General features: G+C 71.4%; 112 protein-coding genes, 2 tRNA genes, 1 other RNA gene, 4 pseudogenes, 1 riboswitch and 1 other annotated feature (1 of these 121 only partly in view). Of the genes and pseudogenes, 48 read left to right on the forward strand and 71 right to left on the reverse strand.

The window, feature by feature from the left end:
• Position 1 precedes the first annotated feature (1 nt).
• The 5 genes from IC607_RS02150 to recR form a co-directional block, all read right to left on the reverse strand.
• A complete protein-coding gene (locus IC607_RS02150; RefSeq protein WP_191785336.1) occupies positions 2-3,277 on the reverse strand; it encodes a glycoside hydrolase family 48 protein in 3,276 nt (1,091 codons plus the stop codon).
• Positions 3,278-3,625: 348 nt separating this feature from the next.
• Complete coding sequence (locus IC607_RS02155; RefSeq protein ID WP_191785337.1) at positions 3,626-4,684, reverse strand: aspartate-semialdehyde dehydrogenase; 1,059 nt, start codon at positions 4,682-4,684, stop codon at positions 3,626-3,628.
• Positions 4,681-5,952, reverse strand: a complete 1,272-nt coding sequence (locus IC607_RS02160; RefSeq protein ID WP_191785338.1) for an aspartate kinase — start codon at positions 5,950-5,952, stop codon at positions 4,681-4,683. The genes IC607_RS02155 and IC607_RS02160 overlap by 4 nt, the downstream gene beginning before the upstream one ends.
• 114 nt (positions 5,953-6,066) lie before the next feature.
• Entirely contained in the window at positions 6,067-6,639 is a 573-nt protein-coding gene (locus IC607_RS02165; RefSeq protein ID WP_191785339.1) for a DUF5063 domain-containing protein, read from the reverse strand.
• A 31-nt stretch (positions 6,640-6,670) separates the two neighbouring features.
• On the reverse strand, positions 6,671-7,270 hold the full coding sequence (gene recR / locus IC607_RS02170) for a recombination mediator RecR (protein WP_191785340.1): 600 nt from the start codon (positions 7,268-7,270) through the stop codon (positions 6,671-6,673).
• A 125-nt stretch (positions 7,271-7,395) separates the two neighbouring features.
• Here recR and IC607_RS02175 point away from each other — a divergent pair, with 125 nt between their 5' ends.
• Complete coding sequence (locus IC607_RS02175) at positions 7,396-7,911, forward strand: hypothetical protein (protein ID WP_191785341.1); 516 nt, start codon at positions 7,396-7,398, stop codon at positions 7,909-7,911.
• A 119-nt stretch (positions 7,912-8,030) separates the two neighbouring features.
• On the opposite strand, the gene IC607_RS02180 is transcribed toward IC607_RS02175, so the two are convergent.
• The 3 genes from IC607_RS02180 to ffs all read right to left on the reverse strand — a co-directional run bounded on the left by IC607_RS02180 (position 8,031) and on the right by ffs (position 11,460).
• Positions 8,031-10,634: a DNA polymerase III subunit gamma and tau gene (locus tag IC607_RS02180; RefSeq protein WP_191785342.1), complete on the reverse strand. Its 2,604-nt coding sequence runs from the start codon at positions 10,632-10,634 to the stop codon at positions 8,031-8,033.
• Between the two features lie 53 nt (positions 10,635-10,687).
• Positions 10,688-11,308, reverse strand: coding sequence for a LysE family transporter (locus IC607_RS02185; RefSeq protein WP_191785343.1), 621 nt, complete (start codon positions 11,306-11,308; stop codon positions 10,688-10,690).
• Positions 11,309-11,363: 55 nt separating this feature from the next.
• Positions 11,364-11,460, reverse strand: an RNA gene (gene ffs, locus IC607_RS02190) — signal recognition particle sRNA small type.
• 99 nt (positions 11,461-11,559) lie between these two features.
• On the opposite strand from ffs, the gene IC607_RS02195 reads away from it, so the two are divergent.
• On the forward strand, positions 11,560-12,039 hold the full coding sequence (locus IC607_RS02195; RefSeq protein ID WP_191785344.1) for a hypothetical protein: 480 nt from the start codon (positions 11,560-11,562) through the stop codon (positions 12,037-12,039).
• 61 nt (positions 12,040-12,100) lie between these two features.
• The gene (gene sthA / locus IC607_RS02200) at positions 12,101-13,570 is read left to right on the forward strand and encodes a Si-specific NAD(P)(+) transhydrogenase (protein ID WP_191785345.1); all 1,470 of its coding nucleotides are present in this window, start codon (positions 12,101-12,103) and stop codon (positions 13,568-13,570) included.
• Here the strand turns inward: sthA and IC607_RS02205 are convergent.
• From IC607_RS02205 to IC607_RS02215, 3 genes are read right to left on the reverse strand one after another with little or no spacing between them, the layout of a single operon-like run.
• Entirely contained in the window at positions 13,560-14,246 is a 687-nt protein-coding gene (locus IC607_RS02205; protein WP_191785346.1) for an HAD family hydrolase, read from the reverse strand. The two genes, sthA and IC607_RS02205, sit on opposite strands and share 11 nt — an antisense overlap.
• A gap of 46 nt (positions 14,247-14,292) precedes the next feature.
• Positions 14,293-14,871, reverse strand: coding sequence for a TetR/AcrR family transcriptional regulator (locus IC607_RS02210; protein WP_191785347.1), 579 nt, complete (start codon positions 14,869-14,871; stop codon positions 14,293-14,295).
• A 44-nt stretch (positions 14,872-14,915) separates the two neighbouring features.
• Positions 14,916-16,136 (reverse strand): MFS transporter, encoded by a 1,221-nt coding sequence (locus IC607_RS02215; protein WP_191785348.1) that lies wholly within the window; start codon positions 16,134-16,136, stop codon positions 14,916-14,918.
• Positions 16,137-16,243: 107 nt separating this feature from the next.
• On the opposite strand from IC607_RS02215, the gene IC607_RS02220 reads away from it, so the two are divergent.
• Entirely contained in the window at positions 16,244-18,364 is a 2,121-nt protein-coding gene (locus IC607_RS02220) for an ATP-dependent DNA helicase RecQ (RefSeq protein ID WP_191785349.1), read from the forward strand.
• Positions 18,365-18,380: 16 nt separating this feature from the next.
• On the forward strand, positions 18,381-18,761 hold the full coding sequence (locus IC607_RS02225; protein WP_191785350.1) for a hypothetical protein: 381 nt from the start codon (positions 18,381-18,383) through the stop codon (positions 18,759-18,761).
• On the opposite strand, the gene IC607_RS02230 is transcribed toward IC607_RS02225, so the two are convergent.
• A complete protein-coding gene (locus tag IC607_RS02230; RefSeq protein ID WP_191785351.1) occupies positions 18,758-19,471 on the reverse strand; it encodes an AAA family ATPase in 714 nt (237 codons plus the stop codon). The genes IC607_RS02225 and IC607_RS02230 overlap by 4 nt on opposite strands.
• A gap of 85 nt (positions 19,472-19,556) precedes the next feature.
• Between IC607_RS02230 and IC607_RS02235 the strand changes: the two genes are divergently transcribed.
• Positions 19,557-20,228: an N-acetyltransferase gene (locus IC607_RS02235; RefSeq protein WP_191785352.1), complete on the forward strand. Its 672-nt coding sequence runs from the start codon at positions 19,557-19,559 to the stop codon at positions 20,226-20,228.
• 3 nt (positions 20,229-20,231) lie between these two features.
• Here IC607_RS02235 and IC607_RS02240 read toward each other — a convergent pair whose 3' ends face one another.
• On the reverse strand, positions 20,232-20,489 hold the full coding sequence (locus tag IC607_RS02240) for an acylphosphatase (protein WP_191785353.1): 258 nt from the start codon (positions 20,487-20,489) through the stop codon (positions 20,232-20,234).
• An 81-nt stretch (positions 20,490-20,570) separates the two neighbouring features.
• On the opposite strand from IC607_RS02240, the gene IC607_RS02245 reads away from it, so the two are divergent.
• Both IC607_RS02245 and IC607_RS02250 read left to right on the forward strand, forming a co-directional pair.
• Positions 20,571-21,218 carry a DUF6226 family protein gene (locus tag IC607_RS02245; RefSeq protein ID WP_191785354.1) on the forward strand — a complete coding sequence of 216 codons (648 nt, stop codon included), beginning with the start codon at positions 20,571-20,573 and terminating at the stop codon, positions 21,216-21,218.
• Positions 21,219-21,323: 105 nt separating this feature from the next.
• Positions 21,324-21,408: transfer RNA gene (locus tag IC607_RS02250), tRNA-Ser, on the forward strand.
• A 49-nt stretch (positions 21,409-21,457) separates the two neighbouring features.
• Here the strand turns inward: IC607_RS02250 and IC607_RS02255 are convergent.
• The 3 genes from IC607_RS02255 to IC607_RS02260 are packed head-to-tail and all read right to left on the reverse strand — an operon-like array spanning position 21,458 to position 22,556.
• On the reverse strand, positions 21,458-21,847 hold the full coding sequence (locus IC607_RS02255) for an adenine phosphoribosyltransferase (protein ID WP_225224292.1): 390 nt from the start codon (positions 21,845-21,847) through the stop codon (positions 21,458-21,460).
• Positions 21,844-22,020, reverse strand: a complete 177-nt coding sequence (locus IC607_RS17245) for a hypothetical protein (RefSeq protein WP_225224293.1) — start codon at positions 22,018-22,020, stop codon at positions 21,844-21,846. The genes IC607_RS02255 and IC607_RS17245 overlap by 4 nt, the downstream gene beginning before the upstream one ends.
• Before the next feature lie 38 nt (positions 22,021-22,058).
• Positions 22,059-22,556, reverse strand: coding sequence for a DUF427 domain-containing protein (locus IC607_RS02260; protein ID WP_191785355.1), 498 nt, complete (start codon positions 22,554-22,556; stop codon positions 22,059-22,061).
• Positions 22,557-22,661: 105 nt separating this feature from the next.
• Here IC607_RS02260 and IC607_RS02265 point away from each other — a divergent pair, with 105 nt between their 5' ends.
• Complete coding sequence (locus tag IC607_RS02265) at positions 22,662-23,018, forward strand: YciI family protein (RefSeq protein ID WP_191785356.1); 357 nt, start codon at positions 22,662-22,664, stop codon at positions 23,016-23,018.
• A 171-nt stretch (positions 23,019-23,189) separates the two neighbouring features.
• On the opposite strand, the gene IC607_RS02270 is transcribed toward IC607_RS02265, so the two are convergent.
• Both IC607_RS02270 and IC607_RS02275 read right to left on the reverse strand, forming a co-directional pair.
• Positions 23,190-23,753: a hypothetical protein gene (locus IC607_RS02270; RefSeq protein ID WP_191785357.1), complete on the reverse strand. Its 564-nt coding sequence runs from the start codon at positions 23,751-23,753 to the stop codon at positions 23,190-23,192.
• Between the two features lie 86 nt (positions 23,754-23,839).
• On the reverse strand, positions 23,840-24,445 hold the full coding sequence (locus tag IC607_RS02275) for a GNAT family N-acetyltransferase (protein ID WP_191785358.1): 606 nt from the start codon (positions 24,443-24,445) through the stop codon (positions 23,840-23,842).
• 67 nt (positions 24,446-24,512) lie between these two features.
• On the opposite strand from IC607_RS02275, the gene IC607_RS02280 reads away from it, so the two are divergent.
• Positions 24,513-25,343 carry an META domain-containing protein gene (locus tag IC607_RS02280; protein ID WP_191785359.1) on the forward strand — a complete coding sequence of 277 codons (831 nt, stop codon included), beginning with the start codon at positions 24,513-24,515 and terminating at the stop codon, positions 25,341-25,343.
• Positions 25,344-25,463: 120 nt separating this feature from the next.
• On the forward strand, positions 25,464-26,789 hold the full coding sequence (locus tag IC607_RS02285; RefSeq protein WP_191785360.1) for an APC family permease: 1,326 nt from the start codon (positions 25,464-25,466) through the stop codon (positions 26,787-26,789).
• Positions 26,790-27,056: 267 nt separating this feature from the next.
• Here IC607_RS02285 and IC607_RS02290 read toward each other — a convergent pair whose 3' ends face one another.
• Positions 27,057-27,707, reverse strand: coding sequence for a response regulator transcription factor (locus IC607_RS02290; RefSeq protein ID WP_191785361.1), 651 nt, complete (start codon positions 27,705-27,707; stop codon positions 27,057-27,059).
• Between the two features lie 182 nt (positions 27,708-27,889).
• Here IC607_RS02290 and IC607_RS02295 point away from each other — a divergent pair, with 182 nt between their 5' ends.
• The 3 genes from IC607_RS02295 to IC607_RS02305 are packed head-to-tail and all read left to right on the forward strand — an operon-like array spanning position 27,890 to position 30,727.
• Positions 27,890-28,432 carry a hypothetical protein gene (locus tag IC607_RS02295; protein ID WP_191785363.1) on the forward strand — a complete coding sequence of 181 codons (543 nt, stop codon included), beginning with the start codon at positions 27,890-27,892 and terminating at the stop codon, positions 28,430-28,432.
• A 29-nt stretch (positions 28,433-28,461) separates the two neighbouring features.
• Entirely contained in the window at positions 28,462-29,619 is a 1,158-nt protein-coding gene (locus IC607_RS02300; RefSeq protein ID WP_191785365.1) for a hypothetical protein, read from the forward strand.
• A 10-nt stretch (positions 29,620-29,629) separates the two neighbouring features.
• The gene (locus tag IC607_RS02305) at positions 29,630-30,727 is read left to right on the forward strand and encodes a histidine kinase (RefSeq protein WP_191785366.1); all 1,098 of its coding nucleotides are present in this window, start codon (positions 29,630-29,632) and stop codon (positions 30,725-30,727) included.
• A 5-nt stretch (positions 30,728-30,732) separates the two neighbouring features.
• Here the strand turns inward: IC607_RS02305 and IC607_RS02310 are convergent, their stop codons facing one another.
• From IC607_RS02310 to IC607_RS02360, 11 genes are all read right to left on the reverse strand, one after another.
• Positions 30,733-31,581 carry a methyltransferase domain-containing protein gene (locus IC607_RS02310; RefSeq protein WP_191785367.1) on the reverse strand — a complete coding sequence of 283 codons (849 nt, stop codon included), beginning with the start codon at positions 31,579-31,581 and terminating at the stop codon, positions 30,733-30,735.
• A 122-nt stretch (positions 31,582-31,703) separates the two neighbouring features.
• Positions 31,704-32,918: an NAD(P)/FAD-dependent oxidoreductase gene (locus IC607_RS02315; RefSeq protein WP_370525961.1), complete on the reverse strand. Its 1,215-nt coding sequence runs from the start codon at positions 32,916-32,918 to the stop codon at positions 31,704-31,706.
• Positions 32,915-33,343: a pyridoxamine 5'-phosphate oxidase family protein gene (locus IC607_RS02320; protein WP_191785369.1), complete on the reverse strand. Its 429-nt coding sequence runs from the start codon at positions 33,341-33,343 to the stop codon at positions 32,915-32,917. The genes IC607_RS02315 and IC607_RS02320 overlap by 4 nt, the downstream gene beginning before the upstream one ends.
• 31 nt (positions 33,344-33,374) lie before the next feature.
• Entirely contained in the window at positions 33,375-33,800 is a 426-nt protein-coding gene (locus IC607_RS02325) for an iron chaperone (RefSeq protein ID WP_191785370.1), read from the reverse strand.
• Between the two features lie 53 nt (positions 33,801-33,853).
• On the reverse strand, positions 33,854-34,228 hold the full coding sequence (locus IC607_RS02330; RefSeq protein ID WP_191785371.1) for a PH domain-containing protein: 375 nt from the start codon (positions 34,226-34,228) through the stop codon (positions 33,854-33,856).
• Between the two features lie 80 nt (positions 34,229-34,308).
• Positions 34,309-34,620: a TraR/DksA C4-type zinc finger protein gene (locus IC607_RS02335; RefSeq protein WP_191785871.1), complete on the reverse strand. Its 312-nt coding sequence runs from the start codon at positions 34,618-34,620 to the stop codon at positions 34,309-34,311.
• 26 nt (positions 34,621-34,646) lie between these two features.
• Positions 34,647-36,176 carry an ATP-dependent DNA ligase gene (locus IC607_RS02340; RefSeq protein ID WP_191785372.1) on the reverse strand — a complete coding sequence of 510 codons (1,530 nt, stop codon included), beginning with the start codon at positions 36,174-36,176 and terminating at the stop codon, positions 34,647-34,649.
• Positions 36,177-36,354: 178 nt separating this feature from the next.
• Positions 36,355-37,101 carry an ABC transporter ATP-binding protein gene (locus IC607_RS02345; RefSeq protein ID WP_191785373.1) on the reverse strand — a complete coding sequence of 249 codons (747 nt, stop codon included), beginning with the start codon at positions 37,099-37,101 and terminating at the stop codon, positions 36,355-36,357.
• Positions 37,085-38,071, reverse strand: a complete 987-nt coding sequence (locus tag IC607_RS02350) for an ABC transporter substrate-binding protein (RefSeq protein WP_191785374.1) — start codon at positions 38,069-38,071, stop codon at positions 37,085-37,087. Before IC607_RS02350 ends, IC607_RS02345 begins: the two co-directional genes overlap by 17 nt.
• Positions 38,072-38,094: 23 nt before the next feature.
• The gene (locus tag IC607_RS02355) at positions 38,095-38,832 is read right to left on the reverse strand and encodes an ABC transporter permease (protein ID WP_370525962.1); all 738 of its coding nucleotides are present in this window, start codon (positions 38,830-38,832) and stop codon (positions 38,095-38,097) included.
• 107 nt (positions 38,833-38,939) lie between these two features.
• The gene (locus IC607_RS02360; RefSeq protein WP_191785375.1) at positions 38,940-39,230 is read right to left on the reverse strand and encodes a thiamine-binding protein; all 291 of its coding nucleotides are present in this window, start codon (positions 39,228-39,230) and stop codon (positions 38,940-38,942) included.
• Between the two features lie 100 nt (positions 39,231-39,330).
• A riboswitch (TPP riboswitch) is annotated at positions 39,331-39,440 on the reverse strand.
• A 205-nt stretch (positions 39,441-39,645) separates the two neighbouring features.
• On the opposite strand from IC607_RS02360, the gene IC607_RS02365 reads away from it, so the two are divergent.
• On the forward strand, positions 39,646-42,078 hold the full coding sequence (locus IC607_RS02365) for a zinc-dependent metalloprotease family protein (RefSeq protein ID WP_191785376.1): 2,433 nt from the start codon (positions 39,646-39,648) through the stop codon (positions 42,076-42,078).
• A 74-nt stretch (positions 42,079-42,152) separates the two neighbouring features.
• Here the strand turns inward: IC607_RS02365 and IC607_RS02370 are convergent, their stop codons facing one another.
• On the reverse strand, positions 42,153-42,806 hold the full coding sequence (locus tag IC607_RS02370) for a hypothetical protein (protein WP_191785377.1): 654 nt from the start codon (positions 42,804-42,806) through the stop codon (positions 42,153-42,155).
• Complete coding sequence (locus IC607_RS02375) at positions 42,799-43,440, reverse strand: SigE family RNA polymerase sigma factor (RefSeq protein ID WP_370525963.1); 642 nt, start codon at positions 43,438-43,440, stop codon at positions 42,799-42,801. Before IC607_RS02375 ends, IC607_RS02370 begins: the two co-directional genes overlap by 8 nt.
• A gap of 231 nt (positions 43,441-43,671) precedes the next feature.
• On the opposite strand from IC607_RS02375, the gene IC607_RS02380 reads away from it, so the two are divergent.
• The 6 genes and pseudogenes from IC607_RS02380 to IC607_RS02405 all read left to right on the forward strand — a co-directional run.
• Complete coding sequence (locus IC607_RS02380; RefSeq protein WP_118767966.1) at positions 43,672-43,875, forward strand: cold-shock protein; 204 nt, start codon at positions 43,672-43,674, stop codon at positions 43,873-43,875.
• A gap of 215 nt (positions 43,876-44,090) precedes the next feature.
• Positions 44,091-45,161, forward strand: a complete 1,071-nt coding sequence (locus tag IC607_RS02385) for an acyl-CoA desaturase (protein ID WP_191785378.1) — start codon at positions 44,091-44,093, stop codon at positions 45,159-45,161.
• An 81-nt stretch (positions 45,162-45,242) separates the two neighbouring features.
• Positions 45,243-45,539 carry a type II toxin-antitoxin system VapB family antitoxin gene (locus tag IC607_RS02390; protein WP_191785380.1) on the forward strand — a complete coding sequence of 99 codons (297 nt, stop codon included), beginning with the start codon at positions 45,243-45,245 and terminating at the stop codon, positions 45,537-45,539.
• A 2-nt stretch (positions 45,540-45,541) separates the two neighbouring features.
• Positions 45,542-46,174, forward strand: a complete 633-nt coding sequence (locus IC607_RS02395; RefSeq protein WP_191785381.1) for a LytR C-terminal domain-containing protein — start codon at positions 45,542-45,544, stop codon at positions 46,172-46,174.
• Positions 46,175-46,243: 69 nt separating this feature from the next.
• The gene (locus IC607_RS02400) at positions 46,244-46,456 is read left to right on the forward strand and encodes a hypothetical protein (protein ID WP_191785383.1); all 213 of its coding nucleotides are present in this window, start codon (positions 46,244-46,246) and stop codon (positions 46,454-46,456) included.
• Between the two features lie 275 nt (positions 46,457-46,731).
• A pseudogene (locus IC607_RS02405) lies at positions 46,732-47,436 on the forward strand (glycosyltransferase 87 family protein); the annotation flags it as partial.
• A gap of 389 nt (positions 47,437-47,825) precedes the next feature.
• Here IC607_RS02405 and IC607_RS02410 read toward each other — a convergent pair.
• The 4 genes from IC607_RS02410 to IC607_RS02425 all read right to left on the reverse strand — a co-directional run bounded on the left by IC607_RS02410 (position 47,826) and on the right by IC607_RS02425 (position 53,376).
• Positions 47,826-49,856 carry a glycosyl hydrolase gene (locus IC607_RS02410; RefSeq protein ID WP_225224297.1) on the reverse strand — a complete coding sequence of 677 codons (2,031 nt, stop codon included), beginning with the start codon at positions 49,854-49,856 and terminating at the stop codon, positions 47,826-47,828.
• Complete coding sequence (locus tag IC607_RS02415; protein ID WP_191785384.1) at positions 49,853-50,578, reverse strand: HlyD family secretion protein; 726 nt, start codon at positions 50,576-50,578, stop codon at positions 49,853-49,855. The genes IC607_RS02410 and IC607_RS02415 overlap by 4 nt, the downstream gene beginning before the upstream one ends.
• Positions 50,575-52,263, reverse strand: coding sequence for a glycosyltransferase (locus IC607_RS02420; protein ID WP_191785385.1), 1,689 nt, complete (start codon positions 52,261-52,263; stop codon positions 50,575-50,577). Before IC607_RS02420 ends, IC607_RS02415 begins: the two co-directional genes overlap by 4 nt.
• Before the next feature lie 192 nt (positions 52,264-52,455).
• Positions 52,456-53,376, reverse strand: coding sequence for an LLM class F420-dependent oxidoreductase (locus tag IC607_RS02425; protein WP_191785386.1), 921 nt, complete (start codon positions 53,374-53,376; stop codon positions 52,456-52,458).
• 50 nt (positions 53,377-53,426) lie between these two features.
• On the opposite strand from IC607_RS02425, the gene IC607_RS02430 reads away from it, so the two are divergent.
• A complete protein-coding gene (locus tag IC607_RS02430) occupies positions 53,427-54,050 on the forward strand; it encodes a DUF1684 domain-containing protein (RefSeq protein WP_191785388.1) in 624 nt (207 codons plus the stop codon).
• Positions 54,047-54,868 carry a hypothetical protein gene (locus IC607_RS02435; RefSeq protein WP_191785389.1) on the forward strand — a complete coding sequence of 274 codons (822 nt, stop codon included), beginning with the start codon at positions 54,047-54,049 and terminating at the stop codon, positions 54,866-54,868. Before IC607_RS02430 ends, IC607_RS02435 begins: the two co-directional genes overlap by 4 nt.
• On the opposite strand, the gene IC607_RS02440 is transcribed toward IC607_RS02435, so the two are convergent.
• Positions 54,865-55,026, reverse strand: a complete 162-nt coding sequence (locus tag IC607_RS02440) for a hypothetical protein (RefSeq protein ID WP_191785390.1) — start codon at positions 55,024-55,026, stop codon at positions 54,865-54,867. The genes IC607_RS02435 and IC607_RS02440 overlap by 4 nt on opposite strands.
• Positions 55,027-55,216: 190 nt before the next feature.
• On the opposite strand from IC607_RS02440, the gene IC607_RS02445 reads away from it, so the two are divergent.
• The gene (locus IC607_RS02445) at positions 55,217-55,618 is read left to right on the forward strand and encodes a hypothetical protein (protein WP_191785392.1); all 402 of its coding nucleotides are present in this window, start codon (positions 55,217-55,219) and stop codon (positions 55,616-55,618) included.
• Between the two features lie 73 nt (positions 55,619-55,691).
• Here IC607_RS02445 and IC607_RS02450 read toward each other — a convergent pair whose 3' ends face one another.
• From IC607_RS02450 to IC607_RS02460, 3 genes are all read right to left on the reverse strand, one after another.
• Positions 55,692-56,690: a DNA-formamidopyrimidine glycosylase family protein gene (locus IC607_RS02450; protein ID WP_191785393.1), complete on the reverse strand. Its 999-nt coding sequence runs from the start codon at positions 56,688-56,690 to the stop codon at positions 55,692-55,694.
• A 201-nt stretch (positions 56,691-56,891) separates the two neighbouring features.
• On the reverse strand, positions 56,892-58,736 hold the full coding sequence (locus IC607_RS02455; protein ID WP_191785394.1) for an AAA family ATPase: 1,845 nt from the start codon (positions 58,734-58,736) through the stop codon (positions 56,892-56,894).
• A gap of 105 nt (positions 58,737-58,841) precedes the next feature.
• Complete coding sequence (locus IC607_RS02460; RefSeq protein ID WP_191785395.1) at positions 58,842-59,645, reverse strand: tyrosine-protein phosphatase; 804 nt, start codon at positions 59,643-59,645, stop codon at positions 58,842-58,844.
• Positions 59,646-59,747: 102 nt separating this feature from the next.
• Between IC607_RS02460 and IC607_RS02465 the strand changes: the two genes are divergently transcribed.
• Both IC607_RS02465 and IC607_RS17760 read left to right on the forward strand, forming a co-directional pair.
• Complete coding sequence (locus tag IC607_RS02465) at positions 59,748-60,431, forward strand: phosphatase PAP2 family protein (RefSeq protein ID WP_191785396.1); 684 nt, start codon at positions 59,748-59,750, stop codon at positions 60,429-60,431.
• Positions 60,432-61,166, forward strand: coding sequence for a phosphatase PAP2 family protein (locus tag IC607_RS17760; RefSeq protein ID WP_191785397.1), 735 nt, complete (start codon positions 60,432-60,434; stop codon positions 61,164-61,166).
• Positions 61,167-61,184: 18 nt separating this feature from the next.
• Here the strand turns inward: IC607_RS17760 and IC607_RS02475 are convergent, their stop codons facing one another.
• Genes IC607_RS02475 through IC607_RS02485 form a run of 3 tightly spaced genes read right to left on the reverse strand, consistent with a single transcriptional unit; the run spans position 61,185 to position 63,904 of the window.
• Positions 61,185-61,934, reverse strand: a complete 750-nt coding sequence (locus IC607_RS02475) for an HAD-IIB family hydrolase (RefSeq protein ID WP_191785398.1) — start codon at positions 61,932-61,934, stop codon at positions 61,185-61,187.
• A 35-nt stretch (positions 61,935-61,969) separates the two neighbouring features.
• Positions 61,970-63,007, reverse strand: a complete 1,038-nt coding sequence (locus IC607_RS02480; RefSeq protein WP_191785399.1) for a hypothetical protein — start codon at positions 63,005-63,007, stop codon at positions 61,970-61,972.
• Between the two features lie 60 nt (positions 63,008-63,067).
• The gene (locus IC607_RS02485; RefSeq protein ID WP_191785400.1) at positions 63,068-63,904 is read right to left on the reverse strand and encodes an amidohydrolase family protein; all 837 of its coding nucleotides are present in this window, start codon (positions 63,902-63,904) and stop codon (positions 63,068-63,070) included.
• A 95-nt stretch (positions 63,905-63,999) separates the two neighbouring features.
• Between IC607_RS02485 and IC607_RS02490 the strand changes: the two genes are divergently transcribed.
• Complete coding sequence (locus IC607_RS02490; RefSeq protein WP_191785401.1) at positions 64,000-64,458, forward strand: hypothetical protein; 459 nt, start codon at positions 64,000-64,002, stop codon at positions 64,456-64,458.
• Between the two features lie 35 nt (positions 64,459-64,493).
• Positions 64,494-65,321 (forward strand): alpha/beta fold hydrolase, encoded by an 828-nt coding sequence (locus IC607_RS02495; RefSeq protein WP_191785402.1) that lies wholly within the window; start codon positions 64,494-64,496, stop codon positions 65,319-65,321.
• Here IC607_RS02495 and IC607_RS02500 read toward each other — a convergent pair.
• Together IC607_RS02500 and IC607_RS02505 are read right to left on the reverse strand one after the other, a co-directional pair.
• A complete protein-coding gene (locus IC607_RS02500) occupies positions 65,287-66,006 on the reverse strand; it encodes a hypothetical protein (RefSeq protein ID WP_191785403.1) in 720 nt (239 codons plus the stop codon). The two genes, IC607_RS02495 and IC607_RS02500, sit on opposite strands and share 35 nt — an antisense overlap.
• Positions 66,007-66,102: 96 nt before the next feature.
• Complete coding sequence (locus tag IC607_RS02505) at positions 66,103-68,055, reverse strand: discoidin domain-containing protein (RefSeq protein ID WP_191785404.1); 1,953 nt, start codon at positions 68,053-68,055, stop codon at positions 66,103-66,105.
• 239 nt (positions 68,056-68,294) lie between these two features.
• Here IC607_RS02505 and IC607_RS02510 point away from each other — a divergent pair, with 239 nt between their 5' ends.
• The gene (locus IC607_RS02510) at positions 68,295-69,314 is read left to right on the forward strand and encodes a LacI family DNA-binding transcriptional regulator (RefSeq protein ID WP_191785405.1); all 1,020 of its coding nucleotides are present in this window, start codon (positions 68,295-68,297) and stop codon (positions 69,312-69,314) included.
• A 262-nt stretch (positions 69,315-69,576) separates the two neighbouring features.
• On the opposite strand, the gene IC607_RS02515 is transcribed toward IC607_RS02510, so the two are convergent.
• Together IC607_RS02515 and IC607_RS02520 are read right to left on the reverse strand one after the other, a co-directional pair.
• Positions 69,577-69,921, reverse strand: coding sequence for a hypothetical protein (locus IC607_RS02515; RefSeq protein WP_191785406.1), 345 nt, complete (start codon positions 69,919-69,921; stop codon positions 69,577-69,579).
• 44 nt (positions 69,922-69,965) lie between these two features.
• Complete coding sequence (locus IC607_RS02520; protein WP_191785407.1) at positions 69,966-71,261, reverse strand: ATP-binding protein; 1,296 nt, start codon at positions 71,259-71,261, stop codon at positions 69,966-69,968.
• Positions 71,262-71,398: 137 nt separating this feature from the next.
• On the opposite strand from IC607_RS02520, the gene IC607_RS02525 reads away from it, so the two are divergent.
• The 4 genes from IC607_RS02525 to IC607_RS02540 are packed head-to-tail and all read left to right on the forward strand — an operon-like array spanning position 71,399 to position 73,174.
• The gene (locus IC607_RS02525; protein ID WP_191785408.1) at positions 71,399-71,752 is read left to right on the forward strand and encodes a hypothetical protein; all 354 of its coding nucleotides are present in this window, start codon (positions 71,399-71,401) and stop codon (positions 71,750-71,752) included.
• Positions 71,753-71,767: 15 nt separating this feature from the next.
• A complete protein-coding gene (locus tag IC607_RS02530; protein ID WP_191785409.1) occupies positions 71,768-72,160 on the forward strand; it encodes a hypothetical protein in 393 nt (130 codons plus the stop codon).
• Positions 72,138-72,587: a hypothetical protein gene (locus IC607_RS02535; protein ID WP_191785410.1), complete on the forward strand. Its 450-nt coding sequence runs from the start codon at positions 72,138-72,140 to the stop codon at positions 72,585-72,587. The genes IC607_RS02530 and IC607_RS02535 overlap by 23 nt, the downstream gene beginning before the upstream one ends.
• Positions 72,584-73,174, forward strand: coding sequence for a hypothetical protein (locus tag IC607_RS02540; RefSeq protein ID WP_191785411.1), 591 nt, complete (start codon positions 72,584-72,586; stop codon positions 73,172-73,174). The genes IC607_RS02535 and IC607_RS02540 overlap by 4 nt, the downstream gene beginning before the upstream one ends.
• A gap of 71 nt (positions 73,175-73,245) precedes the next feature.
• Here the strand turns inward: IC607_RS02540 and IC607_RS02545 are convergent, their stop codons facing one another.
• A complete protein-coding gene (locus IC607_RS02545; RefSeq protein WP_191785412.1) occupies positions 73,246-73,992 on the reverse strand; it encodes a DUF2637 domain-containing protein in 747 nt (248 codons plus the stop codon).
• A gap of 157 nt (positions 73,993-74,149) precedes the next feature.
• Here IC607_RS02545 and IC607_RS02550 point away from each other — a divergent pair, with 157 nt between their 5' ends.
• The 4 genes from IC607_RS02550 to IC607_RS17255 all read left to right on the forward strand — a co-directional run bounded on the left by IC607_RS02550 (position 74,150) and on the right by IC607_RS17255 (position 76,887).
• Positions 74,150-74,629: a hypothetical protein gene (locus tag IC607_RS02550; protein WP_191785413.1), complete on the forward strand. Its 480-nt coding sequence runs from the start codon at positions 74,150-74,152 to the stop codon at positions 74,627-74,629.
• 60 nt (positions 74,630-74,689) lie between these two features.
• Complete coding sequence (locus IC607_RS02555) at positions 74,690-75,046, forward strand: hypothetical protein (RefSeq protein WP_191785414.1); 357 nt, start codon at positions 74,690-74,692, stop codon at positions 75,044-75,046.
• Positions 75,043-76,053, forward strand: a complete 1,011-nt coding sequence (locus tag IC607_RS02560) for a hypothetical protein (protein ID WP_225224298.1) — start codon at positions 75,043-75,045, stop codon at positions 76,051-76,053. The genes IC607_RS02555 and IC607_RS02560 overlap by 4 nt, the downstream gene beginning before the upstream one ends.
• A gap of 216 nt (positions 76,054-76,269) precedes the next feature.
• Positions 76,270-76,887: a TraM recognition domain-containing protein gene (locus IC607_RS17255; RefSeq protein ID WP_225224449.1), complete on the forward strand. Its 618-nt coding sequence runs from the start codon at positions 76,270-76,272 to the stop codon at positions 76,885-76,887.
• A 100-nt stretch (positions 76,888-76,987) separates the two neighbouring features.
• On the opposite strand, the gene IC607_RS02565 is transcribed toward IC607_RS17255, so the two are convergent.
• On the reverse strand, positions 76,988-77,401 hold the full coding sequence (locus tag IC607_RS02565; RefSeq protein WP_191785415.1) for a hypothetical protein: 414 nt from the start codon (positions 77,399-77,401) through the stop codon (positions 76,988-76,990).
• A 286-nt stretch (positions 77,402-77,687) separates the two neighbouring features.
• Between IC607_RS02565 and IC607_RS02570 the strand changes: the two genes are divergently transcribed.
• Positions 77,688-78,368, forward strand: a complete 681-nt coding sequence (locus IC607_RS02570; RefSeq protein ID WP_191785416.1) for a hypothetical protein — start codon at positions 77,688-77,690, stop codon at positions 78,366-78,368.
• A gap of 311 nt (positions 78,369-78,679) precedes the next feature.
• Complete coding sequence (locus IC607_RS02575) at positions 78,680-79,582, forward strand: DUF4393 domain-containing protein (RefSeq protein ID WP_191785417.1); 903 nt, start codon at positions 78,680-78,682, stop codon at positions 79,580-79,582.
• 152 nt (positions 79,583-79,734) lie between these two features.
• Here the strand turns inward: IC607_RS02575 and IC607_RS02580 are convergent, their stop codons facing one another.
• Positions 79,735-80,064, reverse strand: a complete 330-nt coding sequence (locus tag IC607_RS02580; protein ID WP_191785418.1) for a hypothetical protein — start codon at positions 80,062-80,064, stop codon at positions 79,735-79,737.
• A 5-nt stretch (positions 80,065-80,069) separates the two neighbouring features.
• On the opposite strand from IC607_RS02580, the gene IC607_RS02585 reads away from it, so the two are divergent.
• Positions 80,070-80,600 carry a hypothetical protein gene (locus IC607_RS02585; protein ID WP_191785419.1) on the forward strand — a complete coding sequence of 177 codons (531 nt, stop codon included), beginning with the start codon at positions 80,070-80,072 and terminating at the stop codon, positions 80,598-80,600.
• A 34-nt stretch (positions 80,601-80,634) separates the two neighbouring features.
• Here IC607_RS02585 and IC607_RS02590 read toward each other — a convergent pair.
• A tRNA-Ser gene (locus IC607_RS02590) sits at positions 80,635-80,724 on the reverse strand.
• Positions 80,725-80,805: 81 nt separating this feature from the next.
• Between IC607_RS02590 and IC607_RS02595 the strand changes: the two genes are divergently transcribed.
• The 3 genes from IC607_RS02595 to IC607_RS02605 are packed head-to-tail and all read left to right on the forward strand — an operon-like array spanning position 80,806 to position 82,327.
• Positions 80,806-81,072: a hypothetical protein gene (locus IC607_RS02595; protein ID WP_191785420.1), complete on the forward strand. Its 267-nt coding sequence runs from the start codon at positions 80,806-80,808 to the stop codon at positions 81,070-81,072.
• A complete protein-coding gene (locus tag IC607_RS02600; protein WP_191785421.1) occupies positions 81,072-81,452 on the forward strand; it encodes a type II toxin-antitoxin system VapC family toxin in 381 nt (126 codons plus the stop codon). Before IC607_RS02595 ends, IC607_RS02600 begins: the two co-directional genes overlap by 1 nt.
• Positions 81,453-81,472: 20 nt before the next feature.
• Positions 81,473-82,327, forward strand: a complete 855-nt coding sequence (locus IC607_RS02605; protein WP_191785422.1) for an NAD-dependent protein deacetylase — start codon at positions 81,473-81,475, stop codon at positions 82,325-82,327.
• Here IC607_RS02605 and IC607_RS02610 read toward each other — a convergent pair.
• Positions 82,259-82,759, reverse strand: a complete 501-nt coding sequence (locus tag IC607_RS02610) for a nucleoside deaminase (protein ID WP_225224299.1) — start codon at positions 82,757-82,759, stop codon at positions 82,259-82,261. The two genes, IC607_RS02605 and IC607_RS02610, sit on opposite strands and share 69 nt — an antisense overlap.
• Positions 82,760-82,935: 176 nt before the next feature.
• Here IC607_RS02610 and upp point away from each other — a divergent pair, with 176 nt between their 5' ends.
• Positions 82,936-83,571 (forward strand): uracil phosphoribosyltransferase, encoded by a 636-nt coding sequence (gene upp / locus IC607_RS02615; protein WP_191785423.1) that lies wholly within the window; start codon positions 82,936-82,938, stop codon positions 83,569-83,571.
• A 211-nt stretch (positions 83,572-83,782) separates the two neighbouring features.
• Positions 83,783-84,037, forward strand: coding sequence for a hypothetical protein (locus IC607_RS02620; protein ID WP_191785424.1), 255 nt, complete (start codon positions 83,783-83,785; stop codon positions 84,035-84,037).
• Between the two features lie 16 nt (positions 84,038-84,053).
• Here IC607_RS02620 and IC607_RS02625 read toward each other — a convergent pair whose 3' ends face one another.
• Positions 84,054-88,100 (reverse strand): sigma-70 family RNA polymerase sigma factor, encoded by a 4,047-nt coding sequence (locus tag IC607_RS02625; protein ID WP_191785425.1) that lies wholly within the window; start codon positions 88,098-88,100, stop codon positions 84,054-84,056.
• A 104-nt stretch (positions 88,101-88,204) separates the two neighbouring features.
• Here IC607_RS02625 and IC607_RS02630 point away from each other — a divergent pair, with 104 nt between their 5' ends.
• Positions 88,205-88,996: a hypothetical protein gene (locus tag IC607_RS02630; RefSeq protein WP_225224301.1), complete on the forward strand. Its 792-nt coding sequence runs from the start codon at positions 88,205-88,207 to the stop codon at positions 88,994-88,996.
• 104 nt (positions 88,997-89,100) lie between these two features.
• Positions 89,101-89,886 (forward strand): phosphotransferase, encoded by a 786-nt coding sequence (locus tag IC607_RS02635; RefSeq protein ID WP_191785426.1) that lies wholly within the window; start codon positions 89,101-89,103, stop codon positions 89,884-89,886.
• A 13-nt stretch (positions 89,887-89,899) separates the two neighbouring features.
• Here IC607_RS02635 and IC607_RS02640 read toward each other — a convergent pair whose 3' ends face one another.
• The 17 genes and pseudogenes from IC607_RS02640 to nrdH form a co-directional block, all read right to left on the reverse strand.
• On the reverse strand, positions 89,900-90,199 hold the full coding sequence (locus IC607_RS02640) for a DUF1540 domain-containing protein (protein ID WP_191785427.1): 300 nt from the start codon (positions 90,197-90,199) through the stop codon (positions 89,900-89,902).
• A 228-nt stretch (positions 90,200-90,427) separates the two neighbouring features.
• Positions 90,428-91,495, reverse strand: a complete 1,068-nt coding sequence (locus IC607_RS02645; protein WP_191785428.1) for a hypothetical protein — start codon at positions 91,493-91,495, stop codon at positions 90,428-90,430.
• 123 nt (positions 91,496-91,618) lie between these two features.
• Positions 91,619-91,837, reverse strand: coding sequence for a hypothetical protein (locus IC607_RS02650; protein WP_191785429.1), 219 nt, complete (start codon positions 91,835-91,837; stop codon positions 91,619-91,621).
• Positions 91,838-92,017: 180 nt separating this feature from the next.
• Positions 92,018-92,257 (reverse strand): hypothetical protein, encoded by a 240-nt coding sequence (locus tag IC607_RS17590; RefSeq protein WP_255502231.1) that lies wholly within the window; start codon positions 92,255-92,257, stop codon positions 92,018-92,020.
• Between the two features lie 105 nt (positions 92,258-92,362).
• Positions 92,363-92,602: pseudogene (locus IC607_RS17765) on the reverse strand (DUF2510 domain-containing protein); the annotation flags it as partial.
• A 1,154-nt stretch (positions 92,603-93,756) separates the two neighbouring features.
• The gene (locus IC607_RS02660; RefSeq protein WP_225224302.1) at positions 93,757-94,974 is read right to left on the reverse strand and encodes a PKD domain-containing protein; all 1,218 of its coding nucleotides are present in this window, start codon (positions 94,972-94,974) and stop codon (positions 93,757-93,759) included.
• 179 nt (positions 94,975-95,153) lie between these two features.
• Positions 95,154-96,842, reverse strand: coding sequence for a nidogen-like domain-containing protein (locus IC607_RS02665; protein WP_191785432.1), 1,689 nt, complete (start codon positions 96,840-96,842; stop codon positions 95,154-95,156).
• Between the two features lie 957 nt (positions 96,843-97,799).
• Positions 97,800-98,779, reverse strand: a pseudogene (locus IC607_RS02670) (IS3 family transposase); the annotation flags it as partial.
• Positions 98,631-98,765 (reverse strand) — a sequence feature (AL1L pseudoknot). (Overlaps the previous pseudogene by 135 nt.)
• An 8-nt stretch (positions 98,780-98,787) precedes the next feature.
• Positions 98,788-99,945: an IS30 family transposase gene (locus IC607_RS02675; protein ID WP_191785433.1), complete on the reverse strand. Its 1,158-nt coding sequence runs from the start codon at positions 99,943-99,945 to the stop codon at positions 98,788-98,790.
• 68 nt (positions 99,946-100,013) lie between these two features.
• Positions 100,014-100,301 (reverse strand): annotated as a pseudogene (locus IC607_RS02680) (transposase); the annotation flags it as partial.
• A gap of 474 nt (positions 100,302-100,775) precedes the next feature.
• A complete protein-coding gene (locus IC607_RS02685; RefSeq protein WP_191785434.1) occupies positions 100,776-101,345 on the reverse strand; it encodes a hypothetical protein in 570 nt (189 codons plus the stop codon).
• Positions 101,321-101,848, reverse strand: coding sequence for a hypothetical protein (locus IC607_RS02690; protein WP_191785435.1), 528 nt, complete (start codon positions 101,846-101,848; stop codon positions 101,321-101,323). The genes IC607_RS02685 and IC607_RS02690 overlap by 25 nt, the downstream gene beginning before the upstream one ends.
• Complete coding sequence (locus IC607_RS02695; RefSeq protein WP_191785436.1) at positions 101,833-102,840, reverse strand: nucleotidyltransferase; 1,008 nt, start codon at positions 102,838-102,840, stop codon at positions 101,833-101,835. The genes IC607_RS02690 and IC607_RS02695 overlap by 16 nt, the downstream gene beginning before the upstream one ends.
• A gap of 831 nt (positions 102,841-103,671) precedes the next feature.
• Positions 103,672-104,646, reverse strand: a complete 975-nt coding sequence (gene nrdF, locus IC607_RS02700; protein WP_191785437.1) for a class 1b ribonucleoside-diphosphate reductase subunit beta — start codon at positions 104,644-104,646, stop codon at positions 103,672-103,674.
• 37 nt (positions 104,647-104,683) lie between these two features.
• Positions 104,684-106,831, reverse strand: a complete 2,148-nt coding sequence (gene nrdE / locus IC607_RS02705) for a class 1b ribonucleoside-diphosphate reductase subunit alpha (protein ID WP_191785438.1) — start codon at positions 106,829-106,831, stop codon at positions 104,684-104,686.
• A complete protein-coding gene (gene nrdI, locus IC607_RS02710) occupies positions 106,801-107,217 on the reverse strand; it encodes a class Ib ribonucleoside-diphosphate reductase assembly flavoprotein NrdI (protein WP_191785439.1) in 417 nt (138 codons plus the stop codon). Before nrdI ends, nrdE begins: the two co-directional genes overlap by 31 nt.
• Before the next feature lie 85 nt (positions 107,218-107,302).
• The gene (gene nrdH, locus IC607_RS02715; RefSeq protein WP_191785440.1) at positions 107,303-107,548 is read right to left on the reverse strand and encodes a glutaredoxin-like protein NrdH; all 246 of its coding nucleotides are present in this window, start codon (positions 107,546-107,548) and stop codon (positions 107,303-107,305) included.
• A gap of 478 nt (positions 107,549-108,026) precedes the next feature.
• Here nrdH and IC607_RS02720 point away from each other — a divergent pair, with 478 nt between their 5' ends.
• Positions 108,027-111,266, forward strand: a complete 3,240-nt coding sequence (locus IC607_RS02720) for a BTAD domain-containing putative transcriptional regulator (protein WP_191785441.1) — start codon at positions 108,027-108,029, stop codon at positions 111,264-111,266.
• An 85-nt stretch (positions 111,267-111,351) separates the two neighbouring features.
• On the opposite strand, the gene IC607_RS02725 is transcribed toward IC607_RS02720, so the two are convergent.
• Positions 111,352-111,790, reverse strand: partial view of an ABC transporter permease gene (locus tag IC607_RS02725; protein WP_191785442.1) — the 3' portion only. It continues 392 nt past the right edge of the window; only the last 439 of its 831 coding nucleotides appear in the window; its start codon lies beyond the right edge, outside the window; its stop codon occupies positions 111,352-111,354.

The following is a 111,790-nucleotide window of genomic DNA, read 5'->3' on the forward strand; positions in this document are numbered from 1 at the left end:
ATCAGCCGATGGTGCAGGTTGCTCCGTTGAGGGTGAACGCGGTCGGCTTCGGGTTCTGGCCCGAGTGGGAGCCGTTGAAGCCGATGTCCGTGCTCGCGCCGGGGGCCAGCGTGGAGTTCCACGACATGCCCGTGGCGGAGACGGCCGCGCCGGTCTGCGTCCAGTTGGCGCTCCAGCCCTGGGTGACCTTCTGGCCCGCGGCGAACGAGAAGCCCAGGTTCCAGCTGTTGATCGCCGTGGTGCCGGTGTTGGTGATCTTCACCGACGCCGTGAAGCCGGAGTTCCAGTCGCTGGTCGTGTAGCTGACCTTGCAGGAGCTGGCGGTCTGGGGCGTCTTGGTGGTCAGCGCCAGGGCGGCCGAGGCTGCCGAGACGTTGCCCGCGACGTCCTTGGCCCGGACCGTGTACGAGTACGCGGTCGAGGCCGTCAGGCCCGCGTCGGTGTACGACGTGGTGGTCGAGGATCCGACCTTCGTCGTGCCCCGGTAGACGTCGTACCCGGCCACGCCGGAGCCCGCGTCGGTGGACGCCGACCAGGTGATCGTCGCCGACGTCTCCGTCGTCGTCCCGGCCAGACCCGTCGGCACCGAGGGCGCCGTCGTGTCCGCTGTCGTGCCGGACTTGGTCGTCACGGCCAGCGCCGACGAGGCCGCCGAGACGTTGCCCGCGACGTCCTTGGCCCGGACCGTGTACGAGTACGCGGTCGAGGCCGTCAGGCCCGTGTCGGTGTACGACGCGGTCGTCGACGAGCCCACCTTGGTGGTGCCCCGGTAGACGTCGTACCCGGCCACGCCGGAGCCCGCGTCGGTGGACGCCGTCCACGTCAGGGCCACCGAGGTGTCCGTGACCGTGCCGGCCGTCAGGCCCGTCGGCACCGAGGGCGCCGTCGTGTCCGTCGTCGTCCCGGACTTCGTGGTCAGCGCGAGCGCCGACGACGCCGCCGAGACGTTGCCCGCCACGTCCTTGGCCCGGACCGTGTACGAGTACGCGGTCGAGGCCGTCAGGCCCGTGTCGGTGTACGACGCCGTGGTCGAGGAACCGACCTTCGTCGTGCCCCGGTAGATGTCGTAGCCCGCGAGGCCCGACCCACCCGTGTTGTCCGTCGACGCCGTCCACGTCAGCGACGCGGACGTCGACGTCGTGGTGCCCGTCAGACCCGACGGCACCGAGGGCGCCGTCGTGTCCGTCGTCGGCGTGGTGCCGCCGAACAGGCGGTCGTAGTCCGCCATGGCGCCGGCGACGGCCGTCTGGGCCCAGAACCGGTGGTAGTTGAACGACGGCGCGGCGCCACCGTCCAGGTACGCCTGGACCTTGGACCACTGCGGGTCCTTCTTGTACCAGGAGCGGATGTCCAGGAAGCTGACGCCCGGCTTGATGGCGTCGCCGTTGGGCATGGTGCCCGTCCAGCCCGACGGGATGTAGACGCCGTTGCCGCCGGCCACGTACGGGTCGTCGAACCGCGCGTAGTCCGTGCGGGTCTCCGTCGTCGAGACGCCCAGCGAGTCCTGGTCGGAGTTCCAGATCGCGTCGAGCAGCGACTTGACCTTGGCCTGGACCGCCGTGTCCTTCGCCTTGGCGGCGTAGAACAGCAGCGTGCGCGACAGGTCACCGGCGACGCCGACGTCCTGGCCCGAGCTCTTCACGGTCACGTGCAGACCGGCGTTGGTGCCGGGGTTGGCCTTGCTCCAGGTGTCGGGCTTGCCCGACCACGTCAGGTCGGACGGGATGGACCAGTCGTTGCCGCTGACCTTGATGCCGGCGACCGCCCAGGGGACCCACTTGTCGAGGATCGCCTTGGCGTCCGCATTGCCCGACGCGTAGTACAGCTCCGCGACGCGCTCCATGCCCCAGGCCTGCATGCCGAACCACTGGTTCGACGGCGGGTCGTTGTAGACGGGAGCCTCGGTGTAACCCATGCCGTAGAACGTGGGCGTGCCCGCCGGAGGCGTCGCGTACGCGCCGTCCCAGCTGTTGGTGGCGCCACCGGCGATGCCGCCCTCGGACGACTGCAGCCACTTGTAGAACTCGAGCTGGCGGCCCAGCGAGAAGCTCCAGTCGGACTTGGCGGTCGCCGACTTCGGCGTCATCGTCGGGTCGCTCGAGAGCACCCATGCCGCCAGCGGGTTCTGGTACCCGAAGTGTGCGTGCGACGACCCGATGCGCCAGGCCCAGCCGGCCGACGAGTCGAGCGCGCCGCCCCAGGCGTAGTACCAGCTCAGGAGGCCGTGCTCGCTGTCCTTGCCCGTGCCCGCAGGGCAGGACGGCGAGGTGCAGCCGACGGTCTTGAAGTACTTGTCGAACAGGGCGTACCGCAGGTAGTCACCCATCTTGGTGGCCTTCGCGACCGTGCCGGCGATGTCCGCCTGCTTGCCCTGGGCCGTCGCCCACTGGTTGGCCCAGTAGACGGCCTCGACCGAGCGCGCGTCGGCGTCGGGGGCGTCCGTGTACTTCCACTGCTTGGCGTACGACGAGTCCTTGGTGAACAGGTCCAGGTAGCCGTTCTTGCCGCCGTACTTGAACTCGTCGCACGACGGCTGCGGGACGGTCTCCCAGACCGACTCCTGCGGGCCGCGCTGGAAGGTGTTGATGAAGGACGTGCCGGTCGCGCTCGGGCCGAGCTCGCAGCCCGCGCCCGGCGTGGCGCCGAACCCGTACTTGTTGTCGACGTCGGCGAGCCAGTGCATGCCGTAGACGTCGGAGGTGCCGTACGTGCTCTTCAGCTCGTTGGCGATCGGGTCGACGCCGGACTTAACGCCGCTGTCGAGGGCCGACGGGTACTGCGCCGGGGTGTTGTACTCCGACGCGTACGTCGCCGGGCTGTTGGGGTTGTAGAACGAGTTCGTGGGCTGGTCCGCGCTCGTCGGGATCATGTTCTTCTCGAGCGTGTCCCACGCGTGGTTCAGCGGCGCCCAGTCCTGCGTGACCTGGCCGTAGAGGGCCTCGAGCCACAGCCAGTACGAGTAGGCCTCGGACGTGGTCTCGTGACCGTAGTCGGGGGCCTCGACGATGAGGGTCTCCACCGAGTGGTACGGGATGCCCTGCGGGCTGAAGTACCCGTTGGCCGGGTCCTTGATCTTCTTGTACATCGTCAGGAATCGCTGCGTGTACTCACCGTCGGCCGTGGCGACGGGGGCCGCCGCGGGGACGGCGATGGTCGCCGGGACGGCGGCCTGGAGTGCGGCGTGCGCGGCTTGCATGCCGCAGATCGCCAGCAGCGACGACACCCCGAGGGTGGCCGTGGCCACCCTGGCGTATCGCCGGCGGTTCGATGGGGACATCAGGCGTACCTTTCTGCGCTGCCGGACCGCCCGCCTCGTCGCGGGTGCGGTCCGCCCGCCCGTCGGCGTGCCGAGGCGGACGGTGTCGGAGGTGCTCGAAGACCCCCGTCGGCTGGCAGTCCCGCTCCGGTGCGTGACGACGAGCAGACGGCTGGTCGTCCCCCACCTTTGGGCCACTCACAGGCAGCGTCCAGACACTTAAACGTTTCGCGTGGGAGCGCACCCACTCCCGAGTCAGCCGGGGACGCCCGCACCCCCTCATCACCGAGACAGAGGTTTACGGGCGAGACAGACCCCTGCAAGGGTCTGTCTCGCCCGTAAAGGTCGGTCTCGGGGTCGCGCGTGGCGTCAGGCTGAGGTTCGCTCCGCCAGGCGGGTCGCCAGGAGCTCGGCGATCTGGACCGCGTTCAGCGCGGCGCCCTTGCGCAGGTTGTCGTTGCTGATGAACAGCGCCAGGCCGCGGCCCTCCGGCGCGCCCTCGTCGGCCCGGATCCGCCCGACGAGGGACGGGTCCGCGCCCGCCGCGGCGAGCGGCGTCGGGACGTCGGTGAGCTGGACGCCCGGCGCGTCGGCGAGCAGCTCGGTGGCGCGCTCCGGGGACAGGGGTCGCTCGAACTCGGCGTTGATCGACAGCGAGTGCCCCGTGAAGACGGGCACGCGCACGCAGGTGCCCGAGACGAGCAGGTCCGGGATGCCCAGGATCTTGCGCGACTCGTGGCGCAGCTTCTGCTCCTCGTCGGTCTCGTTCAACCCGTCCTCGACGATCGAGCCGGCCAGCGGGATCACGTCGAACGCGATGTTCGCGACGTACTTGACCGGGTCGGGGAACGTGACCGCCGAGCCGTCGTGCACCAGCGCGAGCGTGTCCTGCTCGACCGCTGCGCGGATCTGGCCGTCCAGCTCCTGCGCACCGGCCAGCCCGCTGCCGGACACCGCCTGGTAGGTCGAGACGGTGAGGCGGCGCAGGCCCGCCTCCTCGTGCAGGACCTTGAGGACCGGCATCGCGGCCATGGTGGTGCAGTTGGGGTTGGCGACGATGCCCTGACCGGCGCCGTCGAGCGCCTCCGGGTTGACCTCGGAGACCACCAGCGGCACGTTCGGGTCACGACGCCAGGCCGACGAGTTGTCGACGACGATGGCGCCGGCCGCGGCGAACCTCGGCGCGTGGACCTTGGACGTCCCGCCTCCCGCGGAGAACAGCGCGATGTCGATGCCGCTCAGGTCGGCCGTCTCGACGTCCTCGACCACCACGTCCTCGCCGCGCCACGGCAAGGTCGTGCCCGCTGACCGGGCGGAGGCGAAGTACCGGATGGTGCCCACCGGGAAGTCGCGCTCGTCGAGCAGGCGGCGCATCACGGCGCCCACCTGCCCGGTCGCGCCCACCACCGCTACGCGCAGCCCGCTCATCGTCCCGTCCCTCCGTACACCACGGCCTGGTCCTCGGCGGAGTCCAGCTCGAACGCCGTGTGCACCGCGCGCACCGCGTCGTCGAGCGAGTCCGCCCGGGTGACCACGGAGATGCGGATCTCCGAGGTCGAGATCATCTCGATGTTGATGCCTGCGTCGGACAGCGCGGCGAACAGCTTGGCCGAGACGCCGGGCGACGACTTCATGCCCGCGCCGACGAGCGACAGCTTGCCGATCGTGTCGTCGTACTGCAGCGACGAGAAGCCGATGTCCGGCTGGCGCTCCGTCAGGGCGGTGGTCGCGAGCGCCCCGTCCGTGGCCGGGAGGGTGAAGGAGATGTCCGTCAGCCCCGTGGCGGCCATCGACACGTTCTGCACGATCATGTCGATGTTGGCGCCCGCGCCGGCGACGACCTCGAAGATGCGGGCGGCCTTGCCCGGGACGTCGGGGACGCCGACGACGGTGATCTTGGCCTCCGAGCGGTCGTGCGCGACGCCCGAGATGATCGGCTCTTCCACGGTTCCTCCTTCGGGCATCTGGCCCTGGACAAGCGTGCCGGTATGGGTCGAGAACGAGGAACGGACGTGCACCGGGACGCTGAACCGCCGGGCGTACTCGACGCAGCGCAGCACGAGCACCTTGGCTCCGCTGGCCGCCATCTCGAGCATCTCCTCGTAGGTGATGTGGTCGATCTTGCGGGCCGACGGCACGATCCGCGGGTCCGCGGTGAACACGCCGTCGACGTCGGTGTAGATCTCGCAGACGTCGGCACCCAGGCCCGCCGCGAGCGCGACGGCGGTCGTGTCGGAGCCGCCGCGACCCAGCGTGGTGACGTCGTTCGTCTCCTGCGTGACGCCCTGGAAGCCGGCGACGATCGCCACCTCCCCGCGCGCGATCGTCTCCCGGATGCGCACGGGAACCACGTCGACGATGCGCGCCCGGCCGTGCACGGCGTCGGTGATGACGCCCGCCTGCTGGCCCGTGAAGGACTTCGCCTTGACGCCCAGGTTGTTGATCGCCATGGCGAGAAGCGACATCGAGATGCGCTCCCCCGCGGTGAGCAGGATGTCCATCTCACGCTGCGGGGGCAGCGGGGTCACCTGCTGGGCGAGGTCGATGAGCTCGTCGGTGGTGTCCCCCATGGCCGAGACCACGACGACGACGTCGTTCCCGGCGCGCTTGACCGCGGCGATCCGCTTGGCCACGCGCTTGATGCTCTCGGCGTTCGCCACCGACGATCCGCCGAACTTCTGCACGACAAGTGCCACGTGCTTTCCCATCTGTCGCCGGCCGCCGTCTCTCTCAACGGTCCGCCGGTTCTTGTGTGTCGCGGTGATGCTAGACGCATCCACCCGTCCGACGCCACGTCTTCTCGAAAGACGTCAGGGCTGCAGCGCGTCGTACTCCGCCTCGGCCGCGACGTCGTCGGCGACGTCGAGGCGCAGGTGACCGAGGATCACCTGCAGCGTGCGCAGGACGCTGGACGCGCGCTCGCCCCAGTCGGACAGGTAGGAGAACTGCCACCACCACAGGGCCTCGAGGACGCCGCCACGCTCGTAGTGCCGCAGGCCCTGCGCCAGCGCACCGGCGATGGCGACGAGGTCGCCGGACAGCGTCGTCGTCTCGACGTCCGCGCCCAGCAGCGGGTCGACGACCTCCGTGTAGTCGTCGATGCCCTCGAGCGCGTTGACCAGGGCGGCGCGCAGCGGTTCCAGGTCCGGGTCCGGGCCGACGTCGGGCTCGAACCGCTCGGAGGGGACGACGTCCGTCGTCGCGCCGAGCCGCGCGCCCGCGGCGAGCAGGTCGGAGACCGCCAGGAGCAGCAGCGGCAGCGAGGCCTCGGGCGTGTGCCCGGCACCGACCTCGGTGATGGTCGTCAGGTAGTCGCGCGACTGGTCCGCGACGGCGCGGGCGATGTCCCGCACATCGGCGTCAGCCGTCCAGGTCTCGCTCATGCGTCCCTCCCGCTCATGCCGGTCGTGCGACTCACGCGCTGATCCGTCGTCGGCCCTCGAACGCGCGGCCCAGCGTCACCTCGTCGGCGTACTCCAGGTCTCCGCCCACGGGGAGGCCGGACGCCAGCCGGCTGACGGTCAGTCCCATCGGGACCAGCAGCCGCGCCAGGTAGGTGGCCGTGGCCTCGCCCTCGACGTTGGGGTCCGTGGCCAGGATGACCTCGGTGACCGTGCCGTCGGCCAGGCGGGACATGAGCTGCGCGATCCGCAGGTCGTCGGGCCCGACGCCCGCAATCGGGTTGATGGCGCCGCCGAGCACGTGGTACTTCCCGCGGAACTCACGCGTGCGCTCGATGGCGACGACGTCCTTCGACTCCTCGACCACACAGATGGACGCGGGCGAACGTCGCGGGTCGCGGCAGATGCGGCACTGGTCCTCCTGCGTCACGTTGCCGCAGATCTCGCAGAACCGGACGCGCTCCTTGACCTCGACGAGAGCGTCCGACAACCGCCGCACGTCCGCCGGGTCCGCCGCGAGGATGTGGAACGCGATGCGCTGCGCGCTCTTGGGACCGACCCCGGGCAGCCGCCCGAGCTCGTCGATCAGATCCTGGACCGCACCCTCGTACACGTCCGCCAGCCTACGGCGTGCGGGGCGCGGTCGGACCGGCGCGCGCCACGCCGCTCCCAGGTTCTTCCCAGCGTGCGGCGGGATGCTCGGCTCCTCACGTTCCCCTTGCCTCCCGTGGAGATCCCGTGCGTCGCACCTCCGTGCTCCTGGCCGCCGTGGCGGTCGCGACCCTGACCGGCACGGTGCTCACCTCGTGCGCCGGCTCGGATCCCGCGCAGGACCAGGCCCAGGCTCTCGTCTCCTTCGGCGGCCCGAGCGGGTGGGCCGCCGACACGGTCGCCGCGCAACCGACCGACGACACCACGGACACGACCGTCGACGGTGTGCCCGTGACGATGACCGCCGGCGACCAGCCCGCCGGTGTGCAGGTGCGGTGGGTCGCCCCGCTGACCGGCTCCGCGACCGACGCCGCGTGTGCCGACCTGGTCGCGTGGTTCGAGCACGCCACGCGCGAGTGGCCGTCGACCATCGACACGTCCAGCATGGCCACGACCTGCGCCGACGACGCCGCGAGGACCGGTGACCCGGTGATCGCCGCCGGTGCCGGACCGGCCCACGGCGCCTACGGGCGCGTCACCTACGAGGCGTCCGTCGAGTCCGGCGAGCTGGTGGCGACGCTCGAGTTCAACGCGCGCGCCTGACCGGCACCACCCCCGCCCCGCTCGGGTCTGCGCCATCCCTGCGCCGCTGGCGCGATCGCTCTGCGAACGTTCGACCTGCGCGAACAAACGCAGAGCGATGGTCCGGCCCGTCAGCGTGATCAGCCGCGGGGGTCGTCGACCTGCTCGTCGATGACCGTGCCGCCGAGCATCTGCGCGATGAGCGGCGCGCCCACCAGGCTGCTGGACGTGATGTCCGGGTCGTCCGGTGACGGGTCGTCGATCTCCACCGCCCGCGACCGCGCGGAGGCGGCAGCGGCTGCGGCGGCGACGCCGCGTTCGCGAGCCGACTGGGCGCCCGGATCGGACGGCGGGCTCGCGGCGCCCCGCTGGTCGGGCGCCGGTGCGGACGCGTTCCCCTGCGCGGAGCCCGGCGCGACCGGGGTGTCCCACGGCGGAGCTCCGGTGCCCGACGACGACGCGCTTCCGCCCGGTCCGGCGGTACCCGGTCCGACGCTGCCGGCGGGTCCCTCCGCCGGCGGCGCCTCGTCCTGCGGCGCAGTCATCCACGGGTCGTCCGGGTCGTCGGCGGGCGGCTCGGCCGGCGGCGGGACGTCGTCCCACGACGCCTGCGCGCGGCGCGTCGCCTCGGCGTCGTGCGGCCCGGTGGGCGTCGACGGTGCCGCGGGGGCCGGGGCGTCGACGGCCGGCGCCTGCCCGCTCGGGCCCTGGCCACCACGGTCGACGGACTCCTTGAGCACACCTTCGACCCGCACGTCGAAGCCCAGGGTCTCGCGCACAGCGCGCGCGACGACGTCCGGGTGGCCGCCGTTGCGGAACGTCGCGGCGAGCGCGGCCGTGTCGAACGACAGCCGCAGCGTCGTCGCGTCCAGGTCCGCGACCTGCGCGTTGCGAGGGTCGACGAGCGCCCACGTCACGCGGCGCAGGCCCTTGATCGTCTCGAGCACCTCCGGCCACCGGCGGCGGAGCATCTCCGTGTCCGGTCCGCCGCTCGACGCGGGCGTCGCAGCCGGCTGATATGCAGCAGCAGGCTGGGGCTCAGCAACTTCGGGTGCAGCAACGTCGGGCGCGGCAGCAGACTCGGGTTCAGCAGCGGCGCCGGGGTCAGCAGCGGCGCCGGGGTCAGCAGACGGCTGCGACGCGGCAGCGCGCTCAGGCTCGGCCATCGGAGCGGCGGCGGGAGCCTGAGGCGTGACGGGTGCGGGAGGAGCAGCCGCCTCGAGAGGCTCGGAAGCGCCGGCAGCTTCGGAGGAGGGGGTCGATTCGGTGGCCGGCACCGAGGACTCGTCGGCCGACGTGGCATCGGCCGGCGTGGCGGCGTCCGCTGCAGCAGCCGAGACCTCCGGCGCCGACGCGACGACGTCGGACTCAGGCCGCGTGGCGGCCGGGCGGGTGGACTCGGGCCGCGGTGCGGGGGCCGAGCGGGTCGACTCCGGTCGGGGTGCCGGGGCTGTGCGATTCGACTCCGGCCGCGGCGTGGGAGCGGCTCGCGACGCGTCGTCGCGTCCCCCCGCCTCCGACGACGCCCCAGCACCGGACGCGTCGGCAGAGCGCACGGGCGCGCCGGAGCCCGCCGGCAGACCACGCTCGAGCCGGTCGAGGCGGGCGCCCAGCCCGGAGCGGTCGTCGTCGACGGCCGGGAGCAGCAGACGCGCCATGAGCAGCTCGAGGTGCAGCCGCGGCGAGGTCGCGCCGGTCATCTCGGTCAGGGCCGCGTTGGCCAGGTCGGCGGACCGGGACAGCTCGGCGGCACCCAGGTGGCCGGCCTGCGCGCGCATGCTGGCCATCTGGTCGGACGGCACGTCGCGCAGCGCGGCGTCAGCGGCATCTCCGGATGCGGCGATCACGATGAGGTCGCGCAGGCGTTCGAGCAGGTCCTCGACGAACCGGCGTGGCTCGTGCCCGGTCGAGATGACGCGGTCGACGACGCGGAACGCGCTGGCTCCGTCCCGCGCGGCGATCGCCTCGACCAGGTCGTCGAGCAGCGACGCCTGCGTGTATCCGAGCAGGTCGGCAGCGCCCGCGTACTCCAGGCCCCCCTCGCCGGCGCCCGCGATGAGCTGGTCCAGGACGGAGAGCGTGTCACGCACCGATCCCCCGCCGGCCCGCACGACGAGCGGCAGGACACCCGACCCGACGGGCACACCCTCGGTCGCGCAGAGCTGGTCCAGGTACGGCACCAGCACGTCCGGCGGCACCAGCCGGAACGGGTAGTGGTGCGTGCGCGAGCGGATGGTGCCGATGACCTTGTCCGGCTCCGTCGTCGCGAACACGAACTTGATGTGCGGCGGCGGCTCCTCGACGATCTTGAGCAGGGCGTTGAACCCCTGCGGCGAGACCATGTGCGCCTCGTCGAGGATGAAGATCTTGAACCGGTCGCGGGCCGGCGCGAACGTGGCGCGCTCCCGCAGCTCGCGCGCGTCGTCGACACCACCGTGGCTCGCCGCGTCGATCTCCACGACGTCGAGCGACCCCGGTCCCCCGCGCGCCAGCTCGACGCACGACGGGCACACGCCGCAGGGGGTGTCCGTCGGCGTCTGCTCCGTGTTCTGCGCGCAGTTCAGGATGCGCGCCAGGATGCGCGCGGACGTCGTCTTGCCGCACCCGCGCGGCCCGGAGAACAGGTACGCGTGGTTGACCTGACCACTGCGCAGGGCCTGCCGCAGGGGCGCGGTGACATGGTCCTGCCCGATGACCTCGGCGAAGTTCTCCGGCCGATAACGGCGGTACAGGGCTGTGCTCACCCCCGCACCCTAGACGCCCCCACCGACACACGACGACGCCGCTGTGGACGGGTTCACCCCACCAGCACCCACGTCGCCAGGCCGATCACGAGCAACGAGCCGATCGGCGACACCCAGGACCGCAACCGCTCATCGAGCCGCGCGCCCACGATCCCGCCCGCGAGCACCAGCAGGAGCTGCCACGCCGCCGACGCGACCGCGACGCCGACGACGAACGCCGCAGCGGCGCCCGTGCCGGGCCGACCGTCAGCCAGGCCCGCGACGGCACCCGTCGCGACGGTCGCGAACACCAGCAGCGTGAGGGGGTTGACGGCGGTGAGCCCGACGAAGCGGAGGTAGGTCCGCGACGAGCGCAGCACGCTCTCGTCGGCCGTCACGGGCGTCCCGCGCGACCGCCACCACTGCACGAGCCCGACGATGCCCACGGTCGCCAGGACCAGCCCGCTGACGACCTCCAGCAGGTTCGCGTGCGACTCGACCACCGCGGACAGACGGGTGCCGACGAGCACCGCGAGCACCGCGTACGCGGCGTCGACCGTCGCGACACCGAGGGCGGCTGCGACGGCTCGTCGTCGGCCCGCGACGAGCGCCTCGCGCAGCAGAAGCACCCCGACGGGACCGAGGGGCATCGCGACGGCGAGGCCCGCGACCAGGCCTAGGGTGAGCGCGTGCACGGCCACAGCGTGGCGCCTGGGCGAGCCGCAGGCGAGCACATTCCGAACCCGGGCATGCAAGGACCCCCCGCACACCCGCCAGAGCTCACCTGCCCTTGCTGCCTTCCGGCCCTGGGGGGGTTCAGCGAGATGACGCCGCACGAGGGGTCTGCCGAAGATCCTAACCCAGCGCACGGCCCACCCGACCCACACCCGCACGGATGCCTCGCCGGGCGGTACGGTCCGAGGCAGGGCGACGACGAAGGGGCGAGATGGACGGCGCGGACACCGGGAGCGCGCTCCTCGACGCTCCTTCCACCGTGCGGTCGACCGTCGCCTCTCCCCGTCGCCGCTGGATGCGCGTCGCCGGTGTCGTCGCGGCCGTCGGGGTCGCGGGCTGGGCGTTCGTGGCGCACCTGTCCGCCGCACCCACGACGGTGAGCGACGACCAGGCGTGGGCGGCGACGCACCGCGACGCGCTGGTCGGGATCGAGCGGGACGACGCGACGATCGGGGAGCTCGCCGCCGACGTCCGGGCGCACGGCCTGCACGGCCCTGCCGGCGCGACGGCGGCCGCGGTCGATCACGCGACGGGTGTCCTGGCGGACCTCGTCGATGCGGTGGCGAGCGGCGACGAGGCGCGGGCCCTCGATCGCCGGGACGCGCTCCACGACGCGCGGCTCGAAGCGCTCGACGCGCATCAGGATCTCGAGCGGGCGATGCACCGCGTCGGGATCGGTTTTCACGGCTGATCCGCGGACTGGTTCGCCCTCTCCACTGTCGGCGACGACCGCGGGTGGGCAGACTGCCTGCATGACTGATGGCACCCCGGCGATCGACGCGACCGAGCAGGCCGACCAGCCCGAGCAGGACGTCCGCTACGACTACGACCTCGTCGTGATCGGCTCCGGCCCCGGTGGGCAGAAGGCGGCGATCGCGGCGGCGAAGCTGGGTCACCGCGTGGCCGTCGTCGAACGGCGCCACATGATGGGCGGGGTCTCGGTGAACACCGGCACCATCCCCAGCAAGACGTTGCGCGAGGCCGTCATGTACCTGACGGGGATGGCGCAGCGCGACATGTACGGCGCCAGCTACCGGGTCAAGAGCGACATCACCGTCGAAGACCTCTTCGCGCGCACGCAGCACGTCATCGGCCGCGAGATCGAGGTGATCCGCGCCCAGCTGCTGCGCAACCACGTCGACATCCTGACCGGGACCGGGTCCTTCGTGGACGCGCACACGATCGGGGTTCTCGACGAGGACGGCGTGCGACGCACGCAGGTCACCGCGCGGTTCGTCGTGATCGCGACCGGCAGCAAGCCGCACCGCCCGGACACGGTCCAGTTCGACGAGCGGACGGTCGTGGACTCCGACGGGGTGCTGGCGCTGGAGCGCGTGCCCAACTCGATGGTCGTGGTCGGCGCCGGGATCATCGGGATCGAGTACGCATCGATGTTCGCGGCCCTGGGCACGCGCGTGACGGTCATCGACAAGCGGCCGACGATGCTCGAGATGTGCGACCCCGAGGTCGTCGAGTCGCTCAAGTTCCACCTGCGCGACCTGTCGGTGTCCTTCCGGCTGGGCGAGGAGGTGGCCGGCGTCGACTCCAACACGCACGGCACCGTGACGCGGCTCGCGTCGGGCAAGAAGATCGCCGCGGACACCGTCATGTACTCGGCGGGGCGGCAGGGGCAGACGGCCTCGCTCGACCTGGAGGCGGCCGGGCTGTCGGCGGACAAGCGGGGGCGCATCGACGTCGACGGCGAGTACCGCACGTCGGTCCCGCACGTCTTCGCCGTCGGCGACGTCATCGGCTTCCCCGCGCTGGCCGCGACCAGCATGGACCAGGGGCGCCTGGCGGCGTACCACGCGTTCGACGAGCCGGCCCGCGAGCTCGCGTCCGTGCAGCCCATCGGCATCTACACGATCCCCGAGATCAGCTACTGCGGCCGCACCGAGGACGAGCTGACATCGTCGTCCATCCCCTACGAGGTGGGCATCGCGCGCTACCGGGAGCTGGCCCGCGGGCAGATCGTCGGCGACTCCTACGGGATGCTCAAGCTGCTGGTGAACACCGACACCCGCGAGCTGCTGGGCGTGCACATCTTCGGGACGCAGGCCACGGACCTGGTGCACATCGGGCAGGCGATCATGGCGTGCGGCGGCACCGTCGACTACCTCGTCGACACCGTCCTCAACTACCCCACCCTGTCCGAGGCGTACAAGGTCGCCGCGCTCGATGCGACGAACAAGATCCGCCAGGTGGCGCGCTTCAGCTCGTGACGTCGCCGCCGAGCGGGCTCGCGTCCAGGTCGGCCAGCAGCGCCGCAACGTCGTCGTAGATCGCGACGGCGCCGGCCGCGCGCAGCTCGTCGGCGCCGATGCCGCCGCTGAGCACCGCGACGCACGGCACGCCGGCCTTCTTGGCGGCCTCGACGTCCCAGACGGTGTCGCCGACGAAGACCGCACCGGACGGCTCCACGCCCGCGGCCTCCAGCGCGACCTGGACCAGGTCAGGCTCGGGCTTGGCCGCCTCGACGTCCTGGGCGCTCGTCACGGCGTGCAGCTCGGCCTCGACGTCGAGGACGTCGCGCAGGCGCTCCAGCTCGTCGGGCGACGCGGAGGTGGCCAGCACCGGCCGGGCGCCGCGTGCGGACAGCGCACGGACCAGCTCGCGAGCACCGTCGAACGCGCGCAGCTGATCGGCGGCGTCGGCGTAGTGCGACGAGTGCGCATCGTTGACGGCGTCGCGCACGCGATCGGCGTCGGCGCCCGCCAGGGAGTCGACGAGCTGCGTCGAACCCATCCCGATCGCGCGGTGGACGCGCCACCCGTACACCGCGAGCCCGACGTCGCGGAACGCACGCACCCACGCGTCGACGTGCAGGTAGTTCGAGTCGACCAGAGTGCCGTCCACGTCGAGCAGGACGACGGGCTGCCGGGAAGAAGCGGTGCTCATGCCTCAGTGTCAGGGGCGCCGGATGCGACCGCATCCCGCGACGACGTCAGACCATCGACCGAAGCGCGGCGTCCACCAGCAGCTCGGCGGTCTGGCGCACGGTCGCCGCCACGGCGGGATCGCGGTCCATCCGGACGGCGATCCCCGCGCCGTCGTACAGCAGGTAGAGCTGCCGGGCCAGCGCGTCGGGGTCGGGGGCACCCGCGCCCCGGGCCAGGTCGGTCAGCAGCCCACGCAACCAGGCCCGGTACTCGTCGGACACGTGCTCCACGGTCCCGCCGGGCTCGGCCTCGGCGCTCGCCGCCACGAACGCGCACCCGCGGTAGCCGGGCGTCGCGAGCTGGACGCTCTGGGCCTCGAAGACGGCGAGCAGCCGGGCGCGAGGCTCGTCGGCGTGCTCGACGGCGGCGGTGATCCGGGCCCGGTTGGCGTCCTGCCGACCGCGCAGGTACTCGCCGACCAGGGCGTCCTTGCTGCCGAACGTGTTGTAGAGCGAGGCCTTGGCGACACCGGCCTTCTCGATGACGCGGTCGATGCCCACCGCGTGCACACCCTCGGCGTAGAAGAGCTCGTTCGCGGCGGCGAGCAGCCGCTCGCGCGCGGACGTCCGCTCCGTCGTCGGCATCGCTCGCACCTCCTGGTGGATCCCTGCGTCCAGCCTAGACGCGCTCACGGCCGGACCGCCTCGACCTGCGGGCATGCGGGCACCGGCGCGGCGGCCGGCCGCCGGGCGACCCCGGCGAGTGCGGCCAGCGCGAGCAGGACCACGACCGCGCCGTAGTCGCGGACCACCGCGGTCACGTCCCCGACGCGACCCACGAGCGACCCAGCGACGACCGCCGGCACCCCCATGCCGAGGTACGCGACCACGTACACGGCCGACAGCACGCCGGCGCGCTCGTGCGGCTGCGCCGCCCCGCCCACGCTGCGCACCGCACCCTGGAACCCGGTCCCGAACCCGATGCCCGCGACGAACGACCCGGCGTAGAACCCGGCGAGCGAGCCGAGGTCGACCGCGACGAGGACGCCGGCGACGCCGAGCACCAGCGAGCCGATCCCGACGAGCATGAGGGCCCGCGGGCTCAGGTCGCGCAGCGCTACCCCGGCGGCGGCCGCGACCCCGGCGAGCGTCGTCAGCGCGAGGCCGCCGAGCACGACCCCGTGGCCGCCCAGCGCGCGGACGAGCGCGGGGCCGAGCGAGCCGTACAGGCCCGCGAGCGCCCACACGGCGAAGACGACCGGTGCCGCGGTCAGCATCAGCGGGCGCACGGCGCGGGGCAGCCGGATCTCCGGCACCAGGCTGGCGCGGGCGCGAGCGGCGGCGCCGGGCAGGCGCGGCGCGGTCTCGGCGAGCCGGGCGACGGCGACGGCCTGGACCAGCAGCAGCGCGATGATCAGGAGGTAGATCGTGTGGGTGGGCGCGGGCGCGAACTGCACGACGACGCCTGAGAGCAGCGCACCGACGGCGGTCCCAGCTCCCGGCGCGGACCCGTTGGCGATCGCGCCCCGCACCCGGTCGACGTCGAGCATCATGGCTCCGACGGCACCGACCGCGGCACCCGTCGCGACGCCCTGCAGCACCCGTCCCGTGAGCAGGGCCGCGTAGCCCGGCGCGGTGGTCAGCACGACGAGCGAGACGACCTGCAGCGCGATCCCGGCGAGCAGCACGGGGCGCCGGCCCAGGTGGTCCGAGAGGCGTCCGAGTACCAGGAGCGCGACGAGCACGGCGATCGCGTAGACCCCGAACGCGACCGTGGTCCCGAGCGAGCCGAAGCCCCACTCGGCGCCGTAGGTCGCGTAGAGCGGGGTGGGTGCGGCCGACGACGCGAGGAACGTGACGACGAGCGAGACGAGGAGCGCCAGCGTGGTGGTCGGCGAGCGGCGGGTCATGGCGTCCTCCGTGGATTGAGTAGACCGTTCTGTCTAGCGCGACAGTAGACAGGTCTGTCCACTGCGTCAAGCGGTCGTCTGTCGGCGGCGGCGCCTACGGTGGCGACATGACGAGCACGACGCCGGCAGCCCGCCCTCTCGACGCGTCCCGGCAGGCGACGGCGACGACGGTCATCGAGGCGCTCGCCGGTCCGGGCGCCCGGCTGCGGGAGGACCAGCTCGCGGCCGTCACGGGGCTGCTCGAGCCCGGCGCTCGCGTCCTGGTGGTGCAGGCGACCGGGTGGGGCAAGTCGGCCGTGTACTGGACCGCGACCGCGATCCGGCGCTCGGAGGGCGCGGGGCCGACGCTCGTCGTCTCACCGCTGCTCTCCCTCATGCGGGACCAGGTGGCGGCCGCGGCGCGCGCCGGGCTGCGGGCCGCCACGCTCAACTCGTCGAACGTCGGCGAGTGGGCGGCGATCGAGGACGAGCTGCGCGCAGGCACGGTCGACGTGGTGCTCGTCTCGCCCGAGCGGCTGGCCAACCCCGGCTTCGGGCGGCGCGTGCTCGACGCGCTGACCGGGCACCTGGGGATGCTCGTGATCGACGAGGCGCACGCGGTCTCCGACTGGGGGCACGACTTCCGCCCCGACTACCGGCGCGTGGCGGACACCGTCCGCGCGCTGAACCCGGACACGCCCGTGCTGGCCACGACCGCGACCGCCAACGCCCGGGTGACCGAGGACGTCGCCGCCCAGCTCGGCTCGCACACCCTGGTGCTGCGCGGACCGCTGGCCCGCAGCAGTCTGGAGCTCGCCGTCATCGACTCGCTCACGCCCCTGCAGCGCTACGCGTGGGTGGCCGAGCAGCTCCCCCACCTTCCCGGTTCCGGCATCGTCTACACGCTGACGGTCGCCGACGCCGAGCGGCTGACCGAGGCCGTGCGCTCGCAGCACGGGGACGCGCTGCCCGTCGCCGCGTACACCGGTCAGCTCGACGGGGCCGAGCGCGAGCGGCTCGAGGAGGCGCTGCGCCGCAACGAGCTCAAGGCGCTGATCGCGACGTCCGCGCTCGGGATGGGCTACGACAAGCCCGACCTGGGCTTCTGCGTCCACGTCGGCGCTCCGCCGTCGCCCGTCTCCTACTACCAGCAGGTCGGCCGCGCCGGCCGCGGCATCGACCATGCCGTCGTCGTGCTGCTGACGTCGGCGGCCGACGCGGGTGTGTGGGACTACTTCGCAACGGCCTCGATCCCCGAGCCGCGGGCCATGCGGCGGCTGCTGGACGTCCTGCCGACGACACCGGTCAGCGTGCCCGCGCTCGAGGCGGAGTCGGGGCTGCGGCGCACGCGCGTGGAGCTCATGCTCAAGCAGCTCGCCGTGGACGGGGTGGTCGAGCGCAGCGAGGGCGGGTGGTCGGCCACCGGCAAGGCGTGGGAGTACGACGAGGCGCACTACGCGGGCGTGCTGGCAGTGCGGCAGCGCGAGGCCGACATCATGCGCGACTACGCGAGCGGGCGGCGGTGCCTCATGCAGCTGCTCCAGGAGTCGCTCGACGACCCCAGCGCACAGCCGTGCGGGCGGTGCAGCGTGTGCACCCAGGCGCTGCCCGACGGGCTGCCCGAGCAGCCGTCGATCGAGACGACCCGGGCCGTCGCCGGCCTGCTGCGCACCCAGGCGCACCCCGTCGAGCCGCGCAAGATGTGGCCGGGCGGGGCATTCGGAGCCTCGGGCCGGATCGCACCGAGCGAGCTCGCCGCGCCCGGACGAGCGCTGATCCACGCCGACGCGCCCGAGTGGCGCGAGCTGGTCGCCACGCTCTTCGGGCGGGACGCGCCACCGCCCGACGAGCTCGTCGACGCGCTCGTCGGGCTGCTGCGCGGGTGGGGGCGGGAGTGGGGCGAGCGGCCCGCGGTCGTCGTCGGGCTGCCCGCCGCGGGGTTCCCGGTGCTGATCGACGGTTTGACCGATCGCATCGCGCAGATCGGGCGGATGGCCACCGCGGAGCTGGCGATCGACGACGAGGCCGTCCGGACCGCCCGCTCGTCGCGCGATCTCACCTCCGCGAGCGAGGCCGCGGCGTGGCGTGACGCGGTCAGCGTGCCCGAGCCGGACGCCGTGCGCGGTCGGGCCGTGCTGCTCGTCGTCGACGCGACGGCCTCGCTGTGGCCCGTCACCGTGACCGCGGCCGTGCTGCGCCGCGCGGGCGCGACCGCGGTGCTTCCGCTCGTCGTGCATCGCCGCGTCTGAGCCGTACGGTGGCCCCATGCCCGACGACGACTGGATCGAGCACGTCCGCCCCGGCGACCGCGAGCGCCTGGGCTGGATCCGCCCGCAGGACGACGGGTTCGTGGCACTCGACCTCATGGGCCGCGAGGTGACCGGCGTCGTGAACTGGATCGACGCGGAGGACGCGCTCGAGGAGCGCGGGCTCGGGTGGTTGGCGGACCTGTGGCAGCTCGACCGGCCGGACGGTTCGCGCGAGCGTGTGCGCATCGTCGAGGTCACGCCCGAGCGCGTCGTCGTGAAGGTCGACGACTTCGGCGACGTCGGTGCCGCGACGCCGTCATACGTCCTGCCGTTCCCCGCGCCGGCGGCCCTGCGGCCGTTCGACGGCGACGCCGGCACGCTCGACGCCGGCTCCTAGAGCAGGTGGCGCAGCGTGCGCCCCGGCTCCTCGAGGAACCCGCGCCAGCGCCGCACCAGGTCCAGGTCCTCCCACGCGCACTCGCGCATGCCCCACTCGCCGATCTCCCAGATGGCGGCGCCGGGGATCGCTGCCAGGACGGGTGAGTGCGTGGAGAGCAGCACCTGCGAGCCGTTCGCCGCGAGGTCGGACAGGTGCGCGACGAGGGCCAGGCTGTTGTCGAACGAGAGCGCGGACTCGGGCTCGTCGAGCACGTAGAGGCCCGGCTTGAACATCCGGCTCCCGACGAGGGACAGGAACGACTCGCCGTGCGACATCTCGTGGAAGCGCGGCTCGGGCCGACCGCCCGGGTTCTCCTCGAGGTAGGTGTAGAACGAGTGCATCGTCTCGGCGCGCAGGAAGAACCCGAAGCGGGTGGCGCCGACCCCGCGGACGAGCCGGAGGTGCTCGGACAGGTCCGACTCGGTCCGGCGGGTCACGTTGCGCGCACCCGTCGACCCGCCTTCGGCGCCTAGGCCGAACGCGACGGCGATCGCCTCGACCAGAGTCGACTTCCCGGCCCCGTTGTCGCCGACCAGCACGGTGATCGGCGCCAGGTCCCAGCCGCCCGCCAGCACCTGCGCGACAGCGGGGATGTCGGCGAACCACGCACGCCCCGCCACGGGCTCGCCGCACTCGACGCGTCGGATGTGCTGCGAGGTCGACGCCATGCGAGCGGTCTACCGTGCGGGCGCGCCCGGTGTCCAGGTCGTCGCCGCGTTGCGACCAACCCTGCTCACCCCCATAGTCGAAGCCATGCCCGCCGCCGAGGTCACGTCCCTCGACGAGCTGCGCGCGCTGCACGCCGCCGTGCTGGCCCCCTCCTTCCCGCCCGACGAGCTCGAGGACGTCGAGGCGATGTGCGCGGACCTCGTCGCGGGGCGCACGGTCGCGCTGGTGTCGTCGTCGGACGCCGGGGTGCCGGTCGCGGTAGCGGTCGGGACGCGGTCGGAGCAGGTGATGCTGCTGTCCTACCTCGCGGTCGCGCCTGGCACGCGCGGCGGCGGGGTGGGTGGCGAGCTGTACGACGAGGCGCTGCGCCGCTGGCGCGACACGTTCGACCCGCTCGTCGTGCTCGCGGAGATCGAGGACCCGGACGTGCACACGTCGGCGGCCGACGACCACGGCGACCCCGCCGCCCGCGCCCGCTTCTACCTGCGCCGCGGCGCCCGCGCGCTGCCCGTCCCCTACGTCCAGCCGGCGCTCGCCCCCGGGCTCTCGCGTGTTCCCGGCATGCAGCTGCTGGCTCTGTCGGTCCGCGCGTCGGTGGTCGCCGACGACGACGCGTGGCACCTGCCCACCGAACCGCTGCGCAACTTCCTCGCTGCTTACTACGAGCGCGCCGAGGGCGAACCGCCCACGGACCCACAGGCTGCCGCGATGCTCGCACCGTTGCGGGCGGCGGACGAGCTCGTCGTCGGGCCCTGATCGTCAGCGGATCTCGAACGGCCCGCCCGCGTCGTCGGAGTCCTGCACGTCGATCGACGTGACCTGCGACCCCGGTGGCCCGTGCCGCAACCACGCGAGCATCGCGTCCGCGCCCTCGCCCCCGACGACCGCCTCCACGCTCCCGTCGTCGACGTTGCGCACCCAGCCGGTGACGCCGAGGCGACGAGCCTCGCGGCGCGTCGCCCACCGGAACCCGACCCCCTGGACCGTCCCGTGCACGATGACCCTCTTGCCGCCCATCGGCCCAGTCTCGAGGGGCACTGCTCGGGGCGCGCGCCGAATTGCCTCGTCCCCCCGTCCGTGCGGACCTAACCTGCGACGATGCCGCCGTACACCCGCCCCCCGATCACGATCGAGCCGCTCCTGCGCGACGACGACGGGCAGCCCTACGGCAGCGGCTGGCCCGACCCGACGCCCGAGGAGACGTACTCCCGCATCTCCCACCCGGAGCGCTTCGCGCCGCTGCACGTCGTCGCCGACGCGCTGCTCGCGCACCTCGTTGCGACCTACGACGTCACGGTCGACGACGACCCGCCCCTCGACGGGTTCGACGGCAATCCCTTCGAGGCGGTGCGGGCCGCGCGTCTGGTTCCGGTGACGTCGGACGCCGCCCCGCTGACGATCGCGTGGACACCGTTCCCGGGCATCCGTCTGCGGGCCGGCGCGACGGCGACGCTCGGGCAGCCCGTGTGCGGTTGCGACGCGTGCGACGACGACGTGGAGCGCCTGCTCGACGACCTGGAGGACTCGGTGCTCGCCATCGCCGCAGGCGGGTTGTCGGAGACCGTGCGCGACCGATGGCTGACCACGAGCCTCACCCTTCCGGACGAGCTGCACGTGACCGGCCGCCGCACGCACGTCGGATCGAGGAGCGGCAGCACACGCCTCTCCACCCCCGACGCCGACCGCGTCCGCGCCGCGCTCGCCGGAGCACCGCGCGGCTGGACGCCGTGGCCTGTGCGCGCCTGACGCCGGGACGAGGCAGCACCGTCGGGAGCAGCCTTCAGCGTCCGGTACGCTTGACCCGCTTCCGACCGTGCAGCCGATCCTCGTGATGGCGCCCGGGACGAGCGAGGAGGATTCGCCTAGTGGCCTATGGCGCACGCTTGGAAAGCGTGTTGGGTGAAAGCCCTCGGGGGTTCGAATCCCCCATCCTCCGCGCACCGAAGGGCCCGTGACCTGCAGCAATGCGAGTCGCGGGCCCTTCGTCATCGGCTCCTGAGCTCGCGCACGTGGAGCAGGCCGCGCAGGTTGAGCGCTCGCCGGTCGGCTGAGCTCTCCGCGGCGTCGACGACGACGGCCGCGCCGAGCCAGGTGGCCCGCGCGTCCTCGACGAGCTGCCGGCAGGCCAGGGCCTGACCGCACGTCGCCGCCCATTCGTCGACGAAGAGCGCACGGTCTCCGGGGCGCAGTACCGAACTGCGAACCGCGAGGTCGAGGTGCCGGTCGCGGTAGTCGGGCGGCGTCCGACGCACGAGCCAGACCTCGTCGTCCGACGTCCGCTCCGGCTGCTTGCGCACCGGTGCGAACCCGATGCCCAGGAAGGTGGCGACGAGCGGGCCGAGGAGGAACCCGTGGGACTCGGTGCCGACGATCAAGTCGGCTCCACGTCGCGGAACAGACCGGCGAGCGCGGGCCCGATCCCCGCCAGGATCTCCGCATCGCGCCACCATGCGGTGTAGTCGGCGTAGTACTGACGTCGCGCCGGCCAGACCGGTGGGTCAGAACGCCACTGGAAGCCTGCGACGAGTGCGGTGCGCAGGTCGTTCACGGGTCCAAGTATCGCGGGCGACGTCCAGCGGTTTCAGGTCACCAGCCCTGGGTGCCCGGGCCGCCCTTGAACGGGCCGACGACGGCCGACGTGATCCAGCCGCCGTAGAAGCCGCCCTCCTGCGGGGTGACCAGCTCGCCGCCGACGGTGCAGCGGTCCATCGCGCCGGGCATCACCGCGACTGCGTCGAGGAGGACCTCGTAACCGGCGTCGGGACGCGGGTAGGTCCACGCGGCGCGCAGCGCGACCTCCTCGGGCGTGACGACGTCGAAGTACGCCGCCTGCCCCTTCCACTCGCACCACGACGAGCCCTGCGCGGGACGCAGCACACCGGGTGCGAAGGCGTCGCGCGGCAGGTAGTACGTCGGCGGGTGGCTCGTCTCCAGGACCCGCCACGAGGCGGTGGTCCGAGCGACCATCACGCCACCGAGCTCGATCGTGATCAGGTCGTGGCACGGCTCGACGCGCGGCGGGCGCGGGTAGTCCCACACGGACTCCTGGCCGGCGGCGGGCACGACGGGCACGATGGCGGGCACGCTTCGACGCTACGCGCACGGTCGGTCGGCTGCGACCGGGCGTCGATCTGCGCCCCGCCCATCCGTCACCCCTGGTGTCAGCTCGACCAGACGAGAGGAGCCACCATGCAGCGCTACGCCGTGATGTTCCCCGCCGACGACGAGGAGGAGTGGGCTGCGGGCACCGAGGCGGACCACCAGGCGACGTTCGACACCGACGCCGAGTTCGCGCAGCGGCTGGTGGCATCCGGAGGCGCGGTCGTCGGAGGCGCAGCACTGACTCACAGCAGCCGGGCGCGGACGCTGCGGCGACGGAGCGGAGCGGAACCGCTCGTCCTGGAGGGTCCCTTCGCCGAGACGACCGAGCAGCTGTCGGGCTTCTTCCTGGTCACGTGCGAGGACGCCGACGCACTCGCCGACGCTGCGCAGGTGCTGCTCCGCGCCCACCCCGTGGTCGAGATCCGGCCGGTGGAGGACTACTGAATTTGCACGACCGGAGCCGATCGGCGAATGAGCGCCGCGGAAAGCGAGTCGTGCGCCTCGTCGTCGCTCATCCCGGGCGCGATGCCGTCGCTCTCCAAGACAGGCACCATCGGCAGACGGTCTCCCTCGCCGAGCACCGACGCGCGGACCTCGCGGTCCGCCGCACACCGTTCACGCACCGGCGTGACGGCCTCGCCGTCCGACGACGGCGCGGCGCATCCGGAAGCCCGCCCGCCAGGCCAGAGCCCAACCGCACCCGAGAGCCACCGCAGCGCTGATCACGATCGCGACAACGTCCTCGGTGACGGTCGTCGAGCTGTACCCCGTCACCCACGATGCGACGTCCGCCGTCGCCATCACCGTCCCGCCGGGGTCAGCCGCGTCGAACACGACGTCCACCGTGCCGTCGTACCCCGTCTCCGGGGTCGCGGCGGACCACGCGCTCTCCGGCAGATCGTCGACGACGGGACGCGAACCGCGCAGCGTCACCCTGTCCGGACCGGACGGGAGCTCGACGACCGCCCGGACATGATCGCTGTCGGTGCATCCCTTGTAGGTGCACCGGTGCCAGATCTCCGCGTCGCGCGCCGTCGTCTCGACGCCGGTTGCGTCGAGACCGTGCGCGAGCCGGCTCAGCTCGTAGTCGCCCGGCGTGTAGATCAGACCTGCCCCGAAAGCCACCACCCCGATGATGAGACCACCCCCGAGCAGGCCCGTCATCAGCCGGGAGCGCATCGGCGGACGCGAGGGATCAGGTGAACGCTGCCAGCGGCGCCACCCCGCGCGCTGATGCCGACCGGACGCGGACGCGGCGGCGTCGCTCACGTCGCCGAGCCGGGCGTCCGCACGGAACCGGCACCCGGCGCCAGGAGGGCATGGAGGTGGGTGTCGTGGCGGCCGTCGGGCTGCAGGTAGTGCGCGCGGCGGACGCCCTCGAGCTCGAAGCCCAGCGTCCGGGCCACCCGGCACGACGGCTCGTTGAGGGTCGAGTGCTCGAGCTCGAGCCGCACGAAGCCCACGTCGTCGGACGCCCAGCGGACGGCTTCGCCCACCGCGCGCCTCGCGACGCCCTGTCGCCGCGCTGAAGGCAGGACCCAGTAGGCGAGCTCGGCGACGCCTTCGTGCAGGTTCAGGTGCTGGACGGCCACCCGGCCGACGAGCACCGGCCCGTCAGCCACGGCGAAGTCCGCCCCCACCTCCCGCGCCCAGCGAGTGCGGCGCTCGTCGACCCACGCGACCGCTTCGTCGCGGTCGGCCATGGTCCGGACATGCCAGTAGCTGATGGTCGGGTCGGCGTACGCGGCGACGAGCGCGTCGGCGTCGTCGTGCGTCCAGGGCCGCAGCGTGAGGCCGTCGGTGGCGAGCGTCGGCTGCGGGGACGACGCGAGCGTTCCGGGCAGGACGACCGCGCTCGTCAGCAGGGGCATGCGGCCATTGTGCAAGGAACCTCCGCCGAGCGACACAGACAGGACGTCCGACGACGAAGGAGAGCACATGCGCACGACGAGCGGGTGGGCAGTGCTGTGCGTCGTGGTCGCGACGACGCTGACGGCGTGCGCCACCGCACCGGCCGCGCCGAGCCGCAGCGCCGCGCCGACCGCCCGACCGTCCGAGCTCGTCGGCCTGTGGAAGGTGTCCGGGGCGCGGGGAGAGGTGCCTGACACCTGGTTGCGCCTCGACGTCGACGACCTTCTGCTCTTCCGACCGTGCGGCGAGCTGATGGGTTCGTGGCGCGCCGCTGGCTCCGCCTTCGTGGGCAGCATCGACGGGTGGTCGTCGGCCTGCACGGCGCGGAACCCCGAGACGCCCTGGCTGGACGAGACGCGGGCGTACCGCGTGGACGGGGACGGCGTGGTGCTCCTGGACGCGGACGGCGGCGTGGTCGCGACCCTCGCCACGGACGGGGCGCCCGTCACGACCGGGGACATCGCGGCCGACCTGACCGGCGTCCCGACCCCGGCCCCGAGCGCGCTGGCGGTGCTCGACCGCGTCGCCGTGCTCCCGCAGGCGCGCGGCGCGACCGCCGCCGACCTGCGGGGCGCGTGGGCGCCCGTGGGCTTCGACGGCGAGACGGAGCCGGGGGTGACGTTCGACGCCGACGGGACGTACGTCGCGTCCGACGGCTGCAACGGCACGATCGGTCGGTGGTCGGTCACGGACGGTGGCGCCTTCGTCGCGACGAGCGGACCTACGACGCTCGTGGGGTGCATCGGCGTCGGCGTCGGCAGCTGGGTGGCCGAGGCGCGGTCGGTCGCGCGGGACGATGCTGAGCTCGTCCTGCGCGACGTCGACGGGTCGGAGCTCGGACGGCTGCGCCCACGCTGAGCCCGCCGACGCACCTCGTCGCAGGTGGGACCCCCTGACACGCCCCACCGCACCCACCCGTAGCGCTATCGTCGGCCTGTCGGCGGCCGCCGACCGGTTCGATCGGTGGAGGTGCGCGCGGTGGACCCCGCCACGACGTCCGAAGCGCCGAAGGCGCAGCTGAGCGTCCGCGGGGCGATCGTCATCGGCGTCGGTGCGATGGTCGGCGCCGGCATCTTCGCGTTGCTGGGCGAGGCCGGCGCGGTCGCCGGGTCCGCGACGTGGGTGTCGTTCCTGCTGGCCGGGACCATGACGGCGGCGCTCGGGTACGCGCTGGTGAAGTTCGCCATGCGGTGGCCGTCGTCCGGCGGCATCATGGTCTACCTCCAGCACAGCTACCGCAGCCAGCGGCTGATAGGCGTCGCGGCGTGGCTCGGGTACCTGACGACGATCGTCGTGGTCTGCGCGATGGTCGCCTCGTCGTTCGGGGACTACGCGGCCGCGGTCATCGCCGACGGGCCGTCCGGGGGCTGGTTGTCCAAGCTGTGCGCCGCGGCGCTCGTCGTCGGGGGCGCGTACGTCACGCTCGCGGGACCGCAACTGGTGGACCGGTTCCAGACGATCATCGTCGGGCTGCTGCTCGTCGTGTTCGCGGTGTTCGTCGTCGGCACGTTCACGCAGGTCGACCTCTCCCAGCTCGCGCCCAGCACGTATCCGGGGATCGGCCCGATCATCGCGAGCGTCGCGCTCACGTTCTTCGCGTTCCTCGGCTTCGCGGTCATCACGTTCGCGGGCGGCGACCTCCCCCGGCCCAGGCGCGACCTGCCCGTGGCGATGTACGCGTCGCTGGCCATCACGACGGTCCTGTACGTGCTGGTGTCGCTGGGGGTGTTCGGGACCCTCCCGGTCGACGACGTCGTCGAGGCCGGCCCGCGCGCGCTGGCCGTGGCCGCGCAGCCGGCGCTCGGTCAGGCCGGCTACGTCATGATGACGGTGGCCGCCCTGCTCGCCACCACGTCGAGCGTCATCTCCACGCTGTACGGCGCCCGCGGGCTCACCGAGGCGCTCGCGACGGCGCGGATGTTCCCGCCTGCCTTCGGACCCGGGACCCGGCTCGGCAAGCACGGCGGGCTCGTGATCACGGCCGCGATCGTCATCCTGTTCGTCACGGTCCTCGACGTGAGCGCGCTCGCCTCCATCGGGAGCGGCGTGTCGCTCGCGGTCTTCCTGCTGGTCGCGGTGGGGGCGCTGCGGCTGCGGTCGGAGCTGAACGCGTCGCCGGTCCTCACGGGGTTGTCGGTGACGATCGCGGGCGTGGTGCTGGTCGGTTTCGTCGTCAACCTGTTCACCGACGACCGCCGCTCGTTCTGGTTCATGATCGCGCTCGTCGCGCTCGCGCTGGTCATCAACGAGGTGTGGGCGCGCCGACGAGGCGCCGTCCGGCCCACCGCCGCGGCGACCGGCTGACCCGGCCGCCGCGGCGAACCGCTACTCCCAGGTGGGCACCGTGGCGTAGCGGGCGCCGAAGCCACCGGACGGCAGGATCTGGTCGATCGCCTCGAGGTCGGCACGCGTCAGCGCCAGGTCCGCGGCTGCGACGTTCTCCGCGACGCGGTCGACCGAGCGGGTTTCCGGGGATCGGGACGACGTGCTCGCCCTGCGCCAGCAGCCACGCGAGGGCCAGCTGCGAGACCGAGTCGTTCGACGCCCTGCGCCGGTAGGGGCGCCCGACCGTCACCGGGTGCGGGTCACGAAGCCCGTCTCGTACGCGACGACGACGGCCTGCACCCGGTCCCGCACGCCCAGCTTGGCCAGGACGCGTGCCACGTGGGTCTTGACCGTGGTCTCCGCGACGACCATCTCGTGGGCGATCTCCGCGTTCGACAGGCCCCGCGCGACGAGACGCAGGACGTCGCGCTCTCGCTCGGTCAGCGCCTCGAGCGCGGGCGGGACGGCCGACGAGGCCGGCTCGGCGAACCGCTCCACCAGGCGAGCCGTGATGGACGGCTCGATGAGCGAGTCGCCGGTGGCCGCGGCACGGACCGCCGCGACCAGGCGGGAGGCGGGTGCGTCCTTGAGCAGGAACCCCGCCGCCCCCACGCGCAGCGCCCGGTAGACGTACTCGTTCTGGTCGAACGTGGTCAGCACGACGACCGTCGGCGGGTCGGGCGCCCGCAGGATCTGCTCGGTGGCGCCGAGCCCGTCGAGCTCCGGCATCCGGATGTCCATGAGCACGACGGCGGGCTTGTGCAGCGCCGCGAGCCGCACGGCCTCGACGCCGTTGACGGCCTCGGCGACCACCTCGATGTCCCCCTCGGACTCGAGGATCACCCGGAAGCCGGTCCGCACCAGCGCCTGGTCGTCGGCGACGAGCACCCTGATCACGTCCCCCATCGTGGCAGTTCGTCCCTCCCGACGGGGTCGTCCTGGAGGATGACGCGCCGACCGCGAGGAGGACGCGGGCGGGCAAGGATCGTCCGTCGCGACGACGCGGGCGACGACCGGCGGGCGCGAGCGTGGAGCCATCAACCAGAGCCCGGTCCCGGGCCCGACCGAAGGGCACCACCATGAACACGTCCCTCAAGGGAGTCCGACCGCTCGACTACGCGCTGACGGCCGTGCTCGTCGCGCTCGCCGTCCTGCTCGGCGTGGCCAACGCCACGGCCGGCGACGATCCCGGCACCGCGCACGCCATGGACTCCCGCTCGTGGCTGATCCTGCCCGTGCTGGTCCTCGCCGCCGTGCCGATCCTGTGGCGCCGTCGCGCCGTCCTCCCGGCGCTGGCCGTCTCGATCCTCGTCTTCGCCGCGAGCCTGCCGATGTTCGGCTGGATCACGCGCTGCGGCCTCGGCCTTCCGCTCGCGATCGCGTACGCGTATGCGGTGGCGCGGTTCGCCGGGCCCGCCTCGCGCCAGGTGATCGGCGTGGTCGGCGTCGTCGTGCTGGAGCTCGTGGTGCTCGTCGAGGACGCGTCGACCGGGGGGCTGGGCGCACTCGGCATCGGCCTGCCGCTCGCCGCGCTCGCGTACGGCGCAGGCGTCGTCGTCAACACACTTGCCGACCGTAGGGCCGCCGGCTCTACGCTGGCGCCTGAGCGCGTCAGCGCCTGAACGTCCTGCCCACGAGCGAGGTGGCGACGATGAACAGGGTCCTGCGCGGTGTGCGCCCGGTGGACTGGGTGCTCGCCGGCTCCCTGGTCGCGCTGGGTGCGGTGCTCATGGTCGTCGACCTGCTGACCCCCTTCACCGAGGCCGACCGCGAGCTGGTTCGCGGCGACATCACGCACGCGATCGACCCGCACTCGTGGTGGATGCTGCCACTGTGGCTCGTCGCCTGCGCGGTGCCGCTGTGGTGGCGCCGGTCGGTGCTCGCCGTCGGCGGCATCGCTCTTGCCGTCGTCGTGCTGCACGACATGGTCTTCGGCTGGCAGGGGCGGTGCGGGTCCGGCCTGCCGCTCGCGTTCGTGATCGCGTTCCTGGGGGGCATCGCCTACGAGCGGGCGCGGGCGTGGGCGTCGCTCGGGATCGCGCTGGCGATCGCGGTAGCCGTCCTGGTCCGCGACTCGACCGCCGGCCTGGGCGCGCTCACGCTCGCGCTGCCGATCACGCTCGTCGTCTTCGTCATCGCGCGGGCCGTCCGGCACCGGACGGCCATGTCGCGCGAGCTCGCGGCGCGCAACGAGGAGCTGCGCACCGTGCGCGACTCGCGGCTGGCCCTCGAGGTCGGCGAGGACCGGGCGGCGCTGTCGCGCGAGCTCGACGCGCTCCTGCGCGAGCGGCTGGAACAGCTCGGCCGGGCAGCGGGCTCGGCCGACGACCTCGACCCCGAGGCCACCCGTGCGCTGCTGGCGCGGATCGAGGCGGACAGCCGCGCGACGCTCGACGAGATGCGTCGCGTCGTCGGCCAGCTGCGCGGGGCCGGCGGCGTCGCGCTGGCACCCGCGCCGGCCGTCGCACACCTCGACGCCCTGCTCGCGCGCCGCTCGCAGACCGCGAGCCGCGTGAGCGTGACGGGCGACGCGCGCACGCTCGCACCTGCGGTCGAGCTCTCCGCGTACCGGATCGTCGAGCACCTGCTCACGGTGCTCGACGACGCGCCGGACGCGCACGTCGACGTGGCCGTCCGCTTCACGCCCGACGCGCTCGAGCTACGCGTGCACGGTCCCGTCGAGCGCGGGGCCGACGTGCGTGCGGCGCTCAGCCGGGCGCGCGAGCGGGCCCGGCTGCTGGGCGGTTCCGTCGATCTGCGGGTCGGGCGCGGGCAGGCGCGGGCCGTCGCGCTCCTGCCCGTCGGGTAGCCCCGTGCGCGTGCGCGAGACGGTCGCGATCCTGACCGTCGCCGTGGCCGTAGTCGTCGTCCCGACGATCGTGCACGGCTGGCCGACGAGCCTCGCGGGCGACGCTGCCGTCGCGCTGTGCGTCGCCGGCGGGGCGGTCCTGGTCTGGTGGCGCACCCGGCCGCGCCTGGCCGCCGTCGCCGCGCTCGCCGCGTTCCTGCTCGCGCTCCTGATCGGGACCGACCTCTGGGTTCCCGACGGGGCGCTCATCCCGTTCAGCGCCGCGTTCGCCCTGCTCGCACTGTCGTGGCGCGGCCGCGCGGCGTGGTGGGTGGCCGGCGCGGCGCTCGCCTACGTCGTCGTGTGGATCGTCGTGATCGGCTCCAACTTCGTGGTCGCGACGCTCATGTTCACCGTCCCGCCGTTCGTCGCGGGGACCGTGCTGCGGCTCCGACGCGAGGCCGCCGAGCAGCTCGAGGGCAAGGCGCGCGAGCTCGAGGAGGAGCGCGAGCTGCTCACCGAGCTGACCGTGCGGCGCGAGCGCGTGCGGATCGCCGCCGAGCTGCACGACATCGTCGGCCACACCATCAGCGTCATGGTGATCCAGGCAGCGGCGGGGCAGCGGTTGGTCGACACGTCGCCCGATCGCGCCCGCGAGACGCTCGTCGCGATCGCCGAGTCCGCGGCCCAGGGCCGCGAGGACCTGGAACGGCTCATCGAGCTGTTGGGCGGGCACGACGTCGTCGCGCAGGACCTGACGCTGGTCGACGAGGTCGTCGAACGCGCAGCCCGCAGCGGCCTCGACGTCACCTACCGCCTGGAGGGCGAGGCCGACGCGCTGCCCGCGTCCGTCGCGCACCTCGCATTCCGCGTGGTGCAGGAGAGCCTGACGAACGCGCTGCGTCACGCCCCCGGCGCCGAGGTGCGGATCTGCGTACGGGCCGTCGGTGCGGCCGCGGACGTGCGCGTCGAGAACGGCGTCGCGCGCTCGGCCGCCGTGCCCGGCGTCTCGGGGACCGGCCGCGGCCTGGTCGGCCTCGGCGAGCGGATCGACGAGCTCGGCGGGTTCGTCCGCGCCGGCGCGACGCCTGGCGGCGGCTGGCTGGTCGAGGCGCGCATCGGCCGCTGAGCCTGCTACGCCCGCGGCTTCGTCCCGACGATGCAGCGGGCCAGGCCCGGGACGGCGACGCGGTCGTCGCGGCGGTAGGGCTGGACCGCGTCGATCACGGACGCGCGGATGCGCTCGCGCGTGGCGTCGTCGGCGGCGGCCACCGCGTGGACGACGGGTGCGACGTGCTCGCTGATCGTCTCCCAGAACTCGTCGGGCGACGCGGTGACGAGCTCGACGTCGACGTCGCGCTCGGCCACGTCGACCAGCCCCGCGCCCTCGAAGAGGTCCCGCACGAACCCCGGCGCGCTGCAGCGGAACATGCTAAGCCCGTCCGGGTCGACGGGCGGTGGCGGGATCTCGGCAGCGACGGCGCCGGCCGGGATCGAGACCCACGGGTTGCGGTCCGGTTCCACCCACACCGCCGCGCAGAGCCGGCCGCCGGGCCGCAGCACGCGGACCAGTTCCGCCGTCGCGGCGGTCAGGTCGGGGAAGAACATGAGGCCGAGGCGGACGGAGACACCGTCGAAAGTCTCGTCGGCGAACGGCAGGTCGTCGGCGCTCGCGACGACGGTCGTGACGTTGGTGATGCCGGCCGCGGCCGCTCGTCGGGCCGCGACCGCGAGCATGGGGGCCGACAGGTCCGTGAGGACGACGTGCGCCGCAGGGATCTGGGCCGCGATCGTCAGCCCGGGCTCGCCCGTACCCGACGCGACGTCCAGGTGCTGGCGCGTGGCGAGATCGAGCGCGTCGATCATCGCCGCCCCGACCGGCGCCAGCTGCCCGGTGATGACGTCGGACCACTTCTCCCACGCCGCCGCGCGCTCACCCCACGCCGCGCGCTGCGCGTCCCGGATCTCGTCTGCGCTCGCCATCGGACCTCGCCTTCGACACCTCGAGCGTGACGACCCCCGCAGTCCGGGGTCAAGGGCCACGCCGCCCGCTTCGCGTTCTGGGTTCCTGCCGCTATGCGGGCGTTTCCCAGCACGCGAGCCGCTCAGCGGCCGGCGTGCAGCCACGCGAGCGCGCCCTGGGCCGCGACGACGCCCGTCGCGAACGACGCCTGGAGCAGGTAGCCGCCGGTCGGAGCCTCCCAGTCGAGCATCTCGCCGGCGACGAACGTGCCGGGGACCGTGTGCAGCATGAGGTGCTCGTCCACCTGCGACCACCGCACGCCGCCGGCGCTGGAGATCGCCTTCTCGATGCCAGCCGTGGCGCTGACCTGCACCGGGACGGCCTTGACGAGCGCTGCGACGGCGGCCGGGTCGGTGGGCACCGGGCCGGCCTCCCGCAGCAACGACGCACCGACCGGGTCCAGGTTCAGCGCGCGGCGCAGCCAGGTCGACGCCGAGTCCTTGGGACGACGCCGGTCGAGTCGATCCGCGAGGTGCGCGACGCTCATCTCGGGGCGCAGATCCACCTCGATGACGCAGGTACCGACCGCCAGCGCGGCGCGGACCGGCGCCCCGATCGCGTAGACCGGACCGCCCTCCAGGCCGGCGCGCGTCACCATCGCGTCGCCTCGCGCCGGTGCGCCGCCCGCGCCTCGCACGCTCAGGGCCACGCTCTTGAGGGGAGCGCCCGCGAAGCGCTCCGCGAACGTCTCGCTCCAGGCCACGCGCACGCCGACGTTGGCCGGCTGCATGGGCGTCACCTCGATGCCGCGCCCGACGAACGCGTCGACCCACCCGCCGTCCGACCCGAGCCGCGCCCACGAGGCACCGCCGAGCGCGAGCACGACGACGTCCTGCTCGGTGGTGAGCGCGGCACCGTCGGCGCCGGTGAACCGCAGCGCGCCGTCGTCGGCCCAGCCGGTCCAGCGCTGCCGCCGCTCGAGGCGCACCCCCTGCTCGGCCAGCCGGCCCAGCCACGCGCGGACCAGCGGCGTCGCGCGGAACGACTGCGGGAACACCCGGCCGCTCGTACCGACGAACGTGGGTTCACCCAGCTCGGCGCACCACGCCCGCAGGTCGGCGGGACCGAAGACGTCGAGCATGGGCGCGAGACGAACCGCGGACGCGCCGTACCTGGTCAGGAACGCGGCGCGGTCCTCGCTGTGCGTGATGTTCAGGCCGCCGTGGCCGGCAAGCATGAACTTGCGGGGCACGGACGGCATGCGGTCGACCACCGTGACGTCGACGCCCGCGCGGGCCAGGGTCTCCGCGGCGATCAGTCCCGCGGGACCGCCGCCGACGACCGTCGCGGTGCTCACCACGTCACCTCGGTGACGGCCGGCGGGTGCTGCGTCGTGTCGTAGGCGCGCAGCCAGCGGGGTCGGACGACGATCACCGCGAACTCGTCGGACCATACCCGCGAACCCGGGAGCTGGCGTTCGTACTCGGCGGCGAACCGGGCGCGCTCGTCGTCGTGCACCGCGCGCGCGTCCCCCTCCACCTGCACCGTCATCGCCCCGACCCCCACCACGACGGCGACCCGCGACTGCGCGGTGAGGTTGCGCACCGTGCGACCGGACGTGGGCGCGTCGAGGAACAGCGTCCCGTCGTCGAGCGCCGCGAGCCCGACGAGCGCGGCCTGCGGCGAACCGTCCGGCGCGACCGTCGCGACGATCCCGCTGCCGAGCCCGCGCACGAAGCGCGCGAACGCGAGCGGGTCGGTCACGTCGGGGTCGGCAGCCACGACGCCACAGTAGGGGCACGACAGGGACGGCTCAGCCGGCGGCTTTGCGGACCAGCTCGGTGATGCGCTTCTCGTCGGCCGCGGTGAGCGTCGTCAGCGCGAACGACGTGGCCCACATGGAGCCGTCGTCGAGCTGTGCCGCGTCGTTGAAACCCAGCGTCGAGTAACGGGCCTTGAACTTGCCGGCCGGCTGGAAGAAGCAGACCACCTTGCCGCCCTTGGCGTAGGCGGGCATGCCGTACCAGGTCTTCACCTCGAGGTCCGGGGCCGCCTTCGTCACGAGCTCGTGGACCTTCTCGGCGAGCTCGCGGTCGTCTCCCATCTCCGCGATGTTGGCCAGCGCGTCGGCCAGGCCGTCGACCTTGCCGCTCTTCGCCTTGCGCCGCTCGGCGGCTGCTTCCTTCATCGCGGCGCGCTCGTCGTCGCTGAACGTCTGGGTCTTCGTCGTCGGTGTCATGGCATCCACGCTAGGAGCCGCGGCGGGCGACCGCTTCTCGATTCCTGACCGACCTACAGGACGCGCTCGGCGATGAGGCGGCCGATGGCTCGGACGTCGACGCCCGACGCGAAGTTGAACTTCACCTTGCCGACCTCGCTGAACCAGAGCTCCAGCTCGGAGTCACGATCGAGGGTGCCCGCCGTCTCGATCGAGAAGACGTTGACCTTGCCGTACGGCAGCGAGCTGTAGTCGCGCTTCTTGCCCGTGATGCCCTGGACGTTGAGCGCGACGACGCGGCGGGACGTGAACGTCACCGAGTCACGCGTGCCCTTGAAGGCGAGCAGCACCTGCTCGTCGGGCAGCAGCAGGTCTGCGAGCTCGACGAGCGCCTCCTTGGGGTCCCACGGGGCGAGCTTGACGAAGCTGACGGTGTCGAAGTCGATCATCGGTGCCTCCTGGTGTGCCGCGTGGGATCAGCGTTCTGCGTTTGTACCGCTATTCGCGACAAAAGCAGAACGTTGGCGCGTCAGGCGCCGCCCGCGTGGCGGACGCAGGTCGTCGCCGTGGGTCGGGCGGCCAGTCGTTCGGGATCGATGGGTTCGCCGCCGACGGCGCAGATGCCGTACGTGCCCGCGTCGAGCCGGGCCAGCGCGGCGTCGATGTCGGCCAGCCGCGCCGCGGCGTCGCCGGCCAGCGCGTCCACCTGCGCGCGCTCGAACGCGATGGTGGCGCCCTCCGGGTCGTGCTCGTCGTCGACGTTGCTGTCGCGGGCCGCGTCGACGATGTCGTCCTTGCTGCCGCGGAGCGCGGCCAGCCGCTCGATCGCGTCGGCCCGCATCGCCGCGAGCGCCTCCCGTGCGTCGGTCACGGCGCCGCCAGCGCGCGGACCGTGTCGATCGTGTCGGCCTGGGCCGCGGTCTTGTCGTCGCGGTAGCGCAGGACGCGCGCGAAGCGGAGCGCGACGCCGCCCGGGTAGCGCGACGAGCGTTGCAGGCCGTCGAACGCGATCTCGACCACCTGCTCGGGGCGCAGCCGCACCTCGTAGCCGTCGGTCGGGCCGACGGCGAGCTCGGTGAACCGTTCCGTCTGCCACGCCAGCATCTGGTCGGTCATGCCCTTGAACGTCTTGCCGAGCATGACGAACCCGTCGCCGTCCCGCGCGCCCAGGTGGATGTTCGACAGGTAGCCCTGCCGCCGGCCCGAGCCCCGCTCGACGGCCAGCACTACCAGGTCGAGGGTGTGGCGCGGCTTGACCTTGACCCACGCGGCGCCTCGGCGGCCCGCCTCGTACGGGGCGTCGAGGGCCTTCACGACGACACCCTCCTGATGGTCGGCGACGACCTCGGCGAACCTCGCCCGGGCGACCGCAGGGTCGTCCGTCACCACGCGCGCGACGGCCGACGAGCCGGCGACCTGATCGAGCGCGACCAGCCGCTCGCGCAGCGGCGCGTCGAGCAGGTCGCGGCCGTCCACGTGCAGGCAGTCGAAGAAGAACGGCGTCAGGGCCGTCGCCGCGGCGACGTCGGCGTCCCGCGTCGCGCTGCGGGACGCGGTCTCCTGGAAGGGGCGCGGGCGGCCGGCCTCGTCGACGGCCATCGCCTCGCCGTCCAGCACCAGGTCGGTGGCCGGCATCGCCGCGACCGCTGCGACGATCTCCGGCACCCGCGCCGTGATGTCGTCGAGGCTGCGGGTGAACACCTGCACCTCGTCGCCGCGGCGGTGCACCTGGATCCGGATGCCGTCGAGCTTGGTGTCGACGACGACCGGTCCGTCGAGACCCGCCAGCGCGGTGACGACGTCGGGCGCGGACGACGCGAGCATGGGGCGCACAGGCCGGCCGACGACCAGAGTGAACGCGGCCAGCGCCCGCTCCGCCTCGTCGGGCGAACCGGCGCCCAGCGCCGCGACCGCGACCGGCTCCGTCGCGCCGGCGAGCATCGCGGCTCGTCGGACGGACGCGGGCGTCACGCCGGCGGCCTCCGCGACAGCGTCGAGCAGCAACGAGTCGAGAGCGCCCTGCCGCACCTCACCGGTGACGAGCCCGCGCAGCAGCCGCTGCTCGTCGGCCGTCGCGGCGGCGAAGAGCTCGCGGGCCATCGTCGTCCGCCGGCCCGACGACCCGGCACCGGCCAACTCCGCCATCTCCTCGAACGCTGCGTCGACGCCCGCCACCGTGAGCGACGGCTCGGCGGCCGGCTCCGGCAGCGCAGTCATCGAACGCCACCCCAGTCCCGTCCGACGCTGGCGCAGCTCGCCGCCCAGGTAGCGGGAGACGACCTCGACGTCCGCAGGGTCGGTGCGCCGCAGCAGGTCGACGAGCAGCGCCCGCTTGGCCAGGCGCGAGCGCGTGGCCGCGAGCGCGGTGGACGTGGCGGCGACGTCGGCGAGCAGCATCCCCGCATCGTCGCGCGCCCCACCCACACGCGCCCGCGGAACCATCGACGCCCCCGCCATGCGCAGCGAGCCCACCCTCACGAATGGATGCATCCGTGGTTGTAGCGCGTGCGCCCGTGGCGGGCGCGGGCGCTGCAACCACGCGTGCATCCATCCGCGAGGCCAGCTCGCGTGCTGATCACGCCAGGGCGGGGAGATCCACGCCCAGCGCCGAGAGCACCCGGGCGCGGGCCGACTGGTCCGAGCGCGGGGGGACCTCCAGGACCACCCGGCCGGGGCGGTCGCTCATCACCAGGACGCGGTCGGCGAGGAGGAGCGCCTCGTCGACGTCGTGCGTCACGAGGACCACGGCCGCGGACGCACCACCGGCCGACCCCAGCGACACCGACGCCAGCCACGCGTTGAGCCGCCGCCGGGTCAGGGCGTCGAGCGCACCGAACGGCTCGTCGAGCAGGAGCACCGGCCGCTGCGGGAGGCAGGTGCGGGCGAGGGCGAGCCGCTGCCGCATGCCGCCGGACAGCTCGTGCGGCCACGACCGCTCGAAGCCGCCCAGCCCGAACTCGTCGAACAGCGCCCGCGCCCGCCCGTCGGCCACATCCCGCGGGACACCAGCGATCCGCGCCCCCACCAGCACGTTCGCCCACGCGCGCCGCCACGGCAGCAGGCTGTCCCCCTGCGGCATCCAGGCCGTGGCGGCGCGCCCATCGGGACCGACGGGCAGCGCCAGCTCGTCGGCCCGCACGCGGGCGCCGGCCGGGAGCAACCCGCCCAGCACCCGCAGCAGCGTCGACTTGCCGCAGCCCGACGGGCCGACGACGGCCACGAACTCCCCCGGCGCGACGCGCAGCGAGACGTCCGCGAGGACCGCGAGCGACCCGTACGCGACCGACAGCCCGCGCACGCGCACGTCAGGGGAGGTAGTCATCGGTCCAGGCCGCGTCGGTGTCGAATCCCGTCTTCACCAGGTGGTTGTCCTCGAGGAACGCGACGAAGTCGTCCCACACCCGCGCCCGCTGCTGGCCCCACTGCGCCGGGTCGTCGGCATAGCGCGTGGACAGGTACTGCGCGCTGGCGGTGAGCAGGTCCGGATCCAGCTCGGGGGCGGCGCGGTGCAGCGCGTCGACGGCCGCGTCCGGGTCCGCCATCGCGTCGCGGTAGCCGTGCGCGAGGGCGCCGACGAAGGCCTTCACCATCGCCGGGTCGTTCGTGATGTGGGCGGCCGAGGTCGCGACGAGCGGCGTGTACCAGTCGGGGATGCAGTCGGTGTGGTCGATGAACGGGATCGTGGAGACGTCGAGGTGGTCGATGTCGCGCGCCTCGATGGTCTCCCACGCGTCGAACACCCATGCCGCGTCGTACTGGTGCCGGGTGAGGCCGATGCGGAAGTCGTCGCTCACCAGCGGCGTGAACGTGACCTTCTGAGGGTCGCCGCCGTCGCAGGAGACGAGCTTCTTGATGAGCGCCTTCTCCAGGTCGGAGCCGTACGTGCCGTAGCTGTGCCCGGCGAGGTCCCGGGGCCGCGTGATGCCCGACGACGTCAGCGACAGCAGGCTGGATGTGTTGTGCTCGATGACGGTGGCGACCGAGACGATGTCGGCGCCCTGCTCGCGCGCAGGCACGAGCCCCTCGGCGACGGTGTAGGCGAAGTCGGCCTTGCCGGCGGCGAGCAGCTGGCTGCCGGACGTCTCCCCCGGTTCGACGATCGTCACGTCCAGGCCCGCGTCGCGGAAGTACCCGCGGTCCTGAGCCAGGTAGAGGCCGGAGTGGTTGGTGTTGGGCGTCCAGTCGAGGACGACGTCGACGTGGGTGGTGCCGTCCTTCGCGTCGGCCTGGCTGCTGCACGCGGCGAGGAGCGCGACGACAGCGGCGGAGGCGACGAGGGTGAGGCGGTTCATGGTTCTCCTAGCGGGACGGTCGTCTAGCGGGAGGCTCGTCGCCACGGCGTGGCCAGGCGGCCCAGCGCGTCGACGAGCAGGAACAGGGCGCCGGTCAGGACGGCGATGACGACGACGGCGACGAGGATCTGGTCGACGTCGTAGGACTTGCGCGAGCGCTGGATGAAGACGCCGAGCCCGCTGGTTCCGGCCAGGTACTCCGAGACGACGGCCGCGCCGATGACGTACGTCGTCGCGACCCGCAGCCCGCCGAACGCACCCGGCACGGCCGCCGGGAGCCGCACCAGCCAGAACTGGTTCCACCGCCGCCCGCCCAGCCCGCGCACCATGTCGACGTGCGCACCGTCGACGTCGGACATCGCGGTGACGGCCGCGACGAGCACGGGGAAGAACACCGTCAGCGCGACGAGCAGCACCTTGGGCAGCAGCCCGAACCCCGCCCACAGGATCAGCAGCGGGGCCAGCACGACGGTCGGGACGGTCTGGGTGAGCGTGACCAGCGGGTACACGGTGTCGGCGACGACGGGGAACGCGGCGATCAGCACCGCGAGCGCCAGCCCGACGACCGCCCCGAGCACCAGGCCGAGCGCGGCCTCGGTCAGGGTCGTGGCGATGTGCAGGCCCAGCAGCGGCGCCGACTCGACGCCCGCTGCGGCCACCTGCGAGGGCGCCGGCAGGACGAACTCCGGCAGGCCCGACGTCCGAGCCACCACCTCCCAGGCGCCGACCAGCACGACCGCGGCGAGGGTCGGTGCGAGCACTCGTCTGACCGCCGTCCTGCTCCCCCGGCCACGCGCCGACGGGAGCGACGCGGGCGGGTCCGCGAGGGCCGTGCTCGGCGCCGCCCGGACCGGCAGCGCCGCGCGCGTCACCGGAACTTGCCGACGAGGTCCGCGATGCGCGGGCCGTCGTCGGCGCCCGTCTGCGCCACCTTGATGTGGCTGCTCACGCCGGCAGCGCCGGCCCGGACCGTCGCCTCGTGGACCTCGCGCAGCAGCGACCAGACCTGGTCGGGCGTGCCCTCGACGGTGGTGCCCATGGCCCCCACCTCGTAGGTGAGGCCGGAGCCCTGGATCACCGCGATGGCGGCGTCCACGTAGGCGTAGCGGTCGTGGTCGGTGCCGCTCGGGCGCGGCGAGACCTGGATCTGTGCGAGCACGGTGTCCTCCGGATTCGGGGCACACCAGCAGCAGGCCGTGGGCACGCACGACGGCGGGACGGACGCCGGCGACGACGTCCGCCGACGCCGCGCGAGACCGCGCATCCCTCCGCTGGCATTACCCAGTTCAGGTTCTCGGGTCGACGTGCGCCGGCACCCGGAGGTGCCACGGCCCGTCCTCTCAGCCCGACTGACTCGAGCTCCCCGGCGTTGGCACCGCCGAACCTACAGCGTCCGGGCGGCTGGTCGCTATGGCGACCCGCTATCCGGACGTTCCCGGACTGTTCGGGTGATGTTGCGAGCGCGTGGCGGATCGACCGGTCGGTGGCCGCTATTGTTCGCGCGACGGGACGTTTGCCCCAGTCACAGGGGGCACGAACCCGGGCCCCCTCCACGCCTTCTCGCAGGGGGATCCGTGCCTCGCCGCCTCATCACCGCCGTCGCCGCCGCGGCGGCCCTCAGCCTGCTGCCGACGGCAGCCCAAGCCGCACTGCTGCCGCCGAGCAGCCCCACCAGCACCACACCGGTCGCTCAGGACACCACGACGACGACGGGGACGCTGCACGTCGCCGTCGGTGACGACTTCGCCGGAGGCAAGGACGTCTACCTCGCCAAGGTCACCACCGACGACGGCGTCCTGAACGTCCCGACGGCTGTTACCGCGGACCTCGACCCGACCCTCGAGTCCGGTGACCAGGTCGAGGTCACGACCAACAGCGCGGGCACGGTCACGGACGTCGCGGCCGCGACGCCCGACGACGAGGCAGGCACGCAGGCCGCGGCAGGTCTGAGCTCGTCGGCGGGGCTCGCGGCAGCGGCCGGTGTTACGCCGGTAGCCGGAGTCCCGAACAGCGGGCAGCACTACGTCACCCTGATCCCGATCACGTGGACCGGGGCGCCGGCCTTCAACACGAGCTCGGCCACGAGTGCCGTCGCGAATGTCGACAGCTACTACAACACCGTCAGCAAGGGCCGCATCCGCGTGGCTGTCCGTCAGAACGTGACGACCCCGGTCACGCTGGCCTCCGCCCCGACAGCAGCGAACAGCTGCAGCGCCGATGCCATCGAAGCGGCGGCGAAGAAGGCCCTGCCGTCGATCTACACGACAGCCGTGACTCCCGCGAACCGCTTCGAGCACATCGTGTACCTGGTCCCGGAGATCGCCGGTTGCGACTACACCGGCTTCGGCTCGATCAACGCGTGGGCCGACGGCCGCAACCATATGTGGCTCTTCGGCGCCCCGGCACTGACCAATGCCGTCTTCGCGCACGAGTTCGGCCACAACCTGGGTCTCGAGCACTCCGGCGCGATCTCGTGCCCGTTCTCGTCCGCGAAGGTCGCACTCCCCCTCGGCACGTGCGCTGACGTGTACGGCGACCCGTGGGACATCATGGGCAACTCGACCTACGCGCCGCACGTCATGACGTCGCCGTTCCCGAACACCGCTGTCGACGCCGGGCACATGTCAGCCGTCAACATGGCGCGTCTGGGTCTGCTCTCCTCGACCGAGCAGACGCGCGTGACGACGACCTCGGCCACCGTCACGCTCAATGCCGTCGCCTCTGGCTCGGGCCTGCGACTCGTCACGGTCCCGTGGGGCAACCGCACGTTCACCATCGAGTACCGCGCGCCGGTCGGAGTGGACAGCTGGATCACCAAGCCGAACGGCCTCGCCATCGGTGGCACCGCCATCCCCGCCGCAGGAAGCGGTGTGGTGCTGCGCGAGCGTGACGGCAGCGGCGTGAACAGCCAGGACGGCGTCTTCTTCTTCAACGGCAACCAGGCAGCCATCGGTGCCGGCCAGCAGGTCGGCGCAGCTGACAGGTCGTTGCAGGTCAAGGTCAACTCGGTCGGAGGTACAGCGACCAACCCGACTGCCAGCGTCACCGTCACCCGCGCCGCCGACAAGACCGCGCCGATCATCGGCACGTACGGCTACTGGAACGCGGAGAAGTCGTGGCCCCGCGCGGGCGTCGTGCTGACGTCGAGCACGCTCTCGGTCGGGTACCTGTCCGTCGGTGACGCGGACTCGGCCGTCTCGTCGGTCACGCTGTACGTCGACGGCAAGGCCCGTGCGAGGGTCGGCCAGTCCCTGAGCGCCACCAGGCTGGCGGTCGGCGGCCTGAGCCAGGGCGCCCACAAGTGGCACCTCACGGTCCGCGACCTGTTCGGCAACAGCCGCAGCACGTCGGACGCTGCGTTCCGCGTCGACACCGCCAAGCCGACGATCACGTCGTCGCCGCGTGCCTCGCTCATCAAGGGCACGGTCTCCACCAAGACCGTCCCCGCGGCCGTCCTGTGGAAGGCGAGCGACGCCTGCGGCATCTACGGCAGCTGGGTCGGCGGCTCGAACGGCCTGGACAAGCAGTGGAACGGCACGCCCAAGACCGTGAACACCCGCATCACGTTCAGCCGCACCACGCAGTTCGGTGCCCAGGTCTACGACTGCCGCGGCCAGCTGTCCTCGCTGGCCAAGGGTCCCAAGACCAAGGCGACCCTGGACAAGCAGTCCAAGCGCAAGGGCTACCACGGCACGTGGACGGCGACGAAGGCCAAGAAGTCGCTGGGCGGGACCGAGCAGGTCACGAAGAAGAAGAAGGCCTACGTCACCTACAAGGTCAAGGCCCGCAGCATCGGCTGGGTCGCGACCAAGGGCAAGGACCGCGGCAAGGCGGCGGTCTACGTCGACGGCCACAAGGTCGCGGTGGTGAACCTCTACGCCAAGAAGACCACCTACGCGCAGCAGGTCTTCACCAAGACGTTCAGCAAGGCGGGTACGCACACGATCAAGATCGTGAACCTGTCCTCCAAGAAGGTCGGCGTCGACGCGTTCACGCGCCTGTCGTAGTGCCTGCAGTCACCTGAGCCGGGCCCACGCCGCGTCGATCGCGGCGTGGGCCCCGCTCTTGGGGGGTGGGACCGCTATGCGGCCGGGGTGCAGGTGTCGACGTCGGCCAGGAACTGGACAGGCGACGACGTCGGGACCTGCGCGCTCCAGCCGTCGTCGGTCACGACGACCTCCCAGCCGGCGCCCTGCAGGCACGCGACGGTCGCCTCGGGCCAGACGCCGGGTGACGCCTGGGCCGAGGACTCGAACGCCGATGCCGGCACCGAGCCCGTCGCCGCGTCGATCGCGGCACGGTAGGGCCCCAGGTCCGGTTCGCCGTGCTGCTCGACGGTCAGCCGCGCGGGCGCGGCACTGTCCGCCTCGGACAGGGGCTGGTCCTGCGCCGGCGGGGGCGCTGTCGCGGCGGCGGCCACGTCGGCGGCCAGGGCCTCGACGCTCCACACCTGGCCCGACGACGCACCGTCCATCGCCGCCCCGTCCGCCATCGACGCCGCCGAGTCCCCGGAGTCGCTCACCGGTCCGAGCCCCCCCAGCAGGCTCGGACCGGCGACCGCGACCACCCCCACCACGACGGCGAGAGATCCTGCGCCCAGCGCAACGGAACGCGCCGCACGCCGACGTCGCCCACGCCGGACGGCACCCGCCACGTCGACGGGCACTGCCGGCACCTCGCGCGCGAGAGCCTGCAGGCCCGCCGCCCAGTCCTCGTCGCTCGTCGGCTCAGGCATCGACGCCTCCCCGCAGGTCGCCCAGCGTGGCCCGCAGACGGTGCAGCCCGCGCGACGCCTGGGTCTTGACCGTGCCCGCGCTCACACCCAGGTCGTCGGCCGTCTCGCGCTCGGACAGCCCGACGAGGTAGCGCAGCACGACGACGCGGCGTTGCTGCGGGCTCAGCTGCGCCAGGGCGCGGACCAGCTCGTCGCGGTGCTCGACGGCCGCACCGGCGTCGGCGCCCGCGGTGTGCGGCACGGCCTCGGGTGCCACCAGGACCTCGCGACGACGACGACGCCAGGTGTCGATCCGCGCGTTCGCCATCACGCGGCGCGCGTAGGCCATCGGGTCGCCCGCGCGGGCGCGCGGCCAGGCGGTGTACGTACGGACCAGGGCGGTCTGGACGAGCTCTGCAGCGGCGTGCACGTCGCCCGTCAGGAGCCACGCCGTGCGGCCCAGCTCCGCCTGCGCGCGCCTGGCGAACGCGGTGAAATCAGCGTCGCGGTCCCCGGTCCAGGCGATGCCGCCCGCTCCAGACGAGGGCCCCGGCGCCGCCTCGCCGTGATCGACCGCAGGCACGGCGCCAGGCGCGCCGACGGGCGGGCTGTCCTCGCCCAGGTCCGCCATGAGCACCGTCATACCCGAATACACGTCCCGATCCGCGGATTGGTTGACAGGAAGGGCGAGACTTTTCGGGGTGTTGTGCCGTACCGTTGCACCTGTAGTCGCAGTGCATCGATTGTCATGACCGCCGCGGACGCCCTCACGGGTGCTCGGCAAGACGTTCTCGAGCTTGCTCGGGACGGACGACGACCACCGTGATCACCGGTCTCCGGCCAGTTGCCGGAGGTTGTCCGACCGTACGACAGAAGAGAGAACGACATGGCCACCGGCACCGTGAAGTGGTTCAACGCCGAGAAGGGCTTCGGCTTCATCGCCCCCGAGGACGGCGGAACCGACGTCTTCGTGCACTACTCCGCGATCACCTCCAGCGGCTACCGCACGCTCGAGGAGAACCAGAAGGTCGAGTTCGAGACGACCCAGGGCCCCAAGGGTCCCCAGGCGTCGAACGTCTCGCCGCTCTGATCCTCGCGATCATCTGAGCAGAACCCCCGGCCGTTCGCGGCCGGGGGTTCTGTCGCACCTGGGCCCACTCGCCTCGGATCACCCCCGCTCCACGCAGGACCCGGGAACTCGGCGTCCACGCCGGTCGTTCCACCCATGCATCGTCGGCTGCCGCCGCGCCCGCGTCGGCCCCCCGCCCGTCATGCTCCACGCTGGACCCACAGGACGGACGCCACATGTCGACGACGACCACCACGCAGCGCCCCCGCGAGAGGGCGGTCAGCGACTTCACCGAGCTCACGAAGGCCGTGCAGGCCGCCGGCCTCATGCGGCGCCGCCCGGGCCACTACACCGCACGGATCGCCGGTGCCGTCGTCGCGATGGCCGGGCTGGTCACGGCGATCGTGCTGATCGGCGACTCGTGGTGGCAGCTCCTCGTCGCCGGCGTGGCCGCCGTCGTGCTCACGCAGATCGCGTTCCTGGGCCACGACGCCGCACACCGTCAGATCTGGAACTCGGGCAAGGCGAACACCTGGACGTCGCTGGTGCTCGCGGACCTGTTCGTCGGCCTCTCCTACGGCTGGTGGCAGCACAAGCACACCCGCCACCACGCGAAGCCCAACCAGATCGACGCGGACCCGGACATCGAGCTCGAGGCCCTGTCGCTCACGCCCGAGCGCGCCCAGGCCCGCACCACGCCGCTGGGCCGCTGGTACCTGAACCACCAGGGCTGGTTCTTCTTCCCCCTGCTGTTCCTGGAGGGCCTGGACCTGCACGTCTCGGCGATCAAGCGCCTGAAGAGCAAGGAGCCGCTCGAGCACCGCGCCGTCGAGGTCGCCATGCTCGCGGTCAGGCTGGGCGGCGCGCTCGCGCTCGTGTTCACGGTCATGTCCCCGCTCAAGGGCCTCGCGTTCTTCGGCATCCAGCTGGGCCTGTTCGGGTTCTACATGGGCGCCTCGTTCGCCCCCAACCACAAGGGCATGCCGCTGCTGCCCAAGAACGCGAAGGTGGACTTCCTGCGCCGCCAGGTGCTGACCAGCCGCAACATCCGCGGCGGCCGCTGGGTCGACGTGCTCATGGGCGGCCTCAACCACCAGGTCGAGCACCACCTGTTCCCGTCGATGCCCCGTGCCACGCTCCGTCGCGCCCAGCCGATCGTGCGGGAGTACTGCGAGAAGCACAACATCCCGTACCTGGCGGTCTCGCTGCCGAAGTCGTACGCCATCATCGTCCGGCACCTCAACACCGTCGGGCGCCCCGACCGCGACCTGTTCGCGTGCCCCATCACGGCCCTGTACCGAGCCTGATCGGGATCCACGGAACCGCGTGATCACGCACCACGACGGACCTTGGCACACCCACACGGCCCGACCACCTAGACTCACCCCGTGATCTTCAAGGCGGTGGGCGAGGGCAGGCCCTACCCGGACCACGGGCTCGAGACGCCCAAGCAGTGGTCCGAGGTGGCGCCGCGCCAGATCAGGCTCGACGAGCTGGTCACCACCAAGCGCACCCTGGACCTCGACGCGCTGCTCGCCGACGACTCCACGTTCTACGGCGACCTGTTCGCCCACGTGGTGCAGTACAAGGGTGTGATGTACCTCGAGGACGGGCTCCACCGCGCCGTCCGGGCCGCGCTGCACCAGCGCGCCATCCTGCACGCGCGGGTGCTGGTGATCGAGTGAGCATGGACGCGGACCGCGCGCGGGCCGCCCGCCGCCGGCACATGCACGAGCGGCAGGCCGTGATCTTCGGCGTGCTGCTCGCCGCCCTCGCCGTCATCGGCCTGGGCGCCGCCGCCGTGTACACCGACTCGATCGACCTCCCCTTCTTCGACAAGTCGTTCGCGGCGGACCCGACCCCGACGCCCACGCGCGACTCGGTGCCATGCCCGCCGCAGGGTGCGCTCCCGGTGAAGTACTCCAAGGTCAAGGTCAACGTCTACAACGGCACGCAGACCGCGGGCCTGGCAGGCAAGACGGCCGACGACCTCAAGGACAGAGGCTTCAAGGTCGCGACGACGACGAACGCGCCCGTCCAGTACGCGGGCGTGGCGCGCATCAACTTCGGCTACAAGGGCGTCGCCCAGGCGTACACGCTCGCGGCCCAGCTCCCGGACGCCGAGCTGACGCTCGACGCGCGGGCCGGCACGAGCGTCGACCTGACCCTCGGATCGGACTTCAACGACCTGACCGCTGAGGACTCCGTCGACCTCGACAAGGACCAGCCGCTCGTCGCGGCGGCCAACTGCACGCCGTACGAGGAGCTCGCGACCCCGAAGGCCACGGCGAAGGCGACCAAGGCTGCGGCCAAGAAGTAGCTCGCGTGGCGGACCGTCCCCGTCCGTGCCACCGTGGAGGTCACCGCACCGACACGTGAGGAGTCGACGATGAGCGAGTCCACCCCGGTCCCCGACCACGTCATCCCGGGCGAGGGCGCACCCGATCCCGTGATCGCGACGGCGCCGACAGCTCCGCCCGCCCCCGACGACGAGACGGGCCTCGACGCGTACATCGACAAGGACCAGCCGGCTGTCATGCCGGTGGGCGGCATGGCCGCCGGCACGGTGCCGCGGGCGCCGCGAGACGCGGAGAACAAGTAGAGGTTTCGCCGCCCTCGTCGACCCGGCACTGGCCCGGCCGATAACCTGGCCTCCCGCCCGGGTCGCTCGACCCACGTCGACGGAGGCTTCCCCTGCACCAGCTCCTGCGATCCCGCGTCGCCGTCTGGGTGGCGTTCGTCGCCGTCCAGGCCTGGACGCTCGTGCTCGGCGTGCTGCTGATCCCGGCGCGCGCGTTCTGGGACCTGGACCTGTACCGCTGGTGGGCCTGGCAAGGACTGCACCAGGGCACGTGGCAGGGCATCGACTCCGCGTGGGTGTACCCGCCCGCGGCATGGTTGCCGATCCTGGGTGGATCATGGGCCGGCACGACGAGCACGGCGGGCTACGCCACCGCGTGGAGCCTGATGATCACCGCGCTGGACGCGGTCGCGCTGTTCGCGCTGCTGCACACCCCCGCCTGGGCGGGCCGCGCGACGTCCCGCACGGCCACGACGCGGGGCGCCTGGTGGTGGCTCGCGTTCCTCGCGTTGCTCGGCCCCGTCTCGATGGGGCGGCTCGACGCGGTCGTCGCACCGGTCGTCGTCGTCGCGCTGGTGCTGGGCCTGCGCCATCCCTGGCTGTCGTCCGCGCTGCTGACCCTGGGCGCATGGATCAAGGTCGCACCGGGCGCTCTCGTCGTGCCGCTCCTCCTGGCCGCTCGGAAGCCGTGGCGGGACGTCATCGCGCCGGCGGCCGCGGTCAGCGCCGTCGTCGTCGGGACCGTCGTGGCCCTCGGCGGGTCGCCCTACCTGACGTCGTTCCTCACCGAGCAGGACCAGCGCGGCCTGCAGCTCGAGGCCGTCGGCGCGACGCCGTGGCTCGTGGGTTCGCTGCTGACCGACCGGATCACCATCGTGCTCAACCAGCAGCTCGTGAGCTGGGAGCTGCGCGGCCCGGGTACGCAGGCGGCAGCCGACACGATCGGGTCGCTGTTCTTCCTGGCCCTGGCCGCGGCGGCCCTGTTCCTGTGGTGGCGCCGCCACGAGCTCGACGGGCTGCTGTGGAGGCGCCCGCGCGTGGGCGCCGAGCTGCTGGTGCGGGGCGCCCTGCTCATGGCGACGGTCATGATCGTCTTCAACAAGGTGGGCTCACCCCAGTACATCGGCTGGCTCGCGCCGCCCGTCGCCGTGGCGCTGGCGCTGCGGCTGCCGCGCTGGCGCACGTCGGCGATCCTGCTGGCCGTGATCGCGGGCGCCACGCAGATCGTCTTCCCGTGGGGGTACGACGGGATCACCGGGTACCATCCGGCCAACGTGCTGGTCCTCGTGGCACGCAACGTGGCGCTCGTCGTGCTGCTCGTGCACACGGTCGTCGAGCTGCTGCACCGCCCGGAGGAGGCGCAGCAGCCCGACGAGCCGTCGGCCGAGAGTCAGCCCGACGAGTCCCGCGCCGACGCCGCCGCGACGAACGCCAGCAGCGCCGCGCGCGACGTGCCGTCGTCGATCGCGTCGTCGGGCAGCGACTCGAGCTCGGTCCAGGCCTTGGACGCGTCGTCGGGGCCCGCGAGCGCCAGGTAGCCGAGCAGGTCCCCGCCGAACATCACGTCGTACCCGTCCGGCGCAGCCTCCTCGACCGAGGCACGGATCTTCTCAGGGTCCACGTCGCGGCCCACCGTGAGCTGGGCCGGGCTCAGCGGCAGCAGCTGGATGCCGAGCATCGCGCTGGGCTCCGGGCTGAACCACGTGGCCCAGTCGCGCTTGCCGCCCCAGTTGAGCGCGACGACCTGGTGAGCGAACCCGCTGGGCAGGTCCGGGTCCGTCCAGTAGGCGCGCGCGGTCGCGGCCTCGGTGGACAGCAGCCACGTCGCCTCGGTGGCGAGCTCCGGCTGGTCGGACTCCTGCGCCCACAGGCCCAGCCCGTTCCAGGCGTTGACGGCCTCGGAGCTGGACTCCTGGTTGTTGCCGTCGGCAAACGGGGAGCTGCCCGACGCCCACGAGTGGCCCGCGTAGGGGTCGAAGGAGCGCAGCTGGGGGAAGCCGTCGGACGGCTTCGCCGCGGCGACGTCCTGCCCCAGCAGGTCCATGACGTCCTTCACGTCGGCGGCGAGCTTCGGGTCGTCGGCCGCCAGCATGCCCGCCGCGGCCAGGAAGTAGCCGTAGTGGAAGTGGTGGTCGTTGAGCTCGTCGGACCCGAACGACGGCGTGAGGCCGATGACCGAGCGCGCCTTCTCGTCGTAGACGAAGCACCGCGCGTCGCGCGACGAGCACCCGTCCGGCTCGGCCCACTCGCGCAGGGCCGCGACCGTCTTCGCCTTGAGGTCGGCGACGTCGACGTCGAGCTGCTCGCCCAGGCCTACCAGCGTCGCGGCGCGCAGCAGCGACTTGCCGCCGAAGTAGGTGTCGGACGGGAAGTCCGGCGTCGCAGCCACGTCGGCCTTCACGGCCTTGACCAGCGTCGCCCGCTTGTCGTCGGACAGGGAGCCGACGTCGAACGTGCCCGCCGGCTCCTGCAGCGCGACCGACGACGTGAGCGTCGACCCCGGGCACAGCTCGAGGTCGCCGTACACGCTCGGGTACGTGCCGAGCCCGCACGCCGGGTCACCACCCAGCCGGTGGTGCGGCATGAGGACGTGGGCCGTGGCCCCGTCGTCGGCCGTCCGGTAGGTGAGCGTGGTGGCCGCGTCCGACGACGAGACCCCGTAGGCGACGTCCACGCCCGTGACCGGGTGGGCGGCGGCCTTCGCGAGCGTCTCGGCGGCGTCCGACGAGGCGTCGTCGGGCAGCGCGTACCAGGACGCACTGTCGTCCTTGCCCAGGCTCGTCGCACCGGCGTCGTACCCGGGACCGACGAACGCCCAGCGGTCCCCCGCCGCGGTGGCGGGGCCGTCCGGCGTCGCGGACAGCGAACCCTCGGTGCGCACGTCGACGTCCTTCGCCGCCGTGAACGACACGAACGGCGACCCCTCCGCCAGCACCACGTGGCCCAGCACGGACCCCGAGCCGTCCAGCAGCTCGATCGTCACGCTCACCGGGTCGGCGGCAGTGATCCGCGCGGACGCAGCGCCCACGTCGACCGTCACCGCCGGCACGTGCGGTGCGGCGATGGTCTGCGCGGAGACGGCTGGCTGCGGCAGGCCGATCGTGAAGCCCGACGACGTCAGGGCGAACGACAGCGGCTCGGCGAACACCGGCTGCGGCTGGTCACCGAACACGAGACCCGAGTACCACCGGTTGGTCGGCGGCACCACACCGTCGGCCAGCCGCACCGGGTCGAGCTTGGCGACCGCCTGGTGCGGAACCGATGCGACCAGCGCCGCGGTGTCGACGTCGGGAACCGTGGCCGTCTGCACGTCGCCGCCGGCGCCGTCCGACTCCCAGGGAGCGGCCACCGCCGTGACGGCGCCGCCGACCGCGACCACCGCGATCACCGAACCCACGACCACCCACCGGCGCGCCATCATCCGACCACCCTCTTCAGGTAGCCCTTGACCTGGTCGGACACGGTGGTCACCATCCCGTCGTTGCGCAGGTGGAGCTGGGCGACGACGGGCGTGCCAGCGGAGACGAGGCCGTCCTGGTCGCCCTGCACGAGCCCTTCACCGGCCACCGTGAGAACGGCCTGGGCCTGGCCGTCGACCGTGGTCACCTGGACGCGGTCCACGTGCCCGGCGAGCGTGCGCTGGTTGGGCAGCTCGATGGTCACCTTCGCGTCGTCGCCCACGCGGGCGTACTCCTTCGCCGAGAGCGTGTACTCGGCCTGGACGTAGAGCGTGTCCGCGCGCTCCACCGTCGCGAGGTCCGCCGCGGACTGCACGAAGGTGCCCTGCGTCGCGGCCAGGGCCGTGACGGTCCCGGGCCCGCTGGCCGTCACGACGAGCCGCCCGTCGGAGTCGAGGTGGGTGGTCTCCGGGATCGACGCCTTGTCGAAGTACTTCTCGTGCAGCGCGGCGGCGTCGATCGTGAACAGCGCCTCCCCCTCGGTCACCTGGTCGCCCACCTCGACCTTCTGGCTCACGACGAGCCCCGCGTACGGGCTGCCGACCTGGTAGGTCTTGGCCAGGATCTGCGCGGAGTCGCTCGTGGCGATGCCGCGGGACTCGTTCAGCTTGTACGTGGCGAGCGCAGCGAGGATCACGACGACGACGAGGCCGACGAGCAGTCGCAGCCGCCCCGCCCACGTCATGCCGCACCTGCCGTCGCCAGCGCCGGCGCGACGTGCGCCGCTCGACGTTCGGCACGGATCGACCGTCTGGCGCCGTGGCCCTCCCGCCACGCCGCCAGGACGAACCCGCCCAGGATCAGGGTGTTCGTGGCGTTCCAGGCCAGCGCCAGGCTCGGGTACCCGTTGCTGAGGTCCTTCCACGCACCCACCACGGTGGTGAGCGCCAGGAACACGAACGTCAGCACCTGCGGCTGGATGAAGGCGAACGGCGAGCGGTAGGCCCCCTTGGAGCCCGTGACGTGCCACGCCTGCTCGCGCCGGAAGATCGCGTTGAGCAGCGCCCGCGTGTAGATCGGGAACGACACCGCCGCCAGCATGAGCGTCTGCCAGCGGAACGACCCCAGTGCGTACCAGGCCACCAGGACCTGCAGGACATAGAACCCCGAGTAGTACAGCAGCCACGTCAGCGGCGTCATCGTCAGGTTCATCGGGGTGAGGTTGAAGAAGATCTGCAGCGGCGGGACCGCCAGCAGCAGCAAGGGTGCGATGCCCGTCAGGTAGAACGTGGCCGTGACGGTGTACTGCAACCGCTGGTCGAGCGTGAGGTTCCGCTTCGGCGACATCGGGTTGTGCGTGAGCATGATCTCGAAACCTCCCGTCGCCCACCGCAGCTGCTGCTTCGTGTAGGCCTCGACGGTCTCCGGGGTGTCCCCGACGGCGAGCGTCTTGGGGATGTAGATGGTCCGCCAGCCCTTCTCGTGGAGCATGAGCGACGTCCACACGTCCTCGGACTTGGAGTCCGAGTAGATGCCGCCCACGTCGTCGATCGCCGCCCGGCGGTAGATGACGTTGGTGCCGACGCAAAAGGCGGCGTTGAACCTGTTCCGCCCGGGCTGGATGAACCGGTAGAACACCGTCTGCATGTAGCCGGCGCCCTTGCTGATGACGGTGTGCAGGTTCCCGTAGGTCTGCGGGGTCTGGACGAAGGCCACGTCGTCGGATGCGAAGAACGGGACCGTCTCGTGCAGGAAGTCCGGCATGGGGACGAAGTCCGCGTCGAAGACGACGAACAGCTCACCGTTCGTGATCGACAGGGCGTGGTTGAGGTTGCCGGCCTTGGCGCCGTTCTTCGACAGCCGACGGACGTAGCGTGCGCCCAGCTGGGCGGCCAGGTCGCGGACCTCGTCGGACCGTCCGTCGTCCAGGACCCAGACCTCGTGCTTGCCGTGCATGCCGAGCGCCGCGGACACGGTCTTGCGGATCGTGTCCAGGTCCTCGCCGTACGTCGTGATGAAGACGTCGATGCCGACGGGCCGCTCGTCGAGGTACATCTGCCAGTCCCGCGGGCGGTTCTGGGCCCGGTCCCGGACGATCTCCGAGATCCCGTACAGCCGGTCCTGCGCGTGGTGGAAGGAGAATCCGCGCGGGTCGTAGCCTGCGGACAGGATGGTCCACATCGACAGCAGCGCGTGCACCACCAGCACCGTCTCGGCCGTGATGACCATGAGGTACGGCAGCCAGTCGCCGCGGTTGGCGGGGTTGAGCAGGAACGTCGCGTAGACGACGACCCCGGCCGCGGCCAGCAGCACCAGCATGACCATCGACGGGCTCTGCGCCGCCTCGGTCTCCTTGGTCCTGCCGGGCTTCGCGTGCGGTTCGTCGGTCCTGCGTGGCTCGATCACGAGCCTGTCGAACGTGGTGGTCATGAGGGCCGCCCGTCGGTTGCTTTCGGCGTGGGTCCGGAGCGGACCCACGTTCGTGCGTGCGACGGCGACGATGGCGCCAGAATCACAGGATGTCGTTGGCTACGGCCCCTGGGGATACGACGAAGGTAAGGACGAATCAGGCGATCTGTCCACCAACCACGGTGTGCACCAGGTCACACCGAGATGAACACTTCACGCCAGCTGCGGGGCGATCTCACTGGCGACGAAGGCCAGGTGGTCGAGGTCGTGCAGGTCGAGGACCTGCAGATACGCCCTGGTCACGCCCTTGTCCTGCAGAGCCCCGAGCCGGTCGACGACCTGCGCCGCGGTGCCCGCGAAGCCGTGCGCGCGCATCTGCTCCGGGTCGCGGCCGATCGCCTCCGCACGACGATTCACCCCCGCGTCGTCGGCGGCAGTGCACAGCACGTGGGCCACGGACAGGGTCAACGAATCCTTCGGGCGGCCCGCTTCGTCGAGTGCGGCGCGCATGTTCGCCAGGCGTCCGTCGACCACGTCCGCGTCGGGGAACGCGAGGTTGAACTCGTCGGCGAACCGGGCCGCGAGCGCGGGCGTGCGCTTGGGCCCCGAGCCGCCGATGATCAGCGGGATCTTGCTCTGGATCGGCTTGGGCAGGGCCGGGGAGTCGACGAGCGTGTAGTGCTCGCCGTCGTGGCTGAACGTCTCGCCGACGGGCGTGCCCCACAGCCCGGTCACGATCTCGAGCTGCTCGGTGAACATGCCGAACCGCTTGGCCGGGAACGGGATGCCGTACGCCCGGTGCTCGGCCTCGAACCAGCCCGTGCCGAGCCCCAGCTCCACGCGGCCGCCCGACATCTGGTCCACCTGCGCCACCTGGATCGCCAGGATCCCCGGGTAGCGGTACGTCACCGACGACACGAGCGTGCCGAGCCGGATGCGGCTCGTCTCGCGCGCCAGGCCCGCAAGCGTCGTCCACGCGTCCGTCGGGCCGGGCAACCCGTCGCCGCCCATCGTCAGGTAGTGGTCGGAGCGGAAGAACGCGTCGAACCCGAGCTCCTCCGTGGCCTTGGCGACGGCGAGCAGGTCGTCGTACGTCGCGCCCTGCTGAGGTTCGGTGAAGATGCGCAGCTCCATGCCCCCACCCTCGCACGGCGCGTGTCGGCGCTGGTGCGTACGGTCATCAGGTGAGCCTCCCTGTGCAGCCGTTCGTCCCGCGGTCCCTGTCCGACGTCTCGGCCGTCATCGACTGGCGGCTGCGGGTGGCTCAGATCTACGCGGACGTCCGCGCCTCGTCGTCGCCGGCCGACGCCCACCGCGCCTGGATTGCCGCACGTGACGAGCTGTTCGCGACGCACCCCGCGTCGCCGATCCTGGACCGCGACTCGTTCACGGGGCTCGACGTCGAACCGTACGACCCGGCGTATCGGTTCGTCGTGCCGATCGAGCCGGCCGAGTCCCGGCGCATGGACGTGCCGACCGGGACCGACGGGGTCGTGCCGTTCGAGCGGGTCGGGGTCGTGACGCTGCCCGGCCTCGGGTCGTTGGCCGTCTGGGCGCTGCGGTCCTACGGCGGCGGCATCTTCGTGCCGGTCAAGGACGCGCTCGCGGGTCACGGCACGTACGGCGGCGGTCGCTACCTGCTGGACACCATCAAGGGCGCGCACCTGGGGTCGTCCGACGACGACATCGTCGTCGACCTCAACTTCGCCTACAACCCGTCCTGCGCCTACGACCCCGCGTGGGCGTGCCCGCTCGCGACCGCCGACAACACGCTGGCCGTCGAGCTGCCGGTGGGTGAGCGGGCATGAGCGCGATCACGTCGATGTGGGCGTGGGACAACCCCGTGCCGTCGTCCGTCGACGCGCGCGGCCGCGGGTACGCGCCGGCCGAACCGGCCGCGCTCGTCGACTTCGCCCGTGCGCGCGGGCTGAAGCGCGTGATGCTGGCGGCGCCCTGGGCAGCCGACGAGGGGCCCGTCGGTGAGTGGTTCTCCGCGGCCGTCGCCGCACTGACCGACGCCGGGATCGGCGTGGCCGCGCTGGGCGGCGATCCGGGCTGGCTCGACGACCCGGCGCTCGCGGTGCAGTGGGCGGGCGCGGCCCGGTCCGCCGGCGCGCGCGACGTCCACCTCGACATCGAGCCGTGGACGCTTCCGGCGTGGGGCGACGACCGTCGGGGCTCGGTGACGCGCTGGCTCGCCGTGCTGGACGCGGTGGCCGACGAGGTGCGGCCCGACCGCCTGGGCGTCGACGCGCCGTGGTGGCTGGTGACCGAACAGCTCACCGACTCGACGGTGCTCGACGAGGTCGTCGCGCGGGCGGACCGGGTGGTGATCGTCGCGTTCGCGGACCACGCCGACGGGCCCGACGGCATCCTCGCGCTCGCCCGCCCCGCGGCCCTGGCCTGCCACGGCGTGCCGTTCACGATCGGCGTGGAGACCGACACCCCGGCCGTCGCCGGCGGTGCCCAGTTCACGTTCTACGACGAGGGCCCCGACGCGCTCGAGCGCGAGGCCGCCCTCGTCCACCACGCCTTCGCGCACACCCTTGGCTACGAAGGGGTCACCGTCGAGCACCACCGCGCCTGGCGAGCCCTCCTGGGCCTGGACGCGAACGCGTCGGTCTAAAAAGTCTGCTCGGTTTGCGCCGTCGCGGGCCGCCTGTCACGACGAGCACCAGAACGTCGGGCAAGCACCACGACCGTCACGACCACCGCGGCGACGACGAGCAGGGACACGATCATCATGACGACGTCGAACGCCGTGGGCACCAGCGGGTTGGCCATGCGGGAACAGTAGCGGTCCGGTCGATATGTCCACCAGCCCCGACCACTGGCCGCGTCGGCAGGCGACCAAGCTCCGGACGAGCCGTAACCGGGCATTCCGGATGCTACGTTGCGATCCCGCGTCGATCGCGCTCGTCAAGCAGCAAGAATCTCGATCACGTGACCGGGACCGACGCACGAGTAGGGGCCGATGAGCGACACGTGGGGGGAGCTCACCTTCTTCCTGCTCCTTGTCGTCTCGGCTGGCGTCGTCGTCTGGGTGGCTCGCGACGTCCTGGGACGTCGGACCACCCGGGCTACAACGGTGGTCGGTGGGATTGCGGTCCTGCTGGCTGTCGTGGGGATCGGGCTCGCGGTCGTCCCGGTCACGGCGTCCACGGGGGCGGAGTGCGGCCTGCAGCCGACCACCATGGTGCTGGGACCGAGCGGTTCCGAGGATCTGGTGGAGCAGGCGGCACCCGGGACGGACAGGACGAGCACGCAGTCGTGCATCGACAAGGCTCGAGCACGGACCATCTCGGCGTGCGTGCTCGTCGTCCTCGGCGCCGCGGGCTACGCCGTCGCGCGGCGATCGAGATCGAGCGCGCGATAGGACGCGCCGCGCGGACTGCTGGCAAGGGGTCCCCGGCGCACTCGCCACCGGGCCCTTTCCGCACAAGGCGGTACTACACCTGGCAGGCCGGGCAGCGGTAGAGGTTGCGGGCAGCCATGACTTCGACGAGCACCGGCGCGCCGCAGACCAGGCACGGTTCGCCTGTCCGCTTGTAGACCCAGTGGCGCAGGGCCGGGTCGACGAGCGCGGCGGCCCGGCCGGCCGCGTCCAGGTCCTCGCGCGTGATCATCGCGCCGTCGCGGATGCCGTCGGCCAGCAGCCCCGCCCAGTCGGTCCACAGCGCGCGGACGGTGTCGCGCGGGACTCGTCGGCCCGGCGTCCACGGGTCCAGGCGAGCGCGGAACAGCAGCTCCGCGCGGTAGATGTTGCCGATGCCCGCGACCACGGACTGGTCCATGAGCAGCTGGCCCACCGCGACGCCGCGGCTTGTGATGCGGTCGACGACCACCTCGCCGGCCGCCGCCAGGTCGTCGGTGCTGGCCGGGTCCGGGCCCAGACGGTCGACCACCGCCTGCGCCTCGTCGGGCGAGAGCACCTCGCACGCCGACGGCCCGCGCAGGTCAGCGACCGACTCGCTCGTCGCGAGCCGCACGCGAACCTGGCCGACAGGCGCGGGCGGGAAGGGCTCGTTGGCCGCCTCGGCGCGGTCGCGCCCGGCGTCGAGCGTCGCCGCCCCGGCCTTGTCGGGCCGCGTCACCAAGCCGCCCTCGTCGGCCGAGGACTCGCGCTCGTCCTCCCCCATCCGCACCGCACGGCGTAGGCGCGGCGCGCCCATGCTGCCGACCGCCACCTGCCCGTCGACGATGCGGCTGATCCGGCCGTAGAAGTCCCACGCGCCGTAGAGGCCCAGGTGGACGCGCAGCACGTCGCCGGAGGAGAACGTGCAGAACAGCTGCTTGCCGACGGCGTGCGCCTCGATCATGGTCTGCCCGTCCAGTCGCGCCGCACCGGCGGCGAACCGCCCCTGCGGCGAGCTCACGGCCAGCGGCACCCCGACGAAGTCGGCAGTCACCTGCCGCGCGATCCGGTGGACGGTATGACCCTCAGGCACCGCGCCAACCTACCCGCCACGGCACCCACCCACCGCCCAGTCCGCCGAACCAGCGATCCTGGCCGCCAAACCCCGGAATTGCGCCGACAACGACAGGTTCGCCACCGATATCCACGGCGAGGCAAGACTGCGCGGCACCGAACCTGCCATCTTGGCTGCCAATCCGGCCTATAGCCGCAACGATCGCAGGTTCGCCGCCGGTCAGGCGATGCGGAGGGACTTCTTCGACAGGTTGGTGCCGTGCGGCGGGGTGCTCGGAGCCGGGGCCGGCGTCTGAGCCGCGGCCTCCAGGACGTCGGTGATCTCGGTGCCGATGAGCTCGTAGCGCTCCAGCAGCGCGTCGCGCAGGGCCTCGACCAGGTGGCGGTTGCGGGACAGCAGCCGCCGGACGTGGCTGCGGGCGTCGTCGAGGACGGTCTCGAGCTGCTCGCGCGCGGCGGTGTCGGACAGCACCGCGGACACCAGGTCGTGCGGCGTCGCGGCGAACGAGATGAGAGAGCCCGTCATGCCGGCCGCGCCGACCATCTGCGCGGCGGTGCGGGTCGCGGCCGCCAGGTCGGACGCGGGCCCGGTCGATGTCTGCCCGAAGAACAGCTCCTCGGCCACCCAGCCGCCCATCGCGATCTGCACGAGCGCCTGCAGGTCGTACTGCGAGTGGGTCCAGACCTCCTCGCAGTCGTCGTGCGCGAGCAGGCCCAGCGCCTCACCGCGGCGGACGATCGTCAGCACCTCGAGGTTGCGGTTGGGCGCCACCAGCCAGGCGACGGTCGCGTGCCCGGCCTCGTGCGTCGCGATGAGCTCCTGCTCGGCCGCCGTGTAGCGGACGGGCTGGCCGATGCCGACCATCTCCGTGATGCGCGCGTGCTCGATGTCCGCGAACGACATGGTCAGCGAGCCGCGGCGCAACGCGTTGACGAGCGCCTCGTCGAGCAGGTGCTCGATCATGACCGGCGTCCAGCCGTTCGTCGCGGCGGCGACGCGGTCGCGCAGCACGGTGTCGTCGAGCTCGGCGTCGTGCGAGCGCCGGGCCAGGAAGTGGTCGACGAGCTCGCGACGACCCAGCGCGTCTGGCGTCGCGAACGTCAGGTGCCGGTCGAACCGACCGGGCCGCAGCAGCGCCGGGTCCAGGGAGTCCGCGCGGTTGGTCGCGGCGATGAGCAGGATCGGCGCCTGGCCCGGGCGGCGCTGCTTGAGCTGCTTGTGCGCGGGCAGGAACAGGTTGATGCGGGAGACCAAGCCGTTGAAGAACTTGTCGCCGCCCGTCGGCTCGTCGAACGACTGCATCTGCACCAGCAGCTCGTTGACCACACCGCCGGTCCCCTCGGAGACAACGGCGTTGGTGACGAGCCCGCGGTGGAAGCCGGTCATCGGGGACGCGACGGACGCCGACTGCATGCCGCCACGACGCAACGCGATCGCGTCGATCTCCTCGATGAACCCGATCGCGCCACCCTCGGTACGGGCGGCTTTGCGCAGCGCCTTGAAGTAGGCGCGGATCTTCTTGGCCGTGGCGCCGTAGTACATCGACTGGAACGACGTGGCGGAGACGAACAGGAACGGCACGCCGGCCTCGGCGGCCATCGCCTTGGCGGTCATCGTCTTGCCCGTGCCGGGCAGGCCCTCGAACAGCAGGCCCCGACGAGGGGTGCCGCCCATCTGGTCCGCGAACCGGCGGTGGGTCTGGAACAGGTCGATGGACCGGCGCACGTCCTCCTTGACGGGGTCGATGCCGATCACGTCCTCGAGCCCCACGTCCACCTGCTCGGGCCGGTAGGTCACGTGCGGCGAGCGCGACGAGATCATCTGCGTCCCGACGACCATGAGGATCATCACGAAGAAGAAGACCGTGATGACCACCAGGAACGGGTCGACGTGCGGCAGCGACGGCAGCACGGACCACCCCAGGAACGCGCACGCGATCACGTACGCCTCGACGGCGATGATCAGCGCCGCGAAGCGGTACACCCGCCGTCGGCGCATCCGCTCACGGTCGAGCGCGATGTCGTGCGCACCGTCGCGGATGGGCGAGACGAGGTCGTCGGCCACGGGGGCGTCCCTTCAATCGGTCAAATCGGACACCCCATCGTCCGGCCGACGTCCCCGCCCAGCAAGATCAGACATATCGGTCCACCCGTTCGGGCTAACCGCGGTTCACCCGCGCATCGTCCGGCGCAGCGACTCGACCTCGAGCTCGCTCAGCCCCAGACCGTCGGTGAGGTAGCCGTCGAACGAGCCGTACGTCTCGTCCACCGCGTCGAACGCCGCGGCCAGGTAGTCGGCGCGCACCTCGAGCATCGGCGTGAGCGCGTCCGCGTCGCCGCCGGCAGCGGTGAGCTGGGCCAGCATCGGCGCGAACGTCTCGCGGACTGCCGGGTTCACGGCCAGGAACTCGGCCTTCACCTGGTCCCGGGAGACTCCGGCGACCGTCAGCAGGATGGTCGCCGCCCAACCCGTGCGGTCCTTGCCGGCCGTGCAGTGGAACAGCAACGGCGTCCGCTGCGGGTCGATGACCAGCCGGACGAACGCCGCGTACGACGCCCGCGCGGAGTCCAGGGTCACCAGCGCGCGGTACGTCTCGCGCATCTGCTCGGCCATGTCGACACCGGCCAGCCCCGCCGCGCGGCCCCCGGGGCGTGCCAGGAGGTCGGCGACCTGGGCGGCCGCACCGCCCGGCAGGTCGGCGAGGACGTCGAGCGTCACCAGGTCGGCGCCTGCCGGGACGACGTCGGGGCGCGACGTCCGCTCGGCCGCGGTGCGCAGGTCGACGACCGTCCGCACGGCCAGCTCCGCCAGGTCCGGGTCGGCGGCGATGGCGTCGTCGGCCAGCTCCGCCGAACGGAAGACGACGCCGCGCGCCACCTCGCCGCCGTCGCTCGTCGGACGACCGCCCACGTCGCGCAGGTTCCCGAGGTGAGGCGAGGCGATGCGGTGCAGGTCAGGCGCGTCCGGGCTCATGACCGGAGCCTACGGCGGGGCGCGAGACCGACCCCGCCCGACATGTCCCGTTCATCCACCTGTCGACGCGCGCGATGCGCGCACTCCCCATAACCTCCGGACATGCGAACGCCGCGGATCCCCTGGCGAGCGCTCCTGCGGGCGGGGGGCGTGGCCCTCGCCGTCGTCATACCCGTCGCCGCGCTCGCGTACGTGGTGCGGGCGGACGTGGGCCCGGTCGTCGGCTGGGACCAGAGCGTCAGCGTCGCCGCCACCGACTACACCCGTGCCCACCCGGACCTGTACGACGCGCTGCTGTTCTGGCAGGAGCTCGCGCAGCCGCGCTGGGTGTACCTGGCGGGGGCGCTGGTGTGCGTGTGGGTGTGGCGGCGGCACGATGCGCCGGGCCGGGCGCTGTGGGGCTTCGGCACGATGCTGGCGTCCTGGGTGATCGCCAACCTCTCCAAGCTCGCGGTGCAGCGTGCGCGGCCGGTCGTCGAGGACGCCCTGGTCCACGCCGGCGGCACCAGCTTCCCCTCCGGGCACGCGTTCGCGTCGGCGGCGGGGACGACGACGATCACGATCCTGCTGTGGCCCACGCTCGGACCCGTCGGGCGTGCGGTCGTCGTAACCGCCTCCGTCCTGTTCACGCTGACCACGGCCGCCGACCGCGTCCTGCTCGGCGCGCACTACCCGTCCGACGTCGTCGGCGGCATCCTGCTCGGCGTGACCGTGCCGGTCGCGTCCTACCTCGGCTACCGCGGCTGGACCGCGGTGCGCGAGCACACCCCCGACCCGGAGGTCTGAGTGAACACGTTCATCCACCGCTACGAGATCGACCAGTCGCGGCCGCCCGCCAAGCAGTTCTGGCGCGACGTCGCCGTGAGGGCGATCCTGCCCGCCGTCGTGCTCGGCGCGGTCATCGTCGGCGTCGGCTACCTCATCACCGGGCCGCTGAACAACTTGCCCGGTGAGCACAAGGTCAACGTGTGGTTCGTCGAGCAGCGCAACGCGACGCTGAACCAGGTCACGCACGTGATCTCGCAGATCGGCAACACCCCCATCGCGGTGAGCATCTGCATCGTGATGATCCTGATCCTGTGGTGGCGCACCCGGCAGTGGTGGTTCGCGCTGATCCCCGGCCTGGCCATGGGCCTGCAGGCGCTCATCTTCCTGAGCTCGTCGCTCATCGTCGGCCGCGAGCGCCCGGACGTCTCCCACCTCGACAGCTCCCCGCCCACCACCAGCTACCCGAGCGGCCACGTCGGTGCGTCGACGGCGCTGTACGTCTCGCTCGCCCTGGTCGCGCAGCGCATCCGGAACCGGGCCCTGCGCGTGGTCGTCACGATCCTGCTGCTTCTGTGCCCGCCGACGATGGCGACCGCGCGCCTCTACCGGGGTATGCACAGCCTGTCCGACGTGCTCGCCGCGCTGGTCAACGGCACGGTGTGCGCGTTCATCGCGTGGAACTACCTGCGCCGCGACACGTCGTCGGGCCGTACGGCCGCGCCGACGAAGGAGGCCGCGGCTCAGAACGCCTGAGCCTGTGCGACGTCCGCCTCAGAACGCCTCAGGCAGCGCCTCGCGCACCTTGCCGGGCGTGTCGGTCCAGCCGGTGACGGCGATGCACGGCACGCCCGTCGAGATGACGGGGTAGTCGTTGCCGGCCTCGTCGAGCCGGTCGCCGAAGAACACGGCGTCCGTGGGCTGCAGCTCGAGACGCGCCAGGAGCTTGTTCACGCCGTACGCCTTGTCGATGCCGCGGCGCGTGATGTCGACGGACGTCGACCCGCCCGAGCGGACCTCCAGGTCGGGGACGTCCGCCGCGACGGCCTCGCGCAGCGTGTTCTTCTTCTCCCCCGTCGGGTCCCACGCGTGCTTGGCGTCGACGGGCGCCGCCTGCCCCAGCGCGGAGAACGTCACCTGGCTGCCGCGACGCTCCACGCGGTCGCCCCACGTCTCGGGCTCCCACAGGCCGAGCTCCTTCGCGCGGCGCGTGACGGCCTCGACGGCCCGCTCGGTCTCGTCGTCGGTCAGCGGCTCGGAGTAGACCTCCACCCACGCCGTCCCGTCGTGGACCAGGTAGCGCGTCCCGCACGTCGGCAGGACGTGGATGCGCTGGAGTGCATCCGCGTCGTCGATCGAGCTCAGGAGCTGCGTGTCGAACTGCTCGAACGTGCCGCCCGAGATGATGGCCACCTGGGCCACCTTGGTCAGCGCGACGAGCATGTCGACGATCTCCGGCGACACCTTGCTCTTGGAGGGCGCGAGCGTGTCGTCGAGGTCGAAGAGCGCGAGTTCGTAGGCCACGGGCCATACGGTAGCGGGCGCGCCGCCGCGTCGGCCTACAGACCGTCCGGGTGCGACGACAGCCAGTCGGCGTGGCGGTCGCGCAGCGCGTCCCGGTCGGCGGCCGATGCGGCGTACACGTCCGCGCCGCCGTCGTAGGGGCGGTAGAGCCACTCCAGCCCGGGCGGCGCGATCACCACGTCCATCCACCAACAGTCCGCAACCACTCGCAGCAGGGCATCCAGCGCCGGGCCTTCCGGTTCCAGCCGATCGACGTAGTAGTGGTCCCAGAGACCGTCGTCGTCCTGGTCCGGCTCGTCCCTGAGCACGGTCCACCCGTACTGCGCCCCCGGGAGAGCACCGGCGGAGACCGCGCCGAGCGGCGCTGGCACGGGCGTGGTCGACCAAGACCCGACAACGACGACGAGGCGTGTGCCTGCCGCCTCGCCCGACGCGAGCTCCTCGAGCACCACGCGGTGCCGGCGCAGGATCTCCTCGTACTCCGCCTCGTCGTCGGCGTACTGCTTGGACCCGGGCAGGCTGTGGAAGCGAACCCATCGGTCTCTGTTCGGCCAGGGGTTGCCGACATCGTCGGGGTTCAACCCCCACCCTTGCTCCCACAGCACCCGTAGCGCGCGAACCTCGGGCGACACCTCCGGCGCCGACGACAGCAGGTGGTCCTCGACCCGTCCCTCCGGCCAGATCGCCGGCCTCAGCCCGTCCAGCACCTGCGGCAGGACAGGGCGCGCCAGCTGGGCGGCGTAGGCGTCGCCCCCGATCCACGTCGGTGAGAGCAGGTCGATACTTCCCGCCGAGTCGTCCTCGGCGTCGATGAACGTCAGGCGCACTCCCGGCAAGATCTGCGCGACCGATCGGCGGGCCGGGTCGGCGGTCTCGAGAACGGCGAAGAGCTCAGTGATCATCTCGGGGTCTTCGACAACCATCAACGTCTCGTCGTCCTGCGTCGGCGGGTAGGTCCAGTGCGCGGGGCCGAGGTCCACCTCGACCCGGACCGTCTCCCGGGCGAGGTCGGCCAGGCCATCGCGATGGCGGGCGATCAGCTCGGCGTCCGTGCGCTGGTCGGCGGTGGGCATGCGGCTGATCCTCACTGACGACGACACACGTGGCCAGCAGATTCGCGCTCGCCCACCCGTTCAGACGCGCAGCCCGTAGGCGGCTTGGGCCGTACCGGCTGCGATGGCGTCCCACTCGTCGCCCGTCGGCCCCAGCGCGGTGCGGACCGTGTCGATCCAGTCCGGCAGCGACCACGGGCCCCGGCTCGAGACCGGCCAGTCGCTGCCCAGCATCGCGCGCTGCGGGCCGAACAGGTCGACGGCGGCGCGCAGCCAGGGCGCGAGGTCGATGCGCTGGGCGCCCGCCTGGGCGGGCAGGCCGGAGAGCTTCACGACGACGTTCGGCAGCTCGGCCAGCGCCGCGAGGTCGGTGCGCCAGCGCGCGAACGCTTCGGGTCCGCCGTGGACGTCCGGCTTGCCCAGGTGGTCGAGGACGACGATCAGGTCGGGGTGTCTGCGTGCGAGGCCGACGACCGCCGGGAGCTGGCCGGCGTGGACGCACGCGTCGAACGTCCACCCCCGCCGGGCGACCGCGCGCAGCCCGGCCGCGAGCGCGGGGAGCTCGAAGAACGCGTCGTCGTGGCCCTGCAACAGGCGCCGCACGCCTACGACGCGCTCGATCTCCTCAAGCCGAGCCAGCGCCGCCTCCGCATCGGGCTGTTCCAACGGCGCGCACGCGACGATGCCGGCCAGCCGCGGGTGCTCGTCGGGCAGTGACGCGACCCGCGCGGCCTCGGCGAACGCCTGCTCGTCCGGTGCGTCCGCCTCGATGAACACGTACGCGTCGATCTCGGGCGCGGCCCGGTGCAGGTCGGCGGGGCCGAAGACGTCCGGCAGGTCCGGCTCGTCGGCCAGCCAGGGATACGTCAGGCAGGAGGTGTCCCACAGGTGCGCGTGCGCGTCGATGATCCGCGGCACGGCGCCTCCTCACGCAGTCGGGCCGGTCGTCGGCCCAGCCAGCACGGTAGACGACGTCCCTACCGATGTCTGCGGTCCGGCGACATACTCGCGCCATGATCGATCCGCTGGACGCCTTCCGCCGCGTGTGGTTCGTGGACGAGGCCGAGCCCGCCCCGCACGCGCTCGACGCGACCGTCTGGCACCGGCAGAACGAGGGCGAGCTGTGGGCTGTCGGGCTCGTGCTCAACCATCCGTCGATGCCCTGGCTGCTGTCCGAGGACCCGGTGGGGATGTATGGCTCGGCGATCGGGGGTCTCGGGGACATGCTCCTCCGTCAGGACGTCCGCCTTCCCGCGTGGCTGGTGCGATGGTCGACCGCTCGCGGCGTCCCTGCGGCGCAGATCGGGCCCGGGCGGAGCGTGTTCGTCGAGCTGGACGGCCTGCCGTTGCTCGCGCAGCGCTGGACGATCGACGACCTCGACGCGACCGTCATGACAGCCGGTTGGGAGGAGATCGTCGCCTTCACGCCCACGGGCCGCGACGTTCGGCTGGTCACGACCTACCACCGGTGACGACCCGCGGCGTGGGGCGTGCCACGATGCGGGGCATGGGACACGACCAGGGGTGGAGCGAGCGGTCGCTGCAGGTGGACGGGCGCCGCGTCGCGTACCGGGTGAGCGCGCCCGTCCCCGGCGCTCTGCCGATCGTGCACGTGCACGGGTTCGCGATCTCCGGCGCGTACCTCATGCCGACCGCGCGGCGGCTCGCGCACCGGGCCCAGAACGTGGTCCCGGACCTGCCGGGCTACGGTCGTAGCGAGCGGCGCGACTACACGCTCGGCATCCCCGCGCTGGCCAGCGCGCTGCGGGAGATCCTGGACGCGCTCGAGCTCGAGCGCGTGGTCCTCGTCGGGAACTCGATGGGCTGCCCGGTGGCGCTCGAGCTCGCGCACGCGGCGACCGACCGCGTCGACCGGCTGGTGCTCGTCTCCCCCGCCGGCGGGGTGCACAACCAGCCGCTGCGCCGTGCGATCGGGCAGCTCGCCCGGGACGGCGTGCGGGAGAGCCCGCGGATGGCGCGGATCGCGGTCCCCGACTACCTGCGGTTCGGGCCCGTCAACACGTTCAACCTGTTCAGCGAGCTGACGCGGTTCCCGTCGCTCGACCGCCTGCTGCACGCACCGGTCCCCTCGCTGGCGGTCATCGGCAGCCGCGACCCGTTCATGGCCCCGCCCTACCGCGTGCGTGAGGTGGGCCGCCAGGCCCCGGACCACATCACCGTCGCACTCATCGAGGGCGCCGCGCACGCCATCAACTTCAGCCACCCGGGCGAGCTCGCGCACGTCATCGAGTCGTGGCTCGACGGCGTCGAGATCGTCGACGACCCCGACGAGCCAGGGTTCACGCGCGTGCTGCAGCTCCCCCGCGACCGCTGACCCGCTCGACCAGCAGGTCCACCAGCCGCGGGTCTGTCATCGGCCGGAAGTGACCCGGGGTCTCGAGCACCACGTCGGTCGCACCCGCCAGCTCACTGCCTTCTGGCACGTGCGGGTCCCAGAACGTGTGCACCGACGTGATGCGCGCGTTCACCTCGACCTCGGCCGCGAGCGCGACGATCGTCGCGTCGGCCGGCCGGAACGCGCGGACGGCGCCGACGAGGAAGTACCGCGCCCAGCGGGACCCGCCGAACGGGGTGTTGACCGCGATCAGGTCGGCGATGCGGCCGTCCGGGTCCTCGCGCAGCATCGCCAGCTTGCCGATCAGGCCGCCCTTGCTGTGGGCGACCAGGGTCACGTCACGCAGGTCGTTCTCGACGAGGTAGCGACCGACCCTCGCCGCGGTCGCCGGGATCGGCGCACGGTTCCAGCCCAGCTCGGGCAGGACGTGCACGTCGGCGCCGTGCTCGCGCAGCAGCCGTGCCCACGGCAGCAGCACGCGCCACGGTTCGTAGACGCCGGGCAGCAGGACGACGACGCGGGGCGACGGTCCGACGTCCGCGCCCGGGTCGGCGCGCAGCTCGTCGGGCCGCGCCCGCGAGACCACCGCGACCGCCTGCCACCACCCGATCGCGGCGTAGTCGCGCAGACGCCACCCCAGGTGCAGCCGCAGCTCCCTGCCCACGCGCGCCCCTCTCGTCGCGCCCGAGTCTGGCAGAGGCGCGACGAGGGACGCGTGCGCAGGGCTGGTGCCGGTCCCGCCGGCACCAGCCCCGGCGCGTCAGCGGTACAGGCGCAGGTCGGCCACCGACCACCAGCTGCCCGACGTCGCCGTGGACGTCACCCGGACGTACCGGGCGAGCGTGATCCCGACGTCGGCCGTGGTGAGCTGGCCGGTGCCCGCACCGCTCGCGGCCGTGCGCCAGTGCGTACCGTCGCGGCTGGTCTGCACGCTCCAGCCGCGTGCGTAGTCGCCCGTGCTGTCGCCCGAGTCGATCGCGACCTGACGGAACAGGCGCTGGCGGCCGAGGTCCACCTGCACGTACTGCCCCGGGGCCTGGCCGGTGCCGGACTGCCAGCGGGTCGACGCGTCGCTCGTCGGGTTGCCGTCGACGAAGAGCCCGGCGTCCGTGCCGTTCGACGACGCGATCGCCGTGGCGCCGGACAGGTCGAGCTCGGTGGTCCGGTCCTGCAGGAGCCGCGACGACGGCCAGGTGAACGTGGCGAGCGCCCCGCCCGGGAGCGTGTACTCGAACGTTCGGCCCCCGACCGCGACGGCGAAGCTGCGCGGGTCGTCGTTCTCGTTGTGCACGACGAGCGCGGTGGAGCCGTCCGGGTTCCGGAACGCGACGTCCATGATCTGGCCGTTCCATCCGGTGGTGCCGAAGCTCGTCGACGCGATGCGCCGCGCACCGGGCTGCACGAACTTCGACAGGTGCCCGATCGTGTAGTACTCCGCATCGGTGCGCGTCGTGCCGTCCGCGAGGACGGTCAGCAGGCCCGTGCACGTCCCGCAGCCGCCCAGGTGCGGGCCACCGTCCTCACGCAGCGCGATGTTCCAGTTGGCCGTGCTCCTGGCCCAGTTGCGCGTGGTGCCGATCGTGATGGTCCGTGCGTGCCACGTCAGCGTGCCGCGGAACGTCTGCTCCGGGGTGTCCGTCGCGCCGTGCGAGCCGGAGCACTCGGTGAACCAGATGCCCTTGGTCGGGTGCGCGTCGTGCAGGGCCGTCTGCGCGCTCGGGTCGCCGTAGTAGCAGTGGTAGGCGGTGCCTGCGACCCACTTCGCCGCCGGGCTGTCGAGCACCTGGTACGGGTAGTCGGTGGCCGGGTCCTCGCCCGGGGGCGTGTTCGCGGCGTCGTTCGGGTGGGTCGCCCAGTTGTGGTCGTAGGCCAGGATCTTGGTGCGCGGGCTGACCCTCTTCAGCATCGGACCGAGCGCCTCGATGACCTTGACCTCCTGCGCGACGGGCATGTCCGTGCCCGGATACGCGTCGGGGGTGCGGTTCTGCGGCTCGTTCTGGACGGACAGGAAGTCGATCGGGACGCCGGCCTTCGTGTACGCCTGGACGAACTTCACGAGGTAGCGGGCGTAGGCGTCGTAGATCGCCGGGTCGTCCTTGAGGCGGCCACCGACGAGGGAGTCGCCCGTCTTCATCCACGCCGGCGGGCTCCACGGCGTGGCCATGACGGACAGACGCGGGTTGAGCCGCTTGGCCTGGCGCAGCAGCGGCAGGATCTGCAGCTCGTCGTGCGCGATCGAGAAGTGCTCGAGCGGCAGGTCGGTCTGGCCCGCGGGCACGTCGTCGTACGTCCAGTGCTCGTCGGCTGCCGTGAAGTCCGACGAGCCGACGGGCTGACGCAGGAAGCTCACGCCGATGCCGCTCTTCGGGTCGAACAGCGACCGCATCGCCTTGTCACGCTCGCTGCCGGACAGGCCGGCCAGCAACGACGCCGACGAGTCGGTGATCGAGGCGCCGAACCCGTCCATGGTCTGGAACCGCTGGTCGGGGTCCACGACGATCGTCGCGAGATCCGACCCTCCGGTGCCGAACGTCACGGGCGCTCGCTGGTGCAGCAGCTCGGCACGGTCGGGCGTCGTCACCCAGACCTGGGCCTGGACGGTCCGGTCGTGGCCGTGCCCGGCCCATCCTGTTGCCTGGGCCGCGCTCGCGGGCAGCAGCAGCGCGGCGCCGGCGGTGGCCGCCAGCGTCGCGCGCACGAGTGTTCGTGTCATCGTCGCTCCTCGATCCTCGCGACGGTTCGCCCCGTCGCTCGTCGTGCCCCGGCTTCGTCGCCGGCGCCGCCGATCCCGCCGTCGCGCCTGCCGGTCCGCTCGGCGATGAGCGGGCGATGTAACAGATGTAACGGTCGACATCCACGCAACTCGTCGCGCGGTACGCTCCGCGCAATACGGACATCACAGGCGTGACCGACGACGACGGTCAACGACATCGCTGAAACGGAGCGTGAAACATGGCAGCGTCGGTGCCTCGTGCGACGGTCCGTGACGTCGCCACGGCCACGGGCGTCTCGATCGCCACCGTCTCCCGCGTCCTCAACGGCCACCCCAACGTCGCAGCCCCGACGCGCGACCTCGTCCTGCAGGCCGTGAACGACCTGGGGCAGCGGGCGCCGTTGCCCCGTGCGACGCCGGCAAGCCGCACCGGCCCGGTGTTCGTGCGCTGCCCCTACGTGCTCACCGACTACTTCGGCCTGGTCGTCTCGGCCGTCGCTGAGGCGCTCGAGCTGCACGGCCGCTCGGTCCTGCTGGACGCCGGTCAGCGTGCGGCCTCGACGCACCCGCTGCTGGGCCTCGCGTCACGCGCCGACGTCGCGGGCGCGGTGCTCGTCCTGCCGCCCGAGCGCAGCGCGGAGCTCGCCGCCCTGCGCCGGACCGGCTTCCCGTTCGTCGTCGTCGACCCACGCACGCCGCCACCGCCCGAGGTCGCCGCGGTCTCCGCCGCGCACGCCGCAGGTGCCCGACGCGTGACCGCACACCTGCTCCAGCTGGGCCACCGCCGCATCGGCGTGATCGGCGGGCCGCGGGAGTGGTCGGCCGCCGTGGAACGCCAGGCGGGCCACGCCGCGGCCATGGTGCACGCGGGCCACATGCCCCCGTCCGAGCTCTACCGGCCCATCGAGCCGACGACCGATCAAGGGCGCCATGCCGCCGGCGAGCTCCTCGACCTGCCGGACCGTCCCACCGCGCTGGTGTGCTTCAACGACAAGGTCGCGATCGGGGCGATGCACGCGGCGGCCGAACGCGGGCTCCGGGTGCCTGTCGACCTGTCGGTGACCGGGTTCGACGACTCCGACGTCGCCCGCGCCTCCACGCCGCAGCTCACGACCGTCCGCCAGCCGCTGGCCGAGATGGGCCGGATCGCCGTGAGCCTGCTCGTCCGCCTCATCGCCCTCCACACGGTCGACGCCCGCCACGTCGAGCTCGCCACCGAGCTGCTGGTCCGCGGCTCGACCGCACCGCCGTCCGCGTAGTCGGCGGCGGCACGAACAAGAACACCCGGACCCACGAATCCGTGGGTCCGGGTGTTCTCGATGTCCTGGGACATTGGCGGTAGCGGTGGGCTTTCGACGTCCGTCTCGACCCACTACGACACGGCCGCTCCAATGTGGACCTGAGCTGCGTGTTCACTGGCTCGCGCGTTGACACAGGATTACCTACTAGGACCGGCTGCGACCCGAAAACCGTGAGAAAACCGTGAGTTCCGGGGCACCTGACGACCCACACAGCCAAGGTTTACTCGGCCGCCTCGGCGACAGCACGGAGCACGGTCTCGATCTCGTCGGCCGAGTAGCCGCGGAGATCGACCTCGCGATCTGCTGTCTTCACGAGAAGGCGCTTGCCGTCGTTGCGATGGCCGTAGGCCTTGATCACACTGGCGACGCCCGACAGCGCCCGCAGGCCCACGAGCAACGGGACAACCTGCTCGATGACGGAGTTCTCGCGCACGATGGTCGTCGGCGTCTCGCCAATCTCACGGAGCGCGGCTGTCAGCTCGTCCCGCTCCGCGCGTGGCACGAGCAGCACGAGCTGGTCGTCGCGGCGGTAGATGCGGAGGGCGGGCGCTTCGCTCGTTTCCATGACCCGATCCTGGCAGGGACCCGCCTCCCGCGGGAGGCATTCGCCTACTGATTGTGCTCTGTCATCAGCTCTAGACGCCCGACACCGAACTGGTGCACGACGTCCTCGGCCAGCTGCAGTGCCGTCGCGCGGCGGTCGTCCCGGTCCGTCGGGTCCAGCAGCTCGGACACGGCTGGCTCCGCCTGCAACAACGCGGTGCTGCCGTGAGCGACGTGCTCTCCGAAGTTGAATCCGCCCATGGTGCTCACGCTCAGCGCCTTGAGCAGAGAGGGCTCGGCGTCCCGCCGCCCGACGATCGCGAGTTCGACGGCGATGGGCCCAGTCACTCCGAGCAGCTCGGCCCACGCCGACGCGAGTCCGACGACGGAGGTAGCACCCATCTCGACGAAACTCAGCCGGATGAACGAAGCGGTCGGATCCTGGTCGACGAGCGTCTGCGCGCGCACGGCCGGCGGGTACGCGAACGCCACGGAGCCGTCATGGTGGAGTTCGACGTACGCGTCGTCGGTGAGCCCCGACACGCGCAGGTCGTCGTGCTCATGGCGCACGACCCACCGGCGCAGGCCGCGGCGTGGATCCTGAGCCGAGCCCCGCAGGACCCCGACCAGCGAGGAGTAGAACATCGCGAGGGTCTGGCCGTGCGCACTCCGTTCACCGGTGTCTTGCCACATCGTCTGGTGATCGAGTTCTGCTCCTCGCGCGATCGCATTGCGCGCATGCTCGGCGGTCGGGTTGATCACCAGGGAAGCTCGCGGGTTGCGAGGAACCGCCGCACCGATCACCCACGGCACACTTCCGAGCAGGTGCTCCTTCGTGTCGTTGAGCACGCGGTCCAGCCGTTCGGCCTCGGCGGAACGGCGGGAGAACCTGTCGGCGTAGGCACGCTCGATCTCACGCTCCCGGAGCCATACGGTGTGGGGCCCGTTGCGCCGCGGCGCGGCGTAGGTCCCGTCGGGGCGTCCGACGAAGTGCGGCGCGTCGGGACTGGGCGGGATGTACACCGCGAGTACGCCGGCACCCGCCGTTTCCGGGTTTGGCAAGGGGTGCACCTCGACACCCTCGATCATCGGCTGCACTCGCTGGGCGTTGACGGAGAGCACCTGCTGCTCCAGCTGCGGGGTGAGTGCGATGTCCGACATCGCCACCGTGAGCTCAGCGCCCTCACCCGACTCGGCGACGCCCACGACGAGCAGCCCGCCGCCGCTGTTCGCCATGGCCGCCAGATCCTTTGCCAGCTCAACCCTCGCAGCTTCGTCGGTGCGAGCGACGGCCTTCCAGTCAAGGTCGTCGGCCTCGGCCGTCTGCGCGGCAACCGCGGCCGCGACCAGCTCGTACGTCAACGGCCCGCGTGGCGCGGCTAGCGCAGCGTGGATCCTCGTCCAGGGGTTCGGCACGATCCGAGTCTTCCAGTGGTGGGGCGACCGCGGTGGGTGAACTGCGTGGGCACCTTGCCGTTCCCCCGCCCCACCACTAGGGCATGAGCGACGAGCAGCCACCCCCTTCCGGCGACGACCTTCTGGCCCCCGCGGGCTACGACCTGGTCGACGTGCGCTACATCGAGGTCAACGGCTCGTACGCGGGTCACGGGCTGCTTCGCACGCACGGCCGCAGGGAGTGCAGCGGGCCCAACTGCCCGATCCACAATCCTTCGGAGCACCCGCTCGCCGACGCTCCCCTGCTCTGGCGCGAAGACGGCGGATTCATGGAACGGCTGTGCCCCCACGGCGTCGGCCACCCAGACGTGGACAGGCTCGCCCACACGATGCGGACCCAAGGCGAATCGGCCACGCGGCGGATCGCGCGACACGCGTGCGACGGCTGCTGCCTGTAACGAGAGACTGACCCGATGGCTCTCCGCTTCCGCAATTTCGACGCCACCCCCGCCGATCTGGTCGAGCGATGGGGCGTCGAAGGCTGCCTGACCGCGGTCGAGCGCGGGGAACCCGAGCACTGGGCCAAGATCGTTCGGGCGGTCGAGGTCGACCCGATGGGCGCCGTCTCGCTGGACCTGGAGCAAGCGCTCCGCGTTCTCGACGAGTCCGACGAGGAGTACCGGCGGGACCTCGTGTCCCGGTCCTCGTCTCCATCCTGGCCGACGTCCGTGCCGGCCGCGGCGCTCCCGGTTCCCTGGCGAGGGGCTGTTCTCGCTCGACTGGTGCGGGCTGACCGTGTGGTGCGCGACGGGGCCGAGCAGGGCCCAGCAGGAGGTAGCCCGCGTGGTCGCGCGTGGTCGGGGTGAGGAGTTCCACTACGACGCCCAGTGGGAGCAGGTCAGCCTCCTTGACCGGAAGGCGACGCCGGTGGGTTTGCCCGCAGGGTTGTCGCCCAAGATGCTTGCCGCGCTGTCGATCGACGAGCAGGACGTGGCAGCTGCCCGTGCACGGCAGGCCGCTGAGCTGCTCGCCGTCGTTGACAACCGCCACATGCTGCTGGGCACCCCTCACTGGCAGCGAACCGGCGAACCGAGCGTGCACCTGTGGGCCCGACCGCTGCTCGCGGCGGGCATCGACCGGGTGCAGTCCCCCTCGAAGCGTGGCGCAGGTCGGCGACGTCGAACAGAGATCGGTAGTGCGACCTCTGGTGCCCCGCCCGTCCGCCCGGGCGGCCGCTACCGCATCATCCAGACCAAGCCGCTCACCACCACGAAGGGGCGGCGATCCCGATGACGCGACCGCTTTCGGAAGCCGACCGGGCCCGTGGAACCTCTAGGGCGAAGGAGGCTGCCCGGCAACGCGCGCAGGCGCTGCTCGCCGTCGCCGACGGCCGCCGCACTCTGATCGACGTCGTGATGGCGGCGCCTCGGCCGGAGTACAAGTCGTACCTGCGGATTGATCTGCATCAGCTCGCCGGCGCCCAGCCAGGTGTCGGATCCCCCGAGGCATTCCTCGACCGCTTCTACAAGTTCGCCGGCGAGAAGAAGCCAGCGTTCCCGACAGTCGGCTGGATGCTCGACTCGCGCTGCGGCGGCAGGCGGGTAACCGCTTGGGCGGATGCCGCGCAGGAACGGGGTTGGCTCAAGACTCAGGCGCAGGGTGCGACGCGGAAGTTCGCCGAGCGGGAGCGCGCACGCCATCGGTCGGGGGCTTGGTGGCCTGGTGCCCCGTTCACACCGCGCCCGGTCGAGACGACGTACGCAACAGTCGCTGAGTTCAACGCGGCGGCTGGTCAGCGAGCGACCGTTCGCGGGGCCACGCTGCTGGCGATGCTCCCCGACGTCATCGAGGACGAGACGCTGACGGCAACCAGCAGGTGACCACACCCATATGAACTCCGGCCCGCGGACTGAGGGAGAGCAGTCTGCGGGCCGGGCTTGGATCTGGCCGTTCAGGCGGCGGGCCGGGCCTTCTCGCCGCGCACGATGCGCCCGACCTGCGAGCGGCTGACGCCCGTCTGCTCGGCCACGGCCGACCACGACGCCCCACCCTCCGAGAGGGCCAGCACCTCGTCGTACAGCTCGGCGGTCACCTTCGCCGCGACGCTCTTCGCGGGCTTCTCGACAGCGTGGAGTCCGGGCGTGAGGTTGGCGTTCGCCTCGATGGGCGTGGACTGCTCTGCTGCCGGAGCGATGGCCGCCAGTGTCAGCGCGTTGGTCGTCTTCGGCTTGGCCGGCCGCGCCTGGCGGGTCAGCGAGACGGTCAGGTGGGTGCTCAGCAGCAGGGTCACAGGCGGGACCGCGGCGACGGTCAGAGAGACGACGCGCGGGGCGCCGGCGGTGCCCTGGTACGTCAGGGCGGCGTGCGTCATGTTGGCCGCGATCGACGCGACCGCTGCCGCACCGAGGACGCTCCACGGGTAGACCAGGTCTCGGCGCTCGTGCTCCGCGAGTGCGACGACGGCGACCGTGGCCGCGATCGTCAGCCCGTCGAGGACGACCGGCACGAGCCAGGCGATCGACGCCGGCACGCCACTCATAGCGGCGAGCGCCGTGATCGCGACGTACGACAGCACCATCGACGCCGAGGCGATGACGACCGTCAGCCCGAGCGCCGCGGAGCGCGTCATGCGGGAGATGGGCGAGCCATGGCGGGTGGCCTTCGCAGGCCGCTTCGGGGCGGGCTTCGTGGTGCTCATGGGGTGCAGTCCTCGGGTGGTCGGTGCCGCGGCGGTGGTCCCGGCATCTGACCAACCAGTGGGTCGACCGGCTCTCAATCTGACCGCCGGGCGGGCAGCGACCTAGTGGTCGGACCCACTAGGTGGACGCCACCACGACCATCGAAGGAGCCCTGCCATGACCCTCGATCCGACCTTGCGCGCGCAGGTCGCGCTTGCCGCCCTGACCGCGACGGGAGCCCCCCGCGACGGGGAGCACCGCACGGCCTGGGAGGCCCGCGTCGCGACGACCGCTGCCGGCTTCGCCTCCGTGCTCAGCAACGATCGCCACGCCGTCTCCCGCGTCATCGACGGGATCCTCGGCGACAACGCCAAGGTGTTCACCGGCTCGATCGTCGGCGTCGAGATCGAGGAGTCGAGCGGCCGAGCGCTGATAACCCTGCACACCGGCACCGGGCACGACAAGAGCGGGAACGGCAACGAGCAGGTCCGCACTGAGGACGCGCGGTGGCCGCTTGGCCGGATCATGGCCCGGCGCGCGCACGACCTGATCGGCCGCGAGGTCTGCGTGTGGGTCGAGGTCGAGAAGACGAGCGGGGGCAAGTCGGTCCGCGTCGTTCGCCACCTCGAAGACCGGGGCGAGGCGAAGGAGCGGTGAAGGCTCGGGCCGTCCGCTGGACGCTTGTGAGCGTCCCGCAACATCCAGATCACCCACACCATGAACGACCTGGAGTCGATCGCCAACGAGGAGGACCGCAAGAAGGCGATCGGCTTCGTCGAGCGCGCCGGCATGGTCATCTGCGGCGGGCTGCCCGAACGCGAGATGGAGATGCTGACTAAGGTCGTGCACCTGTCCGACGTCGAGCGCGACATGCTCACGTCCTGGTCCTCCCCGGGCGGCTGGAACCGCGAGCTCGGCCGCCAGGAGCCCCCCCCCGGGCGCGGCAAGTTCCTGATCAAGGTCGGTGGCCGCCCCGGCGTGCCGGTGCAGGTCCACCTCACGCCCAGCGAGCTGTCGCTGGCCAACTCCAACCGCCGCTGGCAGACCACAGCACCCGCAGGAGGTGCGCGATGAGCGAGCGTCACCCGAACAAGCTGGCCGAGCCCGGACGGATGTCCGCCGAGACCAAGATCCTGGCCTCGGTCCTCGGCATCGGGGGAGTCGCGGTGCTCACGCTGTGGGCGGCCGCCCGCGTCGGCACGCGCCTGGCGGGCAAGCCGGCTCCCGTGCCCGGTGACCCGGTCGCGGTCGCCGGCAACGTCGTCGTGGGCCACGAGGTCCTGCCCACTGCCTCGTGGGCAATCGTCGCGGCCCTGGGGGTCTTGCTCCTCACGCTCGCCGTCGCGGTCGGCCGCTCGAGGGCTCGTCGACGAGCCGAGCGCACTCGCGTTGACCGGGTCGCCCGGTGGATGGGGCAGGGCTCGGACCTGACTCACCTCGGGCTCAAGGCCACCGCGGCCAAGGCGCGCGAGCTGCAAGTGCGCCCCGACGTGATCGCCGCCGGCAAGGTCGGCGTCGAGGTCGGCCGCACCGAGCACGGCAAGCGCCGCATCTTCGGCTCCTGGGTGGACATGCACCTGGTCGTGGCCGGCCCCCGGGACCGGCAAGACGACCTCGCTGGTCGTCCCGGCGATCCTGGACGCCCCCGGCGCCGTCCTGGCGACGTCGAACAAGCGCGACGTCGTCGACGCGACCCGCGGCCCGCGCGCCACGATTGGTCCGGTGTGGGTGTTCGACTCGCAGCAGGTCGCCCTCGAGCCGCCCACGTGGTGGTGGGAACCGTGACCTACGTCGTCGACGACACCAGCGCCTCCCAGCTGGCCCAGCACTTCGCTTCCGGCTCGCGCGAGCTTTGCGCCAAGACCGACGCCTACTTCGACCCCGCCGGCCAGGACCTGCTCGCAGGTCTTCTCCTGGCCGCCGCGCTCGACGGCCGACCCATCACGGACGTGTACACGTGGCTGACCCGGCCCGACGGCGACGCCCCGTCGGAGATCCTGCGCGACCACGGCTACGACCTGGTCGCCCAGCAGGTCCAGGGCGTGCAGGGCGCCCCAGACAAGCAACGTGGCGGCATCTAAAGCACCGCCCAGCAGATGGCCTCCTGCCTGACCTTGCGCACGATCGCGCAGTGGGTGACCCCGCAGCCCGGCAGGCCGTCGTTCGACCCGGCCGCGTTCGTCGCGGGCCAGGGCACGCTCTACAGCCTGTCCAAGGACGGCAAGGGCTCAGCCGGGCCGCTCGTAACCGCGCTGACCGTGGCAGTCACTGAGGCAGCCGAGGCTCGTGCCACGGGCATGGCCGGCGGTCGTCTGGACGTGCCGCTGCTCGGGGTCCTCGACGAGGCGGCGAACGTGTGCCGCTGGTCGCAGCTGCCCAACCTGTACTCGCACTTCGGCTCGCGCGGGATCGTGCTGATGACGATCCTGCAGTCCTGGTCGCAGGGCGTGCAGGTCTGGCGCCGCGAGGGCATGGGCGCGAGAGACAACAGCCAGATCCCGCCTTCGCCAGGTCGGTGGTCGATGCTGGTCTCGCGCGCGTACGCCCGCGCCGCCAGGTCGAGAGCGGAGTCCTCCCATTCGCGGATGTCCGAGACTCCGGCGGGGTCGTCAGCGCGGCCTCGGTCGAGGTCAAGCTGCACGATCACCGGCGTCCACAGTGCGTCCTCCGCGGGTTCTTCGGCGGCCCGCCAGGCGAACGCGGGGCCCAGCAGCGCTGCCGCAGCGGCACGGGCGTCGCGGGCGAGGCCTTCGAGGTCGTCGACGACATCTGGTAGTTCGCGGTGTTCTTCCGAAAGAGAGCTCCGAGAACCGTCGGGCACCAGATCCCTGAGCGCGGTGTGCGCCGCCCTCGCACGAACTGCCAGCGATGAGTTCACCAGCGGGCTGTCACTCGGCGTCATTCCTGGACCCTAGTGGCGGGGTAGACGCGCAGGGGAGCCCTGCGCTAACGTGGCTAGTATACTGACAACCTAGCCCGGTTTGTCATAATCGCGTTAATCGGCGCCCGCGAAGGTCACCGGCCATCACGTATCTGATAGGCGCGGGCGACGGTGATTCCTGCAGCCTGCGCGATCAGCGGGCCGCCGACGTTGTTGCGGAACGCGGTCCGAATGAGGTCGTTGCGAGCACTGGTCGCGGCCGCCAAGTCCTCGGCGGCGGCGGAGACCCTGCTTGACTCGTCGGAGATGAACACCAGCAGGTCAACGACGCTCGGGGCCCTGGCCTCGAGGCCGAGGCGCAAGACGTACTCGTTCGCGGCGAACCAGTTGCCGGCCTCCATGAATTCCTGGAGCGCGGCGATGTCGGCGGTGACGTCGGCGTCCGCCCCGGGGAACCAGGGGGTCAGCTGCTCGATGATCTCGTCGGTGTTGATCAGGCCCGTCGTCCGGTCCGGGTTCATCTTGTCGGTGAGGGTAATCGCGCTCATCGCTGGCACTCCTTGGCGTGGTCGCGTCGGCGTGCGCCGTGGCGAGATAAGGAGCCTATCAGGCATCGTAGGGGGCTTGCATCCGGCAAGGCGCGTAGACGCGAGACGAAGGGACCACCCGGACGCGCGGTCCCTTCGGTCGTAGTCGGCGCACGAGAAAGGGCCCACCAGCGCTGCTGGTGGACCCTCGCTCAAAGCTCTAACAGAGAGACCTGCCTCTGCCTTCGCCCGATAGACTACGCCGGTGACCGGGGCCCGAGCAAGTTTGAGTGAGGCGGATGCGGCCGTGACCCGCGCGATCAGCGCGGCGAGGCTCGCGCCCTACCTCGAGGTGACGACAGGCAAGGCGACCGACGCGATTCGGCTCTACCAGTGGAACATCGAGTTGTCGGCCGCGGTCTACGAGCTCTTCCACTTCCTTGAGGTTTCGCTGCGCAACGCCATGGACGAGCAGTTGTGCGCGTGGAACGCCACCCAGGTCAATGACAGCACCGGCGACCGACGCGGTCGCGACTGGCTGATGGACCCCGCGCCCCTCCTGCTCCGCCTGGCCAGAGACAAGGACATCCAGGAAGCCAAACGGCGTGCCGGCATCGCAGCGAAGCGCAGGAACGGTCCGCGCCGCGGGGTGCCCGTCGAGCACGCCGACGTGCTGGCGAATCTCAGCTTTGGCACCTGGCGCTACCTCCTTCCCGACAAGGACGAGGGGCGCCAGCTCCTCTGGGAGGAGGCGTTGGTCGACGCCTTCCCGCACTGGACTCGCGGCCGCGGCGACCTCACGCGCGCGGCGGACAAGGTCCTGCTGCTTCGCAACAGGGTCGCGCACCTCGAGCCGCTGCTGGACACCAACAGCGTCGAGGCGCAGCTGACGAACGCCCGACTCATCCTGGCGGGCATCCACCCGGCTCTCGCACAGTGGGCGATGGGCTGGCAGCGGATCCGCCGCCTCATTCAGGCTCGCCCCTGACCAAGTGCCCGCGAGGGAAATGACACCCGGTCGAGGCCTGGCATGTGCGCTCTATGCAGAGTTGAGCGGCCCGTCGCTGGGCGCGGGCTCGTAATCGAGCCCCGCCGGACCGGTCCGGGCGGCGCGTCGACGTCGTCGACGCTGAGGTCCGCCCGGGGACCTGGTGGCGCCCGGCATTCGGCACCGTCGAAGTTCGTCAGGGGTCCCTGCTCAAGCTGGCACCCCCGCTGCCAGGCCAAGGCAGCAAGGCCACTCAGGACTGACCGCCGAAACCTCCCCGCGGCGCGCTGCGTTCCGCCATGCTGTCCCCCATGACAGGTAGCGAGATCGCAGCCGCAGCCGCCGTGGGCAAGGCGGCCGCCGCCGCCTCGAAGAAGGCCCTCGACGAGGATCCCTCCGAGAAGGCGATGCTCCGTGAGATCGGCCGCGAGACCCCCGCAGCGAAGCGGGCTGCGGAAGCGCACATGGAGCGCGTGGCGATCAGGCAAGAGCTGCGCCTCAAGCTGTGGACTCCGCTGGTCAAGATCTTGGGCATCAGGAGCGACTACTTCACCGACCAGTTTCCCCAGGAGATCTCCGACCGGGTCGAACACATCCCCGACGAGGCGCTCGTCTCGCCACGACCGTCGCTCGTCCTCCCGGCGATGCAGGGCTTGGCGTACAGCTTGGACGAGCCCGAGCTCAAGGAGATGTACCTCAACCTGCTGGCCACGGCCTCGGACGGCCGCAGGCAGGATGACGCGCACCCGTCGTTCGCCGAGATCATCAAGCAGTTGTCTCCCGCCGAGGCGAGCCTGCTGGCCATCGTCCTGGCCTGGCCCCAACTGCCGATCATCGCGGTGCGTCGTGCCTTCTCGGACCCGGAGGGGTACGAGACGATGCAGTCCCACGTCCTCGACTGGACGGATAGGGCGACCGGAGCGCCCAAGGAGGAGCCGCTTGCTGCGATGTACGTCGACAATTGGATTCGGCTCGGCCTGATCCGCGCTTCCTACAGCCAGTTCCTCACGAACGACGCCCACTACGCCTGGGTGGAGTCCAGGCCCGAGGTCTTGCGGGCCAAGGCTGAGATCGAGAGCGACCCGCGCCCGGGAATCACGTTGGACACGGCGAAGGGCATGGTCACGCGTACGTCGTTCGGTGAGCGATTCGGGGCAGCCGCACTCCCGACGTCTGGTGACAGACCGAACCTCGGCCTCGCCGAGGATGAGTAGGCGCGGGCGATTGATCTAAGGCGGCCTTGACCTGGGAGGTCGAGTCGCGTTCGCGGAGCCACCGTTGCAGCAAAGACAACATCGATGCGGGCACACAAGAGCCGCTGGCAAATAGGCCCGGGCGGGGGTCCACTGGACAGTGAAGGCGGTGCCTAGGCGGTAGCCGGGGGTGGCGAGACCTCCTCCGGATACAACTCTGGACGGACCCGCACGTAGCGGAGCAGGTGCCGGAACGCGGTACCTGACCAGGCGGCGTCGGCGGACACCTCGACGACGACCGGCTCGACCAACGTCAGGTCGACCGGGTCGCGGCTCGCACCAAAGCCGTTGACCGTCGCGGACTTCACCGTGGCCGGCCACGGGTGCGTGCCCGTGGGCGGGTGCAGGTGCTTAGCGAGCTCGCGCGTCTCCACGCGCGACAGTGGCGCGGCCCGCCCGACGATGCGCAGCTCGCCGTCGATCGGCAGGCCAGCGACCACCACGGTGGGTGCGGTGCGCGGGACGAAGGCAAGCCCGTGATGCGGACGATCAAGTTCGAGACCCCATACGGCGCGAAGACGGAAGAACGCCGGATGTACCCGGACGTCCACGCCTCGATCGACTACCCCGACCTGCCACGATCAGTGAGCCGCAGCACCTGATCGACACCTTCGTCACCCAGTACAACCAGCACCGACCCCACCGGTCCCTGCCCCACCGAGCAACACCAGCCACGGCCTACACCGCACGCCCCAAAGCCACCCCCGGCGCCGACCGCAACGCCGACACCCACGACCACGTCCGCACCGACCGCGTCTCCAAGACCGGAAACCTGACCCTGCGCCACAACGGCCGCCTGCACCACATCGGCATCGGCCGAACCCACGCCGGAACCTACGTCCACCTACTCGTCGAAGACCTCGACATCCGCATCATCAACGCCACCACCGGCGAGATCCTGCGCGAGCTCACCCTCGACCCCACCAGGGACTACCAACCCCAGACACAAAAACGGACACCCGAACCTACGAATCCGTAGGTCCGGGTGTCCTCGATGTCCTGAGACATCACATTGGCGGTAGCGGTGGGATTTGAACCCACGGTGGACTTTCACCCACACACGCTTTCGAGGCGTGCTCCTTAGGCCGCTCGGACACGCTACCTCGCCGAGAAGGGTACCTGGTCGGCGCCGATGCTCCGAATCGACGGTTGCATGTGGAGCACATGCAACGTAGCGTGGCGTGATGGTGATGGTGCAGATCCGGCACGTTCCCGACGAGGTGCACCGCGAGCTGCGGGCACGGGCGGCTCGTCAGGGGCGGTCGCTCTCCGACTTCCTGCTCACGGAGCTCACGCGGCTGGCCGACGAGCCGACGCTCGACAGCATCGCTGAGCGGATCCGCACCTACGACCTCGTCCACCCGTCGCCAGATCTGCCGGCCCTCGAGGTGGTGGTCGAGCAGCTCGAGGAGGAGCGGGCGGCACGCGACGACCAGCTCGGCGCACGGTAGTGCTCGTCGTCGACGCATCGGTGGTCGTCACGTTCCTGCTCCACCCCGACGAGGTGGTCAACCGCCTGCGCGCAGGCGGTGCCCTGCACGCGCCGGCGCACCTCGACGTCGAGGTCGCGAGCGAGATCCGGCGCACCGACCTGTCGGGACGACTCAGCGCCGGCCGTGGCACTGCCGCGATCGCCGATCTGCAGGCGATCCCCGTGCGGCGCTGGCCGATCGCACCGTTGCTCGGCCGGGCATGGGAGCTCCGCGCGAACGTTTCGTCGTACGACGCCGTTTACGTCGCGCTCGCCGAGGGGCTCGACTGCCCGCTCCTGACCCGCGACGCACGGCTCGCCGGGGCGCCCGGGCTCCGCACGAGGATCGAGGTCGTGTGATCAGGCCTACCGTGGACGGCATGGACGCGCGCACGGAGTTCGACGAGCTCGTCGCGCTGCTGGCCGGGCGACGCCTCACGGTGCTGACCGGGGCCGGCCTCTCGACGGACTCCGGGATCCCCGACTATCGCGGGCCCGACTCTCCCCCTCGCACGCCCATGACGTTCCAGCAGTTCACCGGCGACGAGGCGTTCCGGCGGCACTACTGGGCCCGCAACCACGTGGGCTGGCGGCACGTGCGGCGCACGCAGCCCAACGAGGGGCACCGGGCGCTGGCGCGACTGGAGGAGGCGGGCGTCGTCGTCGGCGTCATCACGCAGAACGTCGACCTGCTGCACGAGGCCGCGGGGTCGCGGAACGTCATCGACCTGCACGGCCGCTACGACCGCGTCGTCTGCCTGAGCTGCGGCACGGTCATCAGCCGCCGCGAGCTGGCCGCGCGGCTCGACGAGCTCAATCCGCACTTCGCTCCCGAGGCGGTGGCGGACATCGAGATCGCGCCCGACGCCGACGCCGTGATCGAGCAGACCGCCGACTTCGTCGTCGCCGGCTGCGCGGTGTGCGGCGGCATGCTCAAGCCGGACATCGTCTACTTCGGGGAGACCGTGCCGCGCCCGCGGGTGGACGCCGCGTACGCGATGGTCGACGAGGGCGACGCGCTGCTGGTGGCCGGTTCGTCGCTCACGGTGCAGTCCGGGCTGCGGTTCGTCCGGCACGCGGCTGCCGCCGACAAGCCGATCGCCATCGTCAACCGCGGCACCACGCGGGGGGACCGCTACGCCGCGGTGACCCTCCACGCCGGGACGTCAGAGACCCTCAGCGCCCTGGCCCGGCTCCTGCCGATGGCTCTCGAAGAAGCCGCGAAGCAGCGCTGACGACTCCTGCGCGCGCACGTCCCCGACCACCTCGACCCGGTGGTTGAGGCGCCGGTCGCGGACCACGTCCCACTGGGACCCGCACGCGCCCGCCTTGGGGTCCCACGCGCCCAGGACCAGGCGCGGGACCCTGGCCAGCACGGTCGCGCCCGCGCACATGAGGCACGGCTCCAGCGTCACGACGAGCGTGCAGTCGTCGAGGCGCCAGCGGCCCAGCGTGGCGGCGGCGTCGCGCAGCGCGAGGACCTCCGCGTGGCCCGTCGGGTCGGCGTGCGCCTCCCGCGTGTTGTGGCCCCGCCCGACGACGACGCCGTCGCGGTCCAGCACGACCGCACCGACGGGCACGTCGCCGGTCTCCAGCGCCAGCCGGGCCTCGGCGAGGGCCTCGCCCATCGCCGCGAGGTCGGCCGCGGCCGGTGGGCGGGTGCTCATGGGGACATGATCCCCGATCCCGGCCGCCGCACGGCAGCAACCAGCCGCGCTTGTGACGGACATCGACGCGTGGGGTGTCAGCGGTCCCATCAGCCCCACGCGTCGCAGGTGCGGCTGGTTGCTGATCGCACCGCGCCGACCCGTCCGGATCGTGGGACAGCCGGTAGGTTGGCCCCATGCGCCTGCACGTCGCGAACCACCCGCTGGTCGACCACAAGCTCACCGTCCTGCGCGACGAGTCCACGCACTCGGCGACGTTCCGCCTGCTGGTCGACGAGCTGGTCACGCTCCTCGCCTACGAGGCGACGCGCGACGTCCACACGCGCGAGGTGGAGATCACCACGCCGGTGACCACGACGACCGGTCGCAAGCTCGCGACGCCGCGCCCTCTCGTAGTGCCGATCCTGCGGGCCGGGCTGGGCATGCTCGACGGCATGACCCGCCTGCTCCCCACCGCCGAGGTCGGCTTCCTGGGCATGCAGCGCGACGAGGAGACGCTCGAGGCGATCACGTACGCCAACCGGCTCCCCGAGGACCTGTCCGGCCGGCAGTGCTTCCTGCTCGACCCGATGCTCGCGACCGGCGGCACCCTGGTGGCCGCGATCGACTACCTGCTGCAGCGCGGCGCGCGCGACGTCACCGCCGTCTGCCTGCTCGCCGCCCCCGAGGGCCTCAAGGTGGTCGAGGACTTCGTGGGCGACCGGGCCGACGTCTCGATCGTCGTCGCGTCGGTGGACGAGCGCCTCAACGAGAAGGCGTACATCGTGCCGGGCCTGGGCGACGCGGGCGACCGCCTGTACGGCGTGGTCTGACGGGCCCGTCCGACGGACCACGGGATGAGACGGGTGCGGTAATTCCTTGGGGTCCGCGTCCGGGGTGTGCGATGGTCATCGGGTGATCCGTTCCTCGCACTACGCCACGGCGGCGTCTGCCGTGCGCGTACCTGCGATGCGCTGTCCGGCCTGACGTCGCCCGTCTCGCCCGACCCTGCCGCCTCGGCGGACCGCACACCCGGAGATCCTCATGGCACTGCCAGCCCCGTTGCCCGCACCCGCACCGCGTCCGCGCGCCGGCTTCGTGCTGTACGTGACGGTGCCCGACGAGACGTCGCCGGCCGACCTGGCCGCGGCCGCGGAGGCGCTTCACGAGCTGGCCGTCGACGCGCTCCCCGGGGCGGAGACGATCACCGCACTCTCGCTCGTGCCCGGCGCGTCCGACGAGGTCCGGCGCGTCGGTGAACGGCTGACCGACCTGCGGCTCGTCGCACCGACGGACTGACCAGCGACCGAGCCGGCTACCGGGCCTGCGCCGCCTGGCCGATCTGCGCCGGTTCGGTCTGCAGCGTCACGGCGCCGATCAGGTACTGGTCGCCGGTGGTGGATGCCGCCAGCGTGCTGACGTCGCAGGTCAGCGACGCGGGGACGAACGTCTTCACGTCCGTGCCGAGCGAGTTGACGGGCGACCAAGGCGAGCCGGTCCCGTCGGCGAGCCGCCAGCCCGTCGCGGTGGAGTCGAACGCGTTCCCCGACGAGCCGATGCCGGACGCGCGCCGGGGGGTCAGCGCCGTCGGCTTCCCGGCGTCGGTGCACCGGCTGGCGAGCGTGAGCTGGTCGCCGGTGGTGCCCGCATCGCCCTCCCACGCGACGACGCCGACGGTCGCGCGGCTGCCCTCGGGCGCGGCGAACGCGAACTGCGGCGCGGTGCTCGAGGTGCCGACCCACGCGCCGCCGTCGTAGACGGTCACGGTGGTGTCGGCACCGCCAGGGATCTCGTACGCGACCACGAGCGCCCACCCGGCGAAGTAGCTGGGGTCGGAGTCCGTGCGGGAGCTCGCGACGGCCACGTCGGCCACCGACCACGCACCGGGGCCTCCCGCGGCGACCTGCGACGTCACGTCGGCGACCGACTCGTAGTACGCGCGCCCGGCGTTGTCGGTCACGGTCGACAGCGCCGTGCCGCGCACCGCGGCGTACTCGCCTCCGGGCGCCCGCAGCCGCGCGGACAGCGTGCCGCCGCTCCACTGGTCCTTCGGCCCCTTGTTCGCCGCCCAGTACAAGCCCGCCCAGGCGACCTTCGCACCGTTCGGCAGCGCCAGCTGCGACGACGAGGAGACCGGCACGCTCGGCCGGGGCGTCGGGGCCGGGGCGTCGTCGAGCGGGAGCATCGACTGGTTGTTGTTGTTGCCGGACGACGCGCTCAGCACGTCCTTGCACGCCTTGGCGGCGCTCCCCGTCCGCGCGCACGACAGCAGCGGCGCCCCCACCAGGGTCACGCCGTAGGGGCCCGACGCGCTGTAGGCGACCTTCAGGCCGGCCGACGACTGCGCGGGCACGCTCAGCGTCGCCGCCGCCGGCGCGATCACCCCGATAGCCCGCGCCGTGAGCGTCACCCGGCTCACGTCCGAGGCATACGGGCGCAGGCGGGCCGAGACGAGGATGGGCACCGCCGAGCCGTCCGCCACGTCACCGAGCGCGCAGTCGATGCCGCGCCGGTCGGCGGTGGGCACGCAGCGGGGCGTCTGCGCGTCGGGTGCGTCGGTGTCGACGAGCAGGTTCGCGGGCAGCGCGACGTGGACGCGCACGTCGGCGGCGTCGGCGCCACTGGGTCGGGTCGCATCGCCGACCACGGCCGAGAAGGACAGCTGCACACGCCCGTCCGGCTGCACGACGACGGACCGCTCGTCGGTGACCAGGGCGAGCGTGGGGGCGACGCCATCGACCTGCACGACGTGCTCGGCTGCCGCCACCTCGTCGGCCTCGACCCGGACGGAGAGGTCCCCGAGGTCGCCGACGCTGCCGGGCGAACCACGCACCCCCAGCGTGAGCGGCACGGAGTCACCGCCGGCCAGGGTGTCGCGCGTGCAGGTCAGCACCGCGCCGGCCGGGACGGGGCAGGTCCACCCGGCGGGGTCGGTGGCGGCCCAGGTCACGCCGTCGGGCAGCGTCGCGGACACGGTCACGTCGCTCGCGTCGGCCTCGCCCGTGTTCCCGACGGTCAGGTCGACGGCCGCGTCACGTCCGCCCGGCACCTCGACCGCGTCGTCGCCGGTCAGGGTCAGGTGGGCGGGGACGAGCTGCACGACGTACGGCACGTCGACCGCCGTGGGCGTCGCGCGACCGGCCGGACCCAGCGTCACAGACATGGCACCGCCGACGCTCGCGCGGGACGCGCGCAGCTCGAGCACGAGCGGCGGGGCGGTGGCCCGGGCGGCGAGGTCAGGGACCGAGCAGCTGGCGACCGCGCGCGCCTCGTCGCCCGCCTCGACGCACGCCCACGGCCCGTCCTTCGGGCGCCAGGTGGTCCCGGGCGGCAGGGCGAGGCGCACCGACGCTCCCGGCGCCACGCTGGCCGTGCCCCCGTAGTTGCGGACGGCGATGGTCACCGGCACGTCCCGGCCGCTCTCGAGGACGAGGGGCGCGTCGCTCGTGGCCAGCGGCGCGACCGTCGCGATCCGCGCGGGCGCGGGTCGCATCCGCACGGTCACCGGCGCGATCGGGTAGTCGACGCCCGCGCCGCTGACACGCACGGACAGCGTGCCGTCGCCGCGGTCGTACGACTCGTCGACGGACACCCGCAGCGTGGCCTGCGCGGTGGTCTGCGGAGCCAGGGTGGGGAGCGTGCAGTGCACCAGACCGCTGTCGCCGAGCTCGTCGCAGGCCCAAGCCGCGGGCACGGGCGCCGCGAAACGACCGGCGACGGCCTGCGCGACCACGGTGCGCACACCCGCCAGGCTCACGCCGTCGGGCAGCTGGATGTCCGCGCTCAGGTCGGACGCGGCGGTGCCTCCGGTGTTGGCGACGACGATCGACAGCTCCTGGTCGTCGAGCCCCGCGTCGAGCGCCAGCCCACCGTCGGGAACCACCACCGACAGCGCCGCCGGTGCGGCGGGCGGCTGCGTGGGTTCGGTCGTGGGCTCGGAGGTGGGCTCCGAGGTCGGGGCGCTGGTGGGTTCGGACGTGGGGGCTGAGGTGGGTTGCGACGTCGGCTCGCTCGACGGTTCCGCGGACGGCTGCGCCGTCGGGTCGGTCGTCGGCGCGTCCGTGGGCCCGGGTCCGGACGTGGGTGCGGTCGTCGGCGCGCCCGTGGGTGCGGCCGTCGGGCCACCCGGCACGACGACGCTTGTGGGCGGCACCGCGGCCGGGCCGCTCGGTGCGGTGGTCGGGGCGGCCGACGACGGCGCAGCGGTGACGGCAGTGGTCGTCGGGCCCGGCTGGTCCAGCGTCGACGTGGCACCGGGCGTCGGGACCGCCGCGCCGGGATCGGAGTCGCCGTCGTTCAGCCCCATCACGGCGGCCGTCGCGACGCCGGCCAGGACCAGCACACCCGCTGCGACCGCGACGGCGGCCGTGGGGATGGACGCGATGAAAGCGGCGATCCCGCCGACGGCCCCGGCTCCGGCGGCCCCGGCACCACCGGCACCCGCCGCGGCCCCGGCTGCAGCCGCACCCCCGGCACCGGCACCCGCAGCCGCACCGCTCCCGGCGTGCGCGTGCCCGCCCAGCGCCGCTGCGCCGGCCGCCAACCCGCCACCGACGGGCAGCAGGTGAGCCAGCGCACCCATCCCGGCGAGGCCCAGGACCAGCGGCGCGATGACCGCGCGCATCCCGTGGTTGACGTCGGCGAGCTCCAGGACGAGCGCCCGGCACTCGCCGCACTCGTCGAGGTGCGCCTGCACCTGCGCGTTCTCCCTCGTGCCGAGGCCCCCGCGCACGTATGCACCGAGCTTGCCCGCGGCAGCACGGCACCCGGCGTCGAGCGGGTCGTTGAGGTGCTGCTGCAGGTACGCCTGCCGCAGGCCCTCGCGCGCGCGATAGGCAAGAGCGGCGGTGCCGTTGGCGGTCAGCCCCAGGATCGGGGCGATCTGCGCGGGGGTCAGCCCCTCGACCTCGGTGTGCCACAGGACTGCCTGCCACCGCTCGGGCAGGGTGTGGAAGGCGCGCGCGACGACGCCCCGCTCGAATCCCTCGAGGGCCGGTTCCTCGGCCGTGCCGGCCCACGCCGTCCCGGCCTCGAGGCTCGCGACGTCGTCCGTCGGCTCGGCCCGACGAGCGCGGTCGCGCTGCAGCCCCGCGACGCGGCGGACGACGGTGAACAGGTAGGCCCGGAACGCGACGTCGGGCCCGTTGCCGCGCTGCAGCGCCAGGAACGTCGCGGCGAAGGCGTCGCTCACCACGTCCTCGGCGTCCGCGGCGGAGTTCGTGTACCGGCGCGCGACGACGAGTGCGGCGCCCGCATGGCGCTGGTAGAGCTCGCCGGTGGCCTCGACGTCACCCCCGCGGACGGCAGCGATGAGCTCGGCGTCCTCGCGGACGCCGTCCTCGGTGCCGGCATCGATGGTCACGCCACTCCTCGTCCTCGGCCGTTGTGGCCCCGAACAGCCTGCCATACCGGATGAATCGGGTGAACCGCCTTCCACGTACGGCCGGGTGGGTGAAAAAGCTGGCGATGGCGTCACGCCGCGCCACGCGCCGCCTCTCATCGGTCGTGACGACTCACGTGCGCCTCGGCGGCGCCCTGCTCCCGGCAGACCTGACGCAGCGCTGGCGCGACGCCAGCATCGCGACGGTCTGGCGGCGCGCATCCGACTGGGACCATCAGGCGGCCGACGACCTCGCCTACGCGGTGGCCATCGGCGACGATCCCCGCGACTCCGCCTGGAACCTGGGCCGGGCCCGCGGCGAGATCGGCGTCGGCATCGAGGAGGCGCTCGACGACGTGGGCTGCCTGTACCGCGTCCTCGGCCCGCACGACCCGCCCCCGACGGTCGTGCGCGCCCTGGCCGGCGGGTGGGCCGACGCCCAGGCGGGCGCCGTCGTCGCCGGGCCCTGCCGCGACCCCGAGTCGGGGCTGCCGACGGGCCAGTACCTCGCTGTCCGCCTGGCCGAGGCGGCGCAGCACCCCGAGCCGGGCCGCCTGCTCGTGGTGGATGTCGCCGCGCGGGCCGTCACCCCGCCCGTGCGGCTGGCCCGGTCGGCCGCTGTCGGCGCGGCACTGACCTCCACCTACGGGTCGGGGCACCCGATGGCGGCGCTCGGCGGTGGCGTCTTCGCGGTGCTCGAGCGGGGCGGGCTGGACGACGTCGACCTGACACCCGTGCTGCGCCGGGAGATCCAGGCCCGCGTCGCCGACGAACCCGTGAGGTCCGCGACCCGCTGCCCGGTGCGGATCCGCAGCGTCGATGTGCCACACGATGCCGACGAGGCGGAGCTGCTGGTCGCACGCTTGAGCCGATGCTGACCGAGCCGTGAACGGGCCATGGCCTGCGGATGGCTCACGCGGGCTGCAGCCACCCGGACGGGCGACCACCTGACAAAGGCTGCGGATCGGCTTACGGTCAAGTCATGACTCCCGCAGGACTTGCCCCTGGCGACCCCACCTCGCCGACGGACCCGCGCGCACAGGCGGTGCCGGTCGACCCGAAGGACTCCGACGAGGCGCTCGTCGGACACCCCGACCCCGGTCCGCTGCTCGCAGCCGGCACGTTCGCCGATGTCTTCGCCGTCGACGAGGCGCGCGTTCTGCGCCGTTACCGCGACGACGTCGACGCGACCCGGGAGGCGGACCTGGTCCGCCACGTCGTCTCCCACGGCTTCCCGGCACCTGCCGTGCTCGCGGCCGCGGCCTCGGACATCGTGATGGAGCGGTTGCACGGCCCGACGCTGCTCCAGTCGCTCGCCGCCGACGAGACGTCGATCCACGACGCAGCGGAGCTGCTCGCGGACCTCCACGTCCGGCTCCATGCGGTCCCCGCCCCCGCGGGCAGCGACGCCGGCGATGCCGTCCTGCACTTGGAGCTGCACCCGGGGAACATCATCCTGACCGAGCAGCGCGGGCCCGTCCTCGCCGGATGGAGCTCGGCACTCGTCGGACCGGCCGCGCTCGACGTCGCGACGACGGCACTCATGATCGCGGAGGTCGCCGTCGATGCCGGCGGCGTCTACTCGCAGGCCGCGCGCGCACTGCTCGCGGCGTTCCTCGGCGGGACGGACGTCGACCCGCTCCCCGCACTCGACGACGCCGCGGAGCGTCGAGCGCAGGATCCCGCACTCGTCGCCGGCGAGCGCGCGCTCGTCCCCAGCGCGGCGGAGCTCGTCCGCGAGCTGAGGCAGATCGCCCGCCCGCACTGACGAGCAGGTGCCGTCAGGCGGGGCTGAACGTCAGGCAGTCGGCGTGGTCGTGCCCGGCGCCGATGCGCACCGAGTCCGCCGTGCACTCGAGCGACGAGTTGTGGCTGCACTCCGCGCGCTGGCAGGCACCCACGTGGGTGACCACCTTGTCGAGGCCGCCGCGCGTGCCGAGCGGGATGAACGTCGCGCACGACGCGTCACCGGCGCTGCCACCGATCGTCACCGCCGCGGCGTGGCAGCTCGAGTGGTCGTTGTACGAACAGCCGGACACCGAGCACTCGGTGACCGCAGGCATCTCCATCAGCGTGCTCACGATGACCTCCGACAGTGGGGTATGAGGCGTTACCCGACCGACGCTAGACCCGTTCCCACCACCCCGCCTAGCAAGGAAGGGCTGGCTAACCCGCAGGTCAGGGCGCTTTTCAGGGGAGGCTGCCCTTACCCCTGCCCATGTCCGTACTGGTCAGCGCACTACGGTCCGGACGCACGCGACCGCGCGCCCCGCAAGATCTCCTTGCGCGACACGCGGCCGTCAGCGCGATCAGTTCTTCTGGAGCGGCACGATCTGCGTCCGGCGGTGCGCGGCGAAGCTCGCCGTCAGCAGCACCGCCCCCAGGAAGATCGTCGCCAGGGTCAGCTCGACCACCTGCGTCACGGACGTCCCGGTGTGAGCAAGCTCCTCGTCGGTGCCCTCGGACGCCGCGACGGTGTCGGGGGTCGGGTCGTCCAGCACCTCGGTGACCGGAGCCGGGTCGGTGTCTGTCACGCTCGAGCCGGAGCCGCCGGTGGCCCCGCCGTCCGAGCCGCTGCCGCCGCCGGTTCCACCGGTCGGCTCGATCGTCGGCTCGGGCAAGGGGTCGCCCGTGGGCGTGGGCTGCGGGTAGACGGTCGGCTCGCCTGTCGGCTGGGTCGTCGGCTCCGTCGTGGGCTCGGGCAGGGGGTCGCCCGTGGGCGTGGGCTGCGGGTAGGCGGTCGGCTCGCCTGTCGGCTCGGTCGTCGGCTCCGTCGTGGGCTCGGTCGTCGGCTCGCCTGTCGGCTCGGTCGTCGGGCTCGGCGTGGGCTGGGTCGTCGGGCTCGGCGTGGGCTCGGTCGTCGGGCTCGGCGTGGGCTCGGTCGTCGGGCTCGGCGTGGGCTCGGTCGTCGGGCTCGGCGTGGGATCGGTCGTCGGGCTCGGCGTGGGCTCGGGCTCGACGCAGACGGGCTTTTGCCCGCCCTCGCCGAAGTGCTCGTTGAAGCCGTGAATCTGGACCCACGTCACGCAGAACGAGCCGCTCAGCCCGAAGGCCGACCATGGGATGAAGGACTTCCCGATCCACTCGCCGCTGGGCTGGTTGTTGAGCTTCTCGAGGTGGAGATTCTTGCTCTCGCCGCTCTCGCCGTTCCCGGTGTGCACGTTGAGGTCGTCGTTGTCGTCGAACTGGTAGCCGGCGGGCAACGTGATGCCCGTGGCGTCCACAGTGTAGGGAATCGGCCCGTCGGAACCGCCGGTCGAGACATAGGGCTTACCGGTCGAGATCGACGACACGGCGACAGCTCCGGCAGCCGGTGCGATCGCGAGGACGGCAGCGAGTGCCGCTGCGGACGCGGCACGGGGCAGGACCCGAGGCATGGTGGACAACTCCTTCACGGCCCGATCCGCGGTCCTGTACCGCGGTCACCACCGTTGATTGGACGCTTGTCCAGTTTAACCTTTGGAGTTTCCTTTACCTTCCGCCGGGGGCCGTGAAACGCGTCACAGATCCGCGACGTTTCCCGAGGGCGCCGGTCCCCCACCGGCACTCGACGGCCCGCGCGAGCGGACGAGTCGACGGACCCCTCGGATCACCACCGCGAGCCCGAACACCGTGAACAGCACGAGAACGACCGCCGAGAACGCACCGTCGACGCCGCCATAGAGGGCATAGAGCCCGGCCGCGGCCATGGCCACGCATCCCCGCGCGATCTCGGACACGGGTGAGCGACGCTTCCGTCGGCGGATCCGCCCCCCTGAGTCGCCACGCCGCCCGCGGCCAGCCGCTCTGAACGGCGCCGAGCGCGGCTGGTCGTCCTCGTATCCCGCGTACGGCACGGCGACGGTCGACTCCGGAGCTGCTGTCGGGCTCGGCTCCTCACTCCCGTGACTCGATGCGGATCACCACGCCTCGTCGCTGCCCGGCGCCCACCCGGCGATCCCGGGCGCCTCGACCGCGTACGCCAGCGACGTGGCCGCGGCACGCCCCGCCAAGCGTTGGAGCACGCTCGCGGACCCACCACGACGCTGAGTCTGCGTGACCGCTTCGAGCGCGGTGACGAGCTCCCCCGGGACGCAGACGTCCCCCTCGGCGTCCTGCCAGCGCGCCATCACGGCGCGGAGCTGGTCGGCCTGCGGCACACCGTCGTACCGGGAGTCCGTGATGGGCGGGAGCGAGTACGTCCGAGGCTCGTCGGGCCGCCGGAGGCGGACGCCGCGCGGGGCGACCGCTGCCGCGCCGCCCGACGGAGCGAGCTGGACCTGCGACGTCCACGCGGAGCCGTCCCACCAACGCAGCCGGCCGGGACGACGAGGGTCGTCGTACCAGCCGGCTGTAGGCCGGCACGAGTGGTTGCATGCTCGACGTTGCGTTTCCGCTGGTTGGCAACTTTCGTACTCGTTCAAGACTCCCCCGGTGAGACAGCGAAGTTTGCACGGCCTACGCATCCGCTCCGCGCCCAACGCTCTGATCAGTGCCTTTACCATTCACGGCGCCGGATCGACCGCTTCCCGCGGAATCCGAGTCAGATCGTATGCGGTGAGCTGCCGGCCATGTACGGAGCGCGTGTGGTTGCGCGCTGAGACTAGCCCGCGGTTCTCCGTTTGAGCTCCCGCGACGGCGCGTGATGCGACTTGCTCATCCGCGGCGCGTTCTCCTCGGCAACGTCGGCCGGGCCACGCTCAGGCTCGCCGAACCCGTCGATAGGTAACTGGCTCTCGACCCCGCACGGCCCGCTTCGGTGCTCGGCGAAGTCCGCAGTGTCCGCACCTCGCGGACTTCGGCGTCCTTGTCGCCATAGACGAACCGCCTCGCCGTGGGCATGCCCTTCGATAGGTTCACCGGCAAGGCTGCTGAGACCGGGACCGCCGCGCTCCATCGAAGGCTAGAGAACGTCGCTGAACATCACACGGCTCGGCCCCAGAGCGGGCTGGGAGTTACCGCCGTGATTGCACACGTATAGGGGGCGATCCGAAACCAGATCCCGAACAGCGGGGCGGTGCCATCTTCCAGAGGGACGCGAAAGGTGGCGGCGGGTTCGCCGATGCAACGCACTCGCCGGCCCCCGCCCAGGTGTACGAAGTGATGGCGTCGGACGCTCCTCACGGCTTGTCCTTCTCGCTCGCGCCAAGCTCGGCCTTGCTTCGTGCCGCGCGGGACAGCTCGACGACGACACGATCGGCGGACGGGCCCCGCCGTTCTGGATCCGGGCGGCTTGGGAGAGAGAAGGCGGGCGAAACTACACGGCGCGCACGGGCGCGCCTTACTCGGGAGGGTACTCACCGGGCTATAGCGACGGGCCGTCTGCCTCTGGGGGATGGTCGCACCGGCCAACAGTGCGTGCTGCTCGGAGATCTACGGGTGCGCGCGCCTTGAAGGGCCGTCGTGTGGGCGGGCGAGGACGCCTGGGCGTAGCGGGCCGCACCGCTGATGGCAGCCCAGCAGGTCCCCAGCGCGCCGCGCACCAAGAGCATGCGCAGGACCCGCCATGACTGGCATTGGCGCGGGACGCGCAGCTGGTCAAGCAGGACTCGAACGCACCGGCCTCGCACTCGAACAGCTCCACAAGGTCCAACGCCCGAACCAACCAGTCGCCCAGGGGCGCCCGCCGCACCTCGAGGAAGGCGCCCCTGGGAACAGGCTAATCGCGGATTGCGGCTGATCCGGTCATCTTCACCGCGCCGCCCGAAATCGCCCCACGCATGTCAGAGTGACCTTCGATCGACACTTCGCCAGGCGCGCGAAGAGTAACAGATATCCGCGCATCGGTCGTGAGACCGTTCGGGACTGCGATCACCCCGGACGCTCCTGGGACTGCGATCGTGAACTGGTGGGGTTTCCCATCAGCCGACTCGACGCGCACTCCGTTAATCAAACGCGCCGAACTCGCGAGGATTGTCACATCTCCTGTCAACCTGAGCGTCAGTTGTTGCAGCGACACCGTCGCGCACCCAGACGTTGGCTGGCGTGCATCGATCACCGAGCTGCCGGATAGGAGCACCGAAGACGTGTTTACAGATGCCGGAGAGGGCGAAATCACGCAGCCCGGAGCCGTGGTGAGACCAGGCGACCAGGAAGGCGCGGCGCCACTACGAGCGACTTCGTTGACAAAGTTTGTCCAGGTTTTCCATACGCTCGACGGATATGCGCTCGGATCGACCGGAACCACTGCCTGCTCTTGGAGCGCTAGCGGAGCAGCCGTAGCACCCGTCACCACCCCGCCAACTGCTCCGGAAGAGATCAGAGCAGCGAGAGACGTCCCATCGGTCGCCCCCACAGAACCTGCACGCACCTCACCGGCGATCCGAACGCCGCGCGTTAGGCTAACAGCATTCTTGGCATCGATGTCGCCATCGACACGAACAGATGAGTTCATGGTGACGGAACCGCCGCTGCGAATACTCCCTTCGACGTGGCACGTGTTAGTGAGGTAGACATCGCCAGTAGCGACGAGGTCTCCGCCAACCGACGCGCCGCTATTACACGTCACGTCGCCCCGAACCATCACGTCACCACCTACCGTCGTGACCGAGTTCGTTAGCGACAAGCTGCTGCCCGAGTAGATCGCCGGAAGTCGAGCAGGAGTCGCGGCGGTCGCCGTAATGATCGAACTGTTCGCGAACCCTTCATCGCCATCGTCGTCAGTCACCACGAGATTTGCTGCGTGGCTCCCCTCGGCCGTGAACGTGTGCGAAACGATGGCCCCTTCAGCGGAAGTCCCGTCGTCGAATGTCCACTCATATTTCGCGATGGATCCGTTATGATCTTTCGAGTTAGACGCATCGAAAGTGTACGACATTCCGCTACCCTTAACAGAAACGGAGGCGGACGGGATCATATTCGCGACGGGTTCCTCCATCATCGAGAGAGTGACGTCCTCGCCTGCCGGCGCAACATCAGCTCCAAAGACCCGGATAGTCCAATCGCCGGGCTCAGGATCCACAATGCGCCAGTACTCGTATGTTGGACCGTTCGCGTGTTCCGCGGAACCCGGTGACTGACGGGTGTACTCCTTTCCGGAAGGCGAGACAAGTGTGGTTACGACGTCGCTTCCAGGCCACGCAACGTTGACATCAAACGGTTGCCCCTGGACGGGAAGTGCTTCGTAACGTATTGGTTCGGAAGTATCGCGAAAGTGGGACGAATGTCGGTCTGAAGAGTCGCCTCGATCTTGTCTGCCATCAAGCGGTGCCCAACATGGTTGGGGTGGAAAGACTCACGCTTCGGAGTCTTTCCATCCAGAAGGATCCCGTTCATACCGGGATCCGAGTCGCACATGCCATGACCGTCGAGCACCTCCGCCATGTTGACGGACTCGACTCCGGCGATGGCGGCGACTTCGCCAATCTCCCTGTCGACGCGTGTCACGAGGCTGTTAAGCCAACGCTGGTCCGCGCCACCAACAATGGCGCACGGCGTCGTGAATCTGCCCGCGCCCGGATAGAACTGCGGGTACGAAACCACGACGATGCGTGCGTACGGCGCCTTGGCGCGAACCAAACGGTAGAGAGACATGAGATCACGCCGCAACTGGCCCGACGTAAGCGAGTCGATAGCAGTCTCGGCTCGCCCGTTCTCGATATTCCGACAAGCTCCGGCGAACTGATTGATGAACGGTACGGCCACTGTCCCAGCAGCGTTCTCGGCGACGCATCTGGTCACAATGTCGCCGAAGCCCAGGTCGTTGCCCACCACGCCAAGCGTGACGAGTCGTGTCGACGAACTGAGTGCGTTGATCTGAGGCTCTTCGTTCCACTGCCCGTTAAGGACATTGGAAATCACCGCCCCGGAACAGGCGCGATAGTCAAGGTTGAGTCGTACGACACCGTCACTCACGAGCAGTTGAGGATACGCCGAGGGGGCACGGTGGCAAAGGTTGTACTCCGGGGAATCCGTTCCAACGAAGTAACCGAAGGCGCCTTCGCCCGACTGAAACGAATCACCCATCGCGACATATGTATCCGCTACGATTCCTGAGTTGCGGACACCGAAGACATATCTTCCATCGACGCTCGAGCCTAGACGCCCATGAACGAGGCCCGTCGGACTGCTATCGAGGAACGCGCCGGAAACGCCGGACCCAGGAAGCTCCGTGTTCGTGCCGACGACGGTGGTCCCGCTGGAGAATCCAGCACGCGCAGGCGTGCCGCCGAATCCGTTCGATCCGCCCGACGCGTCGCCGGTCTCCCACTCGACGCGGTCGTAGTTGAATATGATGTCGAACGCACCCTGTCCACTTTCTGGGCGTGACACAAGAAGCGGTTGGACGCTATTAGTCTTGTCGGTGTGGCCCGAGTAGTACCCTACGTTCAGCCAGTTGACGCAAAATGCCGCATGGCCCTCGAATGTTGTTTGCCCATAGCCGAAGGTCGTTTGCCCCGACCCCGCCCCCCTGGTATCGATATCAGCGAAAAAAGGTGCGATGATGGGCGTTGCCGTGTCGGCCAGGCCGAAGGGTGTGTACGTAGACATGGGCCCGTCGAACGTGACATTGCCATTGTTGTTCACCCAGAGCGCGCCATAGGTCTCGCCGTAGAAGTTCACATCGAATGGAAGCTCTACTCGATCGCTATATCCATCGTCGTTCGACGCAATCGTGTTCTTAGTGCAGTCACTGCTGTCCCATATTGCGGACGGGTTGTTTGCTGCATCAGCTGCTGGAACGCCTAGCGCGGATATGGCGCTGAGTAGAGCGACAGCCATGGCGACGGCGCGGGTTCTGTGCACGTTTCCCCCCTGGATCGGTGTGAGCAGGCCGAACGTATCGGCGTCGGGGATGCCTTGGGGGCAAGTCGAGGCGCAGTCACCCGAACAGATGCAGCCATGAAGGTGGTTCGCGTGGGAGAGTCACCCAACAGCGCGAGCGCGCGGTGGCTTTTTTGCAACTCTGTTCGCCAGCAGTCCCCTGGGCGCGCCGGTAGGCGAGGGTGGGTGGGAGCGCCGGCCTTGTGCGCCGCCTAGACGGCTCGGCGATCTTGTGCCACGCTCACGCCTATCAGGGGCGCTAACGGAGTGACTGAGGGGGAATCGTGCGAGGAGCGCGACCATACATTATTGCGTTGTGCTTTACAGCTCTCCTGCCGGCGATCACCTGTGGGATCGTGTTCGCATTTCTTCCGCACGAGAATCCAGACGGTACGTGCAGCGGGATCGGCTTCGGTTGCATACCTAGCCCAGCGTTGACGTTTCTACTCTGGTCCATTGTCTTGGGTCTTCCAGCAATAATCGTTGTCAGCACGATTGTTTGCTTCCTGATTGCCCGTAGGCCTACGGGCGCTCACTCTTGAGTGTCCCCTAGCGACGCGAAAGTTGGTGGCCGGTTCACCGATGCAACGCACTCGCCGACCCCCGCACAGGTGTACGAAGTTATGACGCCGGACGCTCCTCACGCCATGTCCTTCTCACTCGCGCCAGACTCGGACCCGCGTCGCGCCGCGCGGGAAAGCTCGACGGCGACACGATCGGCGGTCGGGCACTTCGAGCATCCGCCAACTGCAGCACGATTCGCGGCTGTGCCTTCCATCCGATGCCCGTGTCCGCACGTCCAGTGATGTTTGACGTCGCCGGGGAGAATCTGGTCGGGCGGCAGGGGGTTTAGTTGGTTGTCCCAGTCGGGCATGAGGGCTGAATAGCGCGTTGCGAGGTCGTTGAACTGAACCGCCCTGGGTTCGTTGGAGACTCGGGCTATGGGATTTCGACCAGGGTCTGGTCGCTCCCTTGTGCAGCGTAGAACTTCTTCTCGAACTCGGTCGGCGGGATGTCGCCGAGGTAGCCGTGCAGGCGCGTGGTGTTGTGCCAGTGCACCCAGCCGAGGGTGGCGAGCTCGACGTCCTCGACGGTTTTCCAGGGGCCTGAACGGGCTGGTCCGCGGATGAGCTCGGCCTTGTAGTAGCCGTTGACGGTCTCGGCCGGGGCGTTGTCATAGGAGTCGGCGACGGTCCCGATCGAGGGCGTCGCACCGATCTCGGCCAGGCGTTCGCCGTAGCGAATGGACGTGAACTGAGACCCGGCGTCGCTGTGACACCTCAGCCCGTCGACGCGGGTGCCGCGTGCCCAGCGGGCCATCTCGATAGCGTCCAGGACCATCTCGGTGCGCATGTGCGCAGCGACCCGCCAGCCGACGATCATGCGTGAGTAGACGTCGACGATGAAGCAGACGTAGGCGACCCCGGCCCAGGTCGGCACGTAGGTCAGGTCCGTGACCCACAGCTGGTTCGGCGCCGGTGCGGTGAAGTCGCGCTTGACCGGGTCCGGGTGCCGGGCTGCCAGCGGGTCGCGGCGCGTCGTGCGGACCCGTTTGGTGCGCAGCGCGCCGGTGATCTGCTCGGCGCGCATCAGACGGGCGACCTGGTCCCGCCCGACGTCCCAGCCGGCCCGGGCGGCAGCCTTCCAGAGCTTGCGGGCGCCATAGACCTGGTAGTTCTGATCCCAGATCTGCCGCAACGCGGGGCGCAGCACGGCGTCGCGCGTCGCGCGCTTGGAGGGCGCTCGGGACTTGGCCGCGTAGTACGTGCTCGGAGCCACCTGCAAGACCTCGCAGATGGGCTCGACCCCGAGCCTGCGACCTTCGACGAGCGCCGAAGCGTTGGCGTCGATGAAGGCGACTACCTCTTGTGTTGGCGGTCGAGCTCCGCCCCGAAGAAACTCGCGGCCCGCTTCAGGATCGGCGGATTCAAGCGGTGGGCGCAAGGAGTTCTGCGAACTTCTCTGATGGTGTCAGATAGTTCAGCGTCTTGCGCGGTCGGTCGTTGAGGCTGTCCTGGATCGCGTCGAGCTGCTTGCGGCTGACGAGACTCAGGTCGGTGCCCTTAGGCAGGTACTGGCGCAGGAGCCCGTTGGTGTTCTCGTTGCTGCCGCGCTGCCAGGGCGAGTGGGGGTCGCAGAAGTAGATCGGGATACCGGTGGCCGTGGTGAACGCGGCGTGCTTGGACATCTCGGCCCCTTGATCCCAGGTGATCGTCCGCGCCAAGGAGGCCGGCAGGGTGCTGATCGTGGCGCGCATCGCGACCTCGACCTGCTCCGCGCTCTTCCCATCGGGCAGGTGCAGCAGCAAGGTGAGCCGCGTGGAGCGCTCGACCAGGGTGCCTACGGCACTGCGGCTGCCCTCGCCGAGGATCAGATCGCCTTCCCAGTGGCCTGGCACGGCTCGGTCGTCGGCCTCTGCCGGACGCTCGCTGAGCATGACCATGCCGGGGATGCGTCCGCGGCCGTCGGACGTTCCGCGCGGTTTGCGGGCGGCTCGTCCGGACCGCAGGCACCGTGCCAGTTCGCGGCGCAGCTCGCCTCGTCCCTGTATGAACAGCGACTGGTAGATCGTCTCGTGACTCACGCGCATCTCCGGATCGGCGGCGTGATCCAACCGTAGGCGGGCAGCGATCTCCTGCGGTGACCAGAGCTGCTCGAGCCGACGAGCCACTTCCGTAAGGAGCCGGCCCAAGGCGAGCTTGAACGGCTTGGGGCGACGGGCCTGCTCGCGAGCACGTTCGTGCGAATGCCAGGCCGAGTAGCTGGCCCGGCCGCCGCCGCGCTTGACCTCACGGCTGATCGTCGACACCGCCCGTCCCAGCTGCTCGGCGATCAAGGTGAACGTGTCGCCGCGGTTGATCCCGAGCATGATCTGCTCACGCTCGTCGATGGTCAGCTGGCCAGGGCGGGGCTTCCAGCCGAACGGCTTGGCATCGAGGTGCCGGCCGGTGCGGGCCATGATGCCGACCATCGGCGCGCTGCAGCCGATCTCCTTTGCGATGTCGACCAGCCGCCAGCCTCTCGCGTGAAGCCTGAGCGCGAGCTGCTTCTGCTCCCGGCTGAGATGACCGTGCTTGCCCTGCATCCGGATCCTCCTGTGCTCAGCGACTGCCTCATCTCACAGGACTCGTTGCACTGACCGCTTGAATCCGCCATCTCGTTCGCCCTCCGCAGCTCACGAACCTCCTGCTCGAGCTCGAGGACCCGGGCGTTGTCCGACGTGCTGACGCCAGGCGCGTTGCCGTCGTCGATGTCGGCCTGGCGGACCCACAGCCGGACCGACTCGGTGCCGTAGCCGAGTTGGCTCGCGACCCGATGAACGGTCCCGTGATCGGTGCCCAGCTCGGCGCGCAGCGTGCGGACCATGCGGACCGCGGCGTCCTTCTCCTCCTGCGAGTACCGACGTGTAGTCGGCTTGCCCTTCGACAGATCCTTCGGCATGGCTCCATCCTCGTTTCCAAGGTCAAGAGCCTCCAAGCAACCCAGGGCGGTTCAGTGGCGTCACGATCGCCATCGGTGGCGCCACGCTAGGCATCCCGACCTCAATGCTGGTTTCGGCCCTCGTGCTGCTGGCCGGTGCGTTGGCAACAGGCTGGTACCTCGGCGTCGCGCACCGACCCTCACCGACAGAGGGCGAGTAGCGCGGCCCATCCTGTCGCCAGTACGGCTAGAACTGCCGCCAAGTCGACCCACCTCGCCAAGCGGAGCGACGCGTTCCACCTACCCATCCGGCCACGCCGTAGACAAAACCACGCCCCCACCGCTGCCACTGCCACTGCCACTGTCAAGATCTCGCGCAGACACTGCGCTCTTGCCCACAAGACCGCAGTCTCGATACGCGCGCTTTGGCGTGTCCGTAGGCACGCGGGCTCGACCGCCCGTTCGGCTCCAGGTCCCGCCGACCGTGGCAGGAGGTCAGTCCAGCCACCCGTGACGCCTGGCCAGGCCCCACCACCGATGCGGTACGGCGCGCCGCCAACCGAACCGCCTCGCGACGGCCCGATTGAGTTTTTCGAGCTGCGCTCCGTGCCCCGTTGGGCCCCAGCCAGACAGGTTCATTCCGGTCGGTTGACTCACTGGCGGCATGCCCCACGCTGATTCGCAGAATGGCGCGACTTCTGCATCGATCGCCCGGCAGACCTCTAGTAGGACATCCTGGACGTACTTGCTCTCTGCGGCTACCCATGCCTTGCTGCGCGCGAGTTCTTCTTGGATGTCGCTGCCTAGCGCCGAGAGTGCGGCAAGCGTTGCGGGATCGTCGCCCGCGCGGCGCCGGATGCGGAAGGCGAACTCGACCCGGCGCAGGAGCACCGTGCTCACAGCGGCGTACCCGTCGCGTCGCGTCGATGATGTCGAACGCATGCCGTCGAGGACCGAGGTGACGAACGCTGCTACGGCTGACGAGCCCAGCACGGCAACAGCGATCGTTTTCCACGGGACGCCATCGCTCGCGGTGGCTTTCACAACTTCTTCAAGCGTGCCCACCGGGCCGCCTCCTTCCGCATGAACGGGGTCAAGATCGGGTGCTGTCCGCGAGGGGGATTGCCATGCGGCGCATCCTCCACCGGCCACTCACCATGCCGGCGCCAGTACTCCTCGAACGCCAGATGCCGTTGCACGCACAGCACGTAGTCCTCGAACCCGTCATCCCACTGCCACGTCAGCTCTCGCCGATCGAGGGGGTAGAAAAGACACAGCCCGGCGTACTTGGCGCCGAACGTCGTGCCGTCAAGGTTCGGGCTGCGGTGCAACCATGGCCTCGGCGCCCCGATCGGGAAAGCGGTGACGTCCCCTGAGCTCGCCACCACGACCCTGGCCCGCTCGTCGGGGTAGGCGGGCAGGTCTCGAAGCGGCGCGAAGGTCAGGTTGAACACGATGTGCCCGTGCGCTACGAACACTCGGTCGACGGAGCACCCAGGAATCGTGTCCTGCAGGACCCCGGCTGCGAGCTCGGGTGCCTGCAGGACGTCGATCAGCTGGAGCGCCATGCCCGACGCGGTTGAGTCTGAGCGACCCCCGCGGTACTAGGGGACAGGTAACCGCCGGTGGCGATCGAGCCGGAGGCCCAGTTCTTCATCGCCTGGTGCTCGCTGATGGGCTCAGGCTCAGGGAAGTCCGAGCCAAGGATTTCGTGCCAGACGCCGATCGCGGCGCGTGCGTCACCGCTGGCCTCCAGGGCGATAGCCTCACCGGCGCCCTGAGCGGCCTCCCCGAGGACCTTCCTGGCGAGCTGCCGTTCGGCTGGGCTCCACTTGCCGGTCATGTCGTCCTCGCCAGCCGGCTCGAGCAACGGGCCAGCGAGGATCTGGGGCGCGGCCTGCAGCAGCTTGAGCAACGCCTCCTGAGGCGCTACCGACGCGGTGATCACCTGGTAAGCCAGGGACTCAGCGGCAATCCCCTTAAAGAAGTCGAGCTCCGGATGGTGCTTGATGAGCGCCTTGAACATGCGGACCTGGTGCACGAACGTGCCGCCAGTGAGTACGTTCCGCTTCTGGACGTTGGTGATCTGGATCCGCGTGTTGCTCGGGATCCACTCCCCGAGCTCGCGATCCCCGATCAGCACGTACCGGCCGTCAGCATCATCCAGGGCGGGCACCAGGTCGATGGTGAACTCGACACCAGGCAGGTGAACACGGAGTGCCTTCGCTGCTGGGGCCTCCCCCTGGTCGAACAGCGCGCCAGGCCAGTGCTCGGCGACGCAGCGCCGGAAGAACTCCATCGCCTGTGCGGGTCCGCTCGGTCCGTCCAGGCCCGGCCACGCGTCCGAGGCCAGGATGATGACGATGTCGACGTCCTTGAGCGGCTTGAGCATCGTCTTGCGCGCAAACGAGCCCTGCAGGAACGAGTCCTTGACCTGACCGTTGTCCTCCAGGAGCTCACGGATCTCGCGGTGGAGATCCTGAGCATGACGCCGCTCGCCCGGGTCGAGATTGAGGTGGCCGTCGAACTCTTCGAACGCGGAACTGACGGTTGAAACCATGGCAGATCCTCTCCAGATCCGTCTTCACAGATCCTGGCTAGGAGACGCCGACGCGCTGACTCACGAACAGTCATTCCCTGGAGGGTGTGACATGATCAGAGCAAGTTCGGGAGAACTTCGACGACGAACGGCATCTCGTGATGGGTGTTCAGTTGTCACGACGGGTCGGGTGTTGGCGCACCCGGCCCGTTCGCATGTGTGGTTGATCCGAGGTGAATCCCACGTGTGTGATTTAAAGCATACTCGCGCCGTGCGACATCCACCGGGTCGTCAGTCGACTCGTGCCGACGGACGGACTCCCCACGTCATCACCTCAGGGACAGATCTGCCTCCCGTAGGCCGACGGCTCCACGTTCGCGCCATCTCCGTGAGTTGGAGCAGCGTCTGCGGTGCGGGATAACACTTGCCGGCCGTGTTCGGCGCGAAGCGTCCCTACCCCCGCGCAGCGCCTCTATGAGCCCTTCATGAACGTCGCCGCCACGGTGCCTCTTGCGGGCGACCGGTGCGTCGCAGCAGGGCCTGCGCAAGCGCCTCTCAGTTGAGGCCAGCACGCTCGTGATCAGGCTCGTGGTGAACACGCGACGACCCGATGCCCACGCTCGCAAGTCCCCTTCGCCGGGCAAACTCGATGCCGCGCACTGACCCCCAAGAGAGGTTCAGCAGGCTGCAAAGCAGGTCCTAACATCGGGTAATGACTGCGCACATCGGGCCACCGCCGCAGATTTGGGTGCGACGGCGGCCCGATGCCTGAGGCAAGGACCGCAACTTCTAGTGTCACAACACAGACAAAACTGTCACCTCACACACCGGCAGCGGGTGGAGATGGGGTGGTCAGAACTCCCAGTCCTCGTCCTCGGTGTTCACGGCCTTGCCGATCACGTAGGACGAGCCCGAGCCGGAGAAGAAGTCGTGGTTCTCGTCGGCGTTGGGCGACAGCGCGGACAGGATCGCCGGGTTGACGTCCGTCTCGTCGCGCGGGAACAGCGCCTCGTAGCCCAGGTTCATGAGGGCCTTGTTGGCGTTGTAGCGCAGGAACTTCTTGACGTCCTCGGTCAGGCCGACGCCGTCGTAGAGGTCCTGCGTGTACTCCACCTCGTTGTCGTACAGCTCGAAGAGCAGCTCGAACGTGTAGTTCTTGAGCTCCTCGCGCTCGGCGGCGGAGACCCGCTCAAGACCCTTCTGGTACTTGTAGCCGATGTAGTACCCGTGCACGGCCTCGTCGCGGATGATGAGGCGGATGAGGTCGGCCGTGTTGGTGAGCTTGGCGCGGCTGGACCAGTACATGGGCAGGTAGAAGCCCGAGTAGAAGAGGAACGACTCCAGCAGCGTGCTGGCCACCTTCCGCTTCAGGGGCGAGTCGCCGCGGTAGTAGTCCATGACGATCTCGGCCTTGCGCTGGAGGTTCGCGTTCTCCTCCGACCAGCGGAACGCCTCGTCGATCTCCTTGGTGGAGCACAGGGTCGAGAAGATCGAGCTGTAGGACTTGGCGTGCACCGACTCCATGAACGCGATGTTCGTGTAGACGGCCTCCTCGTGCGGCGTGATCGCGTCGGGGATCAGCGAGACCGCGCCGACGGTGCCCTGGATCGTGTCCAGGAGCGTCAGGCCGGTGAAGACGCGCATGGTGAGCGTCTTCTCCTGCTCGGTCAGGGTCGCCCACGACTGCACGTCGTTGGACACCGGCACCTTCTCCGGCAGCCAGAAGTTGCCGACCAGGCGGTCCCAGACGTCCGCGTCCTTGTCGTCCTCGAGCCGGTTCCAGTTGATCGCCGACACACGGCTGATCAGCTTCAGCTTCTCGCTCATCGTGATTCCTTCAGGTGGTTCAGGGTGTGGGGCGCGGTCAGAGCATGCACGAGACGCAGCCGTCCACCTCCGTCCCCTCCAGCGCGAGCTGGCGGAGGCGGATGTAGTAGATCGTCTTGATGCCCTTGCGCCAGGCGTAGATCTGGGCCTTGTTCAGGTCACGCGTGGTGGCCGTGTCCTTGAAGAACAGCGTCAGCGACAGGCCCTGGTCCACGTGCTGCGTGGCCTCGGCGTAGGTGTCGATGACCTTCTCGTAGCCGATCTCGTACGCGTCCTGGTAGTACTCCAGGTTGTCGTTCGTCATGAACGGCGCCGGGTAGTAGACGCGGCCGATCTTGCCTTCCTTGCGGATCTCGATCTTCGACGCGATCGGGTGGATCGAGCTCGTCGAGTGGTTGATGTAGCTGATCGAGCCCGTGGGCGGCACGGCCTGCAGGTTCTGGTTGTAGATGCCGTGCTCCTGGACGGAGGCGGCCAGCTCGCGCCAGTCGTCCTGCGTCGGAATGTGCACGCCGGCCTCGGCGAACAGCTCGGCGACGCGTGCGGTCCGCGGCTCCCACGTGCGCTCGACGTACTTCTCGAAGTACTCGCCGGTGGCGTACTTGGAGTCCTCGAAGCCGAAGAACTTCTGATTGCGCTCCTGGGCCAGCAGGTTCGACGCCCGGATGGCGTGGTACGCGACCGTGTAGAAGTAGATGTTGGTGAAGTCGAGGCCCTCGTCGGAGCCGTAGTGGATCCGCTCGCGCGCCAGGAACCCGTGCAGGTTCATCTGGCCCAGACCGATGGCGTGGCCGCCGCGGTTGGCCTTCTTCACCGACGGCACCGACTCGATGTCCGTCTGGTCGGAGACCGCCGTCAGCGCACGGATGGCCGTCTCCACCGACTTGCCGAAGTCCGGCCCGTCCATCGCCAGCGCGATGTTCATGGAGCCCAGGTTGCAGGAGATGTCGCGGCCGACCTCGTTGTAGGAGAGGTCCTCGTTGAACGTCGACGGCGTGGAGACCTGCAGGATCTCCGAGCACAGGTTGGAGTGCGTGATCTTGCCCTTGACGGGGTTGGCACGGTTGACCGTGTCCTCGAACATCACGTACGGGTAGCCCGACTCGAACTGCAGCTCCGCGAGCGTCTGGAAGAACTCGCGCGCGTTGATCTTGGTCTTGCGGATGGACGCGTTGTCGACCATCTCGTAGTACTTCTCGGTGACGTTCACGTCGGCGAACGGCTGGCCGTACACGCGCTCGACGTCGTACGGCGAGAAGAGGTACATCGGCTCGTTCTTCTTGGCGAGCTCGAACGTGATGTCCGGGATCACGACGCCCAGCGACAGGGTCTTGATGCGGATCTTCTCGTCGGCGTTCTCGCGCTTGGTGTCGAGGAACCGGTAGATGTCCGGGTGGTGCGCGTGCAGGTACACGGCGCCGGCACCCTGACGCGCACCGAGCTGGTTGGCGTAGCTGAACGAGTCCTCGAGCAGCTTCATCACGGGGATGACGCCGGAGCTCTGGTTCTCGATGTGCTTGATGGGGGCACCGTGCTCGCGCACGTTGCTCAGCAGCAGGGCCACGCCGCCGCCGCGCTTGGAGAGCTGCAGCGCGGAGTTGATGCCGCGCGCGATCGACTCCATGTTGTCCTCGATGCGCAGCAGGAAGCAGGACACGGGCTCGCCGCGCTGCGCCTTGCCGAGGTTGAGGAACGTGGGCGTCGCCGGCTGGAACCGGCCGGAGACGATCTCGTCGACCAGCGAGATCGCGAAGTCCTGGTCACCTTCGGCCAGCGAGAGCGCCACCATGCACACGCGGTCCTCGAAGCGCTCGAGGTAGCGCTTCCCGTCGAACGTCTTGAGCGTGTACGACGTGTAGTACTTGAACGCGCCCAGGAACGTCTGGAACCGGAACTTCTTCGAGTACGCGTACTGGAAGAGCGTCTTGATGAACGTCCGGTCGTACTGCGCCAGCACCGCCGGGTCGTAGTACTTGTTCTCGACGAGGTAGTCGAGCTTCTCGTCCAGGTCGTGGAAGAAGACCGTGTTCTGGTTGACGTGCTGCAGGAAGTACGCGCGCGCCGCCTCGCGGTCCTTGTCGAACTGGATCTCCCCGTCCGCGCCATACAGGTTCAGCATGGCGTTGAGGGCGTGGTAGTCCAGCCCCGTCAGGTCTACGCGGGTATCTGTGACTGTCGCTGCCAAAATCGTCCCAATCCCTCACGGACGCGTGTCACGTCCTCGCTGGTTCCCATGAGCTCGAACCCGTACAGGTAGGGGACGCGGCACTTGGCCGCGATGATGTCCCCCGCGATGCAGTAGGCCTCGCCGAAATTCGTGTTGCCCGCGGCGATGACGCCGCGGATCAGTGAGCGGTTGCCCTCGTCGTTGAGGAACTTCACGACCTGACGGGGTACCGCGCCGCCCTCGTTGCCCCCGCCGTACGTCGGCACGACGAGCACATAGGGCTCGGTGACGTGCAGGAACGGATCGGTGGGACGCAGCGGGATGCGGGAGGCCGCCAGGCCGAGCTTCTCGACGAAGCGGTGCGTGTTGTCCGAGGCCGACGAGAAGTACACGAGCGAGCCCATGCGGATCCCCTCAACCTCGGGTCGGTGCTGGTGGCGACGAGCCGGCGCAGCGCGTGCGCGCGGTCTCGTCGGCCGGGTGCGGGCGTCAGGCGGAGACGGCCGCGAGACGCTCGGAGAGGGCGCCGATGCGGTCCGGGCGGTAGCCCGACCAGTGCTCGCCGTCCACGATCACGACGGGTGCCTGCAGGTGGCCCAGCGACATCACGTAGTCGCGGGCGTCCGCGTCCTCGCTGATGTCGACGACCGTGTACTCGGCGCCCAGCTTGTCGAGGGCACGGTAGGTCGCGTTGCACTGCACGCAGGCCGGCTTGCTGTAGACCGTGATCGTCATCGTGCGCTCCGTCGAAGTGAGTCGTGAGTTCTGTGAAGGACCCCCTGTCGGAGCCCCTCGCCCCCTGCCGCCGAGGCCTCCGGAGAGTCCCCGCCGTTCCTGCCGAGTGCGTGAGCAAGACACTACACCTTGTGTCTGACACTGCAATGGACCACTAGGTGTTGTGTTACACCAGTGTCGTTTTTCACCCTGTGCGCCGAGTTTCACACTACCTGTGGGCACTGACACGACGCCCTGGCCAGCGCGTTCACGCGAGCGCAACAGGACTCGCCGACGACGACCCACAGGCCGTCCACACCGACACGCCCGTCGTCCCCAGCACCGTCCACAGCGCGCGACCGACGAAGACACGGGACGAACCAGCCCAACGACGACGAATCGCCGTTCAGCTGGGTTCCGCGAGCACCCTGCGCCGCACGCCGCCGTCCCCGGACGGCAGGTTCGGCGGAGGGGGCGGTCGATAGGCGATGCTGGGGCCGTGCAGATCACGACGCTCGGCGAGCTCGCCGTCGACGGCCGGCCGGTGCGCGGTGAGCGGCTCGCGGCCGTGCTGCGCGAGCTGGTCGATGCACGCGGACGCACCGTCTCGGTCGGCGCGCTCGTCGACGCCGTGTGGGACGGCGAGCCACCGCAGGACCAGACGGGCGCGATCCAGGCGCTGGTCTCGCGCCTGCGCCGCACCGGCGTGCCGATCCTCGCAGCTCCCGGCGGGTACCGTCTGGCCGCCGACGACGTCCACGTGGACGCGACCGACGCCCAGCACCTGGCCGAGCGCGCGTCGGCCGCGCTGCAGGCCGGCCGGGCCGACGAGGCGCAGCACGCGGCCGACGCCGCGCGCGCCCTGTTCCCCGCCGTGCCCGACCTCGACGACGGCGCCACCGCCCGGCTGTTCTCCGACGTCGCGGGGGTCCGCGCCCGGGCCGCGCTCGCCGGCGCCGGCCCGCTGGACGGCACGGACCTGCACCGCCTGGTCACGCGCACCCCGCCCGACGAGCCCGCTCTCGCCGTCCTGGTCCGCGTGCTCGCGGCGCAGGGGCGCGACGCGGAGGCGCTCGAGCTCGTCGACCGCGTCCGCACCGAGCTCGTCGACCGCTACGGGGCGGACCTGTCCCCCGTCGTCGTCGACGCGCACGTGGCCCTGCTGCGCGGTGAGCTCGCGCCGCGCAGCGAGCCCACGCCCGCTGTCCCCGCCGCCCCGGCCCACACCACGGTCGCGATGCCGGCGGCCTGGCGCCGGTCCACCACACCCCTGCTGGGCCGCGACGACGACCTGGCGGCGGTGCTGCGTGCCGTCGACACCGCCCCCCTCGTGACGCTCGTCGCCACGGGGGGCGCGGGCAAGACCCGGCTGGCCTCGGAGGTGGCCCGGACGGTGGCCGCGCGCGGACGCTCGGTCCGCGTCGTCGAGCTGGCCGGCCTGCGCGCGTCCGACGAGGTGTTCCCGACCGTGCTGGGCGCCATCGGCGGCATGGACACGACCCCCAGCCGCGCGGACCTCAACGCCGAGCGGCGGATGCGGGAGCCGCTCGACCGTCTGCGCGTGGCGGCCGCGGACCTCGACGGTCTGCTGGTGCTCGACAACTGCGAGCACGTCCTGGACGCGGCCGCGCGGGTGGTGGCCGACCTGCTCGACGTCGCATCGCCCGACCTCGTGGTCCTCGCCACCAGCCGTGCCCCGCTGGGCCTGGTGGGTGAGGAGGTGCACCGGCTGGGCACGCTGCCCGACGCCGACGCGCTCGACCTGCTCGAGTCGCGCGCCCGCGCCGCCCGGCCCGACCTGGCCTGGGACGCGGCGCGGGTGCTCGAGCTGTGCCACCGCCTCGACAACCTCCCGCTCGCGCTCGAGCTGGCCGCCGCGCGGCTGCGCTCGATGCCCGTCGAGGACGTCCTGGACGGGCTCGACGACCGGTTCGGCCTGCTCGACGACGCCCTGCGGGGCCTGCCGGACCGCCACGCGAGCCTCTGGGCGATGGTCGACTGGTCGCGTGAGCTGCTGACCCCGAACGACCGGACGCTGCTGCAGCGGCTCTCCGTCGTCGCGGGCTCGTTCAGCGCCGAGACAGCCGTCGCGATCTGCGGCGACACGCAGCCGGCCGTCGTGCGCCGCGGGCTGGCCGGGCTCGTCGACCAGTCGCTGCTCAGCCTCGCCGACCAGGGGCCGGGCCCGGCGCGCTACCGCATGCTCGAGACGGTGCGGGAGTACGGCGAGGCGCGGCTCGACGCGTCAGGCGAGCGCGCGGGCACGATGTCCGCCCTGGTCGCCTGGGCGCGACGACGAGCGGTGGCGCTGCGCGCGGACTTCATCGGGCCGGCCCAGCTGCAGGCGTACGAGGCCGCGTCCGACGACGGCGAGGCGCTCCTGGTCGCGGCCCGGTGGGCCCTGGCGCACGACGACGAGCCCGCGGCGCTCGACATCCTGTCCGCTCTCTTCGGGCTCTGGACCGTCCGAGGCCTGCACAGCGAGGTCGTCGCCTGGGCGCAACGACTCCTGCACCTCGAGGACCCGCGGGCCCGCGCACGCTCGGCCTTCCTCAACGGTGCGGGCTCGGGCCGGCCCGTGCCCGACGCCGAGACCGCGGCCGTCGTCGCGACGTACGTCGGGTTGAACAGCGGCGTGATCGAGTCCGCCCGGATGGGCGCACTCGGGCTGCGCGCTGCGCGCACGGTGCTGCGCGAGCGGCCCGACGAGATCACGCCGCGCTCGCGCGCGCTGGCCGAGACCATGCCGGCCCTGAGCGCCGGCGACTTCACGCAGATGGCTGGGCCGGCCGAGCGCCTCGTGGCGTCCGGCGACCCGTACCTGCAGGGCATCGGCCTGTTCCTGCGCGCGGCCGTCCAGGAGAACGACGGCAGCTCCCCGGAGTCCGGCGACGACGCGCGCGAGGCCTACCGCCGCTTCGAGGAGGCCGGCGACCACTGGGGCATGGGGATGGCGGCGCAGGGGCTGGGGCAGTGGATCGGCGGCGGGCTGGGATCGCCGGAGTCCGCGACGTGGTTGCAGCTCGGCGTGCACCACCTCGAGCTGATCGGCGCGTTCGGTGACGCCCGCGGCATCCGCGTGCTGCTGGACGTGCAGCAGGCGCTGCACGGCGACGAGGAGGCCTACGCCCGGGTGCAGACCGTGGCGACGTCCGACCAGGTCGACGAGGGCGACGCCGCCCAGGCCGAGCTGGGGCTGGCCCACATCGCCCTGATGCGCGGCCAGCACGCGTCGGCCGTCGCGCACGCCGAGGCCGCGCTCGCCCGCGTCGTCGACCGACCGGTCAACCCGCCCCAGGCCCGCGCGCTGACGCGGGCGACCGCCGCGATGGTCCACCTGCGCAGCCTGGCCGAGGGCTCGGGCGTGGGCGGCGAGACGACGGCCAGGACGACGACCGTCGCGGCAACCGAGGCGCGCGCGGTCGAGCTGCTGCGCGCGGCGGCCGACGACGCCGTCCCCGGGTCGGACATGCCGATCGTCGGCGCCTACGCGATGGGCCTGGCCGAGCTCGCGGCGTTCCGCGGTCTGCGCGAGCCGACGGTCGAGCTCCACGCGATCGGCACGCGCCTGGGCGCGAACCTGCAGTGGATGTTCGACCCCGAGGGCAGCGGCCAGGTCGCCGCCCTCGTCGGCGACGCCGCCGCGCGGGCAGCCGCCCTGGAGCCCCTGCGGACGGTGCGGCCGTCCGTGCTGGCCAAGCGCGTCGGCGAGCTGGCCGACGCGCTGCTCGGCCTCTGACCTCACGCGCACGGCCCTGTCAGGTCGCGGCGAACGACAGAGAAAGGGGCGGCCCGCACAGCGGACCGCCCCTTCTCACTGGTCGTCAGACCTTCTTGCGGTACGCCCGCATGGCCAGCGGCATGAACACCGCGACGAGGCCGACGCACCAGGCCAGGGTCCACCACACGTGCATCCCGACCGGCTGCCCCATGAACAGGGCACGCATCGAGTCGACCAGGTGCGTGAGCGGGTTGACCTTGACGAAGCCCTGCATCCAGCCGGGCAACGTGCCGCCGGGGACGAAGGTCGTCGACGCGAAGCTCAGCGGCATGATCAGCAGGAACATGATCCCCTGCACGGCGCCGCTGGTGCGGGCCTTCATGCCGACGAACACCGACACCCACGACAACGACAAGGCGAACACGATCGCGAGGAGGCAGGCCGCGACGGCCGCGAGCACGCTGCCCTCGAGGCGGAAGCCCATGAGCGAGCCGATGAGCAGCGTCACGACGGTGACGATGACGTAGCGGACCACGTCGCCC

It is taken from the genome of Cellulomonas sp. JH27-2, assembly GCF_014837175.1.
Classification (GTDB): Bacteria; Actinomycetota; Actinomycetes; order Actinomycetales; family Cellulomonadaceae; genus Cellulomonas.

Excerpts from the sequence above, each read along its gene's own strand:
- IC607_RS02150 (WP_191785336.1), bottom strand. The coding sequence starts at position 3,277 with ATGTCCCCATCGAACCGCCGGCGATACGCCAGGGTGGCCACGGCCACC.
- IC607_RS02155 (WP_191785337.1), bottom strand. The coding sequence starts at position 4,684 with ATGAGCGGGCTGCGCGTAGCGGTGGTGGGCGCGACCGGGCAGGTGGGC.
- IC607_RS02165 (WP_191785339.1), bottom strand. The coding sequence starts at position 6,639 with ATGAGCGAGACCTGGACGGCTGACGCCGATGTGCGGGACATCGCCCGC.
- IC607_RS02195 (WP_191785344.1), top strand. The coding sequence starts at position 11,560 with ATGGACGGCGCGGACACCGGGAGCGCGCTCCTCGACGCTCCTTCCACC.
- sthA (WP_191785345.1), top strand. The coding sequence starts at position 12,101 with ATGACTGATGGCACCCCGGCGATCGACGCGACCGAGCAGGCCGACCAG.
- IC607_RS02205 (WP_191785346.1), bottom strand. The coding sequence starts at position 14,246 with ATGAGCACCGCTTCTTCCCGGCAGCCCGTCGTCCTGCTCGACGTGGAC.
- IC607_RS02210 (WP_191785347.1), bottom strand. The coding sequence starts at position 14,871 with ATGCCGACGACGGAGCGGACGTCCGCGCGCGAGCGGCTGCTCGCCGCC.
- IC607_RS02215 (WP_191785348.1), bottom strand. The coding sequence starts at position 16,136 with ATGACCCGCCGCTCGCCGACCACCACGCTGGCGCTCCTCGTCTCGCTC.
- IC607_RS02220 (WP_191785349.1), top strand. The coding sequence starts at position 16,244 with ATGACGAGCACGACGCCGGCAGCCCGCCCTCTCGACGCGTCCCGGCAG.
- IC607_RS02225 (WP_191785350.1), top strand. The coding sequence starts at position 18,381 with ATGCCCGACGACGACTGGATCGAGCACGTCCGCCCCGGCGACCGCGAG.
- IC607_RS02230 (WP_191785351.1), bottom strand. The coding sequence starts at position 19,471 with ATGGCGTCGACCTCGCAGCACATCCGACGCGTCGAGTGCGGCGAGCCC.
- IC607_RS02235 (WP_191785352.1), top strand. The coding sequence starts at position 19,557 with ATGCCCGCCGCCGAGGTCACGTCCCTCGACGAGCTGCGCGCGCTGCAC.
- IC607_RS02240 (WP_191785353.1), bottom strand. The coding sequence starts at position 20,489 with ATGGGCGGCAAGAGGGTCATCGTGCACGGGACGGTCCAGGGGGTCGGG.
- IC607_RS02245 (WP_191785354.1), top strand. The coding sequence starts at position 20,571 with ATGCCGCCGTACACCCGCCCCCCGATCACGATCGAGCCGCTCCTGCGC.
- IC607_RS02265 (WP_191785356.1), top strand. The coding sequence starts at position 22,662 with ATGCAGCGCTACGCCGTGATGTTCCCCGCCGACGACGAGGAGGAGTGG.
- IC607_RS02270 (WP_191785357.1), bottom strand. The coding sequence starts at position 23,753 with ATGCGCTCCCGGCTGATGACGGGCCTGCTCGGGGGTGGTCTCATCATC.
- IC607_RS02275 (WP_191785358.1), bottom strand. The coding sequence starts at position 24,445 with ATGCCCCTGCTGACGAGCGCGGTCGTCCTGCCCGGAACGCTCGCGTCG.
- IC607_RS02280 (WP_191785359.1), top strand. The coding sequence starts at position 24,513 with ATGCGCACGACGAGCGGGTGGGCAGTGCTGTGCGTCGTGGTCGCGACG.
- IC607_RS02295 (WP_191785363.1), top strand. The coding sequence starts at position 27,890 with ATGAACACGTCCCTCAAGGGAGTCCGACCGCTCGACTACGCGCTGACG.
- IC607_RS02300 (WP_191785365.1), top strand. The coding sequence starts at position 28,462 with ATGAACAGGGTCCTGCGCGGTGTGCGCCCGGTGGACTGGGTGCTCGCC.
- IC607_RS02310 (WP_191785367.1), bottom strand. The coding sequence starts at position 31,581 with ATGGCGAGCGCAGACGAGATCCGGGACGCGCAGCGCGCGGCGTGGGGT.
- IC607_RS02325 (WP_191785370.1), bottom strand. The coding sequence starts at position 33,800 with ATGACACCGACGACGAAGACCCAGACGTTCAGCGACGACGAGCGCGCC.
- IC607_RS02330 (WP_191785371.1), bottom strand. The coding sequence starts at position 34,228 with ATGATCGACTTCGACACCGTCAGCTTCGTCAAGCTCGCCCCGTGGGAC.
- IC607_RS02335 (WP_191785871.1), bottom strand. The coding sequence starts at position 34,620 with ATGCGGGCCGACGCGATCGAGCGGCTGGCCGCGCTCCGCGGCAGCAAG.
- IC607_RS02340 (WP_191785372.1), bottom strand. The coding sequence starts at position 36,176 with ATGCTGCTCGCCGACGTCGCCGCCACGTCCACCGCGCTCGCGGCCACG.
- IC607_RS02345 (WP_191785373.1), bottom strand. The coding sequence starts at position 37,101 with ATGACTACCTCCCCTGACGTGCGCGTGCGCGGGCTGTCGGTCGCGTAC.
- IC607_RS02350 (WP_191785374.1), bottom strand. The coding sequence starts at position 38,071 with ATGAACCGCCTCACCCTCGTCGCCTCCGCCGCTGTCGTCGCGCTCCTC.
- IC607_RS02370 (WP_191785377.1), bottom strand. The coding sequence starts at position 42,806 with ATGCCTGAGCCGACGAGCGACGAGGACTGGGCGGCGGGCCTGCAGGCT.
- IC607_RS02380 (WP_118767966.1), top strand. The coding sequence starts at position 43,672 with ATGGCCACCGGCACCGTGAAGTGGTTCAACGCCGAGAAGGGCTTCGGC.
- IC607_RS02385 (WP_191785378.1), top strand. The coding sequence starts at position 44,091 with ATGTCGACGACGACCACCACGCAGCGCCCCCGCGAGAGGGCGGTCAGC.
- IC607_RS02395 (WP_191785381.1), top strand. The coding sequence starts at position 45,542 with ATGGACGCGGACCGCGCGCGGGCCGCCCGCCGCCGGCACATGCACGAG.
- IC607_RS02400 (WP_191785383.1), top strand. The coding sequence starts at position 46,244 with ATGAGCGAGTCCACCCCGGTCCCCGACCACGTCATCCCGGGCGAGGGC.
- IC607_RS02410 (WP_225224297.1), bottom strand. The coding sequence starts at position 49,856 with ATGATGGCGCGCCGGTGGGTGGTCGTGGGTTCGGTGATCGCGGTGGTC.
- IC607_RS02415 (WP_191785384.1), bottom strand. The coding sequence starts at position 50,578 with ATGACGTGGGCGGGGCGGCTGCGACTGCTCGTCGGCCTCGTCGTCGTC.
- IC607_RS02420 (WP_191785385.1), bottom strand. The coding sequence starts at position 52,263 with ATGACCACCACGTTCGACAGGCTCGTGATCGAGCCACGCAGGACCGAC.
- IC607_RS02425 (WP_191785386.1), bottom strand. The coding sequence starts at position 53,376 with ATGGAGCTGCGCATCTTCACCGAACCTCAGCAGGGCGCGACGTACGAC.
- IC607_RS02435 (WP_191785389.1), top strand. The coding sequence starts at position 54,047 with ATGAGCGCGATCACGTCGATGTGGGCGTGGGACAACCCCGTGCCGTCG.
- IC607_RS02440 (WP_191785390.1), bottom strand. The coding sequence starts at position 55,026 with ATGGCCAACCCGCTGGTGCCCACGGCGTTCGACGTCGTCATGATGATC.
- IC607_RS02445 (WP_191785392.1), top strand. The coding sequence starts at position 55,217 with ATGAGCGACACGTGGGGGGAGCTCACCTTCTTCCTGCTCCTTGTCGTC.
- IC607_RS02460 (WP_191785395.1), bottom strand. The coding sequence starts at position 59,645 with ATGAGCCCGGACGCGCCTGACCTGCACCGCATCGCCTCGCCTCACCTC.
- IC607_RS02465 (WP_191785396.1), top strand. The coding sequence starts at position 59,748 with ATGCGAACGCCGCGGATCCCCTGGCGAGCGCTCCTGCGGGCGGGGGGC.
- IC607_RS02480 (WP_191785399.1), bottom strand. The coding sequence starts at position 63,007 with ATGCCCACCGCCGACCAGCGCACGGACGCCGAGCTGATCGCCCGCCAT.
- IC607_RS02490 (WP_191785401.1), top strand. The coding sequence starts at position 64,000 with ATGATCGATCCGCTGGACGCCTTCCGCCGCGTGTGGTTCGTGGACGAG.
- IC607_RS02495 (WP_191785402.1), top strand. The coding sequence starts at position 64,494 with ATGGGACACGACCAGGGGTGGAGCGAGCGGTCGCTGCAGGTGGACGGG.
- IC607_RS02505 (WP_191785404.1), bottom strand. The coding sequence starts at position 68,055 with ATGACACGAACACTCGTGCGCGCGACGCTGGCGGCCACCGCCGGCGCC.
- IC607_RS02510 (WP_191785405.1), top strand. The coding sequence starts at position 68,295 with ATGGCAGCGTCGGTGCCTCGTGCGACGGTCCGTGACGTCGCCACGGCC.
- IC607_RS02515 (WP_191785406.1), bottom strand. The coding sequence starts at position 69,921 with ATGGAAACGAGCGAAGCGCCCGCCCTCCGCATCTACCGCCGCGACGAC.
- IC607_RS02525 (WP_191785408.1), top strand. The coding sequence starts at position 71,399 with ATGAGCGACGAGCAGCCACCCCCTTCCGGCGACGACCTTCTGGCCCCC.
- IC607_RS02530 (WP_191785409.1), top strand. The coding sequence starts at position 71,768 with ATGGCTCTCCGCTTCCGCAATTTCGACGCCACCCCCGCCGATCTGGTC.
- IC607_RS02540 (WP_191785411.1), top strand. The coding sequence starts at position 72,584 with ATGACGCGACCGCTTTCGGAAGCCGACCGGGCCCGTGGAACCTCTAGG.
- IC607_RS02545 (WP_191785412.1), bottom strand. The coding sequence starts at position 73,992 with ATGAGCACCACGAAGCCCGCCCCGAAGCGGCCTGCGAAGGCCACCCGC.
- IC607_RS02550 (WP_191785413.1), top strand. The coding sequence starts at position 74,150 with ATGACCCTCGATCCGACCTTGCGCGCGCAGGTCGCGCTTGCCGCCCTG.
- IC607_RS02555 (WP_191785414.1), top strand. The coding sequence starts at position 74,690 with ATGAACGACCTGGAGTCGATCGCCAACGAGGAGGACCGCAAGAAGGCG.
- IC607_RS02560 (WP_225224298.1), top strand. The coding sequence starts at position 75,043 with ATGAGCGAGCGTCACCCGAACAAGCTGGCCGAGCCCGGACGGATGTCC.
- IC607_RS17255 (WP_225224449.1), top strand. The coding sequence starts at position 76,270 with ATGGCCGGCGGTCGTCTGGACGTGCCGCTGCTCGGGGTCCTCGACGAG.
- IC607_RS02565 (WP_191785415.1), bottom strand. The coding sequence starts at position 77,401 with ATGAGCGCGATTACCCTCACCGACAAGATGAACCCGGACCGGACGACG.
- IC607_RS02575 (WP_191785417.1), top strand. The coding sequence starts at position 78,680 with ATGACAGGTAGCGAGATCGCAGCCGCAGCCGCCGTGGGCAAGGCGGCC.
- IC607_RS02595 (WP_191785420.1), top strand. The coding sequence starts at position 80,806 with ATGGTGATGGTGCAGATCCGGCACGTTCCCGACGAGGTGCACCGCGAG.
- IC607_RS02605 (WP_191785422.1), top strand. The coding sequence starts at position 81,473 with ATGGACGCGCGCACGGAGTTCGACGAGCTCGTCGCGCTGCTGGCCGGG.
- IC607_RS02610 (WP_225224299.1), bottom strand. The coding sequence starts at position 82,759 with ATGAGCACCCGCCCACCGGCCGCGGCCGACCTCGCGGCGATGGGCGAG.
- upp (WP_191785423.1), top strand. The coding sequence starts at position 82,936 with ATGCGCCTGCACGTCGCGAACCACCCGCTGGTCGACCACAAGCTCACC.
- IC607_RS02620 (WP_191785424.1), top strand. The coding sequence starts at position 83,783 with ATGGCACTGCCAGCCCCGTTGCCCGCACCCGCACCGCGTCCGCGCGCC.
- IC607_RS02630 (WP_225224301.1), top strand. The coding sequence starts at position 88,205 with ATGGCGTCACGCCGCGCCACGCGCCGCCTCTCATCGGTCGTGACGACT.
- IC607_RS02635 (WP_191785426.1), top strand. The coding sequence starts at position 89,101 with ATGACTCCCGCAGGACTTGCCCCTGGCGACCCCACCTCGCCGACGGAC.
- IC607_RS02645 (WP_191785428.1), bottom strand. The coding sequence starts at position 91,495 with ATGCCTCGGGTCCTGCCCCGTGCCGCGTCCGCAGCGGCACTCGCTGCC.
- IC607_RS02660 (WP_225224302.1), bottom strand. The coding sequence starts at position 94,974 with ATGGAGGAACCCGTCGCGAATATGATCCCGTCCGCCTCCGTTTCTGTT.
- IC607_RS02675 (WP_191785433.1), bottom strand. The coding sequence starts at position 99,945 with ATGCAGGGCAAGCACGGTCATCTCAGCCGGGAGCAGAAGCAGCTCGCG.
- IC607_RS02690 (WP_191785435.1), bottom strand. The coding sequence starts at position 101,848 with ATGGCGCTCCAGCTGATCGACGTCCTGCAGGCACCCGAGCTCGCAGCC.
- IC607_RS02695 (WP_191785436.1), bottom strand. The coding sequence starts at position 102,840 with ATGGTTTCAACCGTCAGTTCCGCGTTCGAAGAGTTCGACGGCCACCTC.
- nrdF (WP_191785437.1), bottom strand. The coding sequence starts at position 104,646 with ATGAGCGAGAAGCTGAAGCTGATCAGCCGTGTGTCGGCGATCAACTGG.
- nrdI (WP_191785439.1), bottom strand. The coding sequence starts at position 107,217 with ATGGGCTCGCTCGTGTACTTCTCGTCGGCCTCGGACAACACGCACCGC.
- nrdH (WP_191785440.1), bottom strand. The coding sequence starts at position 107,548 with ATGACGATCACGGTCTACAGCAAGCCGGCCTGCGTGCAGTGCAACGCG.